General features: G+C 58.4%; 110 protein-coding genes (2 of these 110 running past the window's edge). 46 read left to right on the top strand and 64 right to left on the bottom strand.

Going from position 1 to position 110,511, the window contains the following annotated elements; translation table 11 throughout:
• Nucleotides 1-158 carry the 5' end (the start) of a 3-deoxy-manno-octulosonate cytidylyltransferase gene (locus ACS3QZ_RS15015; RefSeq protein WP_456038573.1) on the bottom strand. Its footprint begins 643 nt before the window's first position, so only the first 158 of its 801 coding nucleotides appear in the window; it begins with the start codon at nucleotides 156-158; its stop codon lies beyond the left edge, outside the window.
• A complete protein-coding gene (gene cysQ, locus ACS3QZ_RS15010) occupies nucleotides 158-955 on the bottom strand; it encodes a 3'(2'),5'-bisphosphate nucleotidase CysQ (protein WP_456038572.1) in 798 nt (265 codons plus the stop codon). Before cysQ ends, ACS3QZ_RS15015 begins: the two co-directional genes overlap by 1 nt.
• 119 nt (nucleotides 956-1,074) lie before the next feature.
• Here cysQ and ACS3QZ_RS15005 point away from each other — a divergent pair, with 119 nt between their 5' ends.
• Both ACS3QZ_RS15005 and ACS3QZ_RS15000 read left to right on the top strand, forming a co-directional pair.
• Entirely contained in the window at nucleotides 1,075-1,896 is an 822-nt protein-coding gene (locus ACS3QZ_RS15005; protein ID WP_456038571.1) for an ABC transporter permease, read from the top strand.
• A complete protein-coding gene (locus tag ACS3QZ_RS15000) occupies nucleotides 1,893-2,489 on the top strand; it encodes a COG3650 family protein (protein ID WP_456038570.1) in 597 nt (198 codons plus the stop codon). Before ACS3QZ_RS15005 ends, ACS3QZ_RS15000 begins: the two co-directional genes overlap by 4 nt.
• Nucleotides 2,490-2,498: 9 nt before the next feature.
• On the opposite strand, the gene ACS3QZ_RS14995 is transcribed toward ACS3QZ_RS15000, so the two are convergent.
• The gene (locus tag ACS3QZ_RS14995; RefSeq protein WP_456038569.1) at nucleotides 2,499-3,116 is read right to left on the bottom strand and encodes an alpha-ketoglutarate-dependent dioxygenase AlkB family protein; all 618 of its coding nucleotides are present in this window, start codon (nucleotides 3,114-3,116) and stop codon (nucleotides 2,499-2,501) included.
• A 209-nt stretch (nucleotides 3,117-3,325) separates the two neighbouring features.
• Between ACS3QZ_RS14995 and dnaK the strand changes: the two genes are divergently transcribed.
• Both dnaK and dnaJ read left to right on the top strand, forming a co-directional pair.
• The gene (gene dnaK / locus ACS3QZ_RS14990) at nucleotides 3,326-5,239 is read left to right on the top strand and encodes a molecular chaperone DnaK (RefSeq protein ID WP_456038568.1); all 1,914 of its coding nucleotides are present in this window, start codon (nucleotides 3,326-3,328) and stop codon (nucleotides 5,237-5,239) included.
• Between the two features lie 80 nt (nucleotides 5,240-5,319).
• Nucleotides 5,320-6,462 (top strand): molecular chaperone DnaJ, encoded by a 1,143-nt coding sequence (gene dnaJ, locus ACS3QZ_RS14985; RefSeq protein WP_456038567.1) that lies wholly within the window; start codon nucleotides 5,320-5,322, stop codon nucleotides 6,460-6,462.
• A 61-nt stretch (nucleotides 6,463-6,523) separates the two neighbouring features.
• On the opposite strand, the gene ACS3QZ_RS14980 is transcribed toward dnaJ, so the two are convergent.
• Nucleotides 6,524-7,363 carry an amino acid ABC transporter substrate-binding protein gene (locus ACS3QZ_RS14980; protein WP_456038566.1) on the bottom strand — a complete coding sequence of 280 codons (840 nt, stop codon included), beginning with the start codon at nucleotides 7,361-7,363 and terminating at the stop codon, nucleotides 6,524-6,526.
• 230 nt (nucleotides 7,364-7,593) lie between these two features.
• Here ACS3QZ_RS14980 and radC point away from each other — a divergent pair, with 230 nt between their 5' ends.
• Nucleotides 7,594-8,355, top strand: coding sequence for a RadC family protein (gene radC / locus ACS3QZ_RS14975; protein WP_456038565.1), 762 nt, complete (start codon nucleotides 7,594-7,596; stop codon nucleotides 8,353-8,355).
• A gap of 2 nt (nucleotides 8,356-8,357) precedes the next feature.
• On the opposite strand, the gene ACS3QZ_RS14970 is transcribed toward radC, so the two are convergent.
• The 3 genes from ACS3QZ_RS14970 to secA form a co-directional block, all read right to left on the bottom strand.
• Nucleotides 8,358-9,917 carry a phosphate ABC transporter substrate-binding/OmpA family protein gene (locus tag ACS3QZ_RS14970; protein ID WP_456038564.1) on the bottom strand — a complete coding sequence of 520 codons (1,560 nt, stop codon included), beginning with the start codon at nucleotides 9,915-9,917 and terminating at the stop codon, nucleotides 8,358-8,360.
• 22 nt (nucleotides 9,918-9,939) lie between these two features.
• On the bottom strand, nucleotides 9,940-10,953 hold the full coding sequence (locus tag ACS3QZ_RS14965) for a hypothetical protein (RefSeq protein ID WP_456038563.1): 1,014 nt from the start codon (nucleotides 10,951-10,953) through the stop codon (nucleotides 9,940-9,942).
• A gap of 96 nt (nucleotides 10,954-11,049) precedes the next feature.
• The gene (secA, locus tag ACS3QZ_RS14960; RefSeq protein ID WP_456038562.1) at nucleotides 11,050-13,746 is read right to left on the bottom strand and encodes a preprotein translocase subunit SecA; all 2,697 of its coding nucleotides are present in this window, start codon (nucleotides 13,744-13,746) and stop codon (nucleotides 11,050-11,052) included.
• A gap of 172 nt (nucleotides 13,747-13,918) precedes the next feature.
• Between secA and ACS3QZ_RS14955 the strand changes: the two genes are divergently transcribed.
• Genes ACS3QZ_RS14955 through ACS3QZ_RS14945 form a run of 3 tightly spaced genes read left to right on the top strand, consistent with a single transcriptional unit; the run spans nucleotide 13,919 to nucleotide 16,415 of the window.
• Nucleotides 13,919-14,776, top strand: coding sequence for a peptidylprolyl isomerase (locus tag ACS3QZ_RS14955; RefSeq protein ID WP_456038561.1), 858 nt, complete (start codon nucleotides 13,919-13,921; stop codon nucleotides 14,774-14,776).
• A 14-nt stretch (nucleotides 14,777-14,790) separates the two neighbouring features.
• Nucleotides 14,791-16,020, top strand: coding sequence for a bifunctional glutamate N-acetyltransferase/amino-acid acetyltransferase ArgJ (gene argJ, locus ACS3QZ_RS14950; RefSeq protein ID WP_456038560.1), 1,230 nt, complete (start codon nucleotides 14,791-14,793; stop codon nucleotides 16,018-16,020).
• Nucleotides 16,017-16,415 carry a (deoxy)nucleoside triphosphate pyrophosphohydrolase gene (locus ACS3QZ_RS14945; protein WP_456038559.1) on the top strand — a complete coding sequence of 133 codons (399 nt, stop codon included), beginning with the start codon at nucleotides 16,017-16,019 and terminating at the stop codon, nucleotides 16,413-16,415. Before argJ ends, ACS3QZ_RS14945 begins: the two co-directional genes overlap by 4 nt.
• A 373-nt stretch (nucleotides 16,416-16,788) precedes the next feature.
• On the opposite strand, the gene infB is transcribed toward ACS3QZ_RS14945, so the two are convergent.
• The 4 genes from infB to rimP are packed head-to-tail and all read right to left on the bottom strand — an operon-like array spanning nucleotide 16,789 to nucleotide 22,137.
• Nucleotides 16,789-19,272: a translation initiation factor IF-2 gene (gene infB / locus ACS3QZ_RS14940; RefSeq protein ID WP_456038558.1), complete on the bottom strand. Its 2,484-nt coding sequence runs from the start codon at nucleotides 19,270-19,272 to the stop codon at nucleotides 16,789-16,791.
• Nucleotides 19,269-19,901 carry an RNA-binding protein gene (locus tag ACS3QZ_RS14935; protein ID WP_456038557.1) on the bottom strand — a complete coding sequence of 211 codons (633 nt, stop codon included), beginning with the start codon at nucleotides 19,899-19,901 and terminating at the stop codon, nucleotides 19,269-19,271. Before ACS3QZ_RS14935 ends, infB begins: the two co-directional genes overlap by 4 nt.
• Nucleotides 19,902-19,924: 23 nt before the next feature.
• Complete coding sequence (nusA, locus tag ACS3QZ_RS14930) at nucleotides 19,925-21,550, bottom strand: transcription termination factor NusA (protein WP_456038556.1); 1,626 nt, start codon at nucleotides 21,548-21,550, stop codon at nucleotides 19,925-19,927.
• Between the two features lie 2 nt (nucleotides 21,551-21,552).
• The gene (rimP, locus tag ACS3QZ_RS14925) at nucleotides 21,553-22,137 is read right to left on the bottom strand and encodes a ribosome maturation factor RimP (RefSeq protein WP_456039351.1); all 585 of its coding nucleotides are present in this window, start codon (nucleotides 22,135-22,137) and stop codon (nucleotides 21,553-21,555) included.
• A 232-nt stretch (nucleotides 22,138-22,369) separates the two neighbouring features.
• On the opposite strand from rimP, the gene ACS3QZ_RS14920 reads away from it, so the two are divergent.
• Together ACS3QZ_RS14920 and ACS3QZ_RS14915 are read left to right on the top strand one after the other, a co-directional pair.
• Complete coding sequence (locus ACS3QZ_RS14920) at nucleotides 22,370-22,627, top strand: hypothetical protein (RefSeq protein WP_456038555.1); 258 nt, start codon at nucleotides 22,370-22,372, stop codon at nucleotides 22,625-22,627.
• A gap of 188 nt (nucleotides 22,628-22,815) precedes the next feature.
• Nucleotides 22,816-23,403: a LicD family protein gene (locus tag ACS3QZ_RS14915; protein WP_456038554.1), complete on the top strand. Its 588-nt coding sequence runs from the start codon at nucleotides 22,816-22,818 to the stop codon at nucleotides 23,401-23,403.
• Here the strand turns inward: ACS3QZ_RS14915 and ACS3QZ_RS14910 are convergent.
• The 3 genes from ACS3QZ_RS14910 to pip form a co-directional block, all read right to left on the bottom strand.
• The gene (locus ACS3QZ_RS14910) at nucleotides 23,400-23,687 is read right to left on the bottom strand and encodes a PqqD family protein (RefSeq protein ID WP_456038553.1); all 288 of its coding nucleotides are present in this window, start codon (nucleotides 23,685-23,687) and stop codon (nucleotides 23,400-23,402) included. The genes ACS3QZ_RS14915 and ACS3QZ_RS14910 overlap by 4 nt on opposite strands.
• 94 nt (nucleotides 23,688-23,781) lie before the next feature.
• Nucleotides 23,782-25,293, bottom strand: coding sequence for an ABC transporter substrate-binding protein (locus ACS3QZ_RS14905; protein WP_456038552.1), 1,512 nt, complete (start codon nucleotides 25,291-25,293; stop codon nucleotides 23,782-23,784).
• 77 nt (nucleotides 25,294-25,370) lie between these two features.
• Nucleotides 25,371-26,342, bottom strand: coding sequence for a prolyl aminopeptidase (gene pip, locus ACS3QZ_RS14900; RefSeq protein ID WP_456038551.1), 972 nt, complete (start codon nucleotides 26,340-26,342; stop codon nucleotides 25,371-25,373).
• 50 nt (nucleotides 26,343-26,392) lie between these two features.
• Between pip and ubiG the strand changes: the two genes are divergently transcribed.
• A complete protein-coding gene (gene ubiG / locus ACS3QZ_RS14895) occupies nucleotides 26,393-27,139 on the top strand; it encodes a bifunctional 2-polyprenyl-6-hydroxyphenol methylase/3-demethylubiquinol 3-O-methyltransferase UbiG (RefSeq protein ID WP_456039350.1) in 747 nt (248 codons plus the stop codon).
• Here ubiG and ACS3QZ_RS14890 read toward each other — a convergent pair whose 3' ends face one another.
• The 4 genes from ACS3QZ_RS14890 to ACS3QZ_RS20480 are packed head-to-tail and all read right to left on the bottom strand — an operon-like array spanning nucleotide 27,140 to nucleotide 29,373.
• Nucleotides 27,140-27,580, bottom strand: coding sequence for a MarR family winged helix-turn-helix transcriptional regulator (locus ACS3QZ_RS14890; protein ID WP_456038550.1), 441 nt, complete (start codon nucleotides 27,578-27,580; stop codon nucleotides 27,140-27,142).
• Nucleotides 27,581-28,417, bottom strand: coding sequence for a carbon-nitrogen hydrolase family protein (locus ACS3QZ_RS14885; protein WP_456038549.1), 837 nt, complete (start codon nucleotides 28,415-28,417; stop codon nucleotides 27,581-27,583).
• A complete protein-coding gene (grxC, locus tag ACS3QZ_RS14880; RefSeq protein WP_456038548.1) occupies nucleotides 28,414-28,674 on the bottom strand; it encodes a glutaredoxin 3 in 261 nt (86 codons plus the stop codon). Before grxC ends, ACS3QZ_RS14885 begins: the two co-directional genes overlap by 4 nt.
• Nucleotides 28,675-28,710: 36 nt before the next feature.
• Nucleotides 28,711-29,373, bottom strand: coding sequence for a ComF family protein (locus ACS3QZ_RS20480; RefSeq protein WP_503457501.1), 663 nt, complete (start codon nucleotides 29,371-29,373; stop codon nucleotides 28,711-28,713).
• Nucleotides 29,374-29,472: 99 nt separating this feature from the next.
• Between ACS3QZ_RS20480 and ACS3QZ_RS14865 the strand changes: the two genes are divergently transcribed.
• A complete protein-coding gene (locus ACS3QZ_RS14865; protein ID WP_456038547.1) occupies nucleotides 29,473-30,279 on the top strand; it encodes a methyltransferase domain-containing protein in 807 nt (268 codons plus the stop codon).
• A 40-nt stretch (nucleotides 30,280-30,319) separates the two neighbouring features.
• A complete protein-coding gene (gene hemH, locus ACS3QZ_RS14860; protein WP_456038546.1) occupies nucleotides 30,320-31,372 on the top strand; it encodes a ferrochelatase in 1,053 nt (350 codons plus the stop codon).
• A gap of 111 nt (nucleotides 31,373-31,483) precedes the next feature.
• On the opposite strand, the gene ACS3QZ_RS14855 is transcribed toward hemH, so the two are convergent.
• Both ACS3QZ_RS14855 and ACS3QZ_RS14850 read right to left on the bottom strand, forming a co-directional pair.
• On the bottom strand, nucleotides 31,484-31,666 hold the full coding sequence (locus ACS3QZ_RS14855) for a hypothetical protein (RefSeq protein ID WP_093092336.1): 183 nt from the start codon (nucleotides 31,664-31,666) through the stop codon (nucleotides 31,484-31,486).
• 144 nt (nucleotides 31,667-31,810) lie between these two features.
• Nucleotides 31,811-32,407, bottom strand: coding sequence for a L,D-transpeptidase (locus ACS3QZ_RS14850; protein ID WP_456038545.1), 597 nt, complete (start codon nucleotides 32,405-32,407; stop codon nucleotides 31,811-31,813).
• Between the two features lie 161 nt (nucleotides 32,408-32,568).
• On the opposite strand from ACS3QZ_RS14850, the gene dalA reads away from it, so the two are divergent.
• Nucleotides 32,569-33,090, top strand: coding sequence for a divisome-associated lipoprotein DalA (dalA, locus tag ACS3QZ_RS14845; RefSeq protein WP_093092670.1), 522 nt, complete (start codon nucleotides 32,569-32,571; stop codon nucleotides 33,088-33,090).
• 6 nt (nucleotides 33,091-33,096) lie between these two features.
• On the opposite strand, the gene ACS3QZ_RS14840 is transcribed toward dalA, so the two are convergent.
• The 6 genes from ACS3QZ_RS14840 to hslO form a co-directional block, all read right to left on the bottom strand.
• Nucleotides 33,097-33,588 carry a L,D-transpeptidase family protein gene (locus tag ACS3QZ_RS14840; RefSeq protein WP_456038544.1) on the bottom strand — a complete coding sequence of 164 codons (492 nt, stop codon included), beginning with the start codon at nucleotides 33,586-33,588 and terminating at the stop codon, nucleotides 33,097-33,099.
• An 89-nt stretch (nucleotides 33,589-33,677) separates the two neighbouring features.
• Nucleotides 33,678-34,892 (bottom strand): class I SAM-dependent RNA methyltransferase, encoded by a 1,215-nt coding sequence (locus ACS3QZ_RS14835; RefSeq protein WP_456038543.1) that lies wholly within the window; start codon nucleotides 34,890-34,892, stop codon nucleotides 33,678-33,680.
• Nucleotides 34,893-34,932: 40 nt separating this feature from the next.
• Entirely contained in the window at nucleotides 34,933-36,774 is a 1,842-nt protein-coding gene (locus ACS3QZ_RS14830) for an ABC transporter ATP-binding protein (protein ID WP_456038542.1), read from the bottom strand.
• Between the two features lie 496 nt (nucleotides 36,775-37,270).
• Nucleotides 37,271-38,431: a CCA tRNA nucleotidyltransferase gene (locus ACS3QZ_RS14825; protein ID WP_456038541.1), complete on the bottom strand. Its 1,161-nt coding sequence runs from the start codon at nucleotides 38,429-38,431 to the stop codon at nucleotides 37,271-37,273.
• Nucleotides 38,428-39,033 carry a CoA pyrophosphatase gene (locus tag ACS3QZ_RS14820; RefSeq protein WP_456038540.1) on the bottom strand — a complete coding sequence of 202 codons (606 nt, stop codon included), beginning with the start codon at nucleotides 39,031-39,033 and terminating at the stop codon, nucleotides 38,428-38,430. Before ACS3QZ_RS14820 ends, ACS3QZ_RS14825 begins: the two co-directional genes overlap by 4 nt.
• Nucleotides 39,020-40,012: an Hsp33 family molecular chaperone HslO gene (gene hslO, locus ACS3QZ_RS14815; RefSeq protein ID WP_456038538.1), complete on the bottom strand. Its 993-nt coding sequence runs from the start codon at nucleotides 40,010-40,012 to the stop codon at nucleotides 39,020-39,022. Before hslO ends, ACS3QZ_RS14820 begins: the two co-directional genes overlap by 14 nt.
• 77 nt (nucleotides 40,013-40,089) lie before the next feature.
• Here hslO and ACS3QZ_RS14810 point away from each other — a divergent pair, with 77 nt between their 5' ends.
• A complete protein-coding gene (locus ACS3QZ_RS14810) occupies nucleotides 40,090-40,527 on the top strand; it encodes an NUDIX hydrolase (RefSeq protein WP_456038536.1) in 438 nt (145 codons plus the stop codon).
• Here the strand turns inward: ACS3QZ_RS14810 and ACS3QZ_RS14805 are convergent.
• On the bottom strand, nucleotides 40,524-41,765 hold the full coding sequence (locus ACS3QZ_RS14805) for a PP2C family protein-serine/threonine phosphatase (RefSeq protein WP_456039348.1): 1,242 nt from the start codon (nucleotides 41,763-41,765) through the stop codon (nucleotides 40,524-40,526). The two genes, ACS3QZ_RS14810 and ACS3QZ_RS14805, sit on opposite strands and share 4 nt — an antisense overlap.
• A 209-nt stretch (nucleotides 41,766-41,974) precedes the next feature.
• On the opposite strand from ACS3QZ_RS14805, the gene ACS3QZ_RS14800 reads away from it, so the two are divergent.
• Nucleotides 41,975-42,298: an Hpt domain-containing protein gene (locus tag ACS3QZ_RS14800; protein ID WP_456038535.1), complete on the top strand. Its 324-nt coding sequence runs from the start codon at nucleotides 41,975-41,977 to the stop codon at nucleotides 42,296-42,298.
• Between the two features lie 3 nt (nucleotides 42,299-42,301).
• Here ACS3QZ_RS14800 and ilvA read toward each other — a convergent pair whose 3' ends face one another.
• Entirely contained in the window at nucleotides 42,302-43,540 is a 1,239-nt protein-coding gene (gene ilvA / locus ACS3QZ_RS14795; protein WP_456038534.1) for a threonine ammonia-lyase IlvA, read from the bottom strand.
• Nucleotides 43,541-43,818: 278 nt separating this feature from the next.
• Here ilvA and ACS3QZ_RS14790 point away from each other — a divergent pair, with 278 nt between their 5' ends.
• Nucleotides 43,819-44,919 carry a hypothetical protein gene (locus tag ACS3QZ_RS14790; RefSeq protein ID WP_456038533.1) on the top strand — a complete coding sequence of 367 codons (1,101 nt, stop codon included), beginning with the start codon at nucleotides 43,819-43,821 and terminating at the stop codon, nucleotides 44,917-44,919.
• Between the two features lie 79 nt (nucleotides 44,920-44,998).
• Here the strand turns inward: ACS3QZ_RS14790 and ACS3QZ_RS14785 are convergent, their stop codons facing one another.
• The gene (locus ACS3QZ_RS14785; protein ID WP_456038532.1) at nucleotides 44,999-45,730 is read right to left on the bottom strand and encodes a hypothetical protein; all 732 of its coding nucleotides are present in this window, start codon (nucleotides 45,728-45,730) and stop codon (nucleotides 44,999-45,001) included.
• A 135-nt stretch (nucleotides 45,731-45,865) separates the two neighbouring features.
• Here ACS3QZ_RS14785 and ACS3QZ_RS14780 point away from each other — a divergent pair, with 135 nt between their 5' ends.
• Complete coding sequence (locus ACS3QZ_RS14780; protein ID WP_093092308.1) at nucleotides 45,866-47,092, top strand: argininosuccinate synthase; 1,227 nt, start codon at nucleotides 45,866-45,868, stop codon at nucleotides 47,090-47,092.
• Between the two features lie 97 nt (nucleotides 47,093-47,189).
• A complete protein-coding gene (locus ACS3QZ_RS14775; protein WP_093092306.1) occupies nucleotides 47,190-47,471 on the top strand; it encodes an SCP2 sterol-binding domain-containing protein in 282 nt (93 codons plus the stop codon).
• A gap of 30 nt (nucleotides 47,472-47,501) precedes the next feature.
• Here ACS3QZ_RS14775 and ACS3QZ_RS14770 read toward each other — a convergent pair whose 3' ends face one another.
• Nucleotides 47,502-48,218 (bottom strand): sulfotransferase-like domain-containing protein, encoded by a 717-nt coding sequence (locus tag ACS3QZ_RS14770; RefSeq protein WP_456038531.1) that lies wholly within the window; start codon nucleotides 48,216-48,218, stop codon nucleotides 47,502-47,504.
• A 197-nt stretch (nucleotides 48,219-48,415) separates the two neighbouring features.
• Here ACS3QZ_RS14770 and msrA point away from each other — a divergent pair, with 197 nt between their 5' ends.
• From msrA to ACS3QZ_RS14740, 6 genes are all read left to right on the top strand, one after another.
• Nucleotides 48,416-49,078 (top strand): peptide-methionine (S)-S-oxide reductase MsrA, encoded by a 663-nt coding sequence (gene msrA / locus ACS3QZ_RS14765; RefSeq protein WP_093092302.1) that lies wholly within the window; start codon nucleotides 48,416-48,418, stop codon nucleotides 49,076-49,078.
• A gap of 87 nt (nucleotides 49,079-49,165) precedes the next feature.
• A complete protein-coding gene (locus tag ACS3QZ_RS14760) occupies nucleotides 49,166-50,896 on the top strand; it encodes a sensor histidine kinase (protein ID WP_456038530.1) in 1,731 nt (576 codons plus the stop codon).
• Nucleotides 50,893-52,233: a sigma-54-dependent transcriptional regulator gene (locus tag ACS3QZ_RS14755; protein WP_456038529.1), complete on the top strand. Its 1,341-nt coding sequence runs from the start codon at nucleotides 50,893-50,895 to the stop codon at nucleotides 52,231-52,233. Before ACS3QZ_RS14760 ends, ACS3QZ_RS14755 begins: the two co-directional genes overlap by 4 nt.
• Nucleotides 52,234-52,362: 129 nt before the next feature.
• Complete coding sequence (locus ACS3QZ_RS14750; RefSeq protein ID WP_456038528.1) at nucleotides 52,363-53,373, top strand: C4-dicarboxylate TRAP transporter substrate-binding protein; 1,011 nt, start codon at nucleotides 52,363-52,365, stop codon at nucleotides 53,371-53,373.
• A 75-nt stretch (nucleotides 53,374-53,448) separates the two neighbouring features.
• On the top strand, nucleotides 53,449-54,081 hold the full coding sequence (locus ACS3QZ_RS14745) for a TRAP transporter small permease subunit (RefSeq protein ID WP_456038527.1): 633 nt from the start codon (nucleotides 53,449-53,451) through the stop codon (nucleotides 54,079-54,081).
• An 11-nt stretch (nucleotides 54,082-54,092) separates the two neighbouring features.
• Nucleotides 54,093-55,493: a TRAP transporter large permease gene (locus tag ACS3QZ_RS14740; RefSeq protein ID WP_456038526.1), complete on the top strand. Its 1,401-nt coding sequence runs from the start codon at nucleotides 54,093-54,095 to the stop codon at nucleotides 55,491-55,493.
• 3 nt (nucleotides 55,494-55,496) lie between these two features.
• Here ACS3QZ_RS14740 and ACS3QZ_RS14735 read toward each other — a convergent pair whose 3' ends face one another.
• On the bottom strand, nucleotides 55,497-56,378 hold the full coding sequence (locus ACS3QZ_RS14735; protein WP_456038525.1) for a ribokinase: 882 nt from the start codon (nucleotides 56,376-56,378) through the stop codon (nucleotides 55,497-55,499).
• A 163-nt stretch (nucleotides 56,379-56,541) separates the two neighbouring features.
• Here ACS3QZ_RS14735 and mutS point away from each other — a divergent pair, with 163 nt between their 5' ends.
• Nucleotides 56,542-59,157 (top strand): DNA mismatch repair protein MutS, encoded by a 2,616-nt coding sequence (gene mutS / locus ACS3QZ_RS14730; protein WP_456039347.1) that lies wholly within the window; start codon nucleotides 56,542-56,544, stop codon nucleotides 59,155-59,157.
• Nucleotides 59,158-59,166: 9 nt separating this feature from the next.
• On the opposite strand, the gene ACS3QZ_RS14725 is transcribed toward mutS, so the two are convergent.
• From ACS3QZ_RS14725 to hrcA, 3 genes are read right to left on the bottom strand one after another with little or no spacing between them, the layout of a single operon-like run.
• A complete protein-coding gene (locus ACS3QZ_RS14725; RefSeq protein ID WP_456038524.1) occupies nucleotides 59,167-60,216 on the bottom strand; it encodes a TPM domain-containing protein in 1,050 nt (349 codons plus the stop codon).
• Between the two features lie 54 nt (nucleotides 60,217-60,270).
• The gene (locus ACS3QZ_RS14720; RefSeq protein WP_093092284.1) at nucleotides 60,271-60,831 is read right to left on the bottom strand and encodes a nucleotide exchange factor GrpE; all 561 of its coding nucleotides are present in this window, start codon (nucleotides 60,829-60,831) and stop codon (nucleotides 60,271-60,273) included.
• Between the two features lie 10 nt (nucleotides 60,832-60,841).
• A complete protein-coding gene (gene hrcA, locus ACS3QZ_RS14715) occupies nucleotides 60,842-61,906 on the bottom strand; it encodes a heat-inducible transcriptional repressor HrcA (protein WP_456038523.1) in 1,065 nt (354 codons plus the stop codon).
• A gap of 115 nt (nucleotides 61,907-62,021) precedes the next feature.
• Between hrcA and rph the strand changes: the two genes are divergently transcribed.
• From rph to ACS3QZ_RS14695, 4 genes are read left to right on the top strand one after another with little or no spacing between them, the layout of a single operon-like run.
• Nucleotides 62,022-62,735: a ribonuclease PH gene (gene rph, locus ACS3QZ_RS14710; protein WP_093092280.1), complete on the top strand. Its 714-nt coding sequence runs from the start codon at nucleotides 62,022-62,024 to the stop codon at nucleotides 62,733-62,735.
• A complete protein-coding gene (rdgB, locus tag ACS3QZ_RS14705) occupies nucleotides 62,732-63,343 on the top strand; it encodes an RdgB/HAM1 family non-canonical purine NTP pyrophosphatase (protein WP_456038522.1) in 612 nt (203 codons plus the stop codon). Before rph ends, rdgB begins: the two co-directional genes overlap by 4 nt.
• Nucleotides 63,336-64,493 (top strand): radical SAM family heme chaperone HemW, encoded by a 1,158-nt coding sequence (gene hemW, locus ACS3QZ_RS14700; RefSeq protein ID WP_456038521.1) that lies wholly within the window; start codon nucleotides 63,336-63,338, stop codon nucleotides 64,491-64,493. The genes rdgB and hemW overlap by 8 nt, the downstream gene beginning before the upstream one ends.
• Nucleotides 64,494-64,847: a YbaN family protein gene (locus tag ACS3QZ_RS14695; protein ID WP_456038520.1), complete on the top strand. Its 354-nt coding sequence runs from the start codon at nucleotides 64,494-64,496 to the stop codon at nucleotides 64,845-64,847.
• Here ACS3QZ_RS14695 and ACS3QZ_RS14690 read toward each other — a convergent pair.
• The 7 genes from ACS3QZ_RS14690 to ACS3QZ_RS14660 all read right to left on the bottom strand — a co-directional run bounded on the left by ACS3QZ_RS14690 (nucleotide 64,837) and on the right by ACS3QZ_RS14660 (nucleotide 72,193).
• Nucleotides 64,837-65,727 carry a ParB/RepB/Spo0J family partition protein gene (locus tag ACS3QZ_RS14690; protein ID WP_456038519.1) on the bottom strand — a complete coding sequence of 297 codons (891 nt, stop codon included), beginning with the start codon at nucleotides 65,725-65,727 and terminating at the stop codon, nucleotides 64,837-64,839. The two genes, ACS3QZ_RS14695 and ACS3QZ_RS14690, sit on opposite strands and share 11 nt — an antisense overlap.
• A gap of 12 nt (nucleotides 65,728-65,739) precedes the next feature.
• Entirely contained in the window at nucleotides 65,740-66,549 is an 810-nt protein-coding gene (locus ACS3QZ_RS14685; RefSeq protein WP_456038518.1) for a ParA family protein, read from the bottom strand.
• Nucleotides 66,542-67,168, bottom strand: coding sequence for a 16S rRNA (guanine(527)-N(7))-methyltransferase RsmG (gene rsmG / locus ACS3QZ_RS14680; protein WP_456038517.1), 627 nt, complete (start codon nucleotides 67,166-67,168; stop codon nucleotides 66,542-66,544). Before rsmG ends, ACS3QZ_RS14685 begins: the two co-directional genes overlap by 8 nt.
• Entirely contained in the window at nucleotides 67,165-69,036 is a 1,872-nt protein-coding gene (gene mnmG / locus ACS3QZ_RS14675; protein ID WP_456038516.1) for a tRNA uridine-5-carboxymethylaminomethyl(34) synthesis enzyme MnmG, read from the bottom strand. Before mnmG ends, rsmG begins: the two co-directional genes overlap by 4 nt.
• A 3-nt stretch (nucleotides 69,037-69,039) precedes the next feature.
• Nucleotides 69,040-70,338, bottom strand: a complete 1,299-nt coding sequence (gene mnmE, locus ACS3QZ_RS14670) for a tRNA uridine-5-carboxymethylaminomethyl(34) synthesis GTPase MnmE (protein WP_456038515.1) — start codon at nucleotides 70,336-70,338, stop codon at nucleotides 69,040-69,042.
• A gap of 12 nt (nucleotides 70,339-70,350) precedes the next feature.
• Nucleotides 70,351-71,622, bottom strand: coding sequence for a transcription termination factor Rho (gene rho, locus ACS3QZ_RS14665; protein WP_093092268.1), 1,272 nt, complete (start codon nucleotides 71,620-71,622; stop codon nucleotides 70,351-70,353).
• Nucleotides 71,623-71,743: 121 nt separating this feature from the next.
• Nucleotides 71,744-72,193: a CopD family protein gene (locus tag ACS3QZ_RS14660; RefSeq protein WP_456038514.1), complete on the bottom strand. Its 450-nt coding sequence runs from the start codon at nucleotides 72,191-72,193 to the stop codon at nucleotides 71,744-71,746.
• Nucleotides 72,194-72,615: 422 nt separating this feature from the next.
• On the opposite strand from ACS3QZ_RS14660, the gene ACS3QZ_RS14655 reads away from it, so the two are divergent.
• From ACS3QZ_RS14655 to dnaQ, 4 genes are read left to right on the top strand one after another with little or no spacing between them, the layout of a single operon-like run.
• Nucleotides 72,616-73,215: a Maf family protein gene (locus ACS3QZ_RS14655; RefSeq protein WP_456038513.1), complete on the top strand. Its 600-nt coding sequence runs from the start codon at nucleotides 72,616-72,618 to the stop codon at nucleotides 73,213-73,215.
• On the top strand, nucleotides 73,212-74,045 hold the full coding sequence (locus ACS3QZ_RS14650; protein ID WP_456038512.1) for a shikimate dehydrogenase: 834 nt from the start codon (nucleotides 73,212-73,214) through the stop codon (nucleotides 74,043-74,045). The genes ACS3QZ_RS14655 and ACS3QZ_RS14650 overlap by 4 nt, the downstream gene beginning before the upstream one ends.
• Nucleotides 74,042-74,635, top strand: coding sequence for a dephospho-CoA kinase (coaE, locus tag ACS3QZ_RS14645; protein WP_456038511.1), 594 nt, complete (start codon nucleotides 74,042-74,044; stop codon nucleotides 74,633-74,635). Before ACS3QZ_RS14650 ends, coaE begins: the two co-directional genes overlap by 4 nt.
• On the top strand, nucleotides 74,628-75,362 hold the full coding sequence (dnaQ, locus tag ACS3QZ_RS14640; RefSeq protein ID WP_456038510.1) for a DNA polymerase III subunit epsilon: 735 nt from the start codon (nucleotides 74,628-74,630) through the stop codon (nucleotides 75,360-75,362). Before coaE ends, dnaQ begins: the two co-directional genes overlap by 8 nt.
• A gap of 37 nt (nucleotides 75,363-75,399) precedes the next feature.
• On the opposite strand, the gene secB is transcribed toward dnaQ, so the two are convergent.
• Together secB and ACS3QZ_RS14630 are read right to left on the bottom strand one after the other, a co-directional pair.
• Nucleotides 75,400-75,900, bottom strand: a complete 501-nt coding sequence (gene secB / locus ACS3QZ_RS14635) for a protein-export chaperone SecB (protein ID WP_456038509.1) — start codon at nucleotides 75,898-75,900, stop codon at nucleotides 75,400-75,402.
• Between the two features lie 56 nt (nucleotides 75,901-75,956).
• Nucleotides 75,957-76,442 (bottom strand): FxsA family protein, encoded by a 486-nt coding sequence (locus ACS3QZ_RS14630; protein ID WP_456038508.1) that lies wholly within the window; start codon nucleotides 76,440-76,442, stop codon nucleotides 75,957-75,959.
• 104 nt (nucleotides 76,443-76,546) lie between these two features.
• Here ACS3QZ_RS14630 and ACS3QZ_RS14625 point away from each other — a divergent pair, with 104 nt between their 5' ends.
• From ACS3QZ_RS14625 to ACS3QZ_RS14615, 3 genes are read left to right on the top strand one after another with little or no spacing between them, the layout of a single operon-like run.
• A complete protein-coding gene (locus ACS3QZ_RS14625; RefSeq protein WP_456038507.1) occupies nucleotides 76,547-77,206 on the top strand; it encodes a Tim44/TimA family putative adaptor protein in 660 nt (219 codons plus the stop codon).
• Entirely contained in the window at nucleotides 77,203-78,240 is a 1,038-nt protein-coding gene (gene mltA / locus ACS3QZ_RS14620) for a murein transglycosylase A (protein WP_456038506.1), read from the top strand. The genes ACS3QZ_RS14625 and mltA overlap by 4 nt, the downstream gene beginning before the upstream one ends.
• The gene (locus ACS3QZ_RS14615; protein ID WP_456038505.1) at nucleotides 78,237-78,815 is read left to right on the top strand and encodes a Smr/MutS family protein; all 579 of its coding nucleotides are present in this window, start codon (nucleotides 78,237-78,239) and stop codon (nucleotides 78,813-78,815) included. The genes mltA and ACS3QZ_RS14615 overlap by 4 nt, the downstream gene beginning before the upstream one ends.
• On the opposite strand, the gene ACS3QZ_RS14610 is transcribed toward ACS3QZ_RS14615, so the two are convergent.
• From ACS3QZ_RS14610 to hslV, 3 genes are all read right to left on the bottom strand, one after another.
• Nucleotides 78,812-80,035, bottom strand: coding sequence for an MFS transporter (locus ACS3QZ_RS14610; RefSeq protein WP_456038504.1), 1,224 nt, complete (start codon nucleotides 80,033-80,035; stop codon nucleotides 78,812-78,814). The two genes, ACS3QZ_RS14615 and ACS3QZ_RS14610, sit on opposite strands and share 4 nt — an antisense overlap.
• A gap of 126 nt (nucleotides 80,036-80,161) precedes the next feature.
• A complete protein-coding gene (gene hslU / locus ACS3QZ_RS14605; RefSeq protein WP_456038502.1) occupies nucleotides 80,162-81,472 on the bottom strand; it encodes an ATP-dependent protease ATPase subunit HslU in 1,311 nt (436 codons plus the stop codon).
• A 61-nt stretch (nucleotides 81,473-81,533) separates the two neighbouring features.
• The gene (hslV, locus tag ACS3QZ_RS14600) at nucleotides 81,534-82,091 is read right to left on the bottom strand and encodes an ATP-dependent protease subunit HslV (RefSeq protein ID WP_456038501.1); all 558 of its coding nucleotides are present in this window, start codon (nucleotides 82,089-82,091) and stop codon (nucleotides 81,534-81,536) included.
• A 100-nt stretch (nucleotides 82,092-82,191) separates the two neighbouring features.
• Between hslV and ACS3QZ_RS14595 the strand changes: the two genes are divergently transcribed.
• On the top strand, nucleotides 82,192-83,097 hold the full coding sequence (locus ACS3QZ_RS14595) for a hypothetical protein (RefSeq protein WP_456038500.1): 906 nt from the start codon (nucleotides 82,192-82,194) through the stop codon (nucleotides 83,095-83,097).
• Between the two features lie 58 nt (nucleotides 83,098-83,155).
• On the opposite strand, the gene trxA is transcribed toward ACS3QZ_RS14595, so the two are convergent.
• The 8 genes from trxA to regB form a co-directional block, all read right to left on the bottom strand.
• The gene (trxA, locus tag ACS3QZ_RS14590; RefSeq protein WP_456038499.1) at nucleotides 83,156-83,476 is read right to left on the bottom strand and encodes a thioredoxin; all 321 of its coding nucleotides are present in this window, start codon (nucleotides 83,474-83,476) and stop codon (nucleotides 83,156-83,158) included.
• 35 nt (nucleotides 83,477-83,511) lie between these two features.
• Nucleotides 83,512-86,904 (bottom strand): double-strand break repair helicase AddA, encoded by a 3,393-nt coding sequence (addA, locus tag ACS3QZ_RS14585; RefSeq protein WP_456038498.1) that lies wholly within the window; start codon nucleotides 86,902-86,904, stop codon nucleotides 83,512-83,514.
• Nucleotides 86,904-89,831 (bottom strand): double-strand break repair protein AddB, encoded by a 2,928-nt coding sequence (gene addB / locus ACS3QZ_RS14580; protein ID WP_456038497.1) that lies wholly within the window; start codon nucleotides 89,829-89,831, stop codon nucleotides 86,904-86,906. Before addB ends, addA begins: the two co-directional genes overlap by 1 nt.
• A complete protein-coding gene (locus ACS3QZ_RS14575; RefSeq protein WP_456038496.1) occupies nucleotides 89,824-90,516 on the bottom strand; it encodes a nucleotidyltransferase family protein in 693 nt (230 codons plus the stop codon). The genes addB and ACS3QZ_RS14575 overlap by 8 nt, the downstream gene beginning before the upstream one ends.
• Nucleotides 90,492-91,514: an aminoglycoside phosphotransferase family protein gene (locus tag ACS3QZ_RS14570; RefSeq protein WP_456038495.1), complete on the bottom strand. Its 1,023-nt coding sequence runs from the start codon at nucleotides 91,512-91,514 to the stop codon at nucleotides 90,492-90,494. The genes ACS3QZ_RS14575 and ACS3QZ_RS14570 overlap by 25 nt, the downstream gene beginning before the upstream one ends.
• Entirely contained in the window at nucleotides 91,511-91,984 is a 474-nt protein-coding gene (tsaE, locus tag ACS3QZ_RS14565) for a tRNA (adenosine(37)-N6)-threonylcarbamoyltransferase complex ATPase subunit type 1 TsaE (RefSeq protein ID WP_456038494.1), read from the bottom strand. Before tsaE ends, ACS3QZ_RS14570 begins: the two co-directional genes overlap by 4 nt.
• Nucleotides 91,985-92,028: 44 nt before the next feature.
• Entirely contained in the window at nucleotides 92,029-93,549 is a 1,521-nt protein-coding gene (locus ACS3QZ_RS14560) for a PAS-domain containing protein (protein ID WP_456038493.1), read from the bottom strand.
• Nucleotides 93,550-93,625: 76 nt separating this feature from the next.
• Nucleotides 93,626-95,011 (bottom strand): sensor histidine kinase RegB, encoded by a 1,386-nt coding sequence (gene regB / locus ACS3QZ_RS14555; RefSeq protein WP_456038492.1) that lies wholly within the window; start codon nucleotides 95,009-95,011, stop codon nucleotides 93,626-93,628.
• A gap of 87 nt (nucleotides 95,012-95,098) precedes the next feature.
• Between regB and ACS3QZ_RS14550 the strand changes: the two genes are divergently transcribed.
• Together ACS3QZ_RS14550 and ACS3QZ_RS14545 are read left to right on the top strand one after the other, a co-directional pair.
• On the top strand, nucleotides 95,099-95,728 hold the full coding sequence (locus tag ACS3QZ_RS14550; protein WP_456038491.1) for an SCO family protein: 630 nt from the start codon (nucleotides 95,099-95,101) through the stop codon (nucleotides 95,726-95,728).
• Nucleotides 95,729-95,798: 70 nt separating this feature from the next.
• Nucleotides 95,799-96,353, top strand: coding sequence for an ActR/PrrA/RegA family redox response regulator transcription factor (locus ACS3QZ_RS14545; RefSeq protein WP_093092224.1), 555 nt, complete (start codon nucleotides 95,799-95,801; stop codon nucleotides 96,351-96,353).
• A gap of 141 nt (nucleotides 96,354-96,494) precedes the next feature.
• Here ACS3QZ_RS14545 and ACS3QZ_RS14540 read toward each other — a convergent pair whose 3' ends face one another.
• The 3 genes from ACS3QZ_RS14540 to ACS3QZ_RS14530 all read right to left on the bottom strand — a co-directional run bounded on the left by ACS3QZ_RS14540 (nucleotide 96,495) and on the right by ACS3QZ_RS14530 (nucleotide 98,566).
• Complete coding sequence (locus ACS3QZ_RS14540) at nucleotides 96,495-96,983, bottom strand: GNAT family N-acetyltransferase (RefSeq protein WP_456038490.1); 489 nt, start codon at nucleotides 96,981-96,983, stop codon at nucleotides 96,495-96,497.
• Complete coding sequence (locus ACS3QZ_RS14535) at nucleotides 96,980-97,543, bottom strand: HD domain-containing protein (protein WP_456039346.1); 564 nt, start codon at nucleotides 97,541-97,543, stop codon at nucleotides 96,980-96,982. Before ACS3QZ_RS14535 ends, ACS3QZ_RS14540 begins: the two co-directional genes overlap by 4 nt.
• Before the next feature lie 90 nt (nucleotides 97,544-97,633).
• Nucleotides 97,634-98,566: a glycosyltransferase gene (locus ACS3QZ_RS14530; protein WP_456038489.1), complete on the bottom strand. Its 933-nt coding sequence runs from the start codon at nucleotides 98,564-98,566 to the stop codon at nucleotides 97,634-97,636.
• A gap of 167 nt (nucleotides 98,567-98,733) precedes the next feature.
• On the opposite strand from ACS3QZ_RS14530, the gene ahcY reads away from it, so the two are divergent.
• From ahcY to ACS3QZ_RS14515, 3 genes are all read left to right on the top strand, one after another.
• On the top strand, nucleotides 98,734-100,128 hold the full coding sequence (gene ahcY / locus ACS3QZ_RS14525; RefSeq protein WP_456038488.1) for an adenosylhomocysteinase: 1,395 nt from the start codon (nucleotides 98,734-98,736) through the stop codon (nucleotides 100,126-100,128).
• 134 nt (nucleotides 100,129-100,262) lie between these two features.
• On the top strand, nucleotides 100,263-101,042 hold the full coding sequence (locus tag ACS3QZ_RS14520) for a transporter (protein WP_456038487.1): 780 nt from the start codon (nucleotides 100,263-100,265) through the stop codon (nucleotides 101,040-101,042).
• Nucleotides 101,043-101,166: 124 nt separating this feature from the next.
• Nucleotides 101,167-101,508, top strand: a complete 342-nt coding sequence (locus ACS3QZ_RS14515; protein WP_456038486.1) for a DUF2853 family protein — start codon at nucleotides 101,167-101,169, stop codon at nucleotides 101,506-101,508.
• Between the two features lie 231 nt (nucleotides 101,509-101,739).
• Here ACS3QZ_RS14515 and ACS3QZ_RS14510 read toward each other — a convergent pair whose 3' ends face one another.
• Genes ACS3QZ_RS14510 through tsaD form a run of 5 tightly spaced genes read right to left on the bottom strand, consistent with a single transcriptional unit; the run spans nucleotide 101,740 to nucleotide 104,929 of the window.
• Nucleotides 101,740-102,135 carry a DUF1761 domain-containing protein gene (locus tag ACS3QZ_RS14510; protein WP_456038485.1) on the bottom strand — a complete coding sequence of 132 codons (396 nt, stop codon included), beginning with the start codon at nucleotides 102,133-102,135 and terminating at the stop codon, nucleotides 101,740-101,742.
• Nucleotides 102,136-102,183: 48 nt separating this feature from the next.
• The gene (locus tag ACS3QZ_RS14505) at nucleotides 102,184-102,603 is read right to left on the bottom strand and encodes an EVE domain-containing protein (RefSeq protein WP_456038484.1); all 420 of its coding nucleotides are present in this window, start codon (nucleotides 102,601-102,603) and stop codon (nucleotides 102,184-102,186) included.
• A complete protein-coding gene (locus tag ACS3QZ_RS14500; protein ID WP_456038483.1) occupies nucleotides 102,603-102,878 on the bottom strand; it encodes a YciI family protein in 276 nt (91 codons plus the stop codon). Before ACS3QZ_RS14500 ends, ACS3QZ_RS14505 begins: the two co-directional genes overlap by 1 nt.
• A 3-nt stretch (nucleotides 102,879-102,881) precedes the next feature.
• Complete coding sequence (locus tag ACS3QZ_RS14495) at nucleotides 102,882-103,835, bottom strand: NAD(P)H-dependent glycerol-3-phosphate dehydrogenase (RefSeq protein WP_456038482.1); 954 nt, start codon at nucleotides 103,833-103,835, stop codon at nucleotides 102,882-102,884.
• Nucleotides 103,832-104,929 (bottom strand): tRNA (adenosine(37)-N6)-threonylcarbamoyltransferase complex transferase subunit TsaD, encoded by a 1,098-nt coding sequence (gene tsaD, locus ACS3QZ_RS14490; protein WP_456038481.1) that lies wholly within the window; start codon nucleotides 104,927-104,929, stop codon nucleotides 103,832-103,834. Before tsaD ends, ACS3QZ_RS14495 begins: the two co-directional genes overlap by 4 nt.
• 53 nt (nucleotides 104,930-104,982) lie before the next feature.
• Between tsaD and ACS3QZ_RS14485 the strand changes: the two genes are divergently transcribed.
• The 3 genes from ACS3QZ_RS14485 to ACS3QZ_RS14475 all read left to right on the top strand — a co-directional run bounded on the left by ACS3QZ_RS14485 (nucleotide 104,983) and on the right by ACS3QZ_RS14475 (nucleotide 108,588).
• Nucleotides 104,983-105,705 (top strand): uroporphyrinogen-III synthase, encoded by a 723-nt coding sequence (locus ACS3QZ_RS14485; protein ID WP_456038480.1) that lies wholly within the window; start codon nucleotides 104,983-104,985, stop codon nucleotides 105,703-105,705.
• A 77-nt stretch (nucleotides 105,706-105,782) separates the two neighbouring features.
• Nucleotides 105,783-107,054, top strand: a complete 1,272-nt coding sequence (locus ACS3QZ_RS14480) for a COG4223 family protein (RefSeq protein ID WP_456038479.1) — start codon at nucleotides 105,783-105,785, stop codon at nucleotides 107,052-107,054.
• 10 nt (nucleotides 107,055-107,064) lie between these two features.
• Nucleotides 107,065-108,588, top strand: a complete 1,524-nt coding sequence (locus tag ACS3QZ_RS14475) for a heme biosynthesis protein HemY (RefSeq protein WP_456038478.1) — start codon at nucleotides 107,065-107,067, stop codon at nucleotides 108,586-108,588.
• A gap of 66 nt (nucleotides 108,589-108,654) precedes the next feature.
• Here ACS3QZ_RS14475 and ACS3QZ_RS14470 read toward each other — a convergent pair whose 3' ends face one another.
• Nucleotides 108,655-109,305: a DUF3299 domain-containing protein gene (locus tag ACS3QZ_RS14470; RefSeq protein ID WP_456038477.1), complete on the bottom strand. Its 651-nt coding sequence runs from the start codon at nucleotides 109,303-109,305 to the stop codon at nucleotides 108,655-108,657.
• A 14-nt stretch (nucleotides 109,306-109,319) separates the two neighbouring features.
• Nucleotides 109,320-110,511, bottom strand: the 3' portion of a protein-coding gene (locus ACS3QZ_RS14465; protein WP_456038476.1) for an ABC transporter permease. Its footprint extends 260 nt past the window's final position; the window shows 1,192 of its 1,452 coding nt (coding positions 261-1,452); its start codon lies beyond the right edge, outside the window; the stop codon is at nucleotides 109,320-109,322.

Below are 110,511 nucleotides of genomic sequence, written 5' to 3'. Positions count from 1 at the left end.
ACAACCACCCGGTCCACGCCCTTCACGGCGCAAGCCGCTTCCCAACTGCGCTGCACAAGGCTCTTGGACACGCCAGTCACCCCCTTCAACTCGGCCAGCGGCTTGCCGGGATAGCGACTCGATTCATAACGTGCGGGGATGACGATCAGCGCAGACATCAGGCAGACTTGAGCTCCACTCCCGGCGCATAGGCGATGAAATAGGGGTTGGCGAAATCTTCCTTGCCATAGGTCAGTGGCGTGTGGTCATCAAACCGCACCACCTGCCCACCGGCACCCAGCAAAACGGCATGGCCCGCCGCCGTGTCCCACTCCATCGTGCGGCCCACACGCGGATAAAGGTCGGCCTCACCCGTCGCCACCAGGCAGAATTTCAACGACGATCCGGCGCTCTTGAAATCCGCGACCTGGTACTTGGCGATATAGTCCTTGGTCTCGTCGGTCAGGTGCGACTTGGACGCCACCACCAACAGCGCGGAGTTGTCGGAGTCCGACACCGTCATCGGCGCCACCTCGCCCACGGTTTTAGGGTCGAAAGATCCGGTTTCCTCGACCGACTGTCCATCCGCCTGGGTAAAGAACATCCGGTTCTTGGCAGGTGCATAGACCACGCCCCGTTGCGGCACGCCATTCTCGACATAAGCAATGTTCACGGTGAAATCGCCGCGGCGGTGGATGAACTCCTTGGTGCCGTCCAGCGGATCAACGATCAGGAATGTATCGCCCTTCGCCGCGTGGCTGTCCGCCTGCTCTTCGGTTACCAGCATCACGTCCGGGAACTCCGCACGAAGACCCGCCGCAATGATCGCGTCCGCTGCTTCATCGGCGGCAGTCACCGGGCTGTCATCAGACTTGACCTTCACGTCAAAGTCATCGGCGTTGTAGATTTCCATGATCTTGTCGCCCGCCTCGATGGCAAGTTTTCGAATCACCGGAATCAATGCATCGTAGTTCAAATGTCTTCTCCTTGATGGGCTTTTGTTGAATTGCGCCTCTCAGCCCCTTATGGTGGCATGGTAAGGGATCAGCAAGAATTCCCTGACATAACTGCGACATTCCGCGGACGGCAGAGGCAATGTTTCAACAATCGGTTCCCAGAACGACGCTTGAATCGGCAGTCAACATTGCCGAACTCGTCTACCATTCGATTGTGCGCAACGTGCGCAAATCGCATGGCAACGCGGTCATGTCGATCCTGATCAACATGCTTCAGGCGTTCATATTCGTTATCGCCTTTTATGTGATGTTCACGGTCCTCGGGTTGCGATCGGCGGCCCTGCGCGGCGATTTCCTGCTGTACCTGATGTCGGGGATCTTCCTGTTCCTGACCCATACCAAGACACTTGGCGCCGTTGTGGGTTCCGAAGGGCCCAGTTCCCCGATGATGAAACACGCGCCCATGAACACGATCATCTCGATCCTGTCTGCGGCACTGGGTACGCTTTACATTCAGGTTCTGTCGCTGTTCGCCATCCTGTTCGTCTACCATGCCGCCATTAGCCCGATCACGATTGACGATCCGATCGGTGCGTTCGGAATGCTTCTGATCGCGTGGTTTACCGGTATCGCCATCGGCATGGTGTTTCTTGCGCTCAAACCGTGGTTTCCCACATTCGTGAGCATCGCGAGCACCGTCTATCAAAGGGCCAACATGATCGCATCGGGCAAAATGTTCGTTGCCAACACGCTACCGACTTTCATGTTGAACATGTTTGACTGGAACCCGCTTTTTCACTGCATCGACCAGGCGCGGGGATACACTTTCATCAACTATTATCCGCGCAACTCGTCGATCACCTATCCATTGATCGTGGGCGTGGTGCTCCTGATGGTTGGCCTCATGGGCGAATTCTATACCCGGCGGAATGTCTCGCTTAGCATGGGCGCCCGCCGATGATTCGCCTCGCTTTCCTGCTCTTTCTGCTCCCTGCCATGGCCCTGGCACAGGGCCTGCCCGCCCTCTTCGATGTGACAGGTGTCGCGCAAGCCGATGTGCTCAATGTGCGCTCCGCCCCCAGCGGCAGCGCCCCCATCATCGGCAGCCTGCACCCCGACGAGACGAATATCGAAGTGACCGAAACCAACGATGCGGGCACATGGGGCCGCTTGAACGTCGGAGAAACCTCTGGCTGGGCATCGCTGAGGTTTCTGGAAAGGCAACCGGGCGACCCGGACTATGCACTGGCCCGGTCCTTGCGTTGCTTTGGCACGGAACCCTTCTGGTCCCTCTCCCTCACACAGGGGCAAGGGGCGGTTTTTTCATCCCCCGACTCCCAAGCCACCTTTCCCGGAGCAGGCCTCCTGACCGCATCACGCAACACGCCGGGTCATTTTGCCGTTGGCTTTGATGACTCCACAGCCATCATCCGGCGCGCAACCTGCTCAGACGGCATGTCGGATCAAAACTTCGGCCTCACAATCGACCTGCTTCTGTCGCATGGCGGCGATACCGCGCTTTATTCCGGCTGCTGCAGGATCGACCCGCGCTAGGACACGGCATCATTCCGTCAAAGGCTCAACCACCCGAAGCGTGATGTTGATCCGCCCACCACCCGGCAACAGGCGGGACGATCCGAACCGGATGCGGTCCACGCCATGGAACGCCAGCCGGGCCGCCCCGCCCATCACCACGACGTCCCCGGATTTCAGCCAAACGGATTCGGTGCTGTCGCTGCGTTCCGGTCCACCCATCCGGAACAACCCGTCATCACCAAGTGACACGGACAGGACAGGCCACCCAAAATCGCCCTCATCCCTGTCCTGATGAAGCCCCATCCGCGCGCCCTCTCCATAATAATTCACGAGGCAGCAATCCGGCACGCGCTCCAAGCCCGTCACCTCATGCCACAGCTCGAGAATGCTTCCGGGGATATCAGGCCATGGTCCCCCGCGCGGTTGCTCCGCCTCATACCGATAGCCGCGATGGTCCGAGATCCACCCAACCCGTCCCGCGCTGGTCATCTTCACGCTCATCGGCTTACCGAAACGCGTCACCGGGGCCCGCATCGGCGCCGCCCGCGCCACGGCGCGCAAATCCTCGACCATATCCCGCTGCGCGCGCCCGTCCAGAACTCCGGGATAGAGCGTGAAACCTCGGATTGTCAGCGGTGTGGTCATGACCTGTCGTTCCACTTCGGCATCGGATGAAAAAAATGGCGCCAATTACAGATAAACGCCCCTTTGAGACGCTTGCACGGCCTTTTTGACCTCCCTATATACCCTGCGAAGCGCAATCGCCTGCCAGGCGGTTGCAAACGGGATCGGGGCTTGAATGCCATAACGGGTTCAGGTCTCGGAACATCGCCTTAATTGAGAAGGGATCGAAAATGAGCAAAGTGATTGGTATCGACCTCGGTACAACGAACTCCTGTGTGGCCATCATGGATGGTTCGCAACCCAAGGTGATCGAAAACTCGGAAGGTGCTCGCACCACGCCGTCGATCGTCGCCTTCACCGATGACGAGCGCCTCGTAGGCCAGCCGGCAAAGCGCCAGGCCGTCACCAACCCCGAAAATACCGTCTTTGGCGTCAAGCGTCTCATCGGCCGCCGGTTCGACGACGCAGACCTGTCAAAGGACCTCAAGAACATGCCGTTCAACGTCATCAATGGCGGCAACGGCGACGCATGGGTCGAAGCCAAGGGCGAAAAATACAGCCCCTCGCAGATCTCCGCCTTCATCCTCGGCAAGATGAAAGAAACCGCCGAGAGCTATCTTGGTGAAGAAGTTACGCAGGCGGTCATCACCGTTCCGGCCTACTTCAACGACGCCCAGCGTCAGGCCACCAAGGACGCCGGCAAAATCGCCGGCCTCGAAGTGCTGCGCATCATCAACGAACCGACAGCCGCCGCTCTGGCCTATGGTCTGGACAAGGAAAACACCCACACCATCGCGGTCTATGACCTTGGCGGTGGCACCTTCGACGTGACCATCCTCGAGATTGACGACGGCCTGTTCGAAGTGAAATCGACCAACGGCGACACTTTCCTTGGTGGTGAAGACTTTGACATGCGCATCGTCAACTACCTCGCCGGCGAGTTCAAGAAAGAGCACAACGTCGACCTGACCAAGGACAAGATGGCCCTGCAGCGTCTGAAAGAAGCTGCCGAGAAAGCCAAGATCGAGCTGTCGTCCTCGTCGCAGACCGAAATCAACCAGCCGTTCATCTCGATGGACCCGTCCTCGGGCACCCCGCTGCACATGGTCATCAAACTGACCCGCGCCAAGCTGGAATCGCTGGTTGGCGATCTGATCAAGGCCTCGCTGAAACCCTGTCAGGCGGCTCTGAAAGACGCCGGTATGTCGGCCAATGAAATCGACGAGATCGTTCTCGTTGGTGGTATGACCCGTATGCCCAAAGTCATTGAGGAAGTGACCAAATTCTTCGGCAAAGAGCCGCACAAAGGCGTAAACCCGGACGAAGTGGTTGCCATGGGCGCCGCCATCCAGGCCGGTGTTCTGCAGGGTGACGTGAAAGACGTTGTGCTTCTCGACGTGACCCCGCTGTCGCTGGGCATCGAAACCCTGGGCGGCGTCTTCACCCGCCTGATCGACCGCAACACCACGATCCCGACCAAGAAATCGCAGATCTTCTCGACCGCCGAAGACAACCAGAACGCCGTGACCATCCGCGTGTTCCAGGGTGAACGCGAAATGGCCGCGGACAACAAGATCCTTGGTCAGTTCAACCTCGAAGACATCCCGCCCGCACCGCGCGGCATGCCGCAGATCGAAGTGACCTTTGACATTGACGCCAACGGCATCGTGTCGGTGGGCGCGCTCGACAAGGGCACGGGCAAAGAACAGAAGATCACGATCCAGGCATCGGGTGGCCTCTCGGACGAGGACATCGAAAAGATGGTCAAGGATGCCGAGGAAAACGCCGAGGCCGACAAGGAACGTCGCGAGTTGATCGAAGCCCGCAACCAGGCAGAATCGCTGATCCACTCGACCGAAAAGTCGCTGGAAGAGCATTCCGACAAGGTCGACCCGACCACCGTCGAAGCCATCGAGCTGGCCATTGCCGCGCTGAAAGACGACCTCGAGAAAGACGATACGAGCGCCGACAAGATCAAGTCGGGCATCCAGAACGTGACCGAGGCCGCCATGAAGCTTGGCGAAGCCATCTACAAAGCCAGCCAGGATGAGGCCGGTGACGAGCCCACCGCCGCGGACGCAGGTCCGGGCGAGGATGACATCGTCGACGCCGATTTCGAAGATCTGGACGGCGACAAGCGCTAATGGCGCATCATCGGAACTGAAATTGGGGCCGGTCCGGTTGCCGGACCGGCCCTTTTCATTCCGTGCCAAAGGAGTAACCCATGGCAAAACGTGACTTCTACGAGGTGCTTGGCGTCAGCAAAGGGGCTTCCGCGGACGAGATCAAAAAGGCCTATCGCAAGAAGGCCAAGGAACTGCACCCCGACCGCAACAAGGACAACCCCGAGGCCGAGGCCCAGTTCAAGGAAGCGAACGAAGCCTACGAAATCCTCAAGGACGCCGAGAAAAAAGCTGCCTATGACCGTTTCGGCCACCAGGCTTTCGAGGGCGGCATGGGCGGTGGTCCGCGCGGCGGCCACCCCGGTCAGGGCGATTTCGCCAGCGCGTTTTCGGATGTGTTCGACGACCTGTTCGGCGATTTCATGGGCGGGCGTGGGGGCGGCGGTCGTCAGCGCGCCGCGCGTGGTGCCGACCTGCGCTATAACTTGCGGGTTTCGCTCGAAGACGCCTTTTCCGGAATCCAGAAGACGATCAACGTACCAACTTCGGTGCAATGTGACTCTTGCGACGGATCCGGCGCAGAAGGCGGCGCAGAGCCGACCACCTGTCCAACCTGTTCCGGCATGGGCAAGGTCCGCGCACAACAGGGCTTTTTCACCGTTGAACGCACCTGCCCGACCTGCTCGGGTCTGGGTCAGATCATCAAGAACCCCTGCAAAAGCTGCGGCGGTCAGGGCCGTGTCGAAAAAGACCGCGCCCTGTCGGTGAACATCCCCGCCGGTGTTGAAACCGGCACGCGCATTCGTCTTGCCGGCGAAGGCGAAGCGGGCATGCGTGGTGGGCCTTCGGGCGACCTCTACATCTTCATCGAGGTCGCTCCGCACAAGATCTTTGAACGCGACGGACCCAACCTATATTGCCGGGTCCCGGTCTCCATGGCCAGCGCGGCCCTTGGCGGCGATATCGAGGTCCCAACCATCGACGGCGGCCGCAGCCGGGTCAAAATCCCGGCAGGGTCCCAATCCGGCCGCCAGATGCGCCTGCGGGGAAAAGGCATGCCCGCACTGCGTGGTGCAGGCACCGGCGATATGATGATCGAACTGGCTGTCGAAACGCCGGTCAACCTGACCAGCCGCCAAAAAGAGCTTCTTCGCGAATTCGAGGACCTCTCGGAAGAGAACAACCCCGAAAGCAGCAGCTTCTTCAAGTCGGTCAAGAACTTCTGGGATTCCATGAAGGGCTGAGGCCCGCCAGAAACATCGCAAACATCGCAGAAGGCGCGCCCGTAAAAGGCGCGCCTTTTGTTCACTCCACGATCGGCGCCAGCAGGAACATCGCCCGGAGCGCAAGCCCCGGTTGAAGGTTCGGAATCGCTTCGGCCATGACTTTCTGCATCTCGCCCTTGGCATAAAGGCTGGACAACGCCCGATCGACAATCAGGCGAAACTCCGTGTCGCCTCGCGCCATGGCCAACCCATGTTTCTCGACGGTCAGGATTTCCGTCGACATCTTGAAGTCCTTTGCCTTCGCGCTCTTGGCAATAAGCCCCACCAGGATTGACTGATCCGCAAAATAGGCATCAATCTCGGCGTTTTCCATCGCCCGCATGCCGTCGCCATGGGACGAGAACCGGACAAGCTCGGCCTCAAACCCTGCCAGTTTGAGCGAATTGACCAATGCCGTCTCTGTCGTCGTGTCGCGCCGCACCCCGAGCTTCTTGCCTGCCAAATCCCCAAGTTGCTCCGAGGCGGCGACGGGCAGGATTAACGCCGTGCCATCCACGAAGGTCGGGATCGAAAAATCCACCAACGCACGCCGCTCAAGCGTGATTGTGGCCGCGCCGCAATGAAGGTCGACCTCTCCGTTCGCCACTTTCTCAAAGCGGTCCTGCACACCGACCGGCACAAACTGCACCTGCAGGTCGTCCATCTTCAGATGGTTGACGATTTCCTGAGCGACCCGGACGCAGACCAGCGGCGTGTACCCGGCAGGTTCGCCTGACTCCAACTGATACGACATCGGCGCCGCGTCCAGCCGGTATCCAAGGTTGAGCTGTTTCGTTTCCTTGATCCGTTCAAGGGTTTGGGCCCCTGCGGGCACGGCCAGCGCCACCACGGTCAGAAAGGCGGTCAAAAAACTACGCATGAAATAATCCTGTGCTGTCCAATTGCTGTGGTTTTGTCTTCCTTGTGCAGAAGCTTTCCACCAAACCCGAAAGACGACAAGCGCAAATGGCGCCATTAAGATTTTGCGCAACCGGAAAACGATACCGACGCGATACCGACACAATACCGACGTGATACCGATCCCCTGTCCGCTCCGTTAACCATTTGGAAGTTAACCCTTCATTCACCATGTTGGGACACGCTGGAACCATGACCGATCCGCATTCATTCTCCGAGATGCCCCTGCCTCTGTTTCCCGTTGACGAGGCACCGACACAGGCTTTGCCCTCCGGCAAATTGCCATCCTATATTGCCGATCACCGTAAGCGGTTGCGGGCCCGCTTCCTGTCTGGCGGTGCTCAGGCCATGCCGGACTATGAGCTTCTCGAGCTTGTTCTCTTCCGGGCAGTTCCACGTCAGGATGTCAAACCGCTTGCTCATAAGCTTTTGGAAACATTCGAAGATTTCAATGGCGTATTATCGGCGCCAATTATCCGCCTTCGCGAGGTGAAAGGGGTCGGAGACGCGGTCGTCACGGAACTCAAGGTTGTCGAAGCCGCCGCGCATCGTCTTGCCCGCGCCCGCGTGATGCAACGCCATGTCCTGTCTGGTTGGGACGCGCTTCTGGATTATTGCCACACGACAATGGCACATCGCGATACCGAACAGTTCCGGGTTCTGTTCCTTGACACCAAGAACACCCTGATCGCGGACGAAGAACAGGCACGTGGCACAGTGAACCATGTCCCGGTCTACCCAAGAGAGGTCGCCAAAAGGGCCTTGGAACTAAACGCTAGTGCATTGATTTTGGTGCATAATCACCCGTCCGGCGATCCCACACCTTCTGAAGCCGACATCACCATGACCGACCAGATCAACGCCGTCGCACAGGCGTTGGGCATCACTCTGCATGACCACCTGATCATCGGAAAATCTCGGGAACTCAGCTTCCGGTCCGAGGGTTATCTCTAGGCTCACTGCACCCAGATCTCCACCCGCCGATTCACCTGCCGCCCCCAAGCGCTATCATCACACGCCATGGGCATCGCTTCTCCAAATGCCATCACTTCAAGGTTCAGCCGCTCCGGATTAGCCGTTTCCGCAGCCGCCAGCACGGCCTCCTTGACCGCAGACGCCCGTTTCAGGGCAATCTCGCGATTTGCGGTCGCTGGTCCTTCTCCATCGGAAAACCCAACAAAAACAAGGCGCCTGGCATCATAGCGCCCGGCCTCCAATGCCCTGGCAAGCTGCTGCACGTTCGAGCGAGACTGAGCATCCAACCGGGTGGAACCGGTTTGGAATCGAAAGGATGTCGTCAGCCGCTTCAGAGAAGACAAGGTCCTGGTCATCCGCTGTAATTCTTCCAAGGACACTTCAGTTCCTGCTACGGAAATCGCGTTCACAAAACGATCTCCCTGCAGATTGATCGGAATTTCTTCCGCCGTCTGGTCCACGAATCCAACGCGGCGAATCACGATCTGAGCCGACGGGCTGCGTGTATAGGTGAGAAAATCCCGAGCCAGTTTGGGAAGCCTACGCGCAGGAAAATAAAGAAACATTGGAGCGTTGAGTGGATAATCCTCTGTCTTGATCGTGCGCCGCGACGCCGCCAGCGCACGTCCGCAACCGCCTGTCAATGTTAGCTTTTTCGTATTTCCGGTCTCGGCGTAGCTGGCAATGCCAATCGAAAACGGATCACGCTGAACAGCCGAGACCAATGACAGGTTCCGGTCGTGGCGAAAAATGCCTTCAGCCAAGGATAGCTTGGCACGCGCCATCAACTGGTCCTCGACAGCCTGTGCCAATCCCGACTGTGGTTGGATGAGATGAAGTGTGATCGGTGCATCCGGTCCGCCAAGATCTTTCCAGTTGGAAACCTTGCCCGCAAAAACGCGCGCAATTTGGTTTAGCGACAAAGCATTCACAGGATTCCCACTGGATACAACCGGCACCAATCCATCCAGAGCCAACACACGGCTGCGATTTGCTTCGGTCATATCCCCCAACCCGGCCTCGTAGCCCAGTTGCGCTTCGCGTGGTCGGATTTCACGCAAGGACATCGCGATATCCGCCTCGTCCGCCAACAGATCGGCAAAACCTTCGTCGGAATTGCTGCTATGAAAGCGAAACCGCGCCACCTTCTGTCCGCTCGTCTCGTCATTCAAATGATATTCAAACCGACTGATGCTATCGCTCTTCCGCTCAACCGAATAGCCTTCGCGAATAGCAAAAGCTTCGATCAAAGCAGGCATCAGAATCTCGCCCATGATCGAAGAGCCGGAGATCGACACATCTGCAACATAGTTGATCAAGTTGGGACAGCCAGGTCCTTCGCATTGAACACCCGTGCCATCCACAGTCAGCTCTCCATACACCGTGTCGACTCGATAAAACTCGCCATCAAACCCCAGAAGCGTACCGGTGATCTCCACCGCGCCATCATGAGATTTCAACGTAACATCCTGCGCGAGCACCGGAACCCCAGTGAAACAAAGGAAAAGTGCGGCGATAACCGCCGCACGAAACTTCAACATGTCGGATCCTGATTAGCGAAAACTAGTTTTGCGCGATTGTCAGGTCTTGCAGAAGGTTTTTCAACACCAGAAATTCGCCTGCGGCATCGCAGTCGGGCAACTCCAGTGTCAGATCGTGAATGTCCGTGACTCGCCCGTCGTGCACTTCGATGGACTGCAGCGCCAGGCGACGACCACAATTGGTCATCGAAATCTGTGCTTCGACGTTTAAGGCGACAGAACCGGCCTGTGACGCGGTAAGAGTCGGGAAAGTATACACTTCCGCCATCAAAGGTTCAGCAGCCTCTGAGTTTCCCAAGTGTACAAGGAAGCCCCCCAAACCACCATTTACGGCGGTCAGGTCGCGGGGCGCTCCCGACCAGACGTGCCCGGCCCCGCCATACGGCGCGCCGAACTCGAATGCGTGCAATTCGAGCGCGCCTTGTCCCCTCCACTGAATCGCGGCGCGATCATAGAATGGCAGGCTGTCGACGCGCACAGAGGCCACGGCGCCATCGCCATTTGGAAAGGTAACTGCAAACATCGCGTTCTCGGCAAACGCCGGCACGGTGATCTGTAGGCTGCCATCCGGTCCGGTAATCTCGGTAAACTTGAGGTCTTCGTGGTGAACCGTAACCCGAACACCGGGCTGGCAAGGGGCACTCAACTGAAGATCGACCATTGCCGCAGCGCTGGCCGTCGCCGTCAGCTCATTTTCACAACCCAAGGCGGGTGCGGGTTCTTCCTCGGGCAACAACCCAATGGGAGCGTCCCTGGAAACAAGCAACACTGTCGGCGTCTCGGGAAGGCTCCGTGGCGCTGCCCTGTCCTTTGGAAGTGAGGGGAGAACCTTCGCAACGGACTTCCGGGGCGTGCTCAGAGCACCAGGGAGGCTTGCTTTTTCGACTTGAGAGGGTGACGTGGAAACCGCGCTGACCGTGGCAACGGCCGCCTGACTGGCTTCACTGCTTTGCATCAGAAAGCCAATGGAAATCGCGATCGAAAACGTCGCTCCGGCCAAGGCATATCTACGGTACACATTCTTCATTTGCGACATTCCGCGCTCCATACCAATCACCGCCCACGCAGCATGGATCGCAACAAAAAAGGGCGCTCATAAGGCGCCCTTTTGATCATTCTCTGGCTCTGGCCTTTAGGCCAAGCGCCCGTGGCAATGCTTGAACTTTTTCCCAGAACCACAGGGACAAGGCTCGTTTCGTCCCGGATTTCCCCACGTCGACGGGTCGTTTTCGTCAAACCCATCCGCTGGCGCACCGGGAAGCGAATCCACCGGCTCCGGTGTCGCGGCCTGCTGCAGTTGCTGCTGTTGCTGCGCCAACTCCAGGGCAAGCTGTTGTTGCTCTTCCTCGGTCATCGGGCGAATGCGGGACAGGGTCGTAGTCACCTCTTCCCGCAGGCTGTCCAGCATATGTTCAAAAAGCTGGAACGACTCGTTCTTGTATTCGTTGAGCGGATCGCGCTGCGCATAACCGCGGAATCCAACGACCGACCGCAAATGCTCAAGCGTTAAAAGGTGTTCGCGCCATTTAGTATCGATGGTCTGAAGCAAAACCTGCTTCTCCACCATGCGCATGGCTTCAGCGCCGAAACTCACAGCCTTCTTGGCCATCTCTTCGTCGCTGGCCTTTTCCAAACGCTCACGAATCGCTTCGTCGTCTACGCCTTCTTCATCAGCCCATTTGATCACGGGCACATCAAGGCTCAGTTTTTCAATGCAGGCCGCATAAAGCCCCTCGGTGTCCCATTGGTCCGCATAGGTCTTGGGCGGCATGTATTGCTCGACCAGATCGGCAATAACATCATGCCGCATGTCCTGCGCGATTTCCGACAGGTCCTCGGCATCCATGATCTCGCGACGCTGGCTAAAGATCACTTTCCGCTGATCGTTCATCACGTCATCGAACTTGAGAAGCTGTTTGCGGATGTCAAAGTTTCGTCCTTCGACCTTGGCCTGCGCCCGCTCCAGCGACTTGTTCACCCAAGGGTGCACAATTGCTTCACCTTCTTTCATACCAAGCGTCGACAGAACCTTGTCCAAGCGCTCTGAACCGAAGATGCGCATGAGGTCATCTTCCAGCGACAAGAAGAAAGACGAACGACCCGGATCACCCTGACGGCCGGAACGGCCGCGCAGTTGGTTGTCGATCCTCCGGCTTTCATGGCGCTCGGTCGCCAGAACGAACAGTCCACCCGCGGCCTTTACCGCTTCTTCGTCCGCCTTGTGCGCCTCTTCGATGCGCGCACGGATGGCTTCATGATCGCCTTCCGGCTCTGCCGCAATAGCTTCCAGAACCTTAAACTCGACATTTCCGCCCAGTTTGATGTCCGTACCGCGTCCTGCCATGTTGGTGGCAATTGTCACCGCACCCAGTTTTCCCGCATCCGCAACAATCTGTGCTTCCTGCTCGTGCTGACGCGCGTTCAGGACGTTGTGCTTGATCTTGGCCTTGTTGAGCATTTCCGAAAGAAACTCGGATTTCTCGATCGATGTCGTCCCGACAAGGATCGGTTGTCCCTTGGCGTTGGCTTCTTTGATGGTCTCGACAATCGCCTCGTATTTCTCACGCGCCGTGCGATAGACTGCATCGTCTTCGTCGATGCGGGCAACAGGCCGGTTAGTGGGAACCTCGACAACGCCCAGCCCATAAATTTCGGCAAATTCCTCGGCCTCTGTCGCTGCTGTCCCGGTCATTCCGGCCAACTTGTCGTACAGACGGAAGTAGTTCTGGAATGTCACCTGTGCCAACGTGACGTTTTCCGGCTGAATTGGGCAACCTTCCTTGGCTTCAATGGCCTGGTGCAAGCCGTCAGACAGACGCCGCCCCGCCATCATGCGACCAGTAAACTCATCAATCAGAACAACCTGATTGTCGCGAACAATATAGTCCTTGTCCTTTGTGAACAGTTTATGCGCCCGCAGACCTTGGTTGACGTGGTGTACAATCGTCGTGCTTTCCGGATCGTACAGACTTTGGCCTTCGGGCAGCAGGCCGCGAGTAAGAAGCTGTTCCTCGAGATACTCGTTGCCCTCATCCGTAAAGGTCACGTTGCGCGTTTTCTCATCCACCGCAAAGTGATCATCCTGCAGGTCGGGAATAAGCTTGTCCACCGAGACATAAAGCTCGCTCCGATCCTGAGCAGGGCCGGAAATGATCAACGGCGTCCGTGCTTCATCGATCAGGATACTGTCCACCTCATCGACAATGGCAAAAAAGTGATCCCGCTGCGCCATCTCGCGCAGGTCGCTTTTCATGTTGTCGCGCAGATAGTCAAAGCCGAGTTCGTTATTGGTCGCGTAGGTTACATCACAAGCGTATGCCGCCCGTTTTTCTTTTTCGGGCTGCTGCGGATAGACAACACCCGTCGTCATACCAAGCGCGGCAAACACGTTGCCCATCCACTCTGCGTCACGTCGGGCCAGATAATCGTTTACAGTGACAACGTGAACACCTTTGCCCATCAGGGCATTGAGGTATGCTGGAAAGGTAGCCACGAGGGTCTTACCTTCACCGGTCTTCATCTCGGAAATGTTGCCCTGATGCAGAAAGATGCCGCCCATCAACTGTACATCGAAGGCGTGCAAACCAAGCGCTCGGCGTGCAGCTTCGCGACAGTTTGCAAAGGCTTCGGGCAACAAGTCGTCGAGGCTTTCTCCCCCTTTGGCTCGCTCGGAAAGTTCGGCCGTCTTGGACTTGATCTCTTCGTCAGTCAGTTTCTCGAAATCGGGCTCAAGCGCATTGATCTTGGCGACGAGCGGCCGGGTTGCCTTGATCTTGCGGTCGTTCGGTGTGCCGAACACCTTCTTGGCAAGTTTTCCCATTCCGAGCATATGACTTTGTCCTTCATTGACATCCATGTACGAGGCAATTGCTTGCTCAGCCTACGCAGTGCTCCTACAAACAGGAAAACTTGCAGTTTGCCCCGGCCTCAAAGCGATGTAAGGGGCGTCAGGAACAGTGTCAACGCCGCCAACCCACGCGGCCTTAGCCAAGGACAAAACGATGTCAAAACACCTCAAATTCCTGCGCTCGGCGGGTTTCGCCTTGTTGATCGCAACGCCGTCCCTGGCGCAGGAAGATCCCGACATCAAAACAGTGGTTGCAAGTGTCAATGGACATGAGATCACTTTGGGAGAGGTGATTGCTGTTCGCGGTTCTTTGCCCGAGCAATACCGGCAGTTGCCTCCGAACGTTCTCTTTGAAGGAATTCTTAACCAGTTGGTCCAGCAGGCGGCCTTGTCCCAGACGATGAAAGGACCGGTGCCTGACGCCGTCGAAATCGCACTGAAAAATGAACGTCGCTCGCTTTTGGCAGGAGTCGCCCTAACTGCGTTTTTGAAAGGTCTGGAAATTAGCGACGCCGAGGTTCAGGCAGCCTACGATGCAAAGTACGCTGATTTTCAAGGCGCTGAAGAATATAATGCTTCGCACATTCTGGTCGAAACTGAAGAAGAGGCAAATGCCATTCGGGAGAGCCTAATGGCTGGAGCGGACTTCGCAGAAACCGCCAAGGCAAAATCAACTGGGCCGTCGGGGCCGTCGGGCGGATCGCTTGGCTGGTTCGGTGCCGGTCAGATGGTCAAACCCTTCGAGGACGCGGTTGTAAACTTGGCCGTTGGCGAGATTTCTATGCCAGTTCAAACCCAGTTTGGCTGGCACCTGATCATCCTGAATGACAAACGGCAACAGGAAGCACCGTCTTTCGAGTCCGAGCGGGAAGAGCTGGTGGCTCAGCTTCAGACGGAAGCTGTTGACGCACATATTGCCGAGCTGGTCACGGGTGCAGAAGTTGATCGGTCAGGCGCAGAGCAATTTGATCCGTCCGTTATTCTGCGTGGCGATCTGTTGGATTCGGAATAAGGAAACAGAAAGACATGGCCAAGATCACACATGTGTCACCGCTTGCTCCGGCAGGCTTTCCTGACCTTCCGGTTATTGCCGGCGCCGAATTTGCATCAGTGGCGGCTGGGATCAAATATAAGGATCGCAAGGACGTCACCCTAGTGCGACTTGCACCGGGAACGACAATGGCCGGGGCCTTTACCAAATCTTCCACGCGTTCGGCACCTGTGTTGGACTGCCAGGAAAAAATTGGCGGCGAATCGACCGAAGGTGCTGCAATCATCGTTAATGCCGGGAATGCCAATGCCTTTACCGGACGCAACGGCGCCGAGGCGACTCATGCTGTCACCAGCGGCGTCGCAAACTGTCTTGGCATTCCGGAAAAACGCGTGTTTTCATCATCAACCGGCGTGATCGGCGAGCCTCTCCCACATGGCCGGATCACGGCGAAACTTGAAGAACTCAAGAACAATCTTTCCGAAACTGCAATTCAGGATGCGGCCGAAGGTATCCGAACGACGGACACGTTCCCCAAGGGATCCTGTCAATCCATTCTGATAGAAGGCAAAACCGTCAACATCTCGGGTATCGCCAAAGGTTCCGGGATGATCGCACCCGATATGGCGACAATGCTGGTGTACATTTTTACGGACGCAAAAGTCGAACAGACGCTCTTGCAGTCGATCCTGAGTGAATTGACCGATTTGACGTTCAACAACATCACCGTGGATAGTGACACCTCGACCTCCGACACCCTGCTTCTTGCGGCAACCGGATCATCTGGTGTGGATGTCACTTCCCCGGAGGGCGCGTTTCGTGATGCTCTTTTCGAGGTGATGTTGGACTTGGCACATCAAGTGGTGCGCGACGGCGAAGGGGCTACAAAGTTTCTCGAAGTCGAGGTGTCTGGCGCGGAATCCGTAGCGGACGCCCGTACCCACGCCCTCTCCATCGCCAATTCTCCACTCGTCAAGACCGCAATCGCCGGAGAAGATCCCAACTGGGGCCGTGTCGTGATGGCAATCGGCAAAAGTGGAGCCAAGGCAGACCGTGACCTCCTTGCGATCTGGTTCGGCGACATTCTGGTTGCGGAACAGGGATGGGTTTCACCCTCTTACAGTGAAAACGACGGGGCGGAGTACATGCGCAATCAAGATTTGAAAATTCGGGTTGATTTGGGTCTTGGCAGTCATTCTGCAACGGTTTGGACATGCGATCTGACGCATGGATACATTACGATCAACGCCGATTACCGCTCATGAAAACGGTTCTGGTGTCGGCTGTTGCATTGGTGGACGTGGATGGGCGGGTATTGCTCGCCCAACGGCCGGAAGGAAAGGCAATGGCGGGGCTTTGGGAATTTCCTGGTGGCAAGATTGAGCCGGAGGAAACTCCCGAGGCAGCGCTGATACGAGAACTCGAAGAAGAACTCGGAATCAACACTTGGGCGAGTTGTCTTGCGCCGTTAACGTTTGCATCTCATAGCTATGAGAATTTTCACCTGTTGATGCCACTCTTCATCTGCAGGAAATGGGAGGGCGTTCCCAGATCGAAAGAAGGGCAGACACTGCGCTGGGTGCGCCCACAAAATTTGCGAGACTACAAGATGCCAGCCGCAGATATTCCCCTTATTCCCATTATTCGGGACTGGGTTTGACGCCCTTGCACGAAATTTCAACACAAAACCCGCTGTTGAATGGTTTTTGTTCGAAATTAACTCTTCGTCGGAAGCTGTCCATGAGTTAACGTTACGTTAATGTGACGTCCGGCGGGATGTTACATAGCCAACGAAATACCTATATCCAAACTGTCAAGAAACTGGGGAATTGACATGCTTAGGACTATTACGGTGGGCAGCAGTGTGTCCATCCAGGGGACGTTCGTAGAAGCGTTGCCTGGCGGCCGGATTTCTGTTCGCGTCGGAAATGCTGTTTATTCGGGCGTCCCGATTACAGCCAAGCGCAGCTGACAAAGCCACCACTCTCACGGAAACGAAAAACGGGGGCCTCCACTTGGAGGCCCCCTTCTTTTTATGCCAATGTCCGCGTGACTTCTTCGCGTTCGAAGATTTCAATCACGTCGCCCGGACGGATGTCGTCGTAGTTTTCGAATGCCATGCCGCATTCCTGACCCGACTGAACCTCTGCCACTTCATCTTTGAAGCGTTTGAGCGTTTTCAGCGTGCCCTCGTGGATCACAACGTTGTCCCGCAGGAGGCGAACCCCGGCAGAACGGCGCGCGACACCTTCCGTCACAAGGCAACCAGCCACCTTGCCCACGCCGGACACCTTGAAGACTTCCTTGATCTCGGCATACCCGATGAAGTTTTCGCGGATTTCGGCGGAAAGCAGGCCGGAGGCGGCAGCTTTCACATCGTCCACAAGGTCGTAGATCACTGAATAGTAACGGATTTCCACGCCCTTTTGGTTGGCCGTATTCCGAGCAGAAGCGTTAGCACGAACATTGAAGCCCATGATCGGCGCACCGCTTGCTTCGGCAAGACCAACATCTGTTTCGGTAATCGCGCCAACACCCGAGTGCAGCACACGTACGCGAACTTCGTCGTTACCGATCTTTTCCATCGCCTGAACGATGGCTTCGGTCGACCCCTGAACATCGGCTTTGACCAAGATCGGCAATTCGGCGACGTTCTCGTCCTCCTTCGCCTTGGCCATCAGTTGTTCCAAGGTTGTCGCGGCACCTGCAGCGGCACGTTTGTCCTTGGCTGCTTGTTCACGATAAGCAGCAATTTCACGCGCTTGGGCTTCGGTTTCGGTCACGTTAAGAACGTCACCCGCTTCCGGTGTGCCATTCAGACCCAAAACCTCAACCGGAACCGACGGCCCGGCTTCCTGTACGCGTTCGCCTTTGTCGTTGATCAGCGCGCGGACCTTACCGTATTGCTCGCCCACAACAAAGATATCGCCCTGTTTCAACGTACCTTTCTGCACCAGAACCGTCGCGACGGGACCGCGACCCACATCCAACTGCGCTTCGATAACCGCTCCTTGCGCCGCGCGGTCCGGGTTCGCCTTGAGTTCGAGAATCTCCGACTGAAGCGCGATCGCCTCGAGAAGATCATCGAGACCCTGACCGGTGATTGCGGAAACTTCAACGTCCTGTACTTCACCCGACATCTTCTCGACGATCACTTCGTGTTGCAGCAGCTCCGCCCGAACTTTGTCCGGGTCGGCGGCAGGCTTATCGATCTTGTTGATAGCGACAATCATTGGCACACCGGCGGCTTTAGCGTGGTTGATCGCCTCAATCGTCTGCGGCATGACCGAATCGTCCGCAGCCACAACCAGAACAACGATATCGGTAACCTGCGCACCACGCGACCGCATCGAGGTAAAGGCCGCGTGACCCGGCGTGTCGAGGAAGCTCAACACTGCGCCACTGTCGGTTTTCACCTGGTAGGCGCCGATATGCTGGGTGATACCGCCAGCTTCACCCGCAACAACTTTGGCGTCGCGGATTGCGTCCAGAAGCGAGGTCTTACCATGGTCGACGTGACCCATAATTGTAATCACAGGCGGACGCGGCTTGAGGTCTTCTTCCTTGTCCTCAGTATCGGAGATGACGTCTTCCACGTCCGCATCCGATACGCGTACAACCTTGTGACCGAACTCTTCAATGATCAGTTCAGCAGTATCTGCGTCAATCGTCTGGTTCTGCGTGACCATCATGCCCATTTTCATGAGCTCTTTCACAACGTCAGCAACACGTTCAGCCATACGGTTGGCCAACTCGGACACAACAATTGCCTCGGGAAGTTGAACGTCCCGAATGACCTTTTCGCGTTCGACCGAACCTCCCATCGCCTTCTGGCGGGCACGTTCTTGCTTCCGCTTCATCGCAGCGAGCGATTTCTGCCGGCCTCCTTCACCCGAAAGCGCCTGGTTTAGGGTCAGCTTGCCCGAACGACGGCCATCATCACGGCCCTTGCCGCGGGCCGGGCGCTGTTCGCGCTCGTTTTTGCGGGGTGTCGCCGAAGGCAGCGGCTTGTTCGCCGGAGCACGTGCGGGCGCTTCCTGCTTGGGCGCAGCGGCAGCGGCTTCGGCGGCGGCACGCTTGGCGGCATCGGCCTCTTCCTGGCGCTTGCGCTCTTCGTCTTCCGCTTTCTTGCGGGCTTTTTCCTCAGCTTCGCGCTGTTCACGCTCTTTGGCTTCTGCTTCCTGCCGGCGACGCTCGCGTTCCTCGGCACGGGCCTTTTCTTCTGCTTCGCGTTCGGCCGCTTCTTCCGCTTCGCGCGCTTTAGCCGCCTGAAGTGCTTTCAGACGGCGTTCCATTTCCGCGTCGGAAATCCCAGCAGGACGACGCGCCGGATCGCCGGAACCCTTGGCCGCGGACACACCTGTCTTGGCCGCGCCGGGCTTGGGAACCACAACACGCTTCCGCTTGGTTTCCACCACGACATTCTTGGTCCTTCCATGGCTGAAGCTCTGCTTCACGTTACCCGGCCGATTGCCGCCACGCAGACCCAAGGTTTTTTTACCGTCGTTATCGCTCATCTAGCTGTCTTTTCCTTTCCGATGGCCCCTGCCACCGCAATTTCGCGTACGCCTTTTAATCTTTGGGCATCCTCTACAACACGTTGAGCGAGTCCACCAGACGCAAGCGCTCCATGTATCACAGTTTGTCGCCCAAATGCCAAACCCAATTCGTCTGCCGTCAGCCAGTCGATGTGTTTGCCGCCATAGGGGGGGCGTAGTTTGGTTTTTCCACGTTCAGAACCGTCTGATGCCTGCAACAGGATCGCTGCCTGTTCCTTGACAAGCCAGTCCTTCACTTTCTCGTATCCGGCCACAGCATGACCCGATTTGCGCGACAGGCTGATCAAATCGACAACCCGGCGCGCAAGCTGGTTTTCCACCACGTCCGCCAGATCGGCGGACACTTTCACCTTTGCCTTCGCTGCGCGCGAAAACAGACCTTTGGTTGCCGCCTTGGTAATGGAGGAGCGCTGCGCACTCACCCACATACCCCGACCAGGCAGTTTGCCCAAAATGTCAGGCACGACTTGTTCATCAGGCCCGACAACAAAGCGCACCAAACCGCCACGCGGCGCAACCTCTCCGGTCACGATGCACTTGCGCTCAGGCTCTCTCGCCTTGTCCTTGGGTCGACCACCGCGTCCCATTTTGAGCCCTCCAGGGCCTGAGATCAGGCCCCGGCCTCCTCTTGATCTTCTGCGGTTTCTTCGGCGCCTTCTTCTTCCTCTGCTTCAAGATCCGCCGGATCCACCCAACCCAGCACGATGCGGGCTGTCATGACGAGGTCTTGTGCTTCTTCCAGCGACATATCGAAGGGCTCAAGAATACCATCGTCCTTGACCCGTTCACCTTCAACCGTGGTCCAGCCGCCGGCCAGCTCCCAGTCGGCGCAGGTCGCGAAGTCTTCCAATGTCAGAACACCGTCTTTGGCCAGCGCTTCGACCATCTGGGGTGTCAGGCCTTCAAATTGAACAAGGCTGTCTTCGACACCCAGTTCACGCGCGCTTTCCAGTGCGGCGCGGTTCTGAGCTTCGATGTAGTCACGTGCACGTGCCTGAAGCTCGTTCGCGGTGTCTTCATCGACTCCATCAATCACAAGAAGCTCGTCAAGCTCGACATAGGCAACTTCTTCAAGGTTGGTGAATCCTTCGGACACCAGCAACTGAGCAAAGAATTCATCGAGATCCAGCGTGTCCATGAACAGCGACGTACGCTCTTCAAACTCTTTCTGACGCCGCTCCGACTCCTCCGCCTCGGTCATGATATCGATGTCGAGGTTGGTCAGCTGGGAAGCCAGACGTACGTTCTGACCGCGGCGACCAATGGCCAGCGACAGCTGCTCATCGGGAACCACAACTTCGATCTTGCCCGCTTCCTCATCGAGAACCACCTTGGTGACTTCGGCAGGCTGTAGCGCGTTCACGAGGAAGGTTGGCTGGTCTTCGTTCCACGGAATGATGTCGATTTTCTCGCCCTGAAGCTCGTTCACGACGGCCTGAACACGGCTGCCGCGCATACCAACGCAGGCACCTACGGGATCAATCGACCCGTCATAAGAAATCACAGCAATCTTGGCGCGCGAACCGGGGTCACGGGCCACAGCTTTGATCTCGATGATGCCGTCATAGATTTCCGGCACTTCCATCTTGAACAGTTCGGCCATGAACTCCGGCGCAGTGCGGCTCAAGAATATCTGCGGACCGCGGGTTTCGCGACGGACATCCTTGATGTAGCAGCGGATACGGTCATTCGGACGATAGCTTTCGCGACCGATCTTCTCGTTGCGGCGCAGGATGCCTTCACCACGGCCCACGTCGACGATGACATTGCCGTATTCTTCACGCTTGACCACACCGTTGATGATGGTGCCGGCACGATCCTTGAATTCTTCAAACTGGCGATCACGTTCGGCTTCGCGCACCTTCTGCAGGATCACCTGCTTGGCCGACTGCGCCGCGATCCGCCCCATTTCTACCGGCGGAACCTCTTCGACAAACACGTCGCCGACCTTGGGGTCTTCCATGTACTGCTTGGCTTGCTCAACGGTGAATTCGGCCTGGTAGTTTTCCAGTTCATCGTCTTCGACCACGGTGCGCACGCGAGTAAAAGTGGCCTTTCCGGTCTTGCGGTCGATCGACACGCGAATGTCCATCTCCGCGCCATAGCGCGACTTGGCCGCCCGTGCGAGCGATTCTTCCATCGCTTCGACCACGAGTGCCGGGTCGATCATCTTTTCGCGGGCCACGGCCTCGGCGGTCTGGAGCAGTTCCAGCTGGTTTGCAGAGGTAATTGCCATGTTTATTCCTCCTCGGACTTTTCGGTCTCGATCTCGTCAAAATCGTTTTCGTTCAGAGTGCCCGCGTCCTTGCGGGCCTTCAGCATTTCCTTGATCAACTCGTCGGTCAGCACCAGCTTGGCCTCGGCCAGCCAGTCGAACTGCAGACCCACGGTCACGGTCTCGCCCTGATCTTCGATGTTGATCAGTACATCATCACCTTCGACACCGGCCAAAACGCCCTTGAACCGCTTGCGCCCATCGATCAGTTCGCTGGTCTCAAGCTTGGCATCATAGCCTTCGTAGGTCTCAAAATCCTTGAGGCGCGTCAGCGGGCGGTCAATTCCCGGGCTGCCAACTTCAAGAACGTAACTGTCCGACAAGGGATCTTCGACATCAAGGATCGCACTGATCGCGTTCGAAATCGCGGCGCATTCATCCACTTCGATGCCGCCCTCGGGACGTTCCGCCATGATCTGCAGCGTGTGGGTTTTGCCCCCCATAAGGCGCAGGCGCACAAGTTCGAACCCCATGTCTTCGATGACTGGGGCAACAATGTCGGCCAGCTTGCGGTCAATCGCCGCCTTGGCAATCAGGTCACTCATCAGCGTGCCTCCGGGCACAAAAAAACGGGCCAGCGGCCCGTGTCGTCGTTCGGTGCGCGTTGGGTTTGGACCCCAGCGCGTCGCTGTTGAAGAGGGATATACGCTTGATGTGGTGAGTCTGCAAGGTCTAAACGAAAACGCCCCGCCAAACGCGGAGCGCATCGCGTTCAGAGCTCAAGCATTTGTATCAATCGCGCCCCAGACTGTGGCCCCTTCCATTGCCGCGACCGTGGCCATGGGCGTGTCCCTGGCCATTTCCAAAACCACCACCGACACCTCGACCGTGACCGTTGGCATTGCCTTGACCCGGGTTCGCACCTGGATCACTCGACCCGCTGCCACCATCATCCCCTCCGGGATCACCGGACCCCTCACTTCCATCATCGTCACCCGGATCGCCGGAGCCCGCTTCCTGAGCTACAACCGGGGTCGGCGCGACGAAAAGAGTTGCAACAACCGGGACAGCATAGGCTGTGCCAAGGACGAGTTTTAACAGTGCATCGCGACGCGCGACATCAACGTCGTCTTTCTCCTTTGTGAAAATCTCCTTTCATACAATACGAAAAAGCTAGCATGGCATGCTTCTTTCGGTCAAATTCGACCCCCAAGAAACCGGCACCCTGAAAAACCATGACAACACCAAAACGCGTAGATCACTGGGGTCGCCCCGCAAGATGGTTCATGGATTTTTCCGATGCCCATCTCGATGCCCTCACGCAACGGATGAAAGAGGTCGAGACCATTTTTCAGGTCCAGCTGGGTCTTCAACTTTACCTAACCTACGGCACATTGTTGGGCGCGACCCGCAACGAAGATTTCATTGGCCACGATGTCGATATCGACATGGCCTATGTGTCCAGGGCCCGCAGCGCAGCCGGTGTGCTCAAAGAGCGTGACATGATCACAGCGTTTTTTGCCGAATTTGATATGATCGCCGCGGCGCCAAACCATGGCCGGTTTCTCCTGCGTGGAACCACAGACCCTGACTCTGGCAAAGCGCTTCATGGCATCGAGATTTACACATCCTTCGTCACACACGGTGCCTATTATTGCTATCCCTGCATCCCCGGCTGGCTAACGGGTCGCGAAATCAAACCCTTTGGCACCGCCATGCTTCGCGGCATCGAGTTTGCGGTTCCCCGCCAATCAGAAGCGTGGCTGGCAAGCCATTACGGTGACGGTTGGAGCGCTCCGGTGAAACCCTCGGAATACAGAGAGAATCCCGCAAGATATGCGTGTTTCGAATTTCTGCGCACTGAGGATACCTAGCCTCTTTGGATCAAACCCTTGGCCTGAAGTTGATCCAAGGCTCTCTGAACATCGTCAATCGGCAGATTCTCAAGCGAAAACTGCTCTGCAATAAAACCGGCAATGTCCTCGGTGGAATGGCATTTGTCACACAGCAAATAAACAATGGCAGCAGTGGCGTTCAGATAATGGCGTGTTCCACAGGCCCGCTCTGTCAGAATTGCGCCTTTGCTGTTGGTTTCAACCGAACATTCCCGCGCCGCCCGCCAGCAAAGAGATGCGTTTTGATTACCAACGTTCTTCATCTTCGTTAGCCTGCCCAAATCGACCCCGTTTGACAACAATGATCAATCGCCCGGCAAGTCGCGGGATGTCCGCTTTTGACAATCTGAGGATGCCTTATGCGTGCCACCAGCGTTCGGCCAGACGCGCATTGTCGAGCGACCACACATTGCCCATCGTGGCTGGGCGCCGAATGGTATCTCGGGTCGCAAAAAGGTGATCGGCAAATGCGGGGATCGCGACGGGTCCCTCGTCCCTCAACAGTTGCTGCATGTCTGTGTAATGGGCGCGGCGGCGTTTGCCATCCAGTTCTGAACGGGCCGTCAGCAGAAGGTTCTGAAACAGAGGATGTTGCCAACCGCTCGTATTCCAAGAGGCGCCGTCAGCGTAATAGGTCGAGAATGCCCAATCCTCTGTCACACGCCCCGAAGAACCGCCCATCGTGAGCGCAGCCGTGTTGTGCATGTCTGTCATCGACACATCCAGCCCGATCGAGCGCAACTGGTCCCGGACAAGGCCACCCGCCAACTCAGCATCCGCAAATGCATAGCCTGTCGAGGTCATGGCCACCCGATCGACACCCGCCTTGCGCAAATAGTGTCGCGCCAAGTCCGGGTCGTGGTGAATCGGCTCCAAGTCAGTTGCATAAAACTGGTTTGAAGGCCCAATCGGGGTATCATGGGCCACACGGCCATGACCGTGAAGGACTGCTTCAACGAACACATTTCGATCGATTCCAAACTTGACCGCCTGCCGAAGATCGGCGCAGTCAAAGGGTGATACGCTCGCGTTCATCGCAAAACTAAAATGTTGATTTCCTGCAATGCGCTGCAGTTCAACGGCATCCCATCCTTCAACTTGACGCGCACGACTTGGAGCTATCTGGCTGGCAACATCAACGTGACCTCGGCCCAACGCATCAAGGCGGGTTTGGTCCCCGTTTTCATTGATCAGTTCGATCTCCGCAAAAAAGCCGGCAGATGTGCCTTTGTAATGTGAGGCCACCCGGCGCGCCGAAAGCTTTTTGCCGGGTTCGAAGTTTTCCAAGCGGAAGAGTCCGGTTCCGATACCGTTCTCCATTGCGAGTTCCACATAACCCGCAGGATAGATGATCAAGTGATAATCGGCCATCAGATAGGGAAAATCCGCGTTCGGCGCGGCCAAGTGGAACTGCACCTGATGCTCGTGCACCTTTCGCAGCTCGCTGACATTGGCCAACAGAGGGGCGGCTGGGGACGCATTTCCCGGGCCCATATGCAGTGCCAGCGATTCGAGCACATCTTCAGCTCCGAAACGCTTTCCATTGTGGAACTCCACACCCTTACGAAGGTTGAAGGTCCAGATACGGGCATCCGCGCTGGCTTCCCAGCTCTCGGCCAACTCACCGCGCAATGCCCCGTCGGGGCCAACTTCGGTCAGGCAGTCGAATACTGCGCCGTGAGCCGCGACCAGCATGAACAAGCCGGAATGCGTACGGCTGTCCCAGGAATCGAGAGGCGATCCACCCGCAACCGCAGCCCTTAACGTGCCACCTGCGCGTGGGGCAGCCATTAACGCCATGCCAGACGCCGCCAGCACACCAGCGGCGGCACCGCTGGTCAGCAAGCTACGTCTGCTAATTCTCGACATGGCATCCTCCGTTCGCAGTCGGGCGATATCGCGCAACACACCAGACGCGGTTGACGCTCGCTTGTCCAGCCGATTTCTCAGACCTGCGCCAAATCATCCATGATCCGCACCAATTCCGCGCTGATCCCGGGCTCGCTCAAAGCATGACCCGCGTTCCGAATCATCCGCAGCCGCGACCGCTTCCAGCGCTCGGACAGGGCATAGGCGGCGCGCGGAGGGCAGATCATGTCATACCGCCCTTGAACGATGTAGCCGGGAATATCCTGAATTCGATCCATGTTGGCAAGAATATGCCCATCCTGCGCAAGGAATCCCCTGTTCAGGAAATAGTGGTTTTCGAGCCGCGAAAACGCCCTCGCGTATTCAGCTGGCGGCTCGCCCCCGGCCCCGTTGGAATAAACGGATGCTAGGGCGTTTTCCCAGCTCGCCCATGCTTGTGCATATTTGACTTCGGTTGCGTGATCCCCACTGAAAAGCCGACGGTGATACGCTTGGATCATGTCTCCACGCTCGGATTCGGGAATCAGATCGCTAAACCGTTTCCAAGTTTCCGGCCAGAATTGCCCAGCCCCGCCTCCATAGAACCAGTCCAGTTCCGATTGGGTCATCAGAAAGACCCCACGCAGAACCAGACAAACAGCACGTTCGGGGTGAGTTTGCGCATAAAGCAGCGAAAGCGTCGCGCCCCAGCTCCCGCCAAACACGATCCATTCATCAATGCCCAGCGCCGCGCGGATACGTTCCATATCCGCGATCAGGTGCCATGTCGTGTTGGACTCAGTACTGGCATGCGGGCGTGACCGGCCACAGCCGCGCTGATCGAACAGAATGATGCGATAAACCTTGGGATCAAAGTAGCGCCGCATGGCCGGGCTACTGCCGCCGCCGGGGCCGCCATGAACAACTACAACCGGTAATCCATCCGGATTGCCCGATTGTTCGTAATAGACAGTATGACCATCGCCCACGTCCATCTGCCTCTGGTCAAAGGGTTCAACCGGAGGATAAAGGTAATGCACTGCGCGCTTTTGGCCCGAGTTTCTGTCCATGTCCTTCCTATATTGGTTGAGACAGCCCAAATGACCACGGAATGAAGAAAATGCAAGCCTCTCAGACCACCGTCGACCCATCCGAAGTCGCAAAGTTCGAAGCCATGGCCGCCGAATGGTGGGATCCCAAGGGCAAGTTCAAGCCCCTGCACATGCTTAATCCATGTCGTCTTGACTATATTACGTCGCAGATCGCGGCCGAGTTCAATCGCGACCTGTCACAGACCGAGCCGTTCAAAGGCTTGCGTCTTTTGGACATCGGTTGTGGAGGCGGTTTGTTGTCCGAGCCCATGGCGCGCTTGGGCGCCACTGTTGTTGGGGCCGACGCCGCAGCGGGCAATATTCCGGTGGCGCAGGTTCATGCCACGCAATCGGGATTGGACATTGACTACCGCCACACGACCGCCGAAACATTGGCCGATGCCGGTGAGCAATTCGACGTCGTGCTTAACATGGAGGTGGTAGAGCATGTGGCTGATCCGCTTTCTTATCTGACAGCATGCCAACAACTCCTGAAGCCCGGCGGCCTGCATTTGTGTTCGACTATCAATCGGAATCCCAAAAGCTTTGCGATGGCAATTGTGGGAGCCGAGTTTGTAATGCGCTGGCTGCCCAAGGGCACTCACGAGTGGAACAAGTTCATAACGCCCGATGAACTGTTCGCCCTGCTGGAGCAGTCAGGAATGACACCGGTCGATCGCAAGGGGTTCGTGTTCAACCCGATCACGTGGAACTGGTCAATCTCGGCCAACGATCTTAGCGTCAACTACGTGACCAGCAGCCTCAAACCCACCTGATCAGGAGTCGTCATCCAAACGCAGGCGCAGTTCGCGCAAGATCGGCAGAGCAGAGCGCACACGCTCCTCTCCCAGCTGCTGGACGATATCGCTGATCATCGGGGCGATGCCCGCCAGGGCGGCATCCCGCGCTTGCCGTCCGGCCGGGCTGATCGCAACCATCTTGCGGCGGGCGTCATCCCAGTCTGGCCGGATATGAACATATCCCGCAAGCTCCAGCTTGCTCAGGGTATTGGTCATTGCCCCACGCGTGACATGGAATGTTTTTGCCAATTGTGCTGGACTGCGTTCACCTTGCACGCGGTCAAGGTGGTTCAAGACAGAAAAATGCGACAGCTCCATCCCCTTGGGCAGAGCTTTGCTCAGCCGCGATCGCGCGAGCTGGTCCGCCATCAGGATCTCGCCAAATAGGGTAATGGCCAGGCCATTTTTGTCGTTCATTCAAGGTCCGCCAAATTCTCGATCATGGGACAGCGCGGGAACTTTACGCCGCGCCTTGTCGACCAAATCGAGGTCGAGATCAACATAAGTAATCCCCGTCTCGGTCCCCGCGTCCACAAGGACCTCACCCCAGGGAGCCACAGCCATGGAGTGTCCGTGGGTACAACGGCTTTGCCCGCGAACTGCATCATGTTGCCCGGTTTGGGCGGGCGCGATTACGAAACACCCGGTTTCGATTGCTCGCGCGCGCAACAACACTTCCCAATGCGCGGCCCCGGTGACGTGCGAAAAGGCAGCGGGCACTGTCAGGATTTGTGCCCCAGCCTTGGCGAGCGCGCGATGTAGATGCGGAAAGCGGACATCGTAACAGATTGTCATCCCGACCTTTCCAAACGGCGTTTCGGCCACCACGGCCTCGGCACCGGGGCGATAGCCGTCCGACTCGCGGTAGGTTTCCTCGGGCGTCACATCCACATCAAACATGTGAATCTTGTCATAACGCGCCACGATCTGCCCTTGGGCGTCAATCAGGATGGAGCGATTGGCGAATCGTCCGTCGGGATCGCTGGTCTTCAGACCCAGACTGCCAATCAAGAGCCAAAGTCCCAACTCCTTGCATAGCGCCTGCAAGCCCGAAAGCATTGGGTCCTGTTCCTCGAGACAAAGCACGGCGTTCTGGTGGCTACGACTGGTTGAAACACAGTTCGTGACCTCTGGTGTCAGGGCAAAGTCTGCGCCCTTCGCCTTGGCCTCACGCAACATAGCCATGACGGTTGTGAGGTTTTGCGCGGGATTATCCGAGGAGGTGATCTGGAGCAGAGCGGCGCGAAATGTCATTCGGATGCCAACAGTGCGTCGAGCTTGCCGGCGCGTTCCAGCTCGTAAAGATCATCACACCCTCCGACATGGGTTTTGCCCACAAAAATCTGCGGTACGGTGCGCCCGCCATTTGCCCGCTCGATCATCTCGGGCTTTCGATCTGGGTTACGGAAAACGTCGATTTCAGAAAACTCGACACCTTTCTGATTCAACAACCGTTTTGCAGCATGGCAGAATCCGCAGAGCGGGCTGGTGTAGATTTCGACTGGTTGCATCGGATTTCCCCTCATTTCGCTTCGTTTGTGGGGGATTTAGGCATCCTTTGCAACGCGTGCCAGTGTCATGACATGCACTTCGCGGGCACAGGCAGCCAAACAGGCTTGGGTGGCGGCTGATAATGTGGCACCGCTGGTCATGACATCATCAACAAGCAAAACGGCACGTCCTGCCACGCGGTGCTTGCGCTTTGGATGAGGTTCAATCGCCCCTGACAGGGAATCGAACCTTTCGCGAAACCCTAACCCCTCGGTGCTTTGCCGATGATGCGGTCGCACGAGAAGGTCCGGACAGCATTCCAGCGCCACATCCTCGGCCAAGGCCTTGGCCAGCAATGCCGATTGATTAAAACGCCGGGCCAGCATGCGCCGCCAGTGAAGTGGCACTGGAGCGACAAGCATGTCCTTGCGCAGAATTGGACGAACGGCCGCGCTCATCCATTTCGCCGCAGGCATTGCTATATCCTGCCGGTCACCGTGTTTCAGGGCCAGAACAAGTTTTCGCGCTGCCCCCTTGTAGATTAGAGCGGACCGGCCTTGCCCCCAAGGGCGCGGATGATCAAGGCAATCATCACAAAGATCGCGATACCCGTCTCCCGATCCCGGAAGGGGAGTTCCACAAGCGTCACAAACATGCCCGCCTATGAAAGGGGTTTTGGACCAGCACGGCCCGCACAAACCAAAATCACTCTCGACCATTTCGCCACAGCCGACGCAGCGCGGCGGGTAAACAACCCTCAAGGCGGTTTGAAACTTCGAAATCATCGCTCTATGTTCCGCGCCATGCAACACGCCCCCATGATCACAGACAGATCCGCCCTGCAAAAACACCGCGCCCGCGCCGATCTTGAGGCGGGTATGTTCCTGCATGACGCTGCCATCGAGGATATTCAGGATCGCCTAACCTTGGTTAACAAGGCGTTTACGTCCCCGGCGATCGTGACTGGGTTTCCCGAAATCTGGCGGCGTTGCGTGCCGAACGCGCGAATCGTGGCGGATGACGAGGTTCTGAACCTCGAACAGGGGGCGCATGATCTTGTTATCCACGCCATGGCTTTACATTGGGCTAACGACCCGGTCGGGCAGATTATCCAATGCCGCCGCGCTCTGCAACCGGACGGGCTTTTCATGAGCGTTGCCTATGGCGGCCAGACTCTTCACGAATTGCGGACAGCGCTGGCGCAGGCGGAGTCGGATGTCACCGGCGGCTTGTCCCCACGTGTGGTTCCGATGGCCGAGATCAGAGACATGGGCGCGTTGCTTCAGCGGGCCGGCCTCACTTTGCCGGTGGCGGATTCCGAACCGCTGACCGTCACCTATGAAACTCCCTGGAACCTGATGCGCGATTTGCGCGCCATGGGAGAGGCTAACGCGTTGGCCGGACGGTTACGCCAGCCGACGCGTCGACAGGTTTTGATCCGTGCAGCAGAAATCTACGTAGAAGAATTCATGACAGAGGGGCGCATTCCGGCGACGTTCGAATTGATCTATCTTCTGGGCTGGGCACCCGATGCCAGCCAGCCTCAACCGCTGCGCCCCGGTTCTGCCGCGACCCGACTTGCCGATGTACTCGGCGCAAAAGAAACAAAACTCTCCGGCGAATGACCCCGCCAGCCAGGACTTAGCCAAGGGATCGACCCCACATATGACCAACGCAACCTGCCCGCACCACGCTCCTGCGGATCACCCGAAAGTCGCGCGCGGCAAAACGGGTATTTTGATCGCCAACCTGGGCACGCCGGACGACTATACCTATTGGCCCATGCGTCGCTATCTGAACGAGTTTCTCTCGGACAAGCGGGTTATTGATTACCCGTGGTGGAAATGGCAGCCGTTGTTGCAGCTGATCATCCTGACCAAACGCCCCTTCTCCAGCGGAAAGGCCTATGAGTCGATCTGGGACAAGGAGCGCGGTGAAAGTCCGCTGATGACGATTACCCGAAACCAGGCCGAGAAGCTCGCCGGGACCATGAAAGAACGGTACGGCGATCAGGTCATGGTCGATTTCTGCATGCGCTATGGAAATCCATCAACCAAATCCAAAGTCCGCAAGATGGTCGCGGCAGGCTGTGAACGCGTGCTGTTTTTCCCGCTTTACCCGCAATATGCAGGTGCGACGACCGCGACGGCGAATGACCAGTTTTTTCGCGCCCTGATGGAAGAAAAATGGCAGCCTGCAGCACGCACAGTTCAAGCGTATTGCGATCATCCCGCCTATATCGAAGCATTGGCTCAGTCGATCGAAGCGGCTTATGGCGCACTAGAAAAACGTCCTGACATCTTGGTTGTCTCCTACCATGGGATGCCGGAAAGGTATTTGTTAGAGGGCGACCCCTATCACTGCCAATGTCAAAAAACCACGCGGCTTTTGCAGGAGCGACTCGGTTGGGATTCGACCGAGTTGACCACAACCTTCCAGTCACAGTTTGGGCCCGAGGAATGGCTGCGGCCCTATACCGTCGACGAAGTGGCTCGCCTTGCAAAAGAGGACGGCAAAAAGAACATCGCCGTGGTCGCCCCCGCCTTCTCCTCCGACTGCATCGAAACGCTTGAAGAGATCAACGAAGAGATCAAGGAAAGCTTTGAACACGCAGGCGGCGAGAAATTTACCTATATCCCCTGCTTGAATGATGACGCTGCGCATATCGATGCGCTGTCTGCAATCATTTCCGAAAATCTGGGCGGTTGGGTCAAATGAGCTGACCACAGATCCCGCCAAACCCAGAGGATTTCAAGTCAAAATGTAAAAAAGGCGGAGCATCTGCTCCGCCTTTTTTGATCTTCAAAAAGTTCGCTTCTAAGCTTGCGCTTAGTTGGCTGCGATAACTGCGCCAACGATTGCGATCAGCACCAGCGGAACCCAGATTGCCGACGAAGAGCTGGAAGCTTCTTCTTCGATTACCGGGGGTTCAACAACCGGCTCAGCCATCGAACCAGCAAACGCGGTCGATGCAGCAGCAGTCATAGCGGCAGCGAGAACGAGTTTCTTCATAGTATCCTCCAGATTTTGCCCGACGTCGCTAATGAGGACGACGTCAAGCACCCAAGACTTACCTCGTAACCCTGTCTAAACAGCAAAAAACCCCGATTGCAAACCCAACTTTTGGGGTTTCGGTTCAGACGCGCCAAAATGTCGTCAAATAAGCAACACTTGGGTGCCAACTTTGGCAAGCGAGAACAATTCCGAGATGTGCTCGTTATAAAGTCCAATGCAGCCGTTGGACGAGCGACGCCCGATTTTCCGTGTGTCATGGGTCCCGTGAATTCGATAATACGTCCAGCTCAAATAAAGCGCATGTGTGCCCAACGGGTTATCCGGGCCGGGGCCAACATAATCAGGCCATTCTGGGTTGCGCTTTTTCATTGACGGCGTGGGACGCCAGCTTGGGCCTTCGACCTTGCGTACGATGCTGGTGCGACCGCGGCGCGTGAGGTCTTCGGTAAGAGGGACCGAGGTCGGATAAAGCTTGTAAATGGATTCATCCGCCGACCAGTAATGCAGAGCGCGCGAGGTTGTATCGACCAGGATTGCACCGTTCCGAAGATCGGAGAAATAAGGTTGCCACTCTAGTGACCGAAAGCTGGAAATATTGCGCACCACCGATTGGCTGATATCGCGCTCGACTTCAGTCGTGCTTGATTCAGATTGGGCCAGTGCCGAGGTGCTCAGAAATGCGGCGCCGGATGCAAGAAAGGCGCGGCGGCCAAGCTTGTTCGACCGATCGTTCGTCATTGGAAGCTCCTAAAGGGTTTTCTGATTGGACGACATTATTGCTGGAAAGCCGCAGTCGCAAATCAATCAAGCGTCAACTGGGCAAGGTCACGCCGATGTGGGTTTTCAAGGCAACGCCTTGCGGGTTAGACACGGTCCGAATGAAAAGACCAAACGGGGACATCATGCGTTCACTTGCCATTCTCTTGATTGCCATGCTGGGATTGGCAGCGTGTGACTCGTCGGGCGGTGCCGTAGGGGCAAAGCAATACCGGATTTCCTCAGGTTCGACGTCGAAGATCCAGTACCGCATTCTCGATTCGGTCAACGTCTTGCGTCAGGCTTCCGGTGCAGGTCCTGTTGAGTTGAACGCGCAATTGAACGCAGCTGCGGCCACCCATTCGCAGGATATGGCGCTGCAAAACCGCCCTTGGCATTTTGGGTCTGACGGGTCTAGCCCGCTGGATCGTGTTGCCCGTGTTGGCTACACCGGCAAGTTGGTGGGCGAGACGATCTCGGAAACCTACGAAACCGAGATCGAAACCCTGGCGGCATGGATGGAACAGGATGACACACGCGCGGTCATTCTTGATCCCAATGCACAGGATATGGGCTTTGCCTGGTTCCAGGAAAAGAATGGCAAAATCTGGTGGACGCTGATCATGGGTCAGCGCCTTGGTGGCGTGAACATTGCCGCGTTCTAGGGGTGATCAGGGAAAGATCGAGACACGCGTGCCGTTCCTGACCATCGCGTAGACGTCACGCATTTCAGCGTTGGTGACAGCCACACAGCCCGCCGTCCAGTCGTCCTTGCCATTCTGGTACTTGGATGGGCGGCCGTGGATGAAGATGTCGCCCCCCGGAGATTTCCCGATCGAGCGGGCATAGGCGCGGTCCGCCGCGTTGGGATAAGAAATCCCGATCGACAGGTAAAACTCGCTGTTGGGATTGCGGCGATTGACGAAATAATCGCCTTCGGGTGTGCGCCCATCGCCTTCGACCTGTTTGTGACCCACAGGTGCGAACCCAAGTCCGATATCATAGGATTTCAGTGCCTTATCATGGTGCATCAGGTACATCTTGCGTTCTTCCTTGTAGATCAGAACGCGCGTAACCTCGGGGCCGTTATAGGTTTTGAATTTGGAGCAGCTCGCCAGGCCAAAGGCCATCAGCGCCACAAGTAGAATGGATATCCAACGCATCGACAGGTTTCCTCGTCCGTTGCCGGCTTCTTTATGGGCACTTCTATAGCAAAGAAAGCCCGTTTTGGCGCTTCACGCCTGTGTGAAAGTCAGACACGGACGAACCGCGCGGCCAGCTCGACATGCGCCGACCATCGGAACTGGTCCACGACCTGAACCCAATCCAGACGATAGCCACCCCTGATCAGAATGGCCGCATCCCGTGCAAAGGTGACTGGGTTGCAGGACACAAAAGCGATCTCGCTCAGATCGGAAAGAGCCAATTCGGCCACCTGCGCCTCGGCTCCGGCGCGCGGCGGATCGATCACCGCAAAATCATAGCGCAAGTCGCTGGCAATGATCGGATTTCGAAACAGGTCGCGGGCTTCGGTTGTTACCTGCTTGAGCCCTTGAGCCATACGCCACCCCGCATCCAGCGCCTCGACCATGGCAGCTTCCCCTTCGACCCCGTGCATTTGAGCGCGCTCTGCCAAAGGGAGTGTAAAGGTTCCGCAACCGGCGAACAAATCAACGCCCTTGGCCCCTTGGGTGATCGCTTCCTGCACAGCACCCAAAAGCGCGTTTTCGCCGTGTGGCGTGGCTTGCAGAAAAGCACCCGGAGGCGGAACGACGTCAGCCGCGCCAAAGGTTTGAACCGGTGAGACACGGGTCGCGACAGTTTCGCCGCCCCATGTCAGCCGCGCGAGCCTGTGCCGTTCGGTTTCCTGTGCCAACTGTGCCATCAAGGGTCCGTCCAGCGGCTTACCGCCCACCACGGCAAGATCAAGACCGACCTCGGACAAGGTCGCTGTCACTGAAACCTCACCCTTGCGTGAACTGCCCACCTTGGCGAGATCCGCCGACACCGCCAACGCGGGCAGCAAACCCGGGTCCAGAAGTTGGCAATCGGGAATTTCGGTGATCACGTCTGACGCACGGGCATGAAAACCAGCCGTCGACCCCTTCTTGGTGCGCCGCGCCGATATCACTGCGCGCCGCCGGGACTGCGCCGGGGACGTCAGGATCGGACGCATGTCTGCTTCGATCCCCTGTGCGGTAAGCGCCTGCCGTACGACCGACACCTTCCAATCCGCGACAAACTTATCCGACGCATGTTGCAGCTGACATCCGCCGCAAGCTTTATAGTGTCGACAAGGCGGTTTGACCCGGTCCTCGGATGGAGTCACGACACGCATATCCGTCAGGCGGTTGCCTTCGACAACGCCACTGACCACCTCTCCCGGCAGGGCCATCGGTGCAAATACTGGCCCCACAGCGATCCCGTCGCCCTGATGCCCCAACCGTTCAATCACATGTTCCGTCATGCCCGGCACCTAACCCGGTGCCGGGGCATTGGTCAAATGCCTACTCGGCGGCTCCATCCGCATTGAGGAATCCACCTGATTGCCGCGCCCAGAAGCTGGCATATAAACCATCCATTGCCAGAAGCCCGGTATGGCTCCCCTGTTCCACGATATGTCCCTGTTCCAAAACCAGAATCCGGTCCATCTGTGCAATCGTGGACAGGCGATGAGCGATTGCGATCACGGTCTTGCCCTCCATCATCCCATATAGCGTTTCCTGGATCGCGGCTTCGACCTCACTGTCCAACGCGCTGGTCGCTTCATCCAGAAGAAGGATCGGTGCATCCTTGAGAATGACCCGCGCCAACGTGATCCGCTGCCGCTGTCCCCCCGAAAGTTTGACCCCGCGCTCTCCGACATGAGCGTCATAGCCCTTGCGGCCTTCCGGGTCTTCCAAATCTAGAATGAACTCATGCGCCTCGGCCTTTCTCGCGGCGTCGATCATCTCATCTTCCGTGGCGTCGGGGCGCCCATAGAGAATGTTATCCCGCACGGAACGATGCAGAAGTGAACTATCCTGCTGCACCATCCCGATGACGTCGCGCAAACTGTCCTGTGTGACCTGAGCGATATCCTGACCGTCGATCAGAATACGGCCCTGCTCGGCGTCATAAAAGCGCAGCAGCAGCTTCACCAGCGTCGATTTTCCCGCACCGGACCGCCCGATCAGTCCGATTTTTTCGCCGGGCTGAATGGTCAGGGATATCTTGTCCAGCCCCCCGGCACCTCGGCCATAGTGATGCGACAGGGATTGAATTTCCAGTTTCCCTTCAGACATTTGCAAGGGCTTGGCGTTTGTGGAATCAACAAGGTCAATCGGTTGCGCAATTGTCTCCATGCCCTCGGCAACCACCCCCAGTTGCCGAAAGAACGACGTCAGCGCCCACATGATCCATCCCGTCATGGCATTGAGCCGCAGAGTCAGCGCTGTCGCTGCCGCGACCACGCCCACCGTAGCCTCGCTCTGCATCCAAAGCCAGACCGCCCAGCCCACCACGGACACGATGAGGATACCGTTGAGCATCACCAGCATGACGTCCATCAACGTATAAATCCGCATTTCGACCTGAAAAGTCTTGCGCGAATGCTCGATCGCGTCCCGGGCATAGTCCAGCTCGCGCTGATTATGGGCAAAAAGCTTGACCGAATGAATGTTCGTATAGGCATCCACCACCCGACCCGTCACCCGAGAACGCGCATCCGATGCAGTCTTGGACGCAGGCCCAACCCGCTTGATCGTCCACCCCACAAGACAGGCGTAAAGCGCGATCCACCCCAGCATCGGAACCACCAGCCGTGGGTCCGCATCCGAAAGCAGGAGGCCAGCGCCAATGAAATAAGCGATGGAAAACGTGATTGCGTCAAACACCTGGAACACAGCTTCTCCGGCAGCGGGTGGAGTCTGCATGATCCGGTTTGCAATGCGCCCGGCAAAGTCATTCTCGAACCAGCCAACCGATTGACGTAAAACGTGTTTATGCGCCCGCCAGCGGATCAGTGTTCCGAAGTTCGGAAGCACCGTATTGTTCAGCAACAACACATCCAACGCCTGTAGCGCAGGACGCAGAAACAGGACGAACAACGCCACGAGGATTAGCTCGCTGCTGTGTTCCTCCCAGACCTGAGACGGGTCGCCCGCCAACAGATCGACAATCCGCCCCATGTACCCGATCAACCCGATTTCGACAGCAGCCACGATCACGGACATGATTGTGGCAAGGACAAAAACCTTTCGAAAGGGGCGCATGTAACGCGCCATGAACGGCCAGAGACGTCTGGGGGGATGATCCTCTTCGACATAGTCGCAATAGGGATCAACGAGATTCTCGAAAAACTTGAACATGGGGAAACCTGATTGGAAAACGGCAAGGTGTAGCGTGCGGGCCAAATGGCCCGCGCTGGCGGTGGTATGGGCTTAGCTCAGCCAGATCCCGCGATACATCTTGCACCCTCCATGGTCCGGTACGAACACATGCTGCAGTACCAGAACCCGCCTGTCAATCGGCCCGCAGGTTAAGAGTTTGTGACGGCGATCGAACGCATGCCGCCTGCCAAATGGCGCGAATCATCGGTTAACACCCGCGTTTCAAGGGTTTTGGCAATCGGCATGGCGCCGGTTTCACGTCGGTATTGCATCGGTATCGTTCCGCCAGAAAGCCCGGTTAATCCATCGAACGGCGCATTTCTGACAAGCGTCCAAAACACATGCCCCGCCACCCTGATCTTTCTTTTTCCGGAAAATACCCTGGGGGAGTCGCCCCAAGGCGACGGGGGCAAGGCCCCCAAACAGGCTCAGCTTTGCTGAGCCATTCCCAAGCCGAAGGCGCGGGAGCGCGTGCTTAGGACAAGGCCGCCTGCAAGAGCGTGGCGCGGTCCATCGCAAAACCCGACTCAATCCACATGGTTTCCAGCCGCTGCAAAACCGAACCCAGCGCGGGTCCGGTTATCTGCGGCATCAAGTCAGCGGGCTTTACCGGGAATGTCGCGCGTGCGCCACGTGCCGCTTCTGCCACAACATTCCCAACCATCGGCATTTCAAAAACGGCGGCGCGCAGCGCAAGAATGGACAGCGCCATCTGCGACCCATGACGATAGCCAAGCTCTGCAGCCCCCTGCATCCCGGCCAGTCCATCACGCATGTCCCGCAGGTAGCGGACCTGTTTCCGGGACAGCCGCAACGCCTCGCCTGTATCTTCGCCTCCCAGCGCGGCGAGACGCCGGATCGGATCAGGCGACAGACCCAGCGCGGCTTCGAAATGTACAAGCGGGGCAAGCGCCTTGTCGTCACAGCCCGGCAACACTGCGCCCAGCGCGCCCGTGCTGCGCATCGCGGCCACAGCGGGAGCCGGGTCGGGCGCCCCCAGAAGGCGGCGCATCTCATAGCCAATACGCTCGCGCGACAGGGTGGCCATACCTTCGATTTCTCCGGCGATCGCAGACAATGCTTCGGGGTCCATCCCGGACTCTTCATCGCCGTACCATGCGTGAAACCGGAAATAGCGCAGGATGCGCAAGTAATCTTCGCGGATGCGCAGATCAGCATCGTCGATAAAGCGGACCCGCCGATTTACAAGGTCGACCATCCCGCCCAAGGGGTCGACTACCGTACCGTCGGGACGCGCATATAGCGCGTTCATCGTGAAATCGCGGCGATGCGCGTCGTCTTCAACCTGAGTGGAAAAGGCTACTACTGCGCGCCGACCATCCGTTTCAACATCCTTGCGAAAGGTGGTGATCTCATGCGGAACATGGTTCGACACGACGGTGATCGTGCCATGATCAATCCCGGTTGGGATCGCCTTCAGACCGGCAACCTGTGCCAACTCCACGACACGTGTCGGCACCGCGTCGGTGGAGATGTCGATGTCATTGACTTCGACCCCCAGAAGCGCGTTGCGCACGCACCCGCCAACAAACAACGCCTGGAACCCCGCATCGGTCAGCATGCGGCACACGGCCTGCGTTTCCGGGGCATTGATCCAGTCGCCGGTGAGTTTCATGGGCTTTGCATCCTGTCTGCCAATCCCCGAAGGATACGCGCAGTGGCACCCCAGATGTAATAAGGGCCGAATGGCACGGTGAAATAGTGACGCCTTGTTCCCTGCCAGCGGCGCGACTGCACCGAAAACCGGGTCGGGTCCGTGACATGTGCCAAGGGCACCGAGAACACTTCTTCCACCTCACCAGGTTCGGGAATGATTTCGAACTTGTCTCTGATTCGGCCCAAAACGGGGGTCACGGTAAAGCTGGTGACGGTTTCATGGGCAGGCAAAGTGCCCAGAACCTCGACATTGTCGGTGGGCAACCCGATTTCCTCATCCGCTTCGCGCAGCGCCGCAGCAATCACGTCCACATCACCGTCGTCCTGCTTTCCGCCGGGAAAGGCGATCTGGCCCGGATGATGCTTGAGATGGGAGCTGCGTTTGGTCAAGATGACATGCGGCACATCCCCGCGCAGCTCAATCGGCACCAACACTCCGGCCGGACGCAGTTTGCGGCCCTTGGGCAGCACAACGTCGGGATTGAGGTCGAAATCCGACGAAGCGCCACTTTCAAGGGTCAGCGCACGCAGTACCGGGGCAAGTGGGTCAGGCACCGTCAACCTCTTGCGCGTCTTTGCCAACAGTCTTGGGATCAAGATCGTAATGTGCGCCGCAGAACTGGCAATCGGCGGTGACGCGGCCTTCGAGCGTGGTCATCTTTTCGATGTCCTTGGCCGAGTAGATAGACAGGCTGGCGCGCACGCGGTCCTCGGAACATGTGCAGCCGAACTTGACCTGCTGCGCATCATAGACGCGGGGCTGTTCTTCGTGGAACAGGCGGATGAGAAGGTCGGTTGGCGCCACGGAGGGACCGATCATCTCGAGATCTTCCACGGAATCGAGCAGGATGTTCACGCGGTTCCAGTTTTCGCTGTCATCTTCGTTCAGCACATCCTGCGCCAGAAGAATCCCGCCTTCACCGCTGCCGCCTTCGCCGGTCACATGGGGTGAGGCCTTGGGCATGTGCTGGAGCATGACGCCACCTGCGCGCCAATGCTCTGGCACACCGGGTTCGATGGATTTGCCAAAGCGTAGCGAAAAGCGGGTGGCCAGCTGTTCGGACTGGGCAAAATACGCCTCGGCAGACGCCTTGAGCGAACCGCCGGTCAGGGCGGAGATGCCCTGATAGGGCTTGGTACCGTTGCCCTGATCGATCAGGACGGCAAAATAGCCCTCACCCAGTTGGTCAAACGGGGCCGCATCGGTGATCCGGTCAGCATCAAAGCTTGCATAGGCGCGAATGCGCGCCGGGTCGCCCTCTTTACTGGGGCCATAATAATCGGTTGCGATCATGCGCACCGGGCCGTTGGTCTGGACCTGAAGCGACAGTTTCCAGCGTAGCTTGATCGTCTGCCCGATCAACGCGGTCAACAAAGCCATTTCGGCCACCAGCGCTTCGACCTGTAGCGGGTAGTCATGCTGTTTCAGCACGCCCGACAACACGCCGTCCAGACGTGCGACGCGCCCGCGCATATCAGATTTATCCAGCTGGAACGGCAATACAGTGTCGTCCCAGGCGATTTTGGTTCCAAGAGTCATGGGGTTTCCTTATCGGCCTTCCCTTGCCATACCGCGACTATATAAGGGCGACAAGGGCAACAAAAAGGGGTCGCAACATGATACCGAGGTTCGGAGAGCCGCCACGGGTGGATGTTCAGTACCGGATGCGCCCCGGCGCCTATGCCGTTCTATTGCAGGGTGATCGGATGTTGATCACCTATCAGGAAGAGCCGGATGACGAGTTCCAGCTTCCCGGCGGGGGAATTGATCCCGGAGAGTCGCCTGTGTCCGCCCTGCATCGGGAAGTCTACGAGGAAACAGGCTGGACCATGGGCGCGCCACGACGGCTTGGGGCGTTTCGCCGGTTCGTATTCATGCCGGAATATGACATGTGGGCCGAAAAACTTTGCACGATTTACCTTGCCCGCCCGGCGCACCGGATCGGCCCGCCGACCGAGGCCGGGCATAGTGCGCATTGGGTGACTGTCGAGGCGGCGATCGAGTTGCTGGGCAATGCGGGAGATCGCCACTTTGCAGGTCTGTTCCTGCGCTAGTTGCCCGATCTGGTGCCGCGGTATTCCAGCAGAATTCCCGAGATGTCATCCGGGAACCCCTGCCCCCCGGTGAATTCGTCAAGCTGCCAGACCATCGCCTGAAGCATGGTTTCAAGGTCGTGACCGGCATAGTCGGAGACAAGCCGCTCCAAACCCTCTTCGCCGAGCATGTGCCCCTTTTGGTCGGGGCATTCCGTGACCCCATCCGACAGCATCATGAGCCGGTCGCCGGGGGAGAGCGAAACGGTGAACTGCGAAAACTCGGCCCCCGGAATCAAGCCTACGGGCAACCCGCCCGGTCCGTCCTGTTCAATCGTGCCATCCGCGCGCTGGATCAGGGGGTGTGGGTGCCCGGCCTGCGACATGGTGATGATGCCGGTTTGAAGATCGACATCGGCCAGAAGCATCGTGAAATAGTGCTCGGTCTCCATCTCATCGAGAGTGATGTCATTGAGCCGCGCGATCACCTGTTGAGGTTCGAGATGAATGTGAGAGCCATCGGGCAACACCTGCATGGCGACATTCTGTTCGGGAGAGGAAGAAGACAGGTAGCCCGCCAGGCGCGCGGTAATCAAAGCGGAGCTGATGCCATGGCCGGAAACGTCGATGGAATAGAGGCCGATACGGGTATCACTGATCCGGTAGTGCCCAACAAGGTCGCCGCCCACATGCCCCGAGGATTGCAAAAGCAACGACACCGCCGCCGGACCGAAATCGCGAAACCGATCCGGCACGAGGGATTGTTGCAGTTTCTTGGCCTCGATCAGGTCCATGTCCAGCGAGTCGTAGACACGCTGCAATTCGTCCAGCGTGTCGGAAATGACGCGGTTTTTTTCGGTCAGTTCGCGTTGCATCCGAAGGATACGTTCGCCAGCACTGATCCGGGCGCGCAGCTCATAGGCGTTTACGGGCTTGGTCAGGAAATCGTCCGCACCGGAATCGAAACCCTGCGCCACTTCGGCCTTTTCGCTCTTGGACGTGAGCAGGATGAAATAGCCATAGTCATCACCGGGCAAGGCACGGAATTCACGGCAGAACTCCAACCCGTCCATTTCCGGCATCATCCAGTCGGACAGGACGAGATCCGGGCGTGTCGTCCGGCAAATTTCAAGCGCTTCCTGCCCGGACGCCGCTTCGATCACCTCGTACCCGTCCCGCTTGAGTGATACGCTGAGGATCCGGCGCTGGACGCGCGAGTCATCCACCAGCAAAACCCGCTGGATCACGCCGGGATGCATCTCCTGATCCGTTTCCGAATTGCTGCTTTGAGCCGGAGTCAAATGCAAAACAAGAACCTTTTACGCTGTTGTTCACGACAATTTCCAAGGGTTTAGAGCCGCGCCCCTTAACGGCAGGTCAAACCTAAAATTGAAGTGATTCAAATGCTGAATACCCAGACTTTGTTAAGGCTTTCCTGTCAGCCTTTGCTGAAACCAAGGAGAGACCGATGATAAACTGGAAGCGCGTCGAGGAGCTGCGCGATGAGATCGGCGCAGAGGATTTCAATGAAGTGGTCGAGCTGTTTCTCGACGAGGTAGAAGAGGTGATCGAAAGATTGCAGACACAGCCGGAGCTCGGGCGGCTGGAGGCCGATCTGCATTTTCTCAAAGGCAGCGCATTGAATCTCGGGTTTCACGCCTTTTCGCTGTTGTGTCAGGCAGGCGAAGTCGCCGCAGCCAGCGGCAAGGCGGAAACGGTCGACCTCGCCAAAACCATTCAGAGCTTTTTCGACTCCAAGGCCGAGTTCGAAAGCAAGCTGGCCGCCGCCTGAGGGTTAGAGCACGAACTGACCCAGGGTTTCGTCGGTGGTAATGTCAGTATAGGTCAGCCCGGCCTTGTCCAGCCGGGCAAACAGCGCGTCGAAGTTCTCCGGGTGGCGGGTTTCGATACCGATAAGGACAGACCCGAAGTTGCGCGCCGATTTCTTGAGATATTCGAACCGGGAAATGTCATCTTCCGGCCCGAGGATTTCGAGAAAATCGCGCAACGCGCCGGGACGTTGAGGCATGCGCAGGATAAAGTACTTTTTCACGCCGGAATAGCGCTGGGCGCGTTCCTTGACCTCAGGAAGACGCTCAAAGTCAAAGTTTCCGCCCGACGTGACACACACCACCGTCTTGCCCCGAATCTGATCAGCGATGTCAACCAGTGCATCGACCGCCAGCGCACCAGCAGGCTCAAGCACGATGCCCTCAACATTCAGCATCTCGATGATGGTGGTACAGATGCGATCTTCGGGCGCAGCGAGAACATCCCTGGCATCGATGTCGCGCAAACGGGCAAAGGTGCGTTCGCCAATTCGCGCCACCGCCGCCCCGTCCACGAAACTATCCACATGATCAAGCGTCACCGGCTCTCCTGCCCAGAGCGCCGCGGCAAGGCTGGCGCCGCCAGCGGGTTCGACGAGGGTATACGCGGTTTGATCGCCGAAATAGCTGCGCACCCCCGAAGAGAGCCCGCCCCCACCTACCGGCAGGATCACCCGGTCTGGTAAACGGCCAAGCTGTGCTTGGATTTCAACCGCGACGGACGCCTGCCCTTCGATCACATCGTCATCGTCAAACGGGGACAGGAAGGCGGCGTTTTCGGCACGGCAATATCCCTGCGCTGCGGCGAGGGTATCGTCAAAATAGTCTCCAACAAGGCGGATTTCGATATTTTTTCCGCCAAACACCTGTGTTTTGAAAACCTTTTGCTGGGGCGTGGTCACGGGCATGAAGATGACTCCATGCACCCCGAAATGCTTGCACATATAAGCGACGCCCTGTGCGTGGTTGCCCGCACTGGCACAGACAAAATTCTGTTGCAGCGGATCGTCGTCCAGAACTTTGCGCATGGCGTTGAAGGCACCACGCAACTTGTAGGACCGGACAGGGCTCAGGTCTTCACGTTTGAGCCAGATTTCCGCACCGAACCTTGCGGACAGATGATCGTTACGCATGAGCGGTGTTGCCGGAAAAACGTGGCGCATGGCCTGTTCCGCAGCCTTGGCCTGATCCTGAAAAGTCTTCATCGGTTTGTCCCCTTTGAGGCTTGTTTTTAACAAGGCCGACGCGCGTGGCCATAGGAGAATTGCGCAACCGAAGCCAAAACAATCGGCACGATTGTGCCGCCCCCCGGCAAAACTCTGCCGGATTATGGGTCGGTCAGGATTAACCGTTTTCGAGAGTGGAAATTCGCCACAGATATGCAAGTGCCACAATTCTATCGCAATTGTGCGCCAAACCAATTCATGAACAGCTCCGGCTTTGCTTTACCAGAGTAACAGCCCAGAATAACGGGAGGACAAACATGCGATTTACCGGAAGAACCTTCGCAATCCTTGCAATCTCAACGTTGATGTTCGGAAGCGTTTCGACAGCGGCGCTCTTTGTCGTTGCCGACGCCGCTTATGCCAAGAATGGCGATGGCGGTGGAAATGGCGGCGGCAATGGTGGAGGAAATGGCAACACTGGCGGCAACGACGGCGGGCATGGCCAAGGCCATGGTCAAGGCGTCGGGAAAGATCACGGTGCAGGCAAGTCGGCGGCAAACGCGGGCCGTGGTCAATCTGGTCAAAATGGCAAATCATTCAAAGCGACCATCAGCGATATCTTCGGCATCAGCAAAAGCAAGGCAAATAAAGCCGCGCACGCCAAGAGCACCCAAACCGCCAAGGCAGCACCAACATCGAAGGGCCCCAAAACCATCGCCGGTATGCGAGCCAATCAGTTGGGAAGCATGAACGCAGCCTTCAATGCCAACATCAACGCGGTTATGGCGCATATTGCCAACGGGAACACCAACGGTCCTGTCGGAGCGGTGGCCGCACTTGCGATTGCTGATCACAATGCAATTGGCGCCGCGGACGTGGTCGGGCTTGCCGAAATGTTCGCTGATCTGGAAAACGCTCTGACCCACGCCGGATATACCGACGTCGAGAGCTATTTCGGTGCATTGAACGGCATCGAACCGATTGCCGAAATCGAAGCCGCGCGTGAAGACGAAACCGCTTTGTCGGACGCGCTTGCCGAGAACGGTTTTGCCTCTCTTGCGGACTATGACGCAGCCGTTACGGGCGCCGAAACCGATCCGGACGTGGACAATGCGATCGCAGCCCTGGGCGGAGATACGGCTTCGCGGACGGATGTTACCGCATCCGAGCCGTCAGAGGCAGAAATTGCAGAGGCCGAAGCGGCTCTTGAGGCCGTCACTGCTGCCGAAACCGGGATTATGGATAGCTGGAACAAGAGCGAAGATGCCACGGAAGCGCAAAAGGCAGACCTTTTGGGCGCGCTACGCGATCGGTTGTCAGACAGCAGCGAAGCCATCTCTGCGGCGGTTGAAGATGCAAAAACCACCGAGGAAACGACGGGTGTCATCACCGAGCCCGAAGAAGACTCGGCCACCTGACGATTTGACGTGATGTATCCCTTGCGAAACCCGGCCCGCAGTCAGGCCGGGTTTTTTGGATCGGGGTGTGGCTTGGCCATCAGACCGTACGTTTCTCGACCGCGATGCCATAGATCGTTGTCAGGATGCTGATCCCGAGCATGATGTAGAGCCAGTTGATCCCCAAAAGCACTAGGCCTCCCAGGAGGGGAATCACCCCAGCGACCAGCGCACCGGCAAAGACAAGAACCACGATCGAGACAACAAAGAGAAACATGGTGGCAAGGATAGCACCGGAGATCGGTTTGGTCGCCTGCCACGCTTGCCCCATCGTGAGCGGTTGTTCGATGGCAGCACCTGGCAAGATCGGCGAAAGGCGATAAAAGGCCCAGCTTGTTCCAATTCCAACGACGATGGTGATCAAAACGGCCAAAGGCGCGGCCCAGAAGAGCACAAGCCAGACACCGGTAACAATCAGGACCGCGCCAAGGCCGACGGTGAGCCCCATGAGCAATGCCCGCCAGAAATAAGCCAGCATCCGGCCACCATGAAAGGCGGGCACGGCCCCGGTCGGGTATTCTTCCAGAAGAATGAAACGGTGCCACGCCACGGCGACCCAAAGCGCGGAAATCGCCAGAAGCAGCTGCAGCAGGCTGGATGTTGGCGAAACCTCGGTGCGGCCACTTGGATCGGGCTCTTGCACAAAGAACTCGGGGCCGACAAGAACCAGCCCCAGAACCATGATCACGACCAGTGGAGAAGACAGCCGCAGAGAGGTTTGCCAGTTGCCGACCACCAGCCGCAGGGAATGTTTGAATAGCTCAATGTTCATCGCGCGTCCTTTCGGGTTTGTCGCGCCCAGAGTAGCGGCATTTGATCATGGTTTGACAAGTCACGATTGCGCGTCCCTTGCCCTGCGGCGCAAAACCCGGTATCGCGCCTGCGATAGACGTATGAGGGATTAGACATGTCCGCGCCCAAGAAAGTTGTCCTGGCCTATTCCGGTGGCCTCGATACCTCGATCATCCTGAAATGGCTGCAAACCGAATATGGTTGCGAAGTCGTGACCTTCACGGCCGACCTTGGCCAGGGAGAAGAGCTTGAACCCGCCCGCAAGAAGGCAGAGATGCTGGGGATCAAGCCCGAGAACATCTACATCGAAGACGTGCGCGAAGAATTCGTGCGTGACTTTGTGTTCCCGATGTTCCGCGCCAATGCGCAGTATGAGGGGCTGTACCTTTTGGGCACGTCGATTGCGCGCCCGCTGATTTCCAAACGTCTTGTCGAGATTGCCAAAGAAACCGGCGCGGATGCCGTCGCGCATGGCGCAACCGGTAAAGGCAACGACCAGGTACGTTTCGAACTGGCAGCCTATGCGCTGAACCCCGATATCAAGGTGATCGCGCCCTGGAGGGAGTGGGACCTGACCTCGCGCACCCGTCTGATCGACTTTGCCGAAAAGAACCAGATCCCGATCGCCAAGGACAAACGCGGCGAAGCGCCGTTCTCGGTCGATGCAAACCTGTTGCACACCTCGTCCGAGGGCAAGGTTCTGGAAGATCCCGCCGAGCAGGCACCCGATTATGTATTCCAGCGCACCGTGCATCCCGAGGACGCGCCGGATACGCCGGAATATATCGAGATCGGCTTTGAAAAGGGTGATCCCGTGTCGATCAACGGCGTGGCAATGAGCCCGGCGACGATCCTGACCGAGTTGAACGAGTATGGCCGCAAGCATGGCATCGGCCGTCTGGACCTTGTCGAAGGTCGGTTCGTGGGCATGAAATCACGCGGCATTTATGAAACGCCAGGCGGCACGATCCTTCTTGAAGCCCATCGCGGAATCGAGTCGATCACCATGGATCGCGGCGCGATGCATCTCAAGGACCAGCTGATGCCGCAATATGCCGAGCTGATCTATAACGGCTTCTGGTATAGCCCAGAGCGCGAAATGCTGCAGGCCGCCATCGACTTGAGTCAGGAGCATGTCACCGGCACCGTGCGCGTGAAACTCTACAAGGGTCTGGCAAGCACTGTGGGCCGCTGGTCGGATCATTCGCTGTATTCCGAAGAGCACGTGACCTTCGAAGAAGACGCGGGTGCCTATGACCAGAAAGATGCGGCGGGCTTTATCCAGCTTCAGGCGCTGCGGCTCAAGCTTATCGCAGTGCGCAACAAGCGCGTGGGCAAATAATTGCTAACGTTGACGTAAGCGGAAGCCACGTCATCGTTGAGAGTTCGGGAATGCCCGCCTAGCAGTTAGGCGGGCATTTTCTATTTGAGGGTTCAACATGCTGGAGCAGGTTGTGGAGCGGATGCAGGCGGAGCTGGCATCCAAGAGTTTTGACGGGTCTTTGAAGTTCGATTGCGGTGACGCGGGCGTTGTCGTTTTGGCCGACGGGACCGCGACAACCGTGGATCAGGACACCGATTGCACGATCCGTATTACCGATGAAAATCTCGTGAAGTTGCTGACCGGCAAGCTGAACCCCATGACCGGCGTTATGATGGGCAAGCTCAAGGTTTCAGGTGACATGGGTGTGGCGATGAAGCTAGGCAAGCTGCTGGGCTGATCACTCAACCGACCGAATGAGCGCCTTGAGTCAACTCAACCGATGTGCACGTAGCTTTTCGTAGATCGGGAGCGCGTCATCCAACACCGGCTGCAAATGCATTGGCACCTCGGGTGGCGGGCCTTCGGCTCCGGCAAAGCCCGTGGAGCTCCAGACCGCACCGTACCAATGGGGCGCCCAGACGCCATCGTCCTTGTGGCCGCCCCTGGGCCAGTTCAGCATGGCCGGAACGAAGTCTAACCCTATGGCATCGCATAGTTTTTCCAACATGACCTTTGGGTTGTCGCGGATGTCGTGGCTGTCGATCACGATCGGTGTCTGACCCCAGCTTTCGACCAGATCAAAGAGTTCGGCCTGTTGCGGGAAACCGATGTCTTCGAGCGTTGGGTTCTCTCGCTTGGCCGCATAGCTGGCGATGACGCGGGCGGGGTGGCGGATCAGGAAGACATTGACCACCTCCCGCATCCAGTCTCGGGGCACGCCGGGCACCATGTGCTGGGTCATGTGTTTTTGATAGAAAAGCAGCTTTTCGGCTGGATTAGAGCCTGATAGAGCTGCTGCAACCTGTTCCGGGTCTTGCGATTGACTGGCCAGAATTTCGTCCCGCATCGGGTGGTCGATCCCGGTTAGTTTGAGGTAGGCAGCATAGAAGGGTTCGTCGACCACGGCGCAATCCGGGCGGTTTCCAAAGCTGTACATCATGGCCGTCGAAAGGTTGCGGGGACCGCTCCACATGGCAAGTTTCACGTGGCATTCTCCTGTTCGGTATCGCGTCGGTATTACGTCGGTATTGCGTCGGTATCGGGAACCGGTTCGTCGCGACGCTAGTGAATGGCCAAAGCGCCGCCAAGAGGTAAATCGTTTTCACCAAGCCGTGACATTTGATGTCAGCCAATTGCGCCGGACGCGCGATCAAAGCAGCCTGAGCGCGTGGAGTGAAAAAAATGTCAAAGTTACACAATCTCAAGAATGCCGTTCTGTTTGTTCTGATCCTTGTCGGTGCCATGGCGCATGGGCGCCATGCTCAGGCTGCCGGGAGCGAGACCCTGATTGTTGCGGGGGGATGTTTCTGGTGTGTTGAGAGCGATTTCGAATCCGTGCCCGGCGTAAAAGGCGCGGTCTCGGGTTACACCGGCGGAACCACAAAGAACCCCACCTACAAAGAGGTGACGCGCGGCGGCACCGGACATTACGAAGCGGTGCAGATCCGGTTCAATCCCGACAAGGTCAGCCGGGATCAGTTGCTTCACATGTTCTTTCGTTCGGTCGACCCGACCGACGCGGGGGGCCAGTTCTGTGACCGGGGTGACAGCTATCGCACCGCGATCTTCTATTCGAACCCGGCCCAGAAACAAGCCGCCGAAAATGCCAAGCGCGAGGCACAGGTTGCCCTGGGCCGGAAGATCGTGACGCCAATCCTGCCCGCCAAGACCTTTTACAAGGCCGAAAGCTATCATCAGGATTATTACAAGGGGACCAAGATCACGCTGACCCGGTTTGGCCCCAAGAAGCAATCCGAAGCCTACAAACGCTATCGCAAGGCTTGTGGACGGGACAAAACCGTCAAGGCGCTCTGGGGCAACGCGGCTCCGTTTGTCGGGCACTGATTGCAGCCTCCGGCAAAACCCTTTCCAACGGCGTGAGGATTTGGGTAGGGTCGCGCATCTCTGCCCCCATTGCCGCGACCGAGGTTCATGGTCCGAATACCCCTCATATTGACCATCGTCGGCACCGTGCTGCTTGGCATGATCGTGCACAGCGTTTCGTTTGGCTATTTTGCCACCGAAGAGGTGAGCAAGGCCGAAGGGCGGCTTTCGCTTTATCGCAGTTCGGTTGAGGCCGAGTTGGAGCGGTTTGCCCACCTGCCCCGCATACTTGCCCGCGACACTTTCGTGATTGACGCGGCCAAGGGGGACGGCACCGGGCCATTGAATGCCCGGTTGGAGAGTTTTGCCGCACAGGCCGGGCTGGAAGCGATTTACCTGATGGGGTCGGACGGGTTTACGATTGCCGCATCCAACCATGCCCTGCCGTCAAGTTTTGTCGGGCAGAACTATGCCTTTCGACCCTATTTCAAACAGGCGATCGAGGGGGATCAGGGGCGTTTCTATGCCATCGGATCGACAACCGGAGAGCCCGGGTATTTCATCGCCAACTCGGTGCGAGACGGACTCGGCGCCATCCTTGGCGTGATCGCCATCAAGAAAAGCCTGAGCGCGTTGGAACAGAGCTGGGTCGCGTCGGGCGAACAGGTCATGTTGGTCAATCAGGATGGGGTGGTGTTGCTGGCGTCGGATTCGACGTGGCGCTATCGCACCCTTCAGGCGCTGGATGCCGCCAAGAAGGACGAGATCCGCAGGGCGCGGCAGTTTGCGGGCGGGCCGCTGGAGCCGCTGGGCTGGACACCGGATGGCGGCGGGCGGGCGTCGATTGGCGGTGCGGGGCGGCTGCACCTTGTTGCCGACACCCTGCCGCATGGCTGGGAACTGCATTACTTTGCAAGCGATGACCGGGCGGTCGTGCGCAGTTGGCTGGCAACGGCGGTCGTGGTGTTGGCGGCAGGCTCGTTGTTGATCCTTTTCCAGGTGCAGCGCGCGCGTCGCATCGGGCGGGCATTGCAGCGTTCAGAAAAGGAAGAGGCGCAGTTGCGCGAGTCCAACGCCAAGCTGGCGGTTGAGATTTCCGAGCGAAAAACGGCTGAACAGAGACTGAAACAGGCACAAAGCGAGCTTGAGCGGGCGAGCCGTCTGGCCGCGCTTGGAGAATTGTCGGCCTCGGTCACGCATGAGTTGGGGCAGCCGATTGCCGCGATGCGCAACCACATCGCGGCGGCAGAGTTTGGCCCGGCAGGGATCACGCCCTTGACCTCTCATATCGGCGGCCTTGTGGATCGGATGGAGGGCATTACCCGCCAGTTGAAGTTCTTTGCCACGCCCGAGCGAGAACCGTTCGAAGTGTTCGACCTGCGCAAGGCGATGGCGGCCGCGCTGGCACTTGTGGCGCCGAATATCGAGGCGGCGGGGTGCGTAGTGGACCGGGCACCGGGTGAGACACCGGCATGGGTGCGGGGCAGCCGGCTGCGGATTGAGCAGGTCATGACGAACCTGCTGCGCAACGCGATGGACGCGATGGAGGGCGTTGCCGCGCCACGGCTTTCGGTGCGGATCGGTTCCGAGGGCGACGAGGTGTATTTCGAAGTGGCAGATACCGGACACGGGCTTGGACCGGCGACGTTGAACGAGTTACAGGAACCGTTTGTCACGACGCGTGAGAGCGGGCGCGGCATGGGGCTTGGCCTTGCGATCTCAGACAACATCATCAAGGATCACGAAGGCAGAATGAGCGCGCGGAACAGGGCCAAAGGCGGCGCAGTGTTCCGGGTGACGCTGCCACGTGTTTCACAAAAGGAAGGCCACGGCGCATGACGCAAGCAGCCCCTTATTCCGTTCTGATTGTCGATGATGACAAGGCCATGCGCCAGTCGCTTCTGGCCCTGCTGGAAGCGGCGGGTTGGATTGCCGAGGCGGCGCCGCGCGGGGACGTGGCACTTGAGCGGTTGCGCGGAATGTCGGCGGACGTGATCCTTTCGGACGTGCAGATGCCGGGGATGAGCGGGTTGGAATTGCTGGCCGCGCTGGACCTTCCCCATGCGCCGCCGCTGGTTCTGATTTCGGCACATGGGGATATTCCGATGGCCGTGCAGGCGATGCAGGACGGAGCCTATAGCTTTGTGGAAAAGCCTTATGATCCGCGCCGGTTGCTGAGCATTCTAACCCATGCCGCCGACCAATACCGCATGCGCCAAAGCAATGACCGGCTTCGGGCGCGGCTGTTCGAGCTGGCGGGGCTGGACCGGGTATTACTGGGGGAAACCGATGCGGTGCGGGCGCTGCGCCACGAGATCCTGGACCTTGCCGCAACGGAGGCGCCGGTGTTGATCGAGGGCGAAACCGGCACCGGCAAGGAACTGGTGGCACGCGCGTTGCATGATCTGAGCCACCGGGCGGACAAGCCGTTTCTGGTGCTGAACTGCGCGGCTCTGTCGCCGGAGCGTTTTGAGGCCGAGATGTTCGGCGTTCAGGGGCAAAGCGACGGGCGGTTGGTGATGGCCTCGGGTGGGACGTTGTTTCTTGACGAGGTCGGAATGTGCCCGCCCGCAGTGCAGGCCAAGTTGTTGCGGGTGATCGAGGATGGGCAGGTTTTGCCCGTGGGGGCTGCGGAGCCGGTATCAGTGAACCTGCGGGTGGTGTCAGCGACGAATATCGATACCGAAGAGGCATTGCGCGAGGGCGTCTTGCGGCAAGATCTGCTTTTCCGGCTGAATACTTTCATGCTCAACTTGCCACCGTTGCGCCAGCGTCGCGATGACATCATGCTTTTGGCGGCACATTTTCTAGGCGAATATGCGCGGCTGCACGAAACGCAACAGCCGGAAGTGACCCATGAGGATGCCGCCGCGTTGTTGGCGCATGACTGGCCCGGCAATGTGCGCGAACTGCGCAATGTCTGCGAACGCCGGGTTCTGGCCGCACGGCGCGGCGGCGGGAGCCTTGGAGCGGCGATCCGGGCGGACCAGATGTTTGACGACGTGCCCGATACCCTGCGCGAGGCGGTGGCGTCGTTCGAGCGCGAGTTGATCGGCAAGGCGATCAAGGCGCATGAGGGGCGCATGGATGCTGCCGCCGAAGCCCTGGGGATCGGGCGGCGGACGTTGAACGAGAAAATCGTGAAACTCGGCCTCGACAAAAGCGCGCTTTTGTAGCCGCAAACCTGCCCTGCGGAAATCCGCAGACCCCCCGACATTTCGCGCGCATTTTCCTTCATAGGCAGGTCCGGCGTGTCCCTGCATGTTACCGGCCATCCAATCCAGACGCATGCGGGAGGAAATCTTATGCGTAAACTGATGAGCCAGACGGCGATTGCCGCCCTGACCCTTGCCTTTGCAACCGAAGCCGTGGCCACCGAATGGAGCGTGTCCCTCTGGGGCAAGCGGCGGGCCTTTACGGAACATGTGGAAAAGCTGGCCGAGCTGGTCAGCGAAAAGACTGGTGGCGATTTCACCCTGAACATCAGCTATGGCGGCCTTTCCAAGAACAAGGAAAACCTTGACGGTATCTCGATCGGGGCGTTCGAGATGGCACAGTTCTGTGCCGGGTATCACCGCGACAAGAACCCGTCGATCACGGTTCTGGAGCTGCCATTTCTTGGCGTGAGTTCTCTGGAGCAGGAGGTTGAACTTTCCATGGCGGTGTATCAGCACCCCGCCGTGCAAAAGGACCTCGCCCGATGGAACGCAACGCTGCTGATGCCGTCGCCGCTGCCGCAATATAACCTTGTCGGTGTGGGCGATGCGCCTTCGACTCTTGCGGATTTCGAAGGGCTGAGCGTGCGTGCCACCGGTGGTATCGGCAAGGCGATGGAAACCGTGGGCGCGGTGCCAACTTCGATGTCGGCCTCGGAAGTGCGTCAGGCGATGGATAGCGGCATCGTCAAGGCCGTGGCCTTTGCGCCGCACGCCCACATGTCATTCGGCACCATCGAGAACGGGACCTGGTGGACCACCAACCTCAACCCCGGCACGGTCAACTGTCCGGTTGTGGTGAATACCGATGCGCTGAATGATTTGTCGGATGAGCATCGCGCGGCGCTGTTGGAGTCGGTAGGCGAAGCGCTGGAATATTACGTCGAGTTCTACAACTCCAAGACCATGGCGGCCTGGGGTCCGGCGCTGAACGAGCGTGGGATTACACAAGTCACGTTCTCGGACGACGAAATTGCGGCCTTCAAGGAAGCCGCCGCCGCCCCGGCCGCGGCTGCGTGGATCGAGGACAACACCAAGCGGGGCCTGCCTGCGCAAGAGCTCTATGACCTCGTGACCGGCATGATTGCCAAGGGCGAATAGGACTCGTCTTGCGGCGTCGCCCCATGGCGGCGCCGGATTTCCTTTTCCGAAATGACGTAATGACGGAGGCTCGCAATGGCAGGCTCGTCACTTGTGCTGTCCGATGACAGCACGCTCAGCAAAATCGACACTTCTCTTTACAAAATGGAACGGGTTCTTGCCCTTCTGAGCGGGCTGGCGGTGTTCTCGCTCATGGTTCTGGCCGTATTCTCGGTGGGAGGGCGCAATCTCTTCAACACGCCGCTGGCGGGATACGTGGACTGGATCGAACAGGCGATGCCTTTGATCGCGTTCATGGGCGTCGCCTTTACCCAGCGCGACGGGGGGCATATCCGCATGGACATGCTTGTGGGGGCCTTGAAGGGGCGTCCGCTATACCTGGTCGAGTTTATTACCACGCTCGCCATTCTGGCGCTCATGTTGCTTTTAGTGTGGGGCAGCTGGGCGCATTTTGCGCGCAGTTTCGATTTTGGCGCACCGATGTGGAGCCGGGACAGTTCGATGGACATCGCCCTGCCCCTGTGGCCGGCAAAGCTGCTTGCACCGGTGGCGTTTGGCGTTCTGTGTCTGCGGCTTGGGCTGCAACTTTGGGCCTATGCGCGCGCGTTTTTCCGCAATGACGAAACCCCGGTCGCCGTGCCGTTGGTGGCGGATGCCGCCACACAGGCCGCGATGGAAGCCGAGCATGTCTCGGGCCACGATACGTAAGGAGCAGACACATGGAACCGATTGAAATTGGCCTTGTGGTCTCGGGTGGCTTGTTGCTGCTTGTTGTTCTGGGCATGCGCGTGGCCTTTGCTGCGGGTTTGGCGGGCATGGTTGGCCTGATCTGGATCTTCTGGGCCAAGTTTGGCTATGATCCGGGCCGCTTTGGCAAGGCGTTGACCATTTCCGTGAAAACTGCCGGGCAGGTGCCGCATTCCAAGGTGTCGTCTCAGGCACTTTCGCTGATCCCGACATTCATCCTGATCGGCTATCTGGCCTATTACGCCGGGTTGACCAAGGCACTGTTTGAAGCGGCGAAACGCTGGTTGGCGTGGGTACCGGGGGGTTTGGCGGTGTCGACCGTGTTTGCCACAGCCGGTTTTGCCGCCGTGTCGGGAGCATCAGTCGCAACCTCGGCTGTGTTTGCCCGGATCGCGATCCCGGAAATGCTTGCCATCGGTTATGACAAACGGTTCGCCGCCGGGGTTGTGGCGGCAGGTGGCACGCTGGCATCTCTCATCCCGCCGTCAGCCATCCTCGTGATCTATGCGATCATCGTGGAACAGGACGTCGGCAAGCTGTTGCTGGCAGGCTTCATTCCCGGCGCATTTTCTGCGGTGATTTATGGCATCCTGATCATTGGCATGGCGTTGACGATCAAGGGGTTTGGCCCGGCGGTGTCGGGGTTCACGTGGAAAGAGCGGTTCGTAGCGCTGCCACCGGCCCTTCCGATCCTGTTCGTGGTCGTGACCATCATCTTTTTTGTCTACAACCCGTTTGGTGGCGACGCCTGGGGCACGCCAACCGAAGGTGGCGCAATCGGGGCCTTTGTCGTGTTCCTGATGGCGCTTTATCGGGGCATGCGGTGGACCGAGCTGAAGGATGCGCTTTTGGAAACCGCCAAGCTGAGCGTGATGATTTTCACGATCATCTGGGGTGTTCTGATCTATGTGCGCTTTCTTGGATTTGCCGACTTACCGGGCGCGTTTTCGGACTGGATTACGTCACTGACCATGTCGCCCATGCTAATTCTGATCATGATCCTGCTGGCCTATGCGGTGCTGGGTATGTTCATGGACGCAATCGGGATGTTGTTGCTGACCCTGCCCGTGGTTTATCCGGCGGTCATGGCATTGAATGGCGGCGAGTTCGTGTCGGCGGCGGACAGCACATTTGGCATGAGTGGTCCGATGTGCGCGATCTGGTTCGGTATCCTCGTGGTGAAAATGGCCGAGTTCTGTCTGATCACGCCGCCGATTGGGCTGAACTGCTTTGTCGTGGCCGGGGTGCGCGATGATCTTTCGGTGCAGGACGTGTTCAAGGGTGTCACGCCGTTCTTTATTGCGGATGCGGTGACAATTGCCCTGTTGGTCGCCTTTCCAGCCATCGTTCTGTGGCTGCCGGGGCAGGTTTAAGACTTAGCCGGGGGCCTGGAAACGGGCCTCCGTCACTTCCTTGAGATCGGGGATGACATCTGCGGTGCCAACCCGCGTGACCATGAGAGCAGCGGCCCGAGATGCCAAAGTTAGAGACTGTTCCATGGGAAAACCGCGATCTCTTGCTGCCAGAACGTAGCCCGTGAACGTGTCCCCCGCCCCGGTCGTATCGACAGGTGTGACCGGCAAGGCCGGGAAATCACGCGCTTGTCCATCGTGATACCAGCGGGCCCCTTTTGATCCCAGGGTGACCACAACATCCCGGATGCCCAGCGCGGCAGGGTCTTTACCGGTTTCCTCTGAAAGCTGGCTGGCCTCCACCTCGTTCAGGATCAGGAAATCAAGAAAAGGCAGCACCGATGCCGCCGCAACCACATCAAAAGGCGCAGCGGCATAGGCGATTGTCAGGCCAAGTTTGCGCCCCATCTCGGCGGCGGCGCGTTGCAGGGTGGTTTCATTCTGAAACAGAAGCGTGTCGCCGGGAGAGGCTTCGGACAACGCGGCCGCAAGGGTTGTTTCTGGGATCGCGTGGTTGGCGCCGGGAAAAAGGACAATGGCATTCTCACCCTGCGCATCCACATTGATGATCGCGTGCCCCGTCGGGGTGTCGGGTAGTTGCGCGATGTGGCGCGTATCAACACCGAATTCGGTCAGGCGGTCTCGTGCCCAAACTCCATCTGGTCCCACTGAACCGATATGAACGACACGCGCGGCAGCTCGGGCGGCGGCGACGGACATGTTCGCACCCTTGCCACCCAGACCGCGCGTGAAATCCGTTGCAGCCAGCGTTTCACCCGGGCCGGGCAGATGCGGGACGCGATAGAAATAATCCGCGTTGATCGAGCCGAGATTGTAGATTGCCATGTTGAGACGTCCTGTTTGCCTGAGAGGCAGTCGAGCAAATCGGGATGCGCTTGTCCATGGGGGCGTTTTCGGCTTTTCGCCCGGCGGACAAGTTTGCTAGACCTTGAGGCTAATCACCTTGGGGGCTGATGTTTTGAGTGCAGGCAAATCGGGCGTCACGCCGATGATGGCGCAATATCTGGAGATCAAGGCGCAATACCCGGATGCGCTGTTGTTTTACCGGATGGGCGATTTCTACGAGATGTTCTTTGACGACGCGGTGGCGGCGGCGGAGGCACTTGATATTGCGCTGACCAAGCGGGGCAAGCACGAGGGTGCCGAGATCCCGATGTGCGGCGTGCCGCACCATGCCGCCGAGGGGTATTTCCTGACCCTGATCCGCAAGGGGTTCCGGGTGGCGGTGTGTGAACAACTTGAAAGCCCCGCCGAAGCCAAGAAACGCGGTTACAAGGCGGTTGTGAAGCGGGATGTGGTGCGGCTGGTGACGCCCGGCACGCTGACGGAAGATTCCCTGCTGGATGCGCGGCGGCACAACTTTCTCGCGGCTTATGCCGTGGTGCGCGATGAGGCCGCGCTTGCCTGGGCCGATATATCGACGGGGGCGCTCCACGTGATGCCCTTGTCCCCCGTGCGTTTGGGGCCGGAACTGGCACGGCTGGCACCGTCCGAACTTTTGGTGGCGGAAGGAAGCGAGCGTGATCTCTCCTCGATCGTCGAGGACATGGGAGTACCGTTGACGGCGGTATCGCGAGGAAGTTTCGACTCTGTTTCGGCGGAAAAGAGGGTTTCCGCGCTGTTCAAGGCATCGTCCTTGGAGGCGTTTGGCACGTTTTCACGGCCCGAAGCGGGGGCGCTTGGCGCAATTGTCGATTACCTTGAGCTGACCCAGAAGGGCAAGCTGCCGCTTTTGCAGCCACCCCAGCGCGAGGCCACCCAAGGTGTGATGCAGATTGATGCCGCGACCCGACGCAATCTGGAACTGACCCACAGCCTTGGCGGAGGGCGGGCCGGATCTCTGCTGGCCACGATTGACCGGACCGTGACGGCGGGCGGGGCGCGGCTTTTGGAACAGCGGCTGTCATCGCCCTCTTTGCGGCTGGACGTAATCCGGCAAAGGTTGGATTCGGTTTCCTACATGACAGCCCAGCGCAGTGATGCGGCCAGGCTGCGCGAGGCAATGCGCAAGGTGCCCGATCTGGACCGCGCCTTGTCCCGTCTGGCGCTTGATCGTGGCGGACCGCGCGATCTGGCGGCGATCCGCAATGGGCTTGGTCAGGCGGAAACCCTTGCCGACATGCCCTTTGCAGGTGATTTGCCCGATGATTTGGCCGACGCTCTGCGTGATTTGCAGGGACATGGCGCGTTGCTGAGCCTTTTGGACGAGGCTTTGATTGCAGAACCGCCGCTTTTGGCGCGGGATGGGGGCTTTATCGCAGCGGGGTTTGACGCGGAGTTGGATGAAAGCCGCGAACTGCGCGACGAAGGGCGCGGTGTGATTGCCGGGATGCAGGCGCAATACGTGGAACAGACCGGCATTCAGTCGCTCAAGATCAAGCATAACAATGTGCTCGGCTATTTCATCGAAACCACGGCGAAACATGCGGATGCGATGATGTCCCCGCCGTTGTCGGAAACCTTCATTCATCGCCAGACCACGGCCAACCAAGTGCGCTTCACTACCGTGGACTTGAGTGAGATGGAGACCAAGATTTTGAACGCCGGAAACCGGGCGTTGGAGATCGAAAAGCGTCTCTATCAAAGGCTAAAAGGTGCTATTCTGGACGTCTCGGCCCAAGTCGCGGCGGCATCGAAAGCGTTGGCTGAGTTTGATTTGGCCTGTGCGCTTGCCGAACTGGCCGTAACAGAGGATTGGTGTCGCCCTGAGGTGAATGAAAGCCGCGATTTCGAGATCGAAGGTGGGCGGCATCCGGTGGTTGAGGCGGCGTTGCGCAAGTCGGGCGAGCCTTTCGTGGCCAATGATTGCGATCTGTCCGGGGGCGATGCGGCGAGCATCTGGTTGCTGACCGGTCCGAACATGGCGGGTAAGTCGACCTTCCTTCGACAGAACGCGTTGATTGCGTTGCTGGCGCAGATGGGAAGCTTTGTACCCGCGAGCAGTGCCCGGATCGGGCTGGTGAGTCAGTTGTTTTCACGTGTGGGCGCGTCGGATGATCTGGCGCGCGGGCGTTCGACATTCATGGTCGAGATGGTGGAAACGGCAGCCATTCTCAATCAGGCGGACGATCGGGCGCTTGTCATTCTGGATGAGATCGGACGCGGCACGGCGACCTATGATGGATTGTCGATTGCCTGGGCGACGCTGGAACATCTGCATGACGTGAACAAATCCCGCGCGCTTTTTGCGACGCATTACCACGAGATGACGCAACTGGCCGGTAAGATGGCCGGGGTGGCCAATGCCACGGTCACGGTACGCGAATGGGAAGGCGAAGTGATCTTCCTGCATGAGGTCAAACAAGGCGCGGCGGATCGTTCTTATGGTGTTCAGGTGGCTCAACTTGCGGGGTTGCCCGAAGCGGTGGTTGAACGGGCGCGGGTTGTTCTGGAGGCGTTGGAACAGGGCGAACGGGAGGGTCCGGCGCAAAAGGCGTTGATTGATGATTTGCCTCTGTTCGCGGCAAGTCCGGCCCCGGCACCACAGGTCAAAAAAGGGCCAAATCCTCTGGAACAGAGACTGGATGAGGTGCATCCGGACGAATTGACACCGAAACAGGCACTTGAGCTTTTGTACGAATTGAAAGCGCTCAACGGCGGGTGACTTGGGGTTCTACCAGCTTCCCGACGCACCGCCGCCCGAGGACGATCCGCCACCAAAGCTGCTGCTGGACGACGAACTTGACGACTTCTTGGGGATCGTGCGGGTGACGCTCCAATTGTCCTGGCAATGGTGGCAATGGTAGTCGATCCGCTTCGTGCCAGTGGACGTGGTTGTGGCGTGAGACAGGATCGTCGTGTCGCCTTCGACCGTGCGATAACCACAAGAGCGACAGGCGCCGTAACCAGAAAACCATGCTTTGTAGCCCTCGACAGTTACATGATCACAAGTCGGGCATTGCCAGACGTCATAATCGACACTCTTCAGGCGTTCTTCGGTGATTTGACCCTCTTGCAAATGGTTGTCGTCCCACACTTCGTCCAGCCTGTGCATTGTTGCGCCGTCTTTTGGGCAATGGCGCGGTGTGTTGCGTTGCCAACGGCGATAAGCACGCACGCCGAAGGCCGCGACCGGTGCCAAAAGCGCGAGGGCCCATGCGCCGAGCCAATCCAGAAACCGTCGCAATGCCCCTGCGCCGCGTTCAAGTGGGCCAGCGTCATATTCGCCCGGCCAGCGCCCGGTCAGATCGCGGATCACGGCATCCACACCGTCTTCGATCCCGCGGGTGAAATTGTCTTTCTTGAACTGGGGCGTGATGATCGTGTCGATGATGTTGCCCATCGGCACATTTTTTTGCGTGCCATAGCCCGACCCCACTTCAATCCGCATGACGCGGTCGAATTGTGAGATCAACATCATCACCCCATCGTTGCGCTGAGCATCCCCAACGCCCCAATAGTTGAACATATCCGTGGCAAAGGGTTCGATGGGGCCGAAATGCTGGTAATCGGACAGGGCCTGAATGGTAACGACGGTGAATTCGATGCCGCGTTTGTCCCGCAACTCTTCCAGCTTGGCACGAATGCGGCTTTCATCCTCTTCCGGGAGAAGGTCGGCGAAATCATTGACGTAAAGGTCTGTGTAATCCGGCAGGGTTTGGGCCGTGACCGGAGTTGTCAGAAGCAGAAAAAAGGAAAGAACGGCAAAAAGAATGCGGCGCAAATGAAAAAACTCCCGAAAGTTCGGGAGTTTTTTAGCATTGTTTCGGGTCCCTGTTTAGCCGGGGTTCGACGAAACGCCGACCTTGGCCGGACGCAGCAGGCGGTCATGCAGCATGAAGCCCTCGGCCGAAACCTGAATGATTTCTCCGGATTTTGTACCGGGAACGGGCGCTTCGAACATGGCTTCGTGCACCTGCGGGTCAAACTTGTCGCCCACTTCCGGCGACACGACCTCGATCCCATGCTTGGCGAATGTGTTGAGAAGCTCGCGCATGGTCAGTTCGATACCTTCGATGAGTGCGGCGGACGCCTCTTTCTGTTCTTCGGTGATCGATTCCACGGCGCGCTTCATGTTGTCGAACACGGGAAGCATGTCGCGGGCCAGTTTCGAACCACCGTACTGCTCTGCTTCGCGACGGGCGCGTTCGCCCCTCTTGCGCGCGTTTTCTGCGTCTGCCAACGCCCGCATCCAGCGATCTTTGAGCTGGTCACGCTCCGCGCGCAGCTCGTCAATCTCGGCTTCTTCGGAGCCGATCTCGGCCATGTCCTCGGCGAACTCTTCCGCCTCGGCATCCAACAGGTCATCCAGAAACTCGGGCTCTTTCCGCTCAGCCATATCTCTACCTCTAACCGCGGTCGGAAATCAGCTTGCCGACCAGTTGCGCCGTGTAATCCACAATCGGCACGATACGTCCATAGTTAAGGCGCTTGGGTCCAATGACTCCGACAGCACCCACGATCTTTCGATCAGCGTTCATATATGGAGACACCACCAAAGAGGAACCCGAAAGTGAAAAAAGTTTGTTCTCCGAGCCGATAAAAATGCGCACACCGTCGCCTTGTTCAGCAAGTTCGAGAAATTCGGCAATGTCCCGCTTGCGTTCAAGGTCATCAAACAGGGTGCGGATGCGATCCAAATCCTGCTCTTCCTCTTCGGTGCCCAGAAGATTCGAACGCCCGCGCACAATCAGGCGTTCGTTTTGACCGCCTTCATTGGTCCAGAGCGCCAATCCGTTTTCAACGAGATCACGCGCCAGCGAATCAATTTCCTGTCGGCGCTTGGAGATCTCGGTGCGCACGGCCTGCCCGAGCTCTGAAAGCGTGCGTCCCTCGGCAACGGCGTTGAGGAAATTCGCGGCCTCACGCATCGAGCTTGGCGTTTGGCCAGCTGGCGGTGTGAACAAGCGGTTTTCGACATGGCCATCGGCAAAGACCAACACGACCAGGGCGCGATCATGTCCCAGGCTTACGAATTCGATATGTTTGATTGGCGCTTCATGTTTGGGTGCGAGCACCAGAGAGGCGCCATGCGTCACCCCGGACAGGGCCGTGCTTACCCGGTCCAGCATGGTACCGACATCGCCGGATGCATTTCCAAGCGTGGCGTCGATCTTTTCTCGGTCGGTGCTGTCGAGGTCACCAACCTCGAGAAGCCCATCCACAAACATGCGCAGTCCAAGTTGGGTCGGCACGCGGCCCGCCGAGACATGCGGGCTGTCCAAGAGACCGAGAAATTCAAGGTCCTGCATGACGTTACGGATGGTTGCCGCGCTGACTTTTTCGGAAAGGGTGCGGGTTAGGGTGCGTGAGCCGACCGGATCTCCACTTTCAAGATAGCCCTCGACCACGCGGCGAAACACCTCGCGCGAGCGGTCGTTCATCTCTTCGAGTATCCTGGTGCTGTCCGTCATGGTTTTTTGCCTCACCCCTTTCATTAAAGGGCGCAAATGCCAAAGGTCAATCGGGGTTGCGCAGCCCCTGCCCCGCCGAGTATGCCCATGCCCAAAGAGAAAAAGGAAAAGAGCCATGCGCCCGTCTGGAAGACAGTTGAATGAAATGCGCCCCGTGTCGATCGAAACGGGTGTAACCAAACATGCGGAGGGGTCCTGCCTGATCCGTATGGGTGACACCCATGTGCTCTGCACGGCCACTATTGAAGATCGTGTGCCGCCGTTCATCAAGGGCTCGGGCCTTGGCTGGGTGACGGCAGAATACGGGATGCTGCCGCGCTCGACGACAAGCCGGATGCGCCGCGAAGCCGCCGTGGGCAAACAGGGTGGCCGCACCGTGGAGATTCAGCGCCTCATTGGCCGGTCGCTGCGTGCGGGCGTGGATCGGGTTGCGCTCGGCGAACGCCAGATCACCGTCGATTGTGACGTGATCCAGGCCGATGGAGGCACCCGCTGTGCGTCGATCACCGGGGGGTGGGTTGCCCTAAAACTGGCCGTGAACAAACTGATGAAAACGGGCGACGTCATCTCTGATCCGCTGGTTTCCCCGGTGGCAGCTGTTTCTTGTGGCATCTATGCCGGTCAGGCGGTTCTGGATCTCGACTATCCCGAGGATTCCGAAGCCGGTGTGGATGGCAACTTCATCATGCTTGGCAACAAGCAGATGATCGAAGTTCAGATGAGCGCGGAGGGGTCGACCTATTCCCGCGATCAGATGAACCAGCTGATCGACCTTGCCGAAAAGGGCGTCGATGAGTTGGTTGCGGCCCAAATGGCGGCGGTCGCATGACCCGCAAGTTTTCCGGCGATACGCTTTTGGTGGCGACCCATAACAAGGGCAAGCTGGAAGAAATGGCCCACCTTCTTGAGCCCTTTGGGGTCAAGGTGGTGGGTGCCGGGGACATGGATTTGCCGGAACCGGAGGAAACCGAAGATACGTTTGTCGGCAACGCCCGGATCAAGGCGCACGCGGCGGCCAAGGCAACGGGCCTGCCGGCCCTGTCGGACGATAGCGGGATCACGATTGACGGGTTGAATGGCGCACCGGGTGTTTGTACGGCGGATTGGGCCGAAACCGGCAACGGGCGTGATTTCATGATGGCGATGACCCGCGCGCATGACGAATTGGTTGCCTGCGACGCGGCGAAACCGTGGATGGCGCAGTTTCGCTGTACTCTGGTTCTGGCTTGGCCCGACGGACATGACGAAGTGTTCGAAGGCGTTGCGCCGGGGCATCTTGTCTGGCCGATCCGGGGCAAGGATGGGTTTGGATATGACCCGATGTTTGTTCCCGAAGGTCATGACGTGACCTTTGCCGAAATGGACCGTTGGGAAAAGAACAAGATCAGCCACCGCGGCAAGGCGGTTGAGCAGTTCGTGGCGGGGTGTTTTGGCTGAGGATTGGCAAAACGGGGGCTTTGGCCTTTATATCCATTGGCCCTTTTGCCAGGCCAAGTGCCCCTATTGCGATTTCAACAGTCATGTCGCCCGAGAAATCGATCAATCCCGGTGGCTTAGGGCCTACCTGGGCGAATTGGACCGTGTCGCGGCCGAGACGCCGGGCCGGGTTTTGAATACGGTGTTTTTCGGCGGCGGGACACCAAGTCTGATGGACCCGGAGGTCGTTGCTTCGATCCTTGAGCGCGTCCGTAAACTCTGGCCGACCTCCAATGACATGGAAACAACGCTTGAAGCGAACCCCGGTTCCGTTGAGGCCGGGCGATTTGCGGCCTATCGCCAAGGTGGCGTGAATCGGATCTCGATGGGGATTCAGGCGCTCAATGATCGTGATCTTCAACGTTTGGGGCGCATTCACACCGTCAAAGAGGCCAGAGCCGCTTTTGACATTGCCCGCAATACGTTTGAACGCGTGAGCTTTGACCTGATTTACGCGCGTCAGGATCAAAGCCTTGAAGCATGGACAGGCGAACTGCGCGAAGCGCTTTCGATGGCGATTGACCACTTGTCGCTTTATCAACTGACGGTCGAAGACGGCACGGCGTTCGGAGATCGCTATGCGCGCGGAAAACTGCGTGGGTTGCCCGAGGATGATCTTGCCGCCGACATGTACGAAGCAACGCAAGAAATTTGCGCGGCGACAGGCATGTTGCCATATGAAGTGTCGAATTATGCGGCAACAGGGTCTGAATCTCGGCATAATCTGATTTACTGGCGCTACGGGGATTATGCCGGCATCGGCCCCGGAGCCCATGCGCGTCTAACATTGCACGGACAGCGCCACGCGATTGAAAACTGGAAAGCTCCCGGCAAATGGCTTGAGGCCGCCGAGGCGGGTAACGGGGAAAGCCAGCGTGACATGATTGCGTCAGAGGATCAGGCAACCGAATTCTTGTTGATGGGACTCCGGTTAAGCGAGGGAGTTGACCTGACACGTTACCAAGTTCTTGCCGGCCATGCGCTTGGCGGGAACAGAGTTGAGAATTTGGTTGAGTTTGGTCTGATTTCTGTTGAAGATCAACGCCTTAGAGTACTTCCTCAAGGCAGGATGGTGCTTAATTCGGTTCTGGCGGAGCTTTTGGTGGACTAGATGCGTGTTGTTTGGCTCTTGTTCGGGTTGATCTGTGTCGCGCTGGCGATTGTCGGGATAGTTCTGCCGCTTTTGCCAACAGTCCCGTTCCTGTTGTTGGCAGCTTTCTGCTTTGCGCGGTCTTCGGAGCGACTGCACTACTGGCTATTGTCCCACCCCCGCCTGGGACCACCAATTGAAGATTGGCAGTCACGCGGCGCAATCAACCCAGCGGCCAAACGGCTGGCGACGATTTCCATTGCCTTTGTGTTTGGTGTCTCGCTTGCCCTGGGTCTAAAAACCACCGTCCTGCTGATACAGGCGGTGGTTTTGTCTGCTGTTTTGATCTTTATCTGGACACGGCCTAGTGGCTAGCCGACAGGATCCTGCAAATCTCGTCCAACTCGTCCAGCGACGCATAACGGATCACAACCTGTCCGCTTTCGCCGCCGGCCTTGTGGTCCACGGAAACTTTCATCCCGAGATTGGCGGACAAATCACCTTCCAGCGCGATTGTGTCTGCGTCTTTTTGTGATTTCTCAGCCTTGGGTTTACTCGCCGGGCTGGGATTAATCGCCTTTTTGACAAGCGCTTCGGTCTGACGAACAGACATACCGCCCTTGACCACCTTTTTTGCAAGATCAGATGCGTTTTCGCTGGTGATCAGCGCACGCGCGTGTCCCGCGGTCAGTTGACCTTTTTTTAACATGTCCTGAACATCGGCCGGGAGCTGAAGCAAACGCATCAGGTTGGCGATGTGGCTGCGGCTTTTGCCGAGCGCTTCGGACAGGCGTTCCTGGGTATGGCCGAACTTGTCCATAAGCTGCCGATAGCCCATCGCCTCTTCCACCGGGTTCAGATCCGCCCGCTGGATGTTTTCAATGATCGCGATTTCAAGGACTTCGGTGTCGTCGTATTCGCGGACGATCACCGGCAGTTCATGCAGCTGCGCCATCTGCGACGCGCGCCAGCGGCGTTCGCCAGCGACGATTTCGTAGGTTCCCTCCGACTTTTCGCGGACGATCAAAGGCTGAATGACGCCCTTTTCCCGGATCGAGTTTGCCAGATCGTCGAGCTGGTCCTGTGTAAATTCGCGACGAGGCTGATCCGGGTTCGGCACGATCTTTTCGATCGGGACGTTCATGTCGGCACGGCGCGGTGTTTCGGCCTCCTGTGCGACACGCTCTTCGGTTACGTCTGCCATCAGCGCGCTTAGGCCCCGACCCAGTCCGCGCGTTTTTTTCTTGTCTGCCATGGTCTGCCCTTCTTACGCGGCGATTTTCAGATGCTTGGCCATCAGTTCCTTGGCCAGGTTGCGATAGGCTTCGGCCCCTTTGGAGGTTGGATCATAATCCAAAACCGGCTGCGCGAAAGAGGGAGCCTCGGAAACGCGCACATTGCGCGGAATCTTGGTGTCGAACACCAGATCTCCCAAATTATCGCGGGCATCCTGCTCGACCTGCTGCGAAAGGTTATTGCGCGCATCAAACATCGTCAGGACAACGCCTTCGATCCGCAAAGCCGAGTTCGCCGTTTGGCGCACTTCTCGTACGGTCAGCATCAGTTGAGACAGACCCTCAAGCGCAAAAAACTCGCTTTGCAGCGGGATCAGCACCGAATGCGCCGCAATCATTGCGTTGACCGTCAACAGGTTGAGCGATGGCGGACAGTCAATCAGGATGTAATCCCAGCCGAAGGGATCCATCGCCGGCTGTCGCAGGGCATCATGCAAGAGATAGCTGCGTTTTTCGTTTGAAATCAGCTCAATATCTGCCGAGCTCAGGTCCACCGTCGCAGGAATAATGGACATGCCCGGCGTTTCTGTTGGCTGGATCACGTCTTCAAGCGCGACATCATCCAAGAGAAGGTCATAGGTTGTGTATTCGCGGTTCTCGGTTTCGATGCCAAGTCCGGTAGAGGCATTGCCCTGCGGATCGAGATCGACCACCAAAACTTTGCATTTCTGTTCGGCAAGCGCCGCCGCAAGGTTGATTGCCGTCGTGGTTTTCCCCACCCCGCCCTTCTGGTTTGCAACGGCGATAATTCTCGGCCCCTTGGGGCGAATGGGATCAGACACGTTCAAGATCTCCAACCTTCAGAATAACGGCTTCGGGTTCAGTAATGCTTTGTACCACCTCAAGGTCGAAAGACCACGATTCCCGCGCTACCTTCACCTCTTTTTCCCAATTGGCACCTTTTGGAAACAACGCTGTGCCGCCTGTGCTCAAATGACGCTCGGCAAAGGAAAACAGGGTGGTCAGGTCAGCCAGGGCGCGCGCTGACAGAATGTCGGCGCCTTGGGGATCCGCCTTTTCGATTCGTTCCGTGATTACCTTGGCCTTAACCCCGGTCTCTCGGAGAACCGTGCGAAGAAACGTACATTTTCTCAGGTCACTCTCGATCATGGTGACAGTCTGGGGGGCGTTGTCTTCTGCCGACATGAGTGCAACGACAAGGCCGGGAAATCCGCCGCCGCTGCCAATATCAACCCAATGGTCCTTGGATTGGAGGGCGAGATTGAAAATCTGTGCGGAATCAAGGATATGGCGCGTCCACAGATCAGCCAGCGTCGATTTGGACACAAGGTTGATACGGGGATTCCACTTTTCCAAAAGCGCGGCAAGCGTCTTGAGGCGCTCCGATGTTTCACGTGAAACATTCACCTCTGCGAGGACGCGATCGGCATCTGTCGTCACGCGGATTTCTCCCGCTTTGACTGGCGAATCTTTGCGAGCAGCAATGTCAACGCGGCTGGGGTTATGCCATCAATGCGCCCCGCCTGGGCAAGGTTGGATGGGCGCGACTGACCAAGTTTCAGTTTGAGCTCATTGGAAAGCCCCTCAACCTGGGCATAATCAAAGTCGTGGGGAATCTTCTGGTTTTCATCGCGCTGCATCGCCTCGACGTCCCGTTTCTGCCGTTCGATGTAGTTCGCATAAAGCGCATCCCGTTCAAGCTGGCGCCGGGTTTCATCATCCACGCCTTCAAACCGCGCATCGAGAGGCAGGAGATCATCAAACCTAACATCCGGGAATGCCAAAACCTGAAAGGCAGTGCGCCGGTTGCCATCTTGATTGATGGCGATGCCGGCGGTGTTGAGTTGTTTTGGCGTGTATTCGGCGTCTTCCAGAAGAGACTTTCCACTTTCCAGCCGCTCTCGTTTTTTTTCGAAGACTTCTGTGCGCGCACTGCCGACTAGCCCGAGCTCCATTCCGATTGGCGTCAGGCGCTGATCCGCGTTGTCGGCACGTAGAGACAGACGGAACTCGGCGCGCGACGTGAACATGCGATAGGGTTCGGTGACGCCGCGAGTGATCAGATCATCAACCATGACCCCGATATAGCTGTCCGAACGGCTAAAATGATGCGCCTCCTGCCCTTTTGCCGACAGGGCCGCATTCAGTCCAGCGACAAGCCCTTGCGCTGCTGCCTCCTCATATCCTGTAGTTCCGTTGATCTGACCCGCAAGATATAGTCCGGGAACCGACTTAACCGCGAGAGAAGCATCAAGCGCGCGGGGATCTACGTAGTCATATTCGATCGCATATCCGGGTTGGAGAATCTCACACTCTTCAAGGCCATAGATCGACCGGACATAATCTTCCTGAACATCTTCCGGCAGAGATGTGCTGATCCCATTCGGATAAACCGTATCATCATCCAGCCCCTCGGGTTCAAGAAACACCTGGTGGGATGTTTTGTCAGCAAATCGAACGATCTTGTCTTCGATCGAGGGACAGTAACGGGGCCCGACGCCCTCGATATGGCCGCCATACATCGCCGATCGGGAGAGATTTTCGCGGATGACGTCATGCGTTTTTTCGTTGGTATGGGTGATACCGCAGGAGATTTGCCGAACGAATGGCTTGTCATTGAGGAACGAAAACATCGTGGGATCTTCGTCGCCAGGCTGGGATTCCAACAGATCCCATTTAATGGTCTTACCGTTAAGGCGCGGTGGCGTGCCCGTCTTCAGCCGGCCAAGCGGCAGTTCAAAGCTGTCGATACGCTGAGCGAGTTTGACAGAAGGATCGTCCCCCATGCGACCGCCAGGGCGAGACACATCACCAATATGAATGACGCCGCGCAGGAATGTACCCGTCGTCAGGACGACAGCCTGCGCCGAAATCTCTGATCCGTCAGCAAGAAGAACGCCGCGCACCGCACCGCCTTCCATGCGAAAATCCGTGGCCTCGCCCTCGATCACTGTAAGGTTTTCCGTCGACAATATCTCAGCGAGCATTGTGTTCCGGTAGATTTTGCGGTCCGCCTGAGCTCGGGGGCCCTGCACAGCGGGACCCTTGCGGCGGTTCAAAAGACGAAATTGAATGCCCGCCCTGTCGGCCACACGGCCCATCACCCCATCGAGCGCATCGATCTCCCGGACAAGGTGGCCCTTACCCAAACCACCAATGGCCGGGTTGCAGGACATCACACCGATTCCGGATTTTTTCAATGTAATAAGGGCGGTACGCGCACCCGTGCGCGCCGCAGCGTGCGCCGCATCCGCACCGGCGTGTCCGCCGCCAACAACAATGACGTCAAAATGTTTCACGTGAAACACTCCTTACTTACCGATGCAGAAGCTCGAAAAGATTTCGCCCAGCAGGTTCTCGACATCTACGCGACCGACAATCGAATCCAAAGCCCGAATCGCGCTACGCAGTTCTTCGGCGGCAATCTCGTAGTGATCCGGCCCCAATGCAAGCACCGCGTCGGCAGCAGCGAGGTTGTCATAGGCCCGGCTCATCGCTACGCGGTGGCGTTCGCGGGTGGCAATCCCGGAGCGCCCAGCCTGATCCGAGAGCTTTTCAGTGATCTCGTCGACCAACTCTAAAATTCCCTGCCCCGTTTTCCCTGAAATCGCATGCGCACCGCCATCAAGCGTATCCGCCTTGGCGGCACGGATTACATCACCGGGAAGCGGTTCAAAGTCAGGATGTTGCCCCTGTTCGACTAGGAAGACACGCAGATCGGCGGACTCGGCACGTTGGCGCGCCCGTTCGATGCCGATCCCTTCGACGTGGTCGTCGGTGTCGCGCAAACCAGCGGTGTCGAGAAGCGTCACGGGCAGACCATTCAGATCCATACGCACTTCGATCACATCGCGGGTTGTGCCAGCATATTCCGAGGTAATCGCCGCCTCGCGCCCTGCCAAAGCATTGAGAAGCGTGGATTTGCCGACGTTTGGGGCGCCAAGAATGGCAACCTCAAAACCTGTTCGAATGCGCTCTGCCGCATTTACGCCAGCAATTTCGGTCGCCAATTCGGCACGAACCGATTGGAGCAAACCTTGCACTTCGGGCGAGACGTCGACGGGAACTTCTTCATCGGCGAAATCAATCGTGGCCTCGAGAAGAGCAGCCGCGCGGATCAGGTTTTCGCGCCAGCCCCCAGCCAGAGTGCCAAGATCGCCGGAAAGGACACGCAAGGCCTGACGCCGCTGCGCCTCGGTCTCGGAATCGATCAGGTCGGCAAGCCCTTCGACCTGGGCCAAGTCGAGACAGCCATTTTCAAGCGCGCGGCGGGTGAATTCCCCTGCTTCTGCGAGCCGTAGTCCGTCCAGATCGGAGAGTTCGCGCAGCACCGCGTTGACCACAGCAATCGATCCGTGCAGGTGCAGTTCGAGCACTTCTTCGCCTGTAAAGCTGTTCTTTTCAGGGAAGTAGAGCACGAGCGCTTGATCCAGACGCCGCCCTTCGTGATCCTTCAGCAGACGCAAAGACGCCATGCGGGGCGTCGGAAGTTCGCCAAACAATGCCGCAGCGGCCTCTTTGACATGAGAACCGGACACACGAACGACAGCGACCCCCGCTTTACCGGGGGCCGTTGCCAAAGCGAAAATTGTGTCTGGCACATAGGCCATCGCGGTGAACCCTTAGGTGTTCATCGAGTCAAAGAACTCGGAATTGGTCTTGGTCTGCTTGAGTTTCGAAAGCAGGAACTCAACAGCATCGGTCGTGCCCATCGGGTTGAGGATACGGCGCAGAACGAAGGTTTTCGCGAGATCCACCTTGTCAATCAACAAGTCTTCTTTCCGCGTTCCGGACTTCAGAATGTCGATCGCTGGGAAGACACGTTTGTCCGCGATCTTGCGATCCAGAACGATTTCCGAGTTACCGGTACCCTTGAATTCTTCAAAGATAACCTCGTCCATGCGTGAGCCAGTATCAATCAGTGCGGTCGAGATGATGGTCAGCGACCCACCCTCTTCGATATTACGGGCCGCACCAAAGAAACGCTTGGGGCGCTGCAATGCGTTTGCGTCCACACCACCGGTCAGAACCTTGCCCGAGGATGGCACTACAGTATTGAAGGCCCTACCAAGTCTGGTGATTGAGTCGAGAAGGATCACAACATCTCGTTTATGTTCGACCAAGCGCTTGGCCTTTTCGATCACCATTTCGGCGACTGCAACGTGGCGAGTGGCGGGCTCGTCAAATGTCGAAGACACAACCTCACCCTTCACAGAACGCTGCATGTCGGTGACTTCTTCGGGGCGTTCGTCAATGAGAAGGACGATCAGATAACATTCCGGATGGTTGGCCTCGATGCTGTGCGCGATGTTCTGCAACAGAACGGTTTTACCCGTCCGCGGCGGAGCCACGATCAGCGAACGCTGGCCTTTTCCGATGGGCGCGACCAGGTCGATGATGCGAGCGGAGCGGTCCTTGATGGTGGGATCTTCGATCTCCATCTTGAGGCGTTCATCGGGGTAAAGCGGGGTAAGGTTGTCGAACGCGATCTTGTGGCGCGCTTTCTCGGGCGCTTCAAAGTTGATCTGCGTGACGTTCATCAGCGCGAAATACCGCTCGGTATCCTCAGGCGCCTTGATCACCCCGTCGATCGTGTCTCCTGTGCGCAGTGAGTGTTTGCGGATCATTTCAGGCGAAACATAGATATCGTCAGGACCGGGCAGATAGTTGGCCTCGGGCGAGCGCAGGAAGCCAAAGCCGTCCTGAAGCACCTCAAGCACGCCCTCACCCGAGATTTCCCAGCCTTCATCCGCGCGTTCGCGCAGGATCTGGAACATCATCTCGCCTTTGCGCATGGTCGAGGCGTTTTCGATCTCGAGCTCTTCGGCCATCGCCAGAAGGTCTTTGGGGCTTTTAGCCTTGAGATCGGCCAGAGCGAGTTTTTCTTGTGTCATGGAAATATCCTGTGGCTGCCGGAATACGGCAGGTCATGTGGTCTGTATATGGAAGACACATAGCCCGGACGGGCCAGTTGACCCGCTATCTAAGCCTTGCACGCGCTGGAGTCAATTGACCCTAGAATTTCACCACGACGGAAAGAACAATGACAATCATCAGGATCGTCGGCACCTCGTTCATCATGCGGTACTGTCGCCCTGTCAGGGTGTTCTCGCCCCGCTCGAACTTTTTCCGCTTGATCATCAGCCAATGGTCAAAGGCGGTCATGGCGATGATGCTTGTACCCTTAGTGTAGGGCCACACAGCGGTCCAATCGACGACGCCGGGGGTGAAGACCAGAGTGAGCCCCGCAAGCCATGTGGCGATACTTGCAGGGGACATGATGTACCGTTGAAGTTTGAACTCCATAATCTTCAGTGTTTCATCAAGCTGGTCGCCTGCCTGTGCGCGTTCAGCGTGGTAGACAAACAGGCGCGGCAGATAGAACAGGCCAGCCATCCACGAGATCACGGCCATTATATGAAAGCTCAGCACATATGGATAAATATCGACCAGAAAGTAACCCATGTATCTTTGCTCTCATTGTCTCGTTGCGCGACCCTGCTCTCTCTCTAAATAAATAAAGATATATAGAAAAGGATGATGATTATGTTGGGAGCGCCAAGGCCGTGGATTAATGGTTTGTCCCACGAGCTATCCACGTCTGGACAGAAATTGATCGAGCACGGTATGGATCACATGGTGATCTAATAACATTATGAAATAAAACACTAAAAACGAATATCTTCACCGATTCTTCTGTGGATAAAGCTGTAGGTAAAACGGTATCTTGTCAGACAATCCACAGCACAAAGTTATCCCCGTCCACTGTGCAGAAAAAGCCTGGCGCGGCGTGAGATCGAAGGACTTTCCCCAAGTTGCGAAACTTGCCTTAACTTTCCAGAAAGAATGCTTAAGAAACTCCTACGCTTGTCCACGGGATTATCCACATGGCTTCAAAACTTGTTCTTGCCTCGGGCTCGTCGATACGGGCGCAGCTGCTGCGCAACGCCAACGTTGACTTTGATGTTGTCACGGCGCGCGTCGATGAAGACATGATCCGCCGCGCGCTTGAGGCGGAGGGGGCAGCGCCGCGTGAAATCGCCGATGCGCTGGCGGAATCCAAGGCGCGTAAAGTGAGTGGGAAACGGCCCGGTGCGTTGGTTCTGGGTTGTGATCAGGTGCTGGATTTTCAGGGCGAGGTCTTGTCCAAACCGCGCGATCCCGAAGACGCGCGGGCACAGTTGCAGCGGCTTCGGGGACAGCGGCACATGCTGTTGTCCGCAGCGGTGATTTATCGCGACGGAGAACCGCTCTGGCGGTTTGTCGGCGTGGTGCGGTTGTTCATGCGTCAGTTTAGCGACGCCTATCTTGACCAGTACCTGGATCGCAATTGGAATGAGGTTCAGCATTGCGTCGGCGGGTATATGCTTGAAGCGGAAGGGGTGCGGTTGTTCGAAAAAGTCGATGGAGACTATTTTACGGTTCTCGGGATGCCCCTTGTTGAAATACTGTCCTACCTGACCTTGCAGGGAGAGCTGCCAAAATGACGCTGCCGTCGATACCGCTTGCCGGGGTGATCGGGAATCCGATTGCGCATTCCAAGTCGCCAAGGCTGCACGGGCATTGGTTGAAGAGGTATGGGCTGACAGGGCATTACGTGCCGCTGGAAGTGGATGCTGCGGATCTTGGGGATGTGCTCAGTGCGATGCCGCGCATGGGGTTTGTCGGTTGCAATGTGACGATCCCGCATAAAGAGCGGGTCATGGAACATGTAGATCAGATCACGGATCGCGCGACGCTGATTGGGGCAGTAAATACGCTGATCTTTCGTAACGATGGCACGATCCTGGGCGACAATACTGACGGTTACGGCTTCATCGAAAACCTGCGTCAGGGAGCGCCGGATTGGGACGCTTCTGCCGGCCCGGCCGTGGTGCTTGGCGCCGGCGGGGCAGCGCGGGCAATCGTGGCTTCGCTTTTGGATGCCGGGGTGCCCGAGATCCTGCTGACCAACCGGACGCGGGTACGCGCCGAGAAACTACGCGAGGATTTTGGCGCACGGATTTCGGTCGTGGAATGGGTGCAGGCCGGGAACCTCTTGGAAAAAGCGGCGACGGTCGTGAATACCACGTCGCTTGGTATGGCCGGAAAGGCCGAACTGCGGGTGCCGCTGGATGGGTTGCGCAAGGAAACTGTTGTGACGGACCTTGTGTATAACCCGCTTCGGACGCAATTGCTCGAAATTGCAGCGGCCAAGGGCTGTGTGACGGTGGATGGTCTGGGAATGCTGTTGCATCAGGCTGTGCCCGGCTTTGAACGCTGGTTTGGCCGGCGCCCGGTTGTGGATGATGAAACACGTCAGGCGGTGCTGGCATGACGTTTCGTTTGGGTCTGACCGGGTCGATTGGCATGGGCAAATCAACCACTGCCAAGATGTTTGCCGCAGAAGGGTGCGCCGTCTGGGATGCGGATGCGGCCGTGCATCGGATGTATGCGGAGGGCGGTGCCGCGGTTGAGCCCATCCGGGAAAAATTTCCCGAGGCCGTGGTGAACGGGATGGTGTCGCGCGAAAAGCTGAAAGAGCTGATTGGCAAAGACCAAAGCGTGTTGCGGGCCATTGAGCAGATCGTGCATCCGCTTGTTGCCAAAGATCGTGCGGATTTTGCCAAATCTGCGACGGCGGACATCATCGTTTTCGACATACCACTACTCTTCGAGGGTAACGGGCAAGATCAGATGGACGCGGTCGCATGTGTCACTGTTTCACCGAAACTTCAGCGAAAACGAGTTCTGGAGCGCGGTACGATGAGCGAAGAACAGTTCGAGCAAATCCTGGAAAATCAGATGCCGAACGAGGAAAAATGCCTGCGGTCTGATTTTGTGATTGAAACGGATACGATGGAACACGCCCGCTCCGGGGTGATCCGGGTGGTTGAGACGATCAGGGGATGGGTTGGCGATGCGTGAAATCGTTCTGGATACGGAAACCACGGGATTCGACCCGGAAACTGGAGACCGGATTGTCGAGATCGGGGCGGTGGAGCTTTATAACCACCTGCCAACGGGCGAGACGTTTCACGAATACATGAACCCGGAACGCTCCATGCCGGAAGAAGCGTTTGGCGTGCATGGGATCGGCTGCGATATTCTCGAAGTACCGCGCCCGCCGGAAAAAGGCGAAATCACGCTCAAGGACAAACCTCTGTTCAAGGAGATTGGGCAAAAGTTTCTCGATTTTGTGGGTGACGCCAAGCTCGTTATTCACAATGCAGCGTTCGACATGAAATTCCTGAATGCCGAGCTACGGTGGCTAAACCTGCGGCAGCTGCCGTGGGAACAGGCGATCGACACACTGGCGATTGCTCGGCAGAAATTCCCCGGGTCACCCGCATCGTTGGATGCGTTGTGCAGGCGGTTTGGAATCGACAACTCGAACAGGACCCTGCACGGCGCCCTGCTCGACACTGAAATCCTTGCCGAGGTTTATCTGGAGCTCATCGGCGGGCGTCAGCCCGATCTCGTGCTGGCGAGCGGATCTGGTCGAGGTGGCGGTAAAGCTGTTGAAGAGGATTGGCGCCCCGGCAAACGACCAACCCCCCTGCCCCCGCGTCTGACGGCGCAGGAAGACACGGCGCATCGCGCGTTTGTCGAGAAAATGGGGGAAAACGCCCTTTGGGCAAAGCTGGAAGGATAGGCGCCGCGTTTCAAGAAGGCGCGACGCCAAACCCGGATTAGTTGGTTGCCTGAGGCTGTTGCTCGGCTGTGCGACGCGCCACTTCGGCACGGTACAGTGCCATGAAATCGATATTGTCGAGGTTCAGCGGCGGGAAGCCACCATCGCGGGTCACATCGCTTACGATGCGGCGCAGGAAGGGGAAGAGCAGACGCGGGCATTCGATCAGCAGGAACGGATGCATCTGGTCGTCCGGAACACCCTCGATATGGAAGATGCCAGCATATTCGACTTCGAAGATGAACATCTCGGAGCCGTCTTCCTTGTTCTTGGAGGTGACGTTCAGTTTGATGGTGACTTCGTACTGGTGATCCGCCGGGCGCTGCTTTGCGTCGAGATTGACCTGAACCTGAACATCTGGCTGTGCGGTGCCCGATGCACCTTTCTGCGCGAGGATGTTTTCAAAGGACATGTCACGGATGAATTGTGCAAGCACGTTCATCTTGATTTGTGGCGGCAGCTCGGCGGCCTGGGCCGCGCCGTTGTCGTTTTCCGACATATGGAATCTCCCAAAAATAACGGTTTGTGCTGCTTTATCAGGTCAGCAGCGGGGTCTCAATGCTTAGTCCAGCCAGAGGGACGATGCGTTGGGTTCTTGGGCGGATCCACTTCGGAAAACTCTCCTTCGATAATGTCCGCCCGAGTTGGATGTTCGCGTTGGCTTGTATGCATCGTGCCCATGGAAAAACTCTGAACACGCATACGTTTACGCAGATAAGAGAAAACCGCAACACGAACCGGTGGCATGAGCAGCGCAAACCCGACCGCGTCGGTAAAGAACCCCGGAGTCAACAGCAGCGCGCCGGCAATGAGGATCATCGCGCCGTGGGCCAGGGGTTCGGTCGGATCATCCAGCTCGGAAAAGGACCTCTGAAGATTGCCGATCGCCATGGCACCCTGCGTACGCACAAGCCAGGTGCCGATAATTGCGGTCAGAAGGACGACGAAAAGCGTTGGCCAAAGGCCAATGGCGCCGCCCACCTGTATAAACAGTGCGATTTCGATCAGCGGAACGGCGACAAACGCCAGAAGAAGCCACATCTTTCAAATACTCCGTACGACTTTGTGACAAGGTGGACTTGACCCTGCCGGTGACTTACATAAGTGCCGTAAGACATTGTTTCCATGCCCAACCCGAGGTCGAGATGAATTCACCCCTTCTTCAGCTGCTGGTTTTAGCCGGTATCGCCGTGTTCCTGATCCTGCGGCTGAAAAATGTTCTGGGCACGCGCGACGGATTTGAACCGCCGCGCGAGGTCGATTCCCGTCCGGCTCAGCGGCGTGGTCCCGACCTTGAGGTGATCGAGGGTGGGCCGGATCGTGATATTCTGGATCACGCGGCGGAAGGCAGCGATACGGCCAAGGCACTGGCTGCGATGAAGTCGGTCGAGCCGTCCTTTGGGGTAAGCGACTTTCTACAGGGTGCGCGCGGCGCCTATGAGATGATCCTGATGGGTTTCGAAAAGGGTGACCTCGCATCGATCAAGCCTTTCCTGTCGCAGGATGTTTACGAAACCTTCGCCGAGGTGGTCGAGGCGCGTGAAAAGCAGGGCCTGAGCATCGAAAGCGAATTCATCGGTCTGCGGGAAATGGCGCTGCATGAAGCAAACTTTGATCCCTCGACCAAGGAAGCCGAAGTTTCGGTGCGGTATGTCGGTGAACTGACCCATGTGGTGCGCGATCGTGCCGGGGATATCGTGGAGGGCAGCGAAAGCCAGATCAAGCGCCAGAAAGACGTCTGGACGTTCGCGCGCGTGATGGGGTCGGACGACCCCAACTGGCAGCTTGTTGCCACGGGCGAATGATCCGTGCGTTTCGGGCGGCGCTGACGGCTTTCGCGGTGATGGCCGCAGGCGGTGCGATGTCCGAAACGACCATGAAAATAATCTCTTTTGATGAGCTTGAAGGCTGGGCGCAGGACGATCACGAAGTCGCGCGGCAGGTATTTCTGAATACCTGCATGGATTTCGACGCCCCGGATTGGCAAACGATCTGCGCCGCGGCCACGGGGATCAAGGATGCGCGGAACTTTTTTGAGCTGCTGTTTAGACCCGTTCTGATTGAAGATGGCGCGCCGGGGTTGTTCACCGGGTATTTTGAACCAGAACTGGATGGGTCCCGCGTGCCGGACGGGCGTTTCCGATTTCCGCTTTACCGGATGCCCCCCGAGGCGCGCAAGGCGACGACATGGTTGACCCGGCGTGAGATCGAGACGACGGATGTGATGCGGGGACGCGGGCTTGAGATTGCCTGGGTTGATGATCCGGTTGAGTTGTTCTTTTTGCAGATTCAGGGGTCTGGACGCATTCGGCTGCCGGACGGCTCGCATATTCGCGTTGGATATGGCGGGGCGAATGGGCACCCCTACCGGTCGATCGGTGTGGAATTGGTGCGGCGCGGGGTGTACAGCGCGCATCAGGTCAGTGCGCAGGTGATCAAGAACTGGGTGCGACGCAACCCGGTGGATGGGCCGGAACTGCTCCGTCACAACGACAGTTACGTGTTTTTTCGCGTCGTGAACCGGGTGTCTCCGGAAGAGGGGCCGTTAGGCGCCATGAACCGTTCGATCACGGAAATGCGGTCGGTTGCAGTGGACCCGAAGTTCACACCACTTGGCGCGCCGGTCTGGGTTGAAAAAGGCGGAGAAAACCCGCTACGTCGTTTGATGATTGCGCAGGATACCGGGTCGGCGATCAAGGGCGCGCAGAGGGCCGATATTTTCTTTGGCACTGGCGAAAAAGCGGGGCGTGCCGCGGGGAAGCTCAAGGATGAAGGGCGCATGATCGTGCTTTTGCCGATCCAGCGGGCCTATGCCATGTTGCCGGAGTCGGTGCTTTGAGCAGGCGGAAGTTGACGGATGACGAGATTGCGTTGTGGCGCAAGGTGACGGACACGGCGCAAAGGCTGCATCCCGAGCGCGGTGTTCAGCAACTGCCGAAACCGAAACCCAAGCCAATCAAGGCACCCCGCCCGCATCTTCCCGAAATACAGATCGGGGCAAAGGCGGAAACCAGGATGCCGGCCCATGACCTGATGCCGGGAATATCGGAGCGCATGGCGCGTCAGCCGGTGCAGATGGATAAGAAAGCTTTTGGCCGTCTGAAGCGGGGCAAGCTGGTACCGGAAGGCAAGATCGACCTGCATGGCATGACGATGGAACAGGCGCACCCTGCCCTGACCGGGTTCCTGTTGCGCGCCCATGGCGAAGGCAAGCGGTTGGTTCTGGTAATTACCGGCAAGGGAAAATCGAAACCCGATGACGGGCCAATCCCGACCCGGCGCGGTGTTCTGAAGCACCAGGTTCCACAATGGCTGGCTATGGCGCCGCTGCGGTCGGTGGTGTTGCAGGTGGCCGAGGCGCATCTCAAGCACGGTGGAACCGGAGCGTATTACGTTTACCTGCGGCGGCATTAGCGCGCGGGCAATTGCGCGCGCTGGGCAGAGATGCCGACATACATCAGCGCGGTTGTCAGCACAAAATACCCTGCAACGCCAACATATTGCGTGGTTAAATCCACTCCAAGGTCGATCAATCCGCCCGTAATGGCCGGCCCGAGCGCCGAACCCAGCACCATGACTGCCGCTGCCGCCGATTTAATCGCCCCGATATGGCGCGTACCGTAAAACTCGGCCCAGAAAGCCGCCATCAACGTGGTGTTGGCGCCTGTTGTCAGGGCAAGGAAGAACAACCCGCAGAGCGCCCCCAGGATCGAATTGGTTTGCGAAAATATGAGGAACGCGGCGATCATCGGCGTCTGTGACCACGGCAAAAGCCTTGCCGTGCCCCATTTGTCCAATGCCCAACCTGATCCGAGCATCGAAGCAATGCTGGTGAGGGTAAAGAACGGGAACAAGGCGACCAGATCGAGGTGGTCCCACCCTTTGATCTCGGCGTAATGAACCTGTTGAAAGAAAAAGGCGGTGTTGAAGGCGGAGGGGCCAAGAACGGCGGGAACCATGAACCAGAACAGGCGATGTCGCAGGCTGTCGCGGCGGGTCCAGTGTTTGCCAGACATGCCTGCGGTATGTCTGCCCTGAGACATCATCTGCGGCGTACGTTCCTGTGCCAGAAGCATCCAGAGAATGGGAATGCCTGCGAGCGAAAATGAGGCGGCAATCCACCAGAGGCTTTGCCAATTGTCGGCTGTCATGACCGAAACCACCATCAGCGGAAGAAAAGCCTCGCCAATTGAAAACCCAAGCGTCGCGATGGCAAGTGCCCTGCCCCGCGTGGCCACGAACCAGCGCGCCATGGCGACCACGGCGATATGGCTGAGCATGCCCTGCCCGGTAAAACGAAGGGCAAAGATCAGGAAGGGCAAGGCCCAAGCCGAATTGATCTGGGACATCCAGATGCACGCGGCGGCAAGCAACGCAAGGATGACCGCGCCAAGTGCGCGCACGCGGAAATGGTCGGTCAGAACACCTGCCCAGACCATGACGATGGCCGAAACGGTGGTTCCCAGTGAATAGATGCCGCCCCATTCGCCGTGGCTGAGATCAAAGTCGGCCCGGATTTGGCCCGCAAATAGCGAAATGAAAAAGGTTTGACCGAAGCAGGACAGAAACGTCAGAAGAACGCCGGGCAAAAGCCAGCGGAAATTCTCGCGCAGAAAGGCGAGCGTTGCAGTCATGGGAAGCTGCCGTTGAGAGGTAAACCGTGTTTCACGGAAAATGCCCGGATTGAGTGACAATCCGGGCACTATGCCTTGAAGATACCGACCCGGCCAGACGGAAAAACGCCTTGCCGAGGTGATGGATCAGAGCACGTAGCGGCTTACATCCATGGATTTTGCCAGCTCGCCAAGGTTCGTATCCACGAAATCCGCGTCCACGGTGATGGTTTCGCCAGAACGGTCGGGTGCGGAGAAACTTAACTCCTCGAACACGCGCTCCATGACCGTGTACAGCCGCCTTGCGCCGATGTTTTCAATCGACTGGTTCACTTCGGCCGCGATCTTGGCCAGCGCGGCGATCCCGTCTTCGGTGAAGGAAACGATCACCTCTTCAGTGCCCATGAGGGCGGTATATTGCAGGGTCAACGCGTTGTCGGTCTCGGTCAGGATGCGCACGAAATCCTCTTCGGTCAGCGCGCGCAGTTCGACGCGGATCGGCAGACGGCCCTGAAGTTCCGGGAGGAGATCCGAGGGCTTTGCGATATGGAACGCGCCAGAAGCAATAAACAGGATATGGTCGGTTTTGACCGGGCCATGTTTGGTGCTGACCGTGGTGCCTTCGATCAGCGGCAGCAGGTCACGCTGGACGCCTTCACGGCTGACATCGCCGCCGCGCGCCTCCTGACGGGCGCAAACCTTGTCAATTTCATCAAGGAACACGATGCCGTTCTGTTCCACTGCCTCAAGCGCCGCACGGGTGACGGTTTCGTCGTCCAACAGCTTGTCAGCTTCTTCCGAGATGAGGATTTCATAGCTTTCGGCCACGGTCATCTTGCGTTTGACGGTGCGCCCGCCAAAGGCTTTGCCGAACAGGTCGCCAAGGTTCATCATGCCCATCTGGCCGCCCGGCTGGCCGGGAATGTCGAACATGCCGCCCATCGGGTTGCCCGTGTCGGCCACGTCCAGTTCGATCACTGTGTTGTCCAGCTCACCGGACTTCAGCTTTTTGCGGAACATTTCGCGGGTAGCCTCGCGGGCGTCTTCACCAGCGATGGCCTCGATTACGCGGTCTTCGGCGGCTTGATGCGCGTTGGCCTTCACGTCTTCACGCATGGTGTCGCGTGTTTGCAGGATGGCCGCATCCACCAGATCGCGAATGATCTGTTCCACGTCGCGGCCCACATATCCGACCTCGGTAAACTTGGTGGCCTCGACCTTGATGAACGGCGCCTTGGCCAGCTTGGCAAGGCGGCGGCTGATCTCGGTCTTGCCGACGCCGGTGGGGCCGATCATCAGGATGTTCTTGGGATACACCTCGTCACGCAGGTCATCCGAAAGCTGCTTGCGCCGCCAGCGGTTTCGCAGGGCTACGGCCACGGCGCGCTTGGCATCCTTTTGGCCGATGATATAGCGATCGAGCTCGGAAACGATTTCGCGGGGGGTCAGGTCGGTCATGTCCTATCCTTGTGCGGGCCAAAATTCTTGCAAGAATTTTGGTAAGGGGTTTGCAATACCCTTACTTGGTGATCTTTTCGATAGTCAGGTTGCCGTTGGTGTAGACGCAGATATCCGAGGCAATTGCCATCGCCTTGCGGGCGACTTCCTCGGCGGAAAGATTGGTTTCCATCAGCGCCCGGCCTGCGGCCAGCGCATAGTTACCGCCTGATCCGATCGCGGTCACGTCATGTTCGGGTTCTAGCACGTCCCCTGCCCCGGTGATCACGAAAATATCCGCGCCATCCGACACGATCAGCATCGCTTCGAGCTTTTGCAGGTACTTGTCGGTCCGCCAGTCCTTGGCCAACTCCACGCTGGCGCGGGCCAGCTGGCCGGGGGTCGCTTCAAGCTTGGCTTCCAGCCGTTCGAGAAGTGTGAACGCATCGGCGGTTGAGCCGGCAAATCCGGCGACAATATCGTATCCGCCGGGTTTCAGGCGGCGCACCTTGCGCGCCGTGCCCTTGATCACGGTCTGGCCGAGCGACACCTGGCCGTCGCCTGCAATGACGACTTCGCCGTCTTTTTTGACACCGATGATCGTTGTGCCGTGCCAACCGGGAAACTGGTCATCCGCCATGGGGCTCTCCTGTTTGCTTGACGCCCTATATGAGGCCCACGCCGCCCATGCACAAGGGTGGCCCTTGTCGCGGGTTTGTCATCGGCTTAGCGTCGGCGGCATGAGTGATACAAAACAGGTTCGGTTCTACCTACCCGACGGGCTGCGACAGAGCGCCGAGGCTGGCGAGCACAATTTTCTCAACAAGATCGCCTCGGTTCTGGGGGGTGCGGGATTCAAGCCGGAATATCTCGATCCGGACATGGCCGATCCGAAAGCGCCGGGCTATTCGCTTTTCCACATGGAAGAGCCTTTTGCCACCGGTTCTGTCACGATCCGCCGGGCCTACTATTATCCCTTCTGGCAGATCGAACGCACCAATGAGCGTTGGAACTGGGACGTGGCGCAGGCGTCGTTCGAACCTGACGCTGTGGATCGCAAGGCGGCGGATCAGTTCTTTGGATTCTGGCAGAAACGGCTGTTCAAGGAGCCGTTGAAATCGGTGGGACGTGAGGAGTTTGTTTACATCCCCCTTCAGGGCCGTCTGACACAGCATCGGTCGTTCCAGATGTGTAGCCCGGTTGAGATGATCAAAAAAACGCTTGAACAGGATACGGAGCGGCGCGTGATCGCGGCGCTGCATCCCAAGGAGGTCTATTCGGAAGAGGATTTTGCCGCGCTGGAAAATCTGGATGCGGCACACGAGCGGCTGGAGCTTCGGATGGGCGAGATGGAAACGCTGTTGCCACGCTGTGATTACGTCGTGACCCAGAATTCCAGCGTTGCCTTTGCCGGGTTTTTCTTTGGCAAGCCTTGCGTGACCTTTGCCAAGATCGATTTTCACCACATCGCGGCGGATGTTTGTCGACTTGGGATTGAAGGGGCGTTTGATGCAGTCACCCGGATGGCGCCGGATTATGCGGGCTATGTCTGGTGGTTCCTGCAACAGAAGTCGATCAATGCCGGGCGGCCTGAGGCTGAGGAAAACATCCGTGCGCGGTTGGTGGCGCTGGGCTGGCCTGTATGACTGGAAACAAAAAAGGGCGTCTCGCAAGAGACGCCCCTGAATTTCGATCCCGTTCGGATCAGATCGAATCTTCGATCCAGCTTTGCAGCGCGGCCTTGGGTGCGGCGCCTGCGCGGTTGGACACAACCTGACCGTCTTTGAAGATGAACAGCGCCGGGATGCCGCGCACGCCCATTGCCGCAGCCGAGTTGGGGTTGCTGTCCACGTCGACCTTGGCGATTTTCACCTTGCCTTCCAGTTCGGCGGACAGCTCTTCGAGCGCCGGGCCGATCTGTTTACAGGGGCCACACCATTCGGCCCAGAAATCAACGACCACAGGGACGTCGGAATTCTTTACTTCTTCATCAAAGGTGGCATCGGTGACAGCGACGGTTGCCATGAGGTTTCTCCTGAGTGGAATTGGGTTGGCTGAACCTAGGGAGCCTCTTGGGGGGCGTCAAGGTATCCTGTGGCAGCAAGCGAATTTGTCACAAGATCGTGTGGTAGCACCATGAGTTCACTGGTGCGCGTCCAAAGGATTGCCGTTTCAATAGGTTGCCCGGGGAAGACCTGTTTCAGAGCATGCGCATAGGCCCCCATCTGGCGCAAAAGACCGTCTGGCACTTTTTCTGGTGACTTTGGGACAACAGCATTGGTTTTGAAATCGACGGCGACAATCCTGTCCGGCAGGATCAGCAGCCGGTCGATGATCCCATGCAGGCGCTGGGTGCCAAGATCGGCCGTCACAGGCACTTCGGCCAGCGTATCCCTTGCAAAAAGTGGCGAGAGCGCGGGATTTTCCACGACAGAACAGGCCTCTTTCAGAAGATCCTGGAATTCATTTGGTTCAAGTCGGGTATCGCTTGCTTCAAGAAGCGTACGGGCCACCTGGGGCCATTCCGAGGGCGCGAAATCGGGTAGGTGTTCCAGCAACAGATGGATTTGTGTGCCTCGTCGCTTGGCGGCCTCGTCGTCGAGCCCCTCCTCGCCCGGCAATGCTTTGCTGCCGCCAAGGTCTGATGGGCTTAGCGCGGCTGGCGTGCGACCTGGTTCGGGAGCCGGGCGTAGGAGCAGATCGGGGATGTCCGGCTTCGCAGGGGTTTCCTCCTGTTTTGTTTCGATGACGGGTCCAGACCAATCTCCGTGGGAATACCGCAACCCCTCGCCTCCGGCAAAGGCCCGAGGATCGGCGCCAATACGGGTCATGCCGTCGCGCACCGTGTCGTACCAGCTTTGACCATCTTTCCCCAAATCCCCCGCCGCCGCCACGATCAGCCATTTTTCGGCACGGGTCATGGCGACGTACAGAAGGCGCAGACGTTCCGCGCTCTGCGCATCGGCCATTTTTCCCCGCGCGTCCATGAGCAGTCCGGGGGCCGCATCCGACGCCGTGTTCCACGTCGCATGTCCATTCACGGGTACGATCAGGGCGTCTGTCTTAACCCGACGCTGGGCCGTATCCGGCATGATCACGATCGGCGCTTCCAGCCCCTTGGAGCCATGCACCGTCATCACCCGAATTCGATTGCCGGCGCTGTCCATCTGGCGCTTGATTTCGAGATCATCGGTTTCCATCCAGAGCAGGAATCCGGTCAGGCTGGGTATGGCGTTGCTTTCATAGGTCAATGCCTGGCTCAGAAGCGCGTTGATGCCATCTTCAGCCTCGGACCCAAGCCGTGAGAGCAGTTTGCGCCGCCCTTCATGGCGGGTCAGGATGCGTTCGATGAGGTCATAAGGGCGCAGGAAATCGGTCTGACCCATGAGGTCGTCGATCACGGCCAGTGTTTCTGGAAACTCTGCGCGACGCCCACGCAACTCTTCCCAGAGAAATTTCGATTTGCGCCGATGGGCCAGGTCAAAAAGGGCCTGCTCGCTCCATCCGAACAGGGGCGATCGCAGCACGGTGGCCAGCGAGAGCGAGTCCTCGGGCGTGCTTAGAAATGAGAGAAGCGCGCCAAGGTCGCGCACGGCCATTTCCGCACCGACCTTGAGGCGGTCCGCGCCCGCGATGGGCAGGTTACGCGATTTGCAGGCGCGGATGATTTCGTGAAACAGATCAGAGCGCCGTTGCACCAGGATCAGAAAGTCGCCTGCTTGAACCGGACGTTGCTCAAACGTGCCGTTTTCAAGTTGTTCCGCCGGAATAGTCTCTTTTGTGTCGATCAGGCGCTTGATCTCATCCGCAATCCGTTCGGCCAGAACAACCGTGTGGTGGGTTTCGCCTAACCGATCAACCGGATCGAACCAATCGTCCTTTTCCGCCTTGGGACCGGGTTCGACCACGGGCCAGAGATCAACGCGGCCGGGCATGTCGGCGTGAAACGCCCGGTGCAGGTTTTCCCGTGGGAAGCCTGCGGCCTCGCGCCCCTCGAAACACATATCCACCAGACCAAGAATCGCCGAGGAGGAGCGGAAGGAGTATTCAAGGCTCAGGCTTTGCAGGCTGTGGCCCGAGGGCGCCATGCGCGCGGCGAATTCATCCTTCATCCGGTCGAATTCTGCCGGGTCGGCGCCCTGAAAGCTGTAGATCGACTGTTTCTTGTCGCCCACAACAAAGATGGTCCGCGCCACGTCAGAACGCGCTCCGCTTCCGCTGGTGAATTCCTGGGCCAGACGTTCGATCACCTGCCATTGAGCCGGGCTGGTGTCTTGGGCTTCATCGACAAGAATGTGGTCGATGCCACCGTCCAGCCGGTAGAGCACCCATTCCGCGACGGCCGGTTCGTTGAGTAGTGCCCGCGCGCGCAGGATCAGGTCGTCAAAATCCAGCCAGCCGCGCAGCTGCTTTTGTTCTTCGTAGTGCTGCAGAAAGCTATGCCCAAAGGCATGGAGCGCAAGGCCGCGGTTAATGACGCCTAGGGTAAGCCGTTGGTTACGAGCGGCTTCGACACGAAGCATCAGCGGCTCAATCTGTGCGATCAGATCGGGATGATCCTTTTGAACACCCTTTGTCGGAAAAGAGCCTAACTTGGCGGAAAACGGCTCTTTGGCACCACTTCCGGTAAGAAACGCGCCTTCCAAAACCGGCAACGCCGACATGTCCAGCTCCGTCAAAGTCTGTAGTTTGTCCGCGGCCTTATTGTCCATGGTTCCGCCAGTGCGCAACGCAGCCAAAAGGCTTTGGAGCAGCTGTTCTTCACCGCCCAAGAAGACCGATCTGAGAAGGGAGTGTTCGTCCAGATTGGGTTCGACACCAAATGCAGCTGCAAGTGCGGCACGGTCCACCTGCGTGCGAAACGCATCCGCGCTGTGAACAATCGCCGACGTGAGCTTGTCGAGGCTTTCACCCGTGAAATGCCTGGCGAGGTTCTCGACAAGCGCGCTATCCGGCCCTTCGGCCATGCGGTCGGTGATCTCTTCACGCAAAAGCGCGGCGGCACGGTCTTCCATTTCCTTGAAAAGGGGCGAAACCCCGGCTTCGAGGGGAAACCGACGCAACAGTGAGGCGCAGAACGAGTGGATTGTCTGAATTTTCAAACCGCCCGGCGTTTCAATTGCGCGGGCAAAGAGTGTGCGGGCCTTTCTCAGGTCTTCGGCGGTGGTTTCGCCTTCAACACCCAGCTCCAGAAGTTCCTTGCATAGATCGTCGTCGTTCTTCATTGCCCACGCGCCGAGCCGCTTGAACAGGCGGTTCTGCATCTCGCTTGCGGCGGCCTTGGTGTAGGTCAGGCAAAGAATGTGCTGTGGCGAGACCTCTTCGAGCAACAGCCGGGCGACACGATCCGTCAGAACGCGGGTTTTTCCCGATCCGGCATTGGCCGAAAGCCATGTACTGTCCCGTGGGCTTGCGGCCTGAACTTGGCGTTCGGTGGCGTCGTTGCGTTGCATCAACAAAGCTCCTCGGGATCGGGGGCGTCGGTGGCATCCCATTCGCCAAAGCGCGCGAGCTGGTCATAATCGCCTGCATCGCTTTCGGAATGCATGGCGCGGCGGGCGGTAAAGCCTTTGCCGTCGATCTTGTAGTGGGTGATCAGGGTGACGAATTCTTCCCAGACCTGTTGCGGCGCGGTTTCTCCAAGCGGGGCCGGTACATCCTTGGGTGAGGAACCCAGTCCGATGTAGATCGCATCGGCCACGGTTTCCGCGTCAAGCGAAGCAAACTCCCCACGTTCGGCCATGGCCGCTTCCAGCAGAAGCTGCTTGTCAAAGTGGATTTGCTCATCCTTGGATGGCGGACTGCCGGTTTTATAGTCATAGAGGATCAACCGCCCATCCTCGGCCCGGTCAATGCGGTCGGCCTTGGCCGTCAGGGTGAAATCGAGCGAGTCGATCCGCCCGGTTGCCTTGTCTTCAAAGGCGACGGGTTGCGCCCGCTTCATGCGGGCGTGTTCCGATGAAACAAAGTGGTCCGACACGCGTTCCATCCGCGCCTTCCACAGGGCCCGTGCCGTAGGCCATGGGACGTTTTTGGCAAGAACAGTCTCTGATATTTGCAAAAGTCGCTCGCGGGTGATCGCGTCAGTCCCACCTGCGTTCTTGATGAACTCTTCAAGGACATCATGCACAATGATCCCGCGCAAAAGCGCGTCTGGTGTGCGCATCAGAGGGTCCAGCGGTCGCAGGCGTAATACATGCTTCGCGTAGATTGCATAGGGGTCCCGGATCAGGCGTTTGATTTCTGTCACGGACAGATGGTCGGGCCGGGACGCAGGGGGCGGGATGGGTGAGGGGCGTTTTACAGGGTCGACCGAGGGGAAGTCTTCCATTGCGCGGACGAGATCGAGCCAATAGGCCCCGCGCGAGAGCATGCCCTGCAAGGCATCCTGTCCGCCCTGATCCGGCAAACCGCCAAGGAGGTTGGTCAAGCGGTTGATCCAGCGCGAGGGAACGGTTTCCGCTTCATCAGACCGAATGGCGCGGGTGATCCAGACTTCTGGTGCCAGGACTGCCTGCTGAAAGTCATGCGCGGAAAGTCCAATGCGGCGTTCAGGAAGAAGAAGCCCCGCATCATGACGCATTTTACGGTTGAGCCACGGGTCGGGGCTTGGCGCTTCGGGCCAGCTTCCTTCGTTCAGCCCGCCAAGAATGACCAGATCGGCACCCTGAACGCGGGCCTCCAACGTGCCCCAGATCAGGATACCGGGATGGCCGCTGTCCCTGTCGCGCACTTCGGCGCGTGACAGGATCGCTCCGAACAGGTCGCCATAGTCGGTGGCAGAGATCGGCCCGGCAATGTCGGCGTGATCCCGCATATCCTGCGTGATCTTCCGGGCTTCTTGCCCAGCCTTCTTCTGCCAAAGCTCGCCAGATCCGTCGCCCGGTCCCTGCGCAATGCGTTCGGCCAGCGCAAGGTGGGTTTCCAGTCGGATGGCCAGATCGACTTCGCCCGTATCTTTGTAGCAGCAAAAGGCCCCGATCAGCCAATTCACCCAATCCGGCGCGTCGTCGCCCTTGGCAGTACCCCATGCCAAGAGCGACTGGGGATCGGGGTAGGTCACACCCTTGCGCCGCATCCAAAGTTCAAGTTCACGCGTCAGGCGCAGGTGGGGGCCGCGATCCTGTCCGCTGTGGGTGAGCGGATGCTTGAGCAGGGTCAGCAGGGCTTCGGAGGTCAGTTTGTGCTGAAACAGAGCCGCTATGTGGCGCAGAAAGCGCCCCGGCGGAGAGAGTTGCAGCGGCGTACCGGCGCTGTCATCGGGTTCGATGTCCCAGCGATCCAGTGCGGTCGCAACCTGACGGGTCAGCATCCGGTCGGGGGTGATCAGGGCGGCGGTTTGGCCATCCTCTGCCGCCTGGCGCAAGCGCGCGGCGATGGCCAGCGCCTCTTCGCGCATCGAGGCGGCCTCGATCAGTGTGACGTTATGGGTGGCATGGTTTAGATCGCGCAAGGTCGGGCCTTCGGTCAACCATTGATCGGTAACGGGGGCTGGACGCAACGCGAGCGAAACCAGCTTGTTGCGCGCGGGGCAGGGCGGGTGATCTGCACTCCAGAGCTGGATATCGTTCGCTGCAATCTCGAGCCGGTCCATAAGTTTGCGGAACCGGAACTGAGGGTGATCCTCGCTTTGCAGCGGGTCTGACAGGGCGTCCCAGACCGCATCGGGCGTATCGAAATCAAAACCGGGCAGGATGATCGCGCCCCGAGGCAGCCGGGCAATGGCCTGCATCAGAAGCATGGTTGTGCCACGAGAGCCGGTGGACCCGGCAAGGATGACAGGATGTGCCGGGGGGTTGACCCGCCAGTCTTCAATCATGCGCTCGACGATCATCCTTTGACGGCTTTGCGCGTCGGGTGCGGTATCAACATCATCCAGAAAGTGCCGGACGATTCCGAGAAACGCCTTGGCTCGCGCCCAATGCCCAGATTGATCGGTCACATCCAGCGCTTCGATCGCATCAAATGAGACACCTTCGCCCTGCATCTCATCCATCAGGCCAGCAAGGCTGTCCGCCAGATCGTAAATCGACGCGCGCGACGCCAGATCAGGTTGTTGATGCAGGAGTCGGGAAATCAGCTGGATCAGTTCAAAACGACGGCGCAGGGCAGGGACCGGGGCGGGGAGGTCGGCAGCTCCGACACCACGACCCAGATCGGTCAGCAACTGGATGCGGGGCAAAAGTCGGGCGGGACCAGTGTCAAACAGCGCTTTGACCCGCCGGGCCATGCGCGCGGTGTTCACAACAAGCTGCACGCGGGCCATTTCAATAGGCGGGCGATGGGCGAGGCGGTCGTTCAACCCCCGGACAAGGGCCGCCGGAAAATCCGAGCCCGGGGGCACGGCAAAGACGCGAGCTTTGTCGGTGGGGTCAAACATGGGTTTCTTTCAACAAGGATTCCGCGTGGCGCAGACCGTCGGGATTGCCCACGTCACACCATTTGCCCGGGTAGCTGACCCCGAAAAGGCGTTTGTCCCGGATCATCTGATCCCAAAGCAGGTTCAGGGAAAAGGACTTGTCCGGGATGTCGGCGAGTCCTTCGGTTTTGAGGATTTGCACACCACCATAGATCAGACCCGGACCGCGTGTGATTTGGCCGGTTTGGGACAGAAGGAAATCACCTTTGCCAGCATGGCCGAGCGTTTGGGAACGGGGTACGCAGACCAGCAGTCCGTCCATTTTGTTGGGATCCCAATGCTCAAGCGCCAGTCCGAAAGGGTTTGGTCCGGACCAGATCGCATCAGTATTCGTGGTCATCACCGGACCTTCCCACAAGAGCGGCAGGGCATGCCGGAGCCCGCCCCCGGTGTCGAGGATGTCGGGCGTTTCATGTGACATCCGAACATCCGTATCCGCCAGGTGCGCGCGCAGCTGCTCCGGCAGGTAGTGCAGGTTGGCGACGATGCGCTCGGGTTCAACCATTCTGACAAGCGCAAGCGTGTGGTCGATCAGCGGAACGCCGCAAACCGGGATCAGGGGTTTGGGACAGTCGGCGGTCAGGGCGCCCATACGCGTTCCGAAACCAGCCGCGAACATCATCACAGAACGGGGTATTTGCCGCATTTGTCTTTCAGCTTTTGCAAGAGGGCGGGGGATGGCTCGGGCAGGTCACCAAGCACCTGTTCGCGGATCACGGCAAGTGCCGGGTGCTCCAGGTCGCGCAGGACAAAACCCCAGACGCGCGGGATGAGATCGACATAATGCGGCTTGGCAAAATGCATGGACAGCCGGGCAAAGGCGCCAAGGATACGCAGATTCCGCTGAACGCCCAAAACCGCGTAGGCGGTCTGAAAATGTTCGGGGTCAACATCAGTTGCGGCGAGGTATCGAGTAATCATCGCTGTTTCCACGTCGCTGGACACATCGCGCCGGGCATCCTGCAGAAGCGAAACCAGATCATAGGCGGAGTGTCCCAACATGGCATCCTGAAAATCCAACAACCCGACCCGCGCGACCCCCCGGCGATCCGGAAGCCACAACAGGTTCTCGGCGTGATAGTCGCGCTGGACAAGCACGCTTGTGTCGTTTGCGTGCTGATCCAATAGCGACCGGAAGGCCAGCATGAACCGGCTTTTCGCCTTGTCGACCTCCAGATCCGCCCCTCGTGCATACCAATCATATGAGAGTGCGGCCATGTTGGTCATGACCTCGGGGCCGTATGTCTTCAGGCCAGAGGGGGGGCGTGTCTGGTGTAGTGCGACCAGCACGTCTGTTGCGGCCGCATAAAGGAGCATTTCCTGGTCTGGTTTCGAAACCAAAACCCGCGCGAATAGATCATCGCCCAGGTCTTCGAGTAGAAGAAGGCCATGCTCGGTGTCACAGGCCAGGATTTCCGGTGCCGACAGGCCGGTATCTCTGAGGTGCTTCGCGATATGAACGAAACCCGTGACAGGCTCGTTCTTGTCCGGCGGCGCATCCATCAGCACGGCCACCGTGCCGTTCTTGCGGGTGATGCGTTCGTAGCGGCGGTTGGAGGCATCACCGGCTAGTGAGGCCCGTGCTGCATCATTCCAGCCGCTTTCCTCAAGAAACCGGGTAATCCGGGTGTTGCGTTCACTCATTGGGAAATCTCTTGGACAAGGGGTGTCCACCGGCCGGTTTGCCAGGACAGGGTCAGTTTGCGTTGGCCTTCGGTGCCTCCAAGCGAAAAGTCCAGTCGAAGGGCGCTTTGGGGTGCCAATTCTGCCAGTCGATCAGGCCATTCAACGAGACAGATGGCATCTTCGAACGCGTCCGTCAGCCCAAGCTCCACAACCTCATCCGGGGATGTCAGGCGATACAGGTCCGCGTGCCAGATTTCGGATCTGGGCGTTTCGTAGGTTTGTACCAGCGTGAATGTAGGGGACGGAACGTCCTCTGGTTCGCTCAATAAGGATTGGATCAGGGCGCGGGCAAAATGGGTTTTCCCCGCGCCGATGTCGCCCTGCAAAAGCAGCACGTCCCCGGGCCGCAAGCCGGGTGCGATCCACCTGGCAAGAGCGGCGGTTTCATCGGGAGTATTTAGAAAAAGGGTCGTGCTTTGGCGCGTCATGGCGCAAGACTACAGCGAACCCCGGCACCTGCAAGCGGTTCGGTTCAGATCGGTTCCGGAACGGACGCCAATGGTGCATTCGCTGCTTCGGCGGCAATGCAGAACCGGATCAGCGTGGCTCCCCTGTCAACCGGGTGAACCGACAGATAAATGCGTTCGCCAGTGCGCATTTCGACCGTTTCGTTCCACGGGGTCCTGTCGGTCGGCGCCATGACAAAGGCTTGCAGTTGCGCCCACGCTTCCGTCTCAATTGCTTCGTTGCGCCAAACTGGTAACGCGTCGCGCAACGTGTACTCGGCAAAGCTCGTGTCCGGGTCAGTTCGCCAGAGGGTGCAGTAGGATGAATTGTACAAGCTCAGCCGTCCCGTTGCCGAGAAAACGGCAACGGCGTCGGGCAAAGCATCGATTACCGACTGGTTCAGCTCAAGATCGGCCCGGAAACGCCGGGTCAGCGAAATCTCGGCGCTGATGTCTTCGAACAGAAAGGCAATGGCACCGTCCGGATGTGGCCGCCCCGTGACGCGATAGGTCAACCCCGATGGCAGGGTCCAAGTTTCCGCGTAACGCCCGTCGGCTGCAGCAACCACCAGTTCGGCGATTTGCTCACGCCAGCTGGCGTAATTCTTGGGCTCTGGCATGACCCGGTTTTCGCGCATCCTGTCAAAGAAGGCGACGAGGCTGGGGCGGGCCGACAGAAAATCTGCAGGCAGTACCGTGAGGTCGATCAAGGCCGGGTTGAAAAGGGCAAGTTGTCGGTTGCGGTCAAAAATGGCTAGCCCGATCGAGAGCTGTGCGAAGGTTTTGGTCAGGGTTTGGACAAAATTGCGCTGGGCGATTTCCGCGCTCACGATGGCATTGGCGTCGCTGGCATAGCACATGGTTTCGTCCCCGGTACTGACGCGAATGATGTCGTACCAGAATGTCTGGTTGTGAGATTTATCGGTGATCCCGGTTCGAAATGGCTCCTTGTCGGGCAGGTCCAGGTCAATGTCGAAGATCGGGTGCCCCTGATCACCTTCGTGCCCCAGCCGTTTGGCGAGCAAGTCATAGGCAGCGTTCCGCCATATGACCTGTCCGGCCTTGTCGACCTGCCAGATCGGGTAGGGCGCGTTGGCTACCGCCTTCCAGGCCCGGTTGTTGCGGGCGGGTATTTGTCCAGGGTCGGCATGAATCGTGACTCTCGCCGTATTTCCCCGTTGATCAATGATTGCAAAATCGGACCGGGCGGGATCCTTGGCGCGAAGGGTTATGCAGGACCGTTCCTTGTCCGCGCCCTGGACGGTCGGAAATTCGGGGAAATCAGACACAAGCGCTTGATACAGATCGCCCCAGACATATTCCGCAGACCGCAAAGGACCGATCCGTTCCAACCCAAGCGGGTTGGCATCCACCAGTACGCCCGCGCGAAAAAGAAAGATGGCCGCCTCGTGGCTCGTGCGGCCATGGGTATGTTCTGTCGTTTCTCCTGATTTCCGCAGGCGATGACCCAGCGTCAGAACCGTGAGCACGATGGCCGTGCTGACAAGGACGGCAAAGACATAGGAAATGAGCCCAGAGTCAAACATTGGGGGCCTCTCGTGATGGGGTCCGGGAAAACATAGTCGTCCGGCCAGGGTTAAGGATCTGTTAACCCACAAAAACCTATTGAGAAATCACCGGGTTTTGCCCCATCTCCACCGCATGCTCGCCATAGACGGCATCGATCAGATGCCGCGGCCAGACGACCTCGACAATTGCGCCAGACCGTGAAGGCTCATCGCTGTTGGGAGTGAAATCGCCCGACCCGTTGGCAAAGCTGAGTTCTGCACCAGACCGTTCGAGCAGAGTCTTGGCAATGAAAAGACCAAGCCCCATGCCTTCGTAACCCGGGCGCTGTGCGCGGTCCCGTTCAGATCTGCGGCGTCGCACGAAGGGGTCCCCGATCCGTCCGATCAGGTGCGGAGGGTAACCGCGACCATCGTCCATGATGCGAATGGAAATCGTATAGTCTGTCCATTCCGTTTCCACCCAGACCGTGGTGGACGCAAAATCCACGGCGTTCTGGACGAGATTGCGCAGGCCGTGAATGATTTCTGGTCGGCGCAGGACCATGGGCGCGTTTTCAAGATCGTGGTGTTCGAACAGGACATCTTTACCGCGACCGAGATGCGGGTCGGCGGCTTCTTCTATCACGGTTGACAGGGGTGCCTTGCGCAGATGCAGGTCGTCCTTTCCGGCACGCCCCATTGAGCGCAGGATATCGCGGCACCGATCCGCCTGCTCGCGAATCAGCGCGGCGTCTTCGCGCAATTCGGGGTGATCGTCGAGCTCCTCCATCAGCTCGGCGCTGGTGAGTTTGATTGTGGCGAGTGGCGTCCCAAGTTCATGCGCGGCGGCGGCGACAACACCGCCAAGGTCGGTCAACTTCTGTTCGCGCGCCAACGCCATGTGAGTCGCGGCAAGCGCTTCGGACATGGAGGACATTTCCGAAACCACGCGGCGCGAATAAACCGAGCTGAACAGGATTGCGATCACGATGGCGGCCCAGCTGCCGAACAGGAACACATCGGGGATACGCAACACGAAATACTGCTGCGTGCGCAGGGGCATATAGTATTCCAGCATGATCGTGACGAGCGCGATGGCAAGCGACGCGATGATCACGGTCGAGCGTACGGAAAGAACCGACGCGGAAATTGTCACCGGACCGACCACCAGAACAGAGAACGGATTGTTCAACCCCCCCGTCAGGAACAGCAGGAAACAAAGCTGCAACAGGTCAAAAAGGATCATGAAGCTGTTTTCGGTTTCCGACAGCAGCTTGTTTTCCGGGAAGACGAACATCGCGATCAGGTTGCCGATCACAGAAATGCCCACCGCCAGATAACAAAGCCCGAATTCCAGTTCGAGATCAAAAGTGAACTGTGCGATCACCAGAGCGACGACCTGCCCGAAAATGGCGATCCAGCGGACCAAGATGATGGTGCGCAGCCGAATCCAGTTTCTCCGGCCCCCGACAGAGAGCAGTTCACTTGAAAAATCCGACATTGGCGCGCCTTTCCACTTGTCTCTGCCCGATCAATTGTTAGGTCTCTGCCAGACATCATTCAACATGACTTTGCCAGAGGTGCCGCCATGGCCCGTATTGCCGCCATCATTGCCGTTTTTGCCACGATCCTCGTTCTGGGTGGAATTTGGTTCATCTCTCGAGACACGGGTGACGATGATCAGTTTGCCCAGTGCCGAGAAGGGCAGGTGGCCGGGGGAGCGTCTGCTATTGGCGGGCCGTTTGAACTGGTCAGCGAGACCGGGGAAACCGTGACCGACAAGGATGTTCTGACGGAACCGTCGCTGCTTTATTTCGGCTACACTTTTTGCCCCGATGTCTGTCCGATGGACACGTCGCGCAACGCGGAAGCCGTTGAAATCCTTGAAACAAATGGAAAAATGGTTCAGCCGGTATTCATCTCGATCGACCCGGCACGTGATACGCCGGAGGTCATGGCGGAGTTCACCGACTACCTGCACCCGCGCATGTTGGGGCTGACCGGCTCACCTGCGCAGATCAAGGCGGCCAGCCAAGCTTATCGCACCTATTACAAAAAACAGGAACCCGAGGACGGGGACGAGGAATTCTACCTCGTGGACCACTCGACCTTTACCTATTTGACGCTGCCCGGGCACGGGTTTGTCGAGTATTTCCGCCGGGATGTGACACCTGATCAGATGGCGGAACGGGTAGGGTGCTTCCTTGAAAACATGTAATAGTTCCATGGCGTTTGACCCGGGCCGTGCACCAAGTTAAAACTTGGAAAATGCTATAGGGAAGAGGCGCATGGTGGAAGAAAACCTGCAGGAGATCGGACCGGACAAATCCTTGCTTCTGGTGGATGATGACGAGCCGTTTCTGCGCAGGTTGGCCAAAGCCATGGAAAAACGCGGGTTCGAAGTGGAAACCGCTTCTTCCGTCGCGGCAGGCAAGGCGATTGCCACGGCCCGCCCCCCGGCATACGCGGTTGTGGATCTTCGGCTGGAAGACGGCAACGGGCTTGATGTGGTCGAGGTGCTGCGCGAAAAACGCGAGGATTCCCGGGTTGTTGTGCTGACCGGCTATGGCGCGATTGCCACCGCCGTCGCGGCGGTCAAGATCGGGGCGACCGACTATTTGTCCAAGCCCGCAGATGCGGCCGATATCATGAATGCGCTGATCAGCCGGGAAGGGGAGCTTCCCCCGCCGCCGGAAAACCCGATGAGCGCGGACCGGGTGCGGTGGGAACATATCCAGCGGGTTTATGAATTGTGCGACCGCAACGTGAGTGAAACGGCCCGCCGGTTGAACATGCATCGCCGGACATTGCAGCGTATCCTGGCCAAGCGCAGCCCGCGTTAAGACATCCTGAAAGCACCGTTTTGCGACGTCGGTAATGCGTCGGTATCCTGTCGGTATTGCGTCGGTGGCGTGAACCGCTCGGTTCGGGGTATGTGGACAGGGTGGATGTGAGTATTTTTGGAACAATGAAAGTGCGGGGCGTTACAACTCGTAGCGTTTCAGGATTTTATCGACGGTCTGGCCATCGGACAAGGTGACCCCTGTCAGCCGTTGGTAGGGTTCGAACCCCCGGCTTTGATAATAGGCCAGACCCCCCGAATTGTCGGCGCGGATATTGGCGTTGATCCAATCATAGCCCAGGGCGCGCGCGGCGGTTTTTGTGGCCTCAAAAAGCGCCGATCCGGTGCCCAGTCCCGTGCGGCCCACGCACACGAAGGTGGCGATGTCGCAGGCCTCGGGCGGCAGGTCGGGGTAGGGGGCAATCCATTGAAAGCCGAGCAGCGTGCCGGAAGCGTCTTCGGCCAGGTGCCAGGCCGAGTGGGCCGCATTTTTCTCCATCTTGGCCTGAAAGGCGTCGCGCGACATGGGAGCGGTGAGGGCGGTGGTGCCTCCGATGGCGATGATCTCGTTCAACAGATCACTCATGGCGCCGCTGTCGAGCGCGCCGGCGCGGCGGATATGCAGGGTCATAGCTGGGCCAACAGGTCTGCGTGGCGCGCGGTATAGTCGGCGCGTACCTCAAGCGGTGGGCGCAGGCGGATCGACAGGCCATCGATGATGGCCGGGTCCGGCTTGCCAAAGAACTTGTTCGCCTCGGCGGTCGAGAAACCAGCGATCTGGGTGGCTTCCATCCACGCGCTGATCCGGTCGGCGCGTTTGATCTGGGATTTGATCCGCTTCGGGGTTTCGGCGGGTAGGCCAAACCGGATATGAATGGCTGCCGTCAAGCGGTCGTCCAGCTTGCCGTAATCCGGGCCGACGGCGGCCTTGACCGGGGAAATCATGTCGCCAATCACGTATTCCGGGGCGTCGTGCAAAAGCGCGGCAAGGCGCCATTTAGTTGGTGCGGTCGGGTACATGCGGCTGAAAAGCTCTTCGACCAGCAGCGAATGTTCGGCCACGGAATAGGCAAAATCCCCGAGCGTTTGCCCGTTCCAACGAGCCACGAAAGCGAGACCGTGGGCGATATCTTCAATCTCGATATCCACAGGGGTCGGGTCGAGCAGGTCAAGCCTGCGACCGGAGAGCATTCTTTGCCAAGCGCGCGCCACGGGAAGTCCTCTTTTTGGATGCAGTGTGCCTAGCGCAGGGGGAGCGCCATGCGCAACGGGGATTGTGGCCTAAAGTCGGGTTTCGAATGGGTGCTTGTGCCGCGACATGTATCGCAGGTAGCGCGGCAGGTACTGCACATGGCCGATGAGGTTGTCGAGTTGATGCAAAAGTGGTTCTCGCAACGGCTTGCGATCCGGGGGAGCGGATGTGTCGCCAACGGCGTAGGTTTCGATGATGGGGCGCGGGAAGCGGGTTTCTTCCTCGTAGCCCTGCCAAGGGCGCGGGTTGTTTGAAAAATGGATCAGGCATGGGCGCGCCATCCGGGTGTAGGCCGGAAACCTGTTCGGAAACTGCCAGTTCCAGCGGGGTGAAAGCTCGGCAAACTGCCCCTGGACGGCCATGTTGAGAAGGGATTGGTCGTGGTATTTGAGGGTAATTCCCGATTGGTTGACGGCGAGCATCTCAGCAAGCAATCCTTGCTCGGCAAAGGCGGTGGTATCAATCAGGAGGACGCCGGAATTGAAATAGCGGTTGGCCGCGATGTCGTGGGTTTCAAAGTCGATGATCGGTTTTTCGCCCTGCCAGAAATGTTCCTTGTCGAGCGCCGCAGCGAGCGCGTGCGGACCGAGATCGACATCGAACAGGCGTGATAAATCTGGGCTGCAAAGGTAGGTGTCGGCATCCAGGTAAAGGATGCGGTCGTATTGGTTCTGGAAGATACCGGGAAGCCAGAGCCGCAGATAGGCAATCGAAGGCAGCCAGCGCAAGGGCAGGTTTTCGCCTTGCAGCGTAGCATTGAGGTCCAGGACTTCGTTCCGAATACCCAGTTGGGCCAAGTCGTCCGGGATCGCAAGCGGGTCGAGGCTCGCGATGATAACGTCGAAATCAAGGGGGGTTGCAAGGGTGACGATACGGTGGGCCGCCAGCAGCGCATAGCCGAGCCACCCCGCGTCAACCGTGAAAATGACCGCTTTTCTGTGGGTGTGCGCTCGGGGTGTCACATCAGGCTCCGCGTTTCGCGGCAATAGACCATATGTAAGCGGGGCCGCCAACCCGATTTGGGCCGTATCCGGGGTGCTGCAACGCCGGTTGTACACACGCCATTGTCGAATGCGGTGGTCGATGTTATCTGTCCCCTCAAATCCACGGATCAAAGGAGCAGGGCGCAATGGCGACCGACTATATCGTGAAAGACATCAGCCTTGCAGAGTTTGGCCGCAAGGAACTGGATATTGCCGAAACCGAGATGCCGGGCCTGATGGCGCTGCGCGAGGAATACGGCGACAGCAAACCCTTGAAGGGTGCGCGGATTGCCGGGTCGCTGCATATGACGATCCAGACCGCCGTTCTGATCGAAACACTGGTGGCGCTGGGCGCGGATGTGCGCTGGGCTTCGTGCAACATCTTCTCGACGCAAGACCACGCCGCGGCGGCGATTGCGGCGTCGGGCGTGCCGGTGTTCGCGATCAAGGGCGAAACGCTGGAAGAATACTGGGATTATGCGGATCGCATCTTCATGTTCGAAGAGGGTGGCTGCAACATGATCCTCGATGATGGTGGGGACGCCACGCTCTATATCCTGCTGGGCGCGCGCGTCGAAGAGGGTGAGACGGATATCATCGAAAACCCGCAATCCGAGGAAGAGGTTGCGCTGTTTGCGCAGATCAAGAAGCGGCTCAAGGAAAGCCCCGGCTGGTTCGTGAAGCAGCGCCACATGATCCAGGGTGTGACCGAAGAAACCACTACGGGCGTGCATCGCCTCTATCAGATGATGGAAAAGGGGCATCTGCCCTTCCCGGCGATCAACGTGAATGACAGCGTGACCAAGTCGAAATTCGACAACAAGTATGGCTGCAAAGAGAGCCTCGTGGACGGTATTCGCCGCGCCACCGACACTATGATGGCGGGTAAGGTTGCCGTCGTCTGTGGCTATGGCGATGTGGGCAAGGGCTCTGCCGCGTCGCTGCGCGGTGCGGGTGCGCGCGTGAAGGTGACCGAGGTTGACCCGATCTGCGCACTTCAGGCGGCGATGGACGGGTTCGAAGTGACCACGCTGGAAGATGAAGTGTCGACAGCGGATATCTTCATCACCACCACCGGCAACAAGGACGTGATCCGCATCGAGCATATGCGCGAGATGAAGGACATGGCCATCGTCGGCAATATCGGCCACTTCGACAACGAAATTCAGGTCGCGAACCTCAAGAACCACAAGTGGACCAACATCAAGGAACAGGTGGACATGATCGAGATGCCCTCGGGCAACCGCATGATCCTCTTGTCCGAGGGCCGTCTCTTGAACCTTGGTAACGCCACTGGTCATCCTTCGTTCGTGATGTCAGCGTCTTTTACCAACCAGGTTCTGGCACAGATCGAGCTGTTCACCAAAGGCGACCAGTACGAGAACGAAGTGTATATTCTGCCCAAGCATCTGGATGAAAAGGTTGCGCGGCTGCACCTGGACAAGATCGGCGCCAAGCTGACCAAGCTGCAGCAGGGCCAGGCGGATTATATCGGTGTTTCAGTTGATGGGCCGTTCAAGCCTGAGCACTATCGTTACTGAACTCCACCTAAGAGCATGAAAAAGAGAACCCGGCCAGCATCTGGCCGGGTTCTCTATTTTAAGCAGAATTGTGGTCGCCGGGAATCGGCAACCGTATTAGGGTGGCGGAGATACAAGCCTTGGGTGGATTGGCCATGAAAAGAGTTTTGAGCATTGCGGCAGCTATTTGGGCGCTGGGTATCGCGGCGACGGCGGATGAGGGTGCAGATCTTGGACAGCAATTGTCCAACCCGGTGTCCGACCTGATCAGCCTGCCTTTCCAGCTGAACTATGACGAGGGTCAAGGGGCTGGCAATGGCAGCCGTTTTACGTTCAACATCCAGCCGGTCGTGCCAATCGCGCTTTCTCCAGACTGGAACTTGATCTCACGCACTATTTTACCGGTGATTTCTCAGGACAACGTCATTGGTGGGACAAGCCAGTCAGGGATTGGCGACGTTGTGCAAAGCTTCTTCTTTTCGCCATCGCGTCCCACAGCGAATGGGTTGATCTGGGGTGTCGGGCCGGTTTTCCTATTGCCGACGGCCACAGATAACGCGTTAGGCGCAGACACATTCGGGGCGGGCATCACCGGGGTTGCGCTCAAGCAGACTGGGCGTTGGACCTATGGCGCGCTTGCCAATCACATCTGGGATGTCAGCGGACCGGCAAGTATCAATGCGACCTTCTTCCAGCCATTCCTTGCCTATGCTGGCAACAATAACTGGACCTATACGATCAATTCCGAGTCGACCTATGACTGGAACACGGACCAGGCGTCGGTGCCGATCAACGTGATTGTGAGCAAGCTGGTCAAGTTTGGTAACCGCCCGGTCAGCCTTGGACTTGGGGTGCGCCGTTATGTCGACTCCGCTCCTGGCGGGCCATCTGGCTGGGGGGGGCGTCTGGTTATGACATTCCTGTTTCCCAAATAGACGGCCCGGGGGAAAACCTTGTTCGATTCCCCCTTTGTGTCGTTCAGCGAGATGCCTAACCTGATCGTGAACCACGGTCGCGACTGCGGCGGTGCAGTTTTGGCCGGTGAAAGGGAGAAAACACATGGGCAAACGTGACGATCTGATTGCAAAATATGCGGACGATCTCAGGAACAAGTGCGGGATGAACCCGGATATGGACCTGCTGACCAAGGTGACGATCGGATGTGGTCCGGCGATCTACAATGATGATGCCTCGACCGTTGCCGCGTCTCAGGACAGCGAGCTGGAAACGGTCAAGTCCAACTTTCTGATCAAGAAGCTGGGCCTGTCGGATGGGCCCGAGCTCATGGAAGGGATCAATGCCGTGATCGAGACCTATGGCCGGTCCGAGCGCAACAAGTATCGTGCGGTTGTCTATTACATGCTGACCAAGCATTTCGGCAAGGAAGCCATCTACGGCTGATCCTGCTTTAAATCACTTCATGCGCAGCGCCCGGTCCCCTCGGTCCGGGCGTTTTCATTTCGACATTGATTTTAGGTACTTGGCATTTGCCGCGACTCGGATCGAGCGGTAAATTAAATGTACCGGGCCAGGATGGCCGGAACCTTATTAGAATTCACGTGTGGTGGTTAGGGAACACGTGGGGTACGGGGGTTCCGGTTGTTTCGCCGGGCCCCCGTTTTTATTTTCGGCTCAAAGAAGGGTCAGCACGACACCCATGATGGTGCAGCCAATTGCGGCATATCCCCCGTCGATCAGCATCAGTGTCCGGTTTCGCCCGGCAAAGGCATAGTTGGTGACCAGCCACGGCGCGGCGAGGAAAAGGCCGATGCCCAGCCCGGCGGTAAAGCCCGCGCCAACGGTTTCTATCCCCGAGAGCGAAAACACATGCCGCATCATTCCTGCTACAAGCAGGGCGCAGATGAAGGCCGCGACATACGGCATGGCGCTACCTGTGTTGGCGGGGCGGCCGTCTTCGCCAACTTCGACGCCGGCAGCTTTCATCCAGGCTTGTGACAGCGCCATGTACCAGATCGCGCCAAAAATATATGAGGCCAACGCAGCGGCCAAGACAATCGCAATTTCCATGGGTTCGTTTCCCGATCAATTGGTCCTGGCGCAACTATGCCCGATTTGTCAGCCTTGCATACCGCCGATTTCGCAGATGATCGCCCATTCCTCTTCTGTCACGGGCTGCACCGACAGGCGCGAGTTTTTGACCAGAACCATCTCTGCCAGACGCGGATCGGCCTTGATCATGTCGAGCGATACGGGCTTGGGCATGGTCTTCAGTGCCTTGATATCGACGCATTCCCAGCGCTCATCGTCGGTGGTGCTGTCCGGGTGGGCCTCGGCGATGACCTCGACAACACCGACCACGGATTTCTCTTTCTGGCTGTGATAAAAGAAACCCTGGTCACCAACGGCCATCTCGCGCATGAAGTTGCGCGCCTGGTAGTTGCGCACGCCGTCCCACTCTTCGCCCGCGTCGCCCTTGTCGATCTGGTTTTGCCAGCTCCAGGTCGAAGGCTCGGATTTGAAAAGCCAATAGCGCATCAGCCCAGGACCTTGTTCCAGGCGATGAGCTCGACCGATGCAAAGAGGTCGGCTGCCTTGTATGGGTCGTTTGCCGCCCAGGTTTGGGCTTCGGCCATGTCTTCGACGTTCAGGATGATCAGTGAACCGCACATGTTGCCATCGTCATCAAGAAAGGGTCCGGCGGTTTCCACGGTGTCGCCGCTGGATTTGAGGTAGGCCACATGGGCGTCACGGTTGGCCTTGCGGATATCAAGCGCGCCGGGTTTGTCCTTGGCAATAAGAGCGATACGCATGGGTTATTCCTCCTTGAGGGGTCGGGACAGAAGTGTGCGGATGGCGTCGGTCACGCTGACCGTGCCGGTGGAAAGCTGGTGGACCATTTGGCAGATCGGCATATCAAGGCCGATCTGCTGGGCGAGCCGGGCCACGGCCTCGGCAGTTTTGGCGCCTTCGACAGTGATCGTGGGATCAAAGGGCTTCTCTTGGCCAAGAGCAAGGCCAAAGCGGTAGTTGCGCGACTGTTCGGACATGCAGGTCAGGGCGAGGTCGCCCATGCCGGACAGGCCCGAGAGGGTCTCAGGCCGCGCGCCGAGATGGATCGCCAGACGCGTCATCTCGGCAAAACCACGGGTCATCAGGGCGGCGCGGGCGCTGTCGCCCATGCCTTGGCCGATACAGGCACCACAGGCGATGGCGATGACGTTCTTGAGCGCGCCACCCAGTTCGGCTCCTATGACGTCAGTGCTGCGATAGAGCCGAAGGGTTGGGGTGGCGAGCTGATGTTGCAAAGATTGGCCGGTAGCCTCGTCTTCGCAGGCGAGCGTCAGTGCGGTGGGCAGGCCACGTGCAATATCGGCGGCAAAGCTGGGACCTGTCAGGATCGCGGGCGTGGCCTCGGGTTTGAGCCGTGAGAGCACTTCGGCTGGGCCGGTGAGCGTGTTCAGGTCAATGCCCTTGCAGCAGGCAACCAGCGCCTTGCCAGAGAGAGGGGTGTCAAATTGATCCAGTACCGTGGAAAGGCTCTGCATCGGAGTCGCCAGCAGGAGTGTATCTGCTAAGGCGGATTGTGCCAGATTCCCTGTAATAGAGACTGATTCCGGCAGCGTGACACCTGGAAGGCGGGGGCTTTGGCGAGTAGATTGCAACGCGCTGGTGTCTCGCGCCCAAAGACTCACGTCGGCGCCGCCGCGCGCGATGGAGATGGCAAGTGCAGTGCCAAATGCGCCCGCGCCAATGACAGCGATACTCATGCCTTGGCCCCCTTCTTGCCGCTGCCCAGAAGGGCGGGTGCTGTTTTGTCCAGTGGCCAGCGCGGGCGGGCAGACAGGGTCATGTCGTCATGATCGCCTGCGAGGAACCGTTCCAGCCCGGCATAGGCAATCATCGCCGCGTTGTCGGTACATAGCCGCAGGGGGGGGGCGGTGAAGGTGGTGCCGTTTTCGCCACAAACAGTCTCTAACCCTGCCCGAATGGCCGTATTTGCGGCCACGCCGCCTGCGACGGCAAGGACGGGTTCGCCGGGGTGTTCCGCAAGGTACAGGTCAAGCGCGCGACGGGTTTTTTCTGCCAGCACATCGACCACCGCGGCCTGAAACCCGGCGCAGAGATCCGCGCGGTCCTGTTTCGTCAGTCCACCCTTTTCGGCAATCACCGCGTCGCGGGCGCGCAACAGGGCGGTTTTCAGACCCGAGAAGGACATGTCGCATCCGGGCCGGTCGAGCAGCGGGCGGGGGAAACGAAAGCGTTTCGGATCACCCTTTTCCGCTTCGGCCTGTACCGAAGGGCCGCCGGGCTGGGGCAGCCCCAGAAGGCGCGCGGTCTTGTCAAAGGCTTCGCCGGGGGCGTCGTCGATCGTGCCGCCAAGACGGGAAAAGCGTTCGGGTCCATGGACGATCAGGAACTGGCAATGCCCGCCCGAGACCAGAAGCATCAGGTAGGGAAAAGCCACCTGATCCGTCAGGCGCGGGGTGAGGGCGTGACCGGCAAGATGGTTGACCCCGATCAGTGGGATACCCAACCCGGTCGCCAGCCCCTTGGCGCACATCACGCCCGAAAGTACGCCGCCGATCAACCCCGGTCCGGCGGTCACGGCGATGGAGTCGATTTCGGACAGGGACAGGCCGGAGGCCAAGAGCGCCTCTTCGATACAGATGTCGAGCTTTTCGGCGTGGGCGCGGGCGGCAATTTCCGGGACAACGCCGCCGAACGGGGCGTGCAGGTCCGTTTGTCCATGCACGACCGAGGCCAGAATTTCGGGCGCTTGGGTGCCGGACTGGCGGATGATGGCGGCGGCGGTATCATCACAGCTGCTTTCAAGCCCGAGAATGGTCAGGGTGCCTGTCATGGGCTGTCTTGATCCTTGTCGTTGCGCCAATGTCTTATGGCAGGTAACACCGGATGGCGGCTCAAACAATCCCGGCGCTTCTCATGAACGGCACTTGTCCCACGATCCTGTTGACCCGGCCCGCCCCCGCGTCGCGCAAATTCGCGCAGCGATTGAGGGATGCGGGTGTCACGGCGCCGATCGTGACGTCTCCGCTGATGCGGATCAACCCTGTGGCGGTATCGCTGCCGGAGGGTCTGCGCGGGGTGCTGTTTACGTCGATGAATGGAGTGGCCGCTGTTGAGGGGCGGAGTTTGCCGGCCTGGTGCGTCGGCGATGCGACAGCGGCGGCTGCGGCCCGCGCCGGATGGCAGGCTATATCTGCGGGGGGCGATGCCGAGGCGCTTTACAAGCGGGTTTTGGCCGATGCGCCCCACGGCCGCCTGCTACATCTACGCGGGGAGCACGCGCGCGGCGATCTGGCCCAACGGTTGAGCACGGCGGGGATCGAAACATCAGAGACGGTCGTCTATCGACAGACAACCGAACCTCTCGGACCGGAGGCGCGGCGGCTTCTGTCGGGAAACTCCCCTGTATTGGTGCCGCTTTTTTCGCCAAGAAGTGCCGAGACATTTCTTGCAGAGGGGTCATTTCGCGCCCCGTTGGTCGGAATCGCGATCAGCACCGCAGTTGCCGATATTCTGGCCAAAGCAGGTGTTGCGCGTATTGACGTTGCGGCGGAACCGACGGCGGACGCCATGATAGGTGCCATTTTGGCGCGGTTGGGTGCAGACTGACGCATTGAGGACGCGGGTGTCCTCGCCTAAGTTGTTGGGTGAAAGTTATATTCAGACCGGATTCGAAAGGGTGACTGGTGGGCAACTCCGACAAGACCGACAAACCGGCAGAAGACAAGATTGAGGCGGAGGCGCCGAAAATTGATGAGATTCACGACGCCGTAATCATCGAAGATATTCCGCCAGAAGACGTGGATCTGCCGGACGAGGAAACAGACGCAGGCGTCGAGGATGACGCGCCGGTCGAAATGGATGAGCCTTCTGACGACTCCGGGGACAACGTGGCCGATCCCGACACGGAAATTGAAGAAGAGTTTGTCGAGGAACCCGCCGAAGACGTCTCGGTGCCCGTGTCGAACACACCCACGACCCCGGTCGATGAGCCGCGCAAGGGGGGTGTTGTCCCGCTTGTGATCGGCGGTGTGATTGCCGGGGCGATCGGGTTTGGCGTTGCGGTCTATTTCGGGGATCAGCTGGGGCTTGGCGCGAACTATGACGAAGACCTGGCCTCGCTGCGTCAGCAGATCGGAGATCAGGACGACCTGATCGCCAAATTGCAAAGCAACCAGGCCAAGATTGGCGAGACCGCCAACGCCGCGCACGAAGCCACATTGGGTGTTGCGGGGCTCAACGAAACCGCCAATGCGCTGGGCGCGCGGGTCGAAAAGGTGGCCGGACAGGTCGCCACGCTGAACCAGCGCCTCACCGATATCGAGAAGCGCCCGCTGAATGAAGGGCTGTCGGCGGCAGCCATTGCGGCCTACGAGCGCGAGGTCGAAGAGCTCAAAGAGTTGGTCGCGGCGCAAAAGGCGGAAGCGGCCGAGTTGAAAGATAACGCCGCCCTGTCGGCGCAAGCGGCCCTTGCGCGCTCTGCCGTGACACGGATCGTGGCGGCGCTTGATTCCGGCGCGTCATATCGCGCGGCAATCGTGGATTATGGGTCGGCCACAGGAAAAACCGTGCCGGACGTCCTTGAAGCCCATGCGGATGACGGCGTGATCACCATGGCAGCGTTGTTGGATGCCTATCCCGATCATGCGCGGGCCGCCCTTGCGCAGGCGCGGGCCGAGAAGGTGGATGAAGGCAAGGGCAACAAGCTGGGCGAATTCCTGAAATCGCATCTGGGCGCGCGGTCGGTCGAACCCAAGGAAGGCACGGACACAGACGCCATACTGAGTCGGGTCGAGGCGGCCATGCGTGAAGGGCGGCTGGCGGATGGGCTGGCGGAGTTGGATACACTGGCAGAAGGCCCGAAATCGGTCATGGCAGAGTGGCGCGCCTCTGCAGAAATCCGTTTGGCAGCCACCACGGCCGCCGAAGAACTGGCGCAAAGCCTGAACAGCAACTGAAGGTCATTCCATGCTCTGGTCATTGATTAAAATTCTTGTCTTTGTCGCCGTCATTGCCGGTCTGACCTATGGTTCCGTCTATCTGCTGGAAAGCGAAGGCGGGGTCATGATCACGGTTGCCGGGGTCGAATACTCGCTGGGTCCGTTCCAGGCGGTGCTGGCGCTTGTTGCGCTCGTTGCGATTGTCTGGCTGGCGATCAAGCTGGCCGCGCTTCTGGTGGCGGTGCTCAAGTTCCTGAACGGGGACGAAACCGCGATCAGCCGCTATTTCGACCGCAACCGTGAGCGCAAAGGCTATCAGGCTCTGGCAGACGGGTTGATGGCGCTGGCCTCGGGCGAAGGGCGCATTGCCATGGACAAAGCGCGCAAGGCCGAGAAATACCTCAAGCAGCCGGAGCTGACCAATCTGATCACCGCGCAGGCCGCAGAGATGAGCGGCGACAAGCGCAAGGCGGAAGAGGTCTACAAGACACTTCTCAAGGACGAAAGCACGCGGTTTGTCGGGGTGCGCGGCCTGATGAAACAGAAGCTCGACGAGGGCAAGACGGATGTTGCGCTCAAGCTGGCAGAGACCGCATTCGCGCTTAAACCACGCCACGAGGAAGTGCAGGATATGCTGCTGCGGCTTCAGACCGAGACCAAGGACTGGAGCGGGGCGCGTGGGACGCTGAATGCCAAGTTGAAGCATGGCACCCTGCCGCGTGACGTGCATCGCCGCCGCGACGCGGTGCTGGCGCTGGGCGAGGCCAAGGACGTCGTGAACGAAGAAAACTCGATCGAGGCGCGCGAGCGCGCGATCGAGGCAAATCGTCTGTCGCCCGACCTGATTCCGGCGGCTGTCATGGCGGCGCGGGGCTATATAGCGCAGGGCAAGCCGCGCAATGCGACCAGGTTGCTGAAAAAGACATGGGATGCTCAGCCGCATCCCGATCTGGCCGCAGCATTTGCCGCGATCGAGCCGGACGAGACGCCCCATGCGCGGATCAAGCGGTTCAAGGGGCTGATCAAGGGCAACCCGGATCACGCTGAGGCCAAAATGCTCATGGCAGAGCTGCATATCGCGGCCGAGGATTTCCCAGGCGCACGCCGTGCGCTGGGCGATCTGTACGAAACCGACCCAACCCAGCGGTCGTTGACCATCATGGCGGCGGTCGAACGGGGAGAAGGTGCGTCGGACGCGGTTGTGAAAGGCTTCCTTGCCAAGGCGCTCACTGCGCCGCGCGGGCCGCAATGGGTTTGTGACAAGTGCCACAACATCCATTCGGAATGGGTGCCGACCTGTGAAAACTGCCACAGCTTTGACACGCTGAGTTGGGTTGCTCCGCCGCAGACCGAAGCTGGTGCTGGCACAGGTGTCGAGATGCTGCCGCTGATCGTTGGCGCGCTTGAGGATCACTCGGAAGAAGAGGCCGAAACTGTTGCTGAAGAAGACGAGTTGGACGTCGTCGAAGCCAGCGTGGCCGAACAGGAGACATCTGCTGAGCAGGATACCGAAGAGTCCGACTCAATGGCAAAGGAAGCGGCCAAGACCTGAGCCGTTTCGAAGCAGCCTAATGCAAAAAACCCCGCGCGGCGCTGCCTAGCGGGGTTTTTTCATGAGTCACCTGTAAGGTTCAACGAGATCCGCTGACATCTGGTAGGTGATCTCCACTTCCGTGGTGCCATCCACCATGTAGAGGTTTTCAGTTGCAAACTCTGACTGCATCTGGCCCGCGATCCAGACCGGTTCGAACATGCCGTCGACCTTGATTCCCTTGGGGTAAGTGACGTGTACGATCTGGTTGGCATCTGGCGGCGGGGTGTGGATACAGGCACCGACTGTCGGGACGAGAAGAAATTCGACCGCTTCTTCGCCCTTGAATTCAAGAGGCAGGATGTAGCCAGGCAGGCGTACAGATTGCCCCAGAATCTCGGGATTGGGTGAGCGGGCTGCGTTGATCCGCTTTTCCATGATCACGAGGCGCTGTGCGAACAGTGCGTCCACGTCGAGCCCCCGTTCGATCAGGCCCGCACGCAATTCGGTCGCTTCGGCGCGAATCTGGGGGTCTTCCTTGTCTTCCAGCAGGGCTTCGAGGCGCAGAAGCTTGGCCAGGGACCGAATGTCGGCTTGGTCCAGATCTGCAAAAGGGTTGTCATAAGGCTCAGCTGCCGGGATCAGCGTGTTCCACTGAATCTCTGTGGGTTCGGCGGCAAAGGCTATCGTTGTGGAACCCAGTGCAAGAACACAGGCCGTCGCGGTGGCAAAGCGCATTGTCGTTCCAACTCCTATAGGCGCATGGTCAAGCCGTCCGCCAGCGTCATGCGATAGACACGCAGTGCAGGCAGTAGGCTGGCCAGGAAACCAAAGCAGAAAACCGCGAGGATCAAAAGCCCCTCGCGTGGAAGTGACAGGGCCGCGCCCATGCGAAAGCCGAAGTTCGCCGAAAGCACGGGGTCGGCCAACAATGCGCCGATTGTCAGGAGCGCGAGGCCAATCGCAAGGCCGCCAAGGGTGACTAGCACCGCTTCTAGAACGATCAGGCCAAAGATCGTGCCCGGCGTGGCGCCCACAGAACGTAGGATGGCGAATTCGCGGCGGCGGGATTCAAGCGCTGCGGACAGCATCACCACCATACCCACCATGCCCGCCACGGCCACGGCCGCTGCCATGATGCGCAGGGCTCCTTCGGCGGTGCCGGTGATCGACCAGAGTTGCAACAGGGCGACGTTGGGCATGACAGCCGACAAAGGTTCGGGTGCGGTTTCGTTCAGGGCGCGTTGTACGCCAAGAATGCCCGAGGCTGATTTGAGACCCACATAGATCGCGTTGATCTGCTCGGGTTCATGGCCGTGCTCTTCATGCGCATGGCCCGCGTGTTCGTCATGGTCGGCTTCGGTGTGGCGCTCGTGCGCATCCTTTTCATGCTTGCTATGATCCGCGTCGGAGTGTTCTTCATGCGTGTCGTGCGCGTGTTCGTCAGGATCAGCTTCGACACGGACTTCATGCGCGTCGTGCGCATGGTCGTCGTGATCGTGATCCGATGTCGGTTCAGTAGGCGCGGAGTCAGTGCCCAGGGTTTCGAACGGATCGCTTTCACCGGGGGCTTCGTCCTGATGCAGCGCGTCAAATCCGTCGAGCGAGATAAGAACCATGCGGTCCACCGCCGTTCCGGTTTTGGCAAGAACACCGGATACGGTAAACGGGGCTTCATCATGCTTGTGAAAGGCCACCGATCCGCTGCCATGGGCGTTGATGATCTCGGTGCCCGGTGCATAGCCGAACTCGGCAGCGATTTCGGCCCCGATCACAGCGTCATGTGCATCCTCAAAAGCATGACCGGAGGCAAAACGAAGCTCCTGCCCGTTGGAATGTCGGAAATGTTCGAAATAGGCCGGGCTGGTGCCGATCACCGGGTAGCCGCGATGGTTGTCGCCCATCATGACAGGTACGGCCCAAGCGGTTTGCGGCAGGTCAGAG

The organism is Shimia sp. W99 (assembly GCF_053851455.3).
Note: the sequence above shows the minus strand (reverse complement) of the source record. Positions and strands in the feature narration are given on the sequence as shown.

What these genes read in the sequence shown, in the direction of transcription:
- ACS3QZ_RS15005 (WP_456038571.1), top strand. Translation starts at nt 1,075, where the DNA reads ATGTTTCAACAATCGGTTCCCAGAACGACGCTTGAATCGGCAGTCAAC.
- ACS3QZ_RS15000 (WP_456038570.1), top strand. Translation starts at nt 1,893, where the DNA reads ATGATTCGCCTCGCTTTCCTGCTCTTTCTGCTCCCTGCCATGGCCCTG.
- ACS3QZ_RS14995 (WP_456038569.1), bottom strand. Translation starts at nt 3,116, where the DNA reads ATGACCACACCGCTGACAATCCGAGGTTTCACGCTCTATCCCGGAGTT.
- dnaK (WP_456038568.1), top strand. Translation starts at nt 3,326, where the DNA reads ATGAGCAAAGTGATTGGTATCGACCTCGGTACAACGAACTCCTGTGTG.
- dnaJ (WP_456038567.1), top strand. Translation starts at nt 5,320, where the DNA reads ATGGCAAAACGTGACTTCTACGAGGTGCTTGGCGTCAGCAAAGGGGCT.
- ACS3QZ_RS14980 (WP_456038566.1), bottom strand. Translation starts at nt 7,363, where the DNA reads ATGCGTAGTTTTTTGACCGCCTTTCTGACCGTGGTGGCGCTGGCCGTG.
- radC (WP_456038565.1), top strand. Translation starts at nt 7,594, where the DNA reads ATGACCGATCCGCATTCATTCTCCGAGATGCCCCTGCCTCTGTTTCCC.
- ACS3QZ_RS14970 (WP_456038564.1), bottom strand. Translation starts at nt 9,917, where the DNA reads ATGTTGAAGTTTCGTGCGGCGGTTATCGCCGCACTTTTCCTTTGTTTC.
- ACS3QZ_RS14965 (WP_456038563.1), bottom strand. Translation starts at nt 10,953, where the DNA reads ATGTCGCAAATGAAGAATGTGTACCGTAGATATGCCTTGGCCGGAGCG.
- secA (WP_456038562.1), bottom strand. Translation starts at nt 13,746, where the DNA reads ATGCTCGGAATGGGAAAACTTGCCAAGAAGGTGTTCGGCACACCGAAC.
- ACS3QZ_RS14955 (WP_456038561.1), top strand. Translation starts at nt 13,919, where the DNA reads ATGTCAAAACACCTCAAATTCCTGCGCTCGGCGGGTTTCGCCTTGTTG.
- argJ (WP_456038560.1), top strand. Translation starts at nt 14,791, where the DNA reads ATGGCCAAGATCACACATGTGTCACCGCTTGCTCCGGCAGGCTTTCCT.
- ACS3QZ_RS14945 (WP_456038559.1), top strand. Translation starts at nt 16,017, where the DNA reads ATGAAAACGGTTCTGGTGTCGGCTGTTGCATTGGTGGACGTGGATGGG.
- infB (WP_456038558.1), bottom strand. Translation starts at nt 19,272, where the DNA reads ATGAGCGATAACGACGGTAAAAAAACCTTGGGTCTGCGTGGCGGCAAT.
- ACS3QZ_RS14935 (WP_456038557.1), bottom strand. Translation starts at nt 19,901, where the DNA reads ATGGGACGCGGTGGTCGACCCAAGGACAAGGCGAGAGAGCCTGAGCGC.
- nusA (WP_456038556.1), bottom strand. Translation starts at nt 21,550, where the DNA reads ATGGCAATTACCTCTGCAAACCAGCTGGAACTGCTCCAGACCGCCGAG.
- ACS3QZ_RS14920 (WP_456038555.1), top strand. Translation starts at nt 22,370, where the DNA reads ATGGGCGTGTCCCTGGCCATTTCCAAAACCACCACCGACACCTCGACC.
- ACS3QZ_RS14915 (WP_456038554.1), top strand. Translation starts at nt 22,816, where the DNA reads ATGGATTTTTCCGATGCCCATCTCGATGCCCTCACGCAACGGATGAAA.
- ACS3QZ_RS14910 (WP_456038553.1), bottom strand. Translation starts at nt 23,687, where the DNA reads ATGAAGAACGTTGGTAATCAAAACGCATCTCTTTGCTGGCGGGCGGCG.
- ACS3QZ_RS14905 (WP_456038552.1), bottom strand. Translation starts at nt 25,293, where the DNA reads ATGTCGAGAATTAGCAGACGTAGCTTGCTGACCAGCGGTGCCGCCGCT.
- pip (WP_456038551.1), bottom strand. Translation starts at nt 26,342, where the DNA reads ATGGACAGAAACTCGGGCCAAAAGCGCGCAGTGCATTACCTTTATCCT.
- ubiG (WP_456039350.1), top strand. Translation starts at nt 26,393, where the DNA reads ATGCAAGCCTCTCAGACCACCGTCGACCCATCCGAAGTCGCAAAGTTC.
- ACS3QZ_RS14890 (WP_456038550.1), bottom strand. Translation starts at nt 27,580, where the DNA reads ATGAACGACAAAAATGGCCTGGCCATTACCCTATTTGGCGAGATCCTG.
- ACS3QZ_RS14885 (WP_456038549.1), bottom strand. Translation starts at nt 28,417, where the DNA reads ATGACATTTCGCGCCGCTCTGCTCCAGATCACCTCCTCGGATAATCCC.
- grxC (WP_456038548.1), bottom strand. Translation starts at nt 28,674, where the DNA reads ATGCAACCAGTCGAAATCTACACCAGCCCGCTCTGCGGATTCTGCCAT.
- ACS3QZ_RS20480 (WP_503457501.1), bottom strand. Translation starts at nt 29,373, where the DNA reads ATGGTCGAGAGTGATTTTGGTTTGTGCGGGCCGTGCTGGTCCAAAACC.
- ACS3QZ_RS14865 (WP_456038547.1), top strand. Translation starts at nt 29,473, where the DNA reads ATGATCACAGACAGATCCGCCCTGCAAAAACACCGCGCCCGCGCCGAT.
- hemH (WP_456038546.1), top strand. Translation starts at nt 30,320, where the DNA reads ATGACCAACGCAACCTGCCCGCACCACGCTCCTGCGGATCACCCGAAA.
- ACS3QZ_RS14855 (WP_093092336.1), bottom strand. Translation starts at nt 31,666, where the DNA reads ATGAAGAAACTCGTTCTCGCTGCCGCTATGACTGCTGCTGCATCGACC.
- ACS3QZ_RS14850 (WP_456038545.1), bottom strand. Translation starts at nt 32,407, where the DNA reads ATGACGAACGATCGGTCGAACAAGCTTGGCCGCCGCGCCTTTCTTGCA.
- ACS3QZ_RS14840 (WP_456038544.1), bottom strand. Translation starts at nt 33,588, where the DNA reads ATGCGTTGGATATCCATTCTACTTGTGGCGCTGATGGCCTTTGGCCTG.
- ACS3QZ_RS14835 (WP_456038543.1), bottom strand. Translation starts at nt 34,892, where the DNA reads ATGACGGAACATGTGATTGAACGGTTGGGGCATCAGGGCGACGGGATC.
- ACS3QZ_RS14830 (WP_456038542.1), bottom strand. Translation starts at nt 36,774, where the DNA reads ATGTTCAAGTTTTTCGAGAATCTCGTTGATCCCTATTGCGACTATGTC.
- ACS3QZ_RS14825 (WP_456038541.1), bottom strand. Translation starts at nt 38,431, where the DNA reads ATGAAACTCACCGGCGACTGGATCAATGCCCCGGAAACGCAGGCCGTG.
- hslO (WP_456038538.1), bottom strand. Translation starts at nt 40,012, where the DNA reads ATGACTCTTGGAACCAAAATCGCCTGGGACGACACTGTATTGCCGTTC.
- ACS3QZ_RS14810 (WP_456038536.1), top strand. Translation starts at nt 40,090, where the DNA reads ATGATACCGAGGTTCGGAGAGCCGCCACGGGTGGATGTTCAGTACCGG.
- ACS3QZ_RS14805 (WP_456039348.1), bottom strand. Translation starts at nt 41,765, where the DNA reads ATGCATCCCGGCGTGATCCAGCGGGTTTTGCTGGTGGATGACTCGCGC.
- ACS3QZ_RS14800 (WP_456038535.1), top strand. Translation starts at nt 41,975, where the DNA reads ATGATAAACTGGAAGCGCGTCGAGGAGCTGCGCGATGAGATCGGCGCA.
- ilvA (WP_456038534.1), bottom strand. Translation starts at nt 43,540, where the DNA reads ATGAAGACTTTTCAGGATCAGGCCAAGGCTGCGGAACAGGCCATGCGC.
- ACS3QZ_RS14790 (WP_456038533.1), top strand. Translation starts at nt 43,819, where the DNA reads ATGCGATTTACCGGAAGAACCTTCGCAATCCTTGCAATCTCAACGTTG.
- ACS3QZ_RS14785 (WP_456038532.1), bottom strand. Translation starts at nt 45,730, where the DNA reads ATGAACATTGAGCTATTCAAACATTCCCTGCGGCTGGTGGTCGGCAAC.
- ACS3QZ_RS14780 (WP_093092308.1), top strand. Translation starts at nt 45,866, where the DNA reads ATGTCCGCGCCCAAGAAAGTTGTCCTGGCCTATTCCGGTGGCCTCGAT.
- ACS3QZ_RS14775 (WP_093092306.1), top strand. Translation starts at nt 47,190, where the DNA reads ATGCTGGAGCAGGTTGTGGAGCGGATGCAGGCGGAGCTGGCATCCAAG.
- msrA (WP_093092302.1), top strand. Translation starts at nt 48,416, where the DNA reads ATGTCAAAGTTACACAATCTCAAGAATGCCGTTCTGTTTGTTCTGATC.
- ACS3QZ_RS14760 (WP_456038530.1), top strand. Translation starts at nt 49,166, where the DNA reads ATGGTCCGAATACCCCTCATATTGACCATCGTCGGCACCGTGCTGCTT.
- ACS3QZ_RS14755 (WP_456038529.1), top strand. Translation starts at nt 50,893, where the DNA reads ATGACGCAAGCAGCCCCTTATTCCGTTCTGATTGTCGATGATGACAAG.
- ACS3QZ_RS14750 (WP_456038528.1), top strand. Translation starts at nt 52,363, where the DNA reads ATGCGTAAACTGATGAGCCAGACGGCGATTGCCGCCCTGACCCTTGCC.
- ACS3QZ_RS14745 (WP_456038527.1), top strand. Translation starts at nt 53,449, where the DNA reads ATGGCAGGCTCGTCACTTGTGCTGTCCGATGACAGCACGCTCAGCAAA.
- ACS3QZ_RS14740 (WP_456038526.1), top strand. Translation starts at nt 54,093, where the DNA reads ATGGAACCGATTGAAATTGGCCTTGTGGTCTCGGGTGGCTTGTTGCTG.
- ACS3QZ_RS14735 (WP_456038525.1), bottom strand. Translation starts at nt 56,378, where the DNA reads ATGGCAATCTACAATCTCGGCTCGATCAACGCGGATTATTTCTATCGC.
- mutS (WP_456039347.1), top strand. Translation starts at nt 56,542, where the DNA reads ATGATGGCGCAATATCTGGAGATCAAGGCGCAATACCCGGATGCGCTG.
- ACS3QZ_RS14720 (WP_093092284.1), bottom strand. Translation starts at nt 60,831, where the DNA reads ATGGCTGAGCGGAAAGAGCCCGAGTTTCTGGATGACCTGTTGGATGCC.
- hrcA (WP_456038523.1), bottom strand. Translation starts at nt 61,906, where the DNA reads ATGACGGACAGCACCAGGATACTCGAAGAGATGAACGACCGCTCGCGC.
- rph (WP_093092280.1), top strand. Translation starts at nt 62,022, where the DNA reads ATGCGCCCGTCTGGAAGACAGTTGAATGAAATGCGCCCCGTGTCGATC.
- rdgB (WP_456038522.1), top strand. Translation starts at nt 62,732, where the DNA reads ATGACCCGCAAGTTTTCCGGCGATACGCTTTTGGTGGCGACCCATAAC.
- ACS3QZ_RS14695 (WP_456038520.1), top strand. Translation starts at nt 64,494, where the DNA reads ATGCGTGTTGTTTGGCTCTTGTTCGGGTTGATCTGTGTCGCGCTGGCG.
- ACS3QZ_RS14690 (WP_456038519.1), bottom strand. Translation starts at nt 65,727, where the DNA reads ATGGCAGACAAGAAAAAAACGCGCGGACTGGGTCGGGGCCTAAGCGCG.
- mnmE (WP_456038515.1), bottom strand. Translation starts at nt 70,338, where the DNA reads ATGGCCTATGTGCCAGACACAATTTTCGCTTTGGCAACGGCCCCCGGT.
- rho (WP_093092268.1), bottom strand. Translation starts at nt 71,622, where the DNA reads ATGACACAAGAAAAACTCGCTCTGGCCGATCTCAAGGCTAAAAGCCCC.
- ACS3QZ_RS14660 (WP_456038514.1), bottom strand. Translation starts at nt 72,193, where the DNA reads ATGGGTTACTTTCTGGTCGATATTTATCCATATGTGCTGAGCTTTCAT.
- ACS3QZ_RS14655 (WP_456038513.1), top strand. Translation starts at nt 72,616, where the DNA reads ATGGCTTCAAAACTTGTTCTTGCCTCGGGCTCGTCGATACGGGCGCAG.
- ACS3QZ_RS14650 (WP_456038512.1), top strand. Translation starts at nt 73,212, where the DNA reads ATGACGCTGCCGTCGATACCGCTTGCCGGGGTGATCGGGAATCCGATT.
- coaE (WP_456038511.1), top strand. Translation starts at nt 74,042, where the DNA reads ATGACGTTTCGTTTGGGTCTGACCGGGTCGATTGGCATGGGCAAATCA.
- dnaQ (WP_456038510.1), top strand. Translation starts at nt 74,628, where the DNA reads ATGCGTGAAATCGTTCTGGATACGGAAACCACGGGATTCGACCCGGAA.
- secB (WP_456038509.1), bottom strand. Translation starts at nt 75,900, where the DNA reads ATGTCGGAAAACGACAACGGCGCGGCCCAGGCCGCCGAGCTGCCGCCA.
- ACS3QZ_RS14630 (WP_456038508.1), bottom strand. Translation starts at nt 76,442, where the DNA reads ATGTGGCTTCTTCTGGCGTTTGTCGCCGTTCCGCTGATCGAAATCGCA.
- ACS3QZ_RS14625 (WP_456038507.1), top strand. Translation starts at nt 76,547, where the DNA reads ATGAATTCACCCCTTCTTCAGCTGCTGGTTTTAGCCGGTATCGCCGTG.
- mltA (WP_456038506.1), top strand. Translation starts at nt 77,203, where the DNA reads ATGATCCGTGCGTTTCGGGCGGCGCTGACGGCTTTCGCGGTGATGGCC.
- ACS3QZ_RS14610 (WP_456038504.1), bottom strand. Translation starts at nt 80,035, where the DNA reads ATGACTGCAACGCTCGCCTTTCTGCGCGAGAATTTCCGCTGGCTTTTG.
- hslU (WP_456038502.1), bottom strand. Translation starts at nt 81,472, where the DNA reads ATGACCGACCTGACCCCCCGCGAAATCGTTTCCGAGCTCGATCGCTAT.
- hslV (WP_456038501.1), bottom strand. Translation starts at nt 82,091, where the DNA reads ATGGCGGATGACCAGTTTCCCGGTTGGCACGGCACAACGATCATCGGT.
- ACS3QZ_RS14595 (WP_456038500.1), top strand. Translation starts at nt 82,192, where the DNA reads ATGAGTGATACAAAACAGGTTCGGTTCTACCTACCCGACGGGCTGCGA.
- trxA (WP_456038499.1), bottom strand. Translation starts at nt 83,476, where the DNA reads ATGGCAACCGTCGCTGTCACCGATGCCACCTTTGATGAAGAAGTAAAG.
- addA (WP_456038498.1), bottom strand. Translation starts at nt 86,904, where the DNA reads ATGCAACGCAACGACGCCACCGAACGCCAAGTTCAGGCCGCAAGCCCA.
- addB (WP_456038497.1), bottom strand. Translation starts at nt 89,831, where the DNA reads ATGTTTGACCCCACCGACAAAGCTCGCGTCTTTGCCGTGCCCCCGGGC.
- ACS3QZ_RS14575 (WP_456038496.1), bottom strand. Translation starts at nt 90,516, where the DNA reads ATGCGGCAAATACCCCGTTCTGTGATGATGTTCGCGGCTGGTTTCGGA.
- ACS3QZ_RS14570 (WP_456038495.1), bottom strand. Translation starts at nt 91,514, where the DNA reads ATGAGTGAACGCAACACCCGGATTACCCGGTTTCTTGAGGAAAGCGGC.
- tsaE (WP_456038494.1), bottom strand. Translation starts at nt 91,984, where the DNA reads ATGACGCGCCAAAGCACGACCCTTTTTCTAAATACTCCCGATGAAACC.
- ACS3QZ_RS14560 (WP_456038493.1), bottom strand. Translation starts at nt 93,549, where the DNA reads ATGTTTGACTCTGGGCTCATTTCCTATGTCTTTGCCGTCCTTGTCAGC.
- regB (WP_456038492.1), bottom strand. Translation starts at nt 95,011, where the DNA reads ATGTCGGATTTTTCAAGTGAACTGCTCTCTGTCGGGGGCCGGAGAAAC.
- ACS3QZ_RS14550 (WP_456038491.1), top strand. Translation starts at nt 95,099, where the DNA reads ATGGCCCGTATTGCCGCCATCATTGCCGTTTTTGCCACGATCCTCGTT.
- ACS3QZ_RS14545 (WP_093092224.1), top strand. Translation starts at nt 95,799, where the DNA reads ATGGTGGAAGAAAACCTGCAGGAGATCGGACCGGACAAATCCTTGCTT.
- ACS3QZ_RS14540 (WP_456038490.1), bottom strand. Translation starts at nt 96,983, where the DNA reads ATGACCCTGCATATCCGCCGCGCCGGCGCGCTCGACAGCGGCGCCATG.
- ACS3QZ_RS14535 (WP_456039346.1), bottom strand. Translation starts at nt 97,543, where the DNA reads ATGCTCTCCGGTCGCAGGCTTGACCTGCTCGACCCGACCCCTGTGGAT.
- ahcY (WP_456038488.1), top strand. Translation starts at nt 98,734, where the DNA reads ATGGCGACCGACTATATCGTGAAAGACATCAGCCTTGCAGAGTTTGGC.
- ACS3QZ_RS14520 (WP_456038487.1), top strand. Translation starts at nt 100,263, where the DNA reads ATGAAAAGAGTTTTGAGCATTGCGGCAGCTATTTGGGCGCTGGGTATC.
- ACS3QZ_RS14515 (WP_456038486.1), top strand. Translation starts at nt 101,167, where the DNA reads ATGGGCAAACGTGACGATCTGATTGCAAAATATGCGGACGATCTCAGG.
- ACS3QZ_RS14510 (WP_456038485.1), bottom strand. Translation starts at nt 102,135, where the DNA reads ATGGAAATTGCGATTGTCTTGGCCGCTGCGTTGGCCTCATATATTTTT.
- ACS3QZ_RS14505 (WP_456038484.1), bottom strand. Translation starts at nt 102,603, where the DNA reads ATGCGCTATTGGCTTTTCAAATCCGAGCCTTCGACCTGGAGCTGGCAA.
- ACS3QZ_RS14500 (WP_456038483.1), bottom strand. Translation starts at nt 102,878, where the DNA reads ATGCGTATCGCTCTTATTGCCAAGGACAAACCCGGCGCGCTTGATATC.
- ACS3QZ_RS14495 (WP_456038482.1), bottom strand. Translation starts at nt 103,835, where the DNA reads ATGAGTATCGCTGTCATTGGCGCGGGCGCATTTGGCACTGCACTTGCC.
- tsaD (WP_456038481.1), bottom strand. Translation starts at nt 104,929, where the DNA reads ATGACAGGCACCCTGACCATTCTCGGGCTTGAAAGCAGCTGTGATGAT.
- ACS3QZ_RS14485 (WP_456038480.1), top strand. Translation starts at nt 104,983, where the DNA reads ATGGCGGCTCAAACAATCCCGGCGCTTCTCATGAACGGCACTTGTCCC.
- ACS3QZ_RS14475 (WP_456038478.1), top strand. Translation starts at nt 107,065, where the DNA reads ATGCTCTGGTCATTGATTAAAATTCTTGTCTTTGTCGCCGTCATTGCC.
- ACS3QZ_RS14470 (WP_456038477.1), bottom strand. Translation starts at nt 109,305, where the DNA reads ATGCGCTTTGCCACCGCGACGGCCTGTGTTCTTGCACTGGGTTCCACA.